This window comes from Streptomyces sp. NBC_01224 (genome assembly GCF_036002945.1).
Taxonomy (GTDB): domain Bacteria; phylum Actinomycetota; class Actinomycetes; order Streptomycetales; family Streptomycetaceae; genus Streptomyces.
The window spans coordinates 3048994-3163318 of record NZ_CP108529.1 but is presented as its reverse complement, the minus strand read 5'-3'; the positions used below and the strand labels follow the sequence as shown (position 1 = coordinate 3163318).

Here is a 114325-nt window from a genome sequence, read left to right as displayed (position 1 = left end):
CTACAACGTGCGCGGCACCCAGACCGTGCTGACGGCCGCCGCGGCCGTCGGGGTCCACCGGGTCGTGCTGTGCACCTCGGCGATGGTCTACGGGGCGCTGCCCGACAACGACATCCCTCTCGCCGAGGACGCCGAACTGCGTGCCACGGCGGAGGCCACCGGCGTCGGCGACCTCCTGGAGATCGAACGGCTCGGGCGGCGCGCACCCCGTGCCCACCCCGGCCTCAATGTCACCGTGGTCCGCCCCACCGTCCTGGTCGGCGGTACGGACACCGCCCTGACCCGCTACTTCGAGTCGCCGCGCCTCCTGGTCGTCGCCGGATCACGCCCCACCTGGCAGTTCTGCCACGTCGACGACCTGGTCACGGCCCTGGAGTACGCCGCGCTGGAGAAGATCGACGGCGAGTTCGCGGTCGGCTGCGACGGCTGGCTCGAACAGGAGGAGGTCGAGGAGCTCAGCGGCGTCCGCCGGATGGAACTGCCCTCCGCCGTGGCACTCGGCGCCGCCGCCCGGCTGCACCGGATCGGCCTCACCCCGTCCCCGGCGGGCGATCTGGCGTACACGATGCACCCCTGGGTGGTCAGCGTGAGCCGGCTGCACGACGTGGGCTGGCGCCCGAGCTGGACCAACGAGGAGGTGCTCGCCGCGCTCCTCGAAGAGGTCGAGGGCCGGCACACCGTCGCCGGACGCCGACTCGGCCGCAAGGACGCCACCGCGGCAGGTGCCGCCGGTGCGACCGTGGCGCTGCTCGGCACCGCCGCCCTGGTCCGCCGCGCCCGCAAGGCCCGCCGCCGGATCTAGGCGGCTGCGGTCCGTCCGTAGAAGGCTCCAAGGTCAGAGGCGGTCCTCCGGTGGAAGACGCTATTCCACGATGTCGGCGCGGTACGGCACCATGGGCCCCATGGCTTCCACCCACGACCACCCCGGCGAGCAGGCGGCAAGCGACCCCATCCGGCTGCTGGCGATTCGCGACACGCCGTTGTCGGTCGACGAGATCTTCCGGGCGGTCGGGGACGACGCCGCGGGCGGCACGGCGCTCTTCGTCGGTACGGTGCGCAACCACGACGGCGGTCAGGACGTCGGTGCACTCGGGTACTCCTGCCACCCCTCGGCTCAGGACGAATTGCGCCGGGTGGCCGAGAAGGTCGTCGCGGAATTCCCGGTCCGGGCGCTGGCCGCCGTCCATCGGGTGGGCGACCTCCGAGTGGGCGACCTCGCTGTAGTCGTCGCCGTCTCCTGCCCCCACCGCGCCGAGGCGTTCGAGGCGTGCCGCAAGTTGATCGACGACCTCAAGCACGAGGTTCCGATCTGGAAGCACCAGCGCTTTTCGGACGGCACCGAGGAGTGGGTGGGCGCCTGCTGAGCGCAAGCCGATCGGGTGGTCGGCCGCCCCGATTTGCGTAACCGCACCCCTGCCGTGAGCGTTGGTCCTGCAGATGGTTAATCTGCTGATCGGTCAGTTGCGGTCGCTCATGGGGTAGGGAGGTCGTAATGGCAGCACTCGCTTGGTTGCTGATTCCGCTTTTCGCTGCACTCGGTGCTGCGATATGGGGAAGCTGGGCCACCCGTAATCGCACGGCCGGTGATGTCTCAGAACTCGCCGGGTACGCCCGGTTCCGTGAGGCGATGGAGAAATCGCACTCCGGTTCCGATGTTGTCTGATCCTCCATTCCTCCGTCGAACGTACGCAGTCGCCAATCCGCACAGCGGTGCCGGCTGCCGACGCCCTCCGGTACGGTGCCACGCCGGGCTCCACGCCCCGTCCGGACCGGCCCCGACGGTGCACTGACAGACCCTTCCCGTACTGTCGTTCCATGCCACGCCGCACCGCGACGATGCTCGCCTCCACGCTGATCCTCATCGCGCTGCTCTGCGCAGGCGTGCTGATTCCCGTGCCGTATTCGGAGATGTCTCCGGGCCCGACCGTGAACACCCTCGGCAAGGTCGAAGGCGAACCGGTCCTGCAGATTTCCGGACACAAGACGTACCCGACGTCCGGCAACCTCAACATGACGACGGTCAGGGTCACCGGCGCCGACTACAACATGAACCTCGTCGAGGCCGTCTACGGCTGGCTGGCCCACGACAGCGTGGTCGTTCCGCACGACACGCTCTACCCCGACGGCAAGACCGAGCAGCAGTCGACGCAGGAGAACGCCGAGGAGTTCAGCCAGTCCCAGGAGAGCGCCAAGGTCGCCGCACTGACCGAGCTGGGCATCCCGGTGTCGTCGCGCGTCGTGGTCTCCACGGTCATCAAGGGCAGCCCCGCCCAGGGCAAGCTGCACGCCGGCGATGTGATCAAGCAGGTCGACGGCAGTGCGGTGAAGCAGCCCGAGGACGTCGCGAAGCTCGTCACCCGCCACAAGCCCGGCGAGGACGTCACGTTCACGGTCATCCCGGCGAAGACGGCGCAGGCGGCCGAGAAAGCAGGCAAGGAGCCCGAGGGCAGCCGGAAGATCGTCATCACCACCGCGAAGGCTCCCAAGGAGAACCGTGCGATCGTCGGCATCCAGGCCGGGACGGACCACACGTTCCCGTTCCGGATCGACATCAAGCTCGCCGATGTCGGCGGCCCGAGCGCAGGTCTGATGTTCTCCCTGGGCATCGTCGACAAGCTCACGCCCGGGCAGCTGACCGGCGGCAAGTTCATCGCGGGTACCGGCACGATCGACGACAAGGGCAAGGTCGGCCCGATCGGTGGCATCAACATGAAGCTGGTCGGCGCGCGCGACGCCGGCGCCCGGTACTTCCTGACGCCGAACGACAACTGCAAGGCCGCAGCCTCAGACACCCCGAGCGGACTCACGCTGGTGAAGGTGAAGACGATCGACGACGCGAAGAAGTCGCTGGAGAAGATCCGGGCGGGGGACACGGCCGACCTGCCGAGCTGCTCGGCAGGCTGACCGTGTCCGCTCGGCGGGGACGCGGCGGGGTCAGGCCTCGAAGGTCGCTGCCAGGGCGTCGGCCAGCCCGGGCACCAGTCCGGCGCCGGTCCGCACCTCGCTCGGGGAGTCCTTCTCGCGGAGCCGTACGGCCGACTCGCGCGTACCGTCCCGAAGGACGGCCACCGTCATCCGCACCTCCTGGCGCTCCGGGTGCTTGGCGACCCACTTGGTCAGCTGGGCATCGCTGAGCCCCTCCGGCACGGAGGCCTCGGCGGACGGCGGCAGCATCAGCCGCTCCACCGTCATCGCGCATCCGATCACCGCGTCGGGCCAGGCGATCGTGGCGAGGAACTCGTCCAGGGCGGTGCCCGGCGGAAGCTCCTCCTGCTCGATGGGGGTGAGTGAGGCGGTCGGGGAATCGGAGCTGTCGAGACCGAGCTGGGCGGCGAGGCCCGGCTCCTGGGTCCGCAGCCGGGCGGTGTCGACGAGAGCGAACAGCCGGGCCGGCTGGTCCCAGCCGAGGCCGGAGATGTACTCGTCGATCTCGAGCACGGCGACGGTGAGGGGGCTCGCGGCCATCGGAGGGCCTGAGGGGGAAACGTTGGGCATGGCCAACATCCTGCCTCCTTCCGCCCCGGAAACGGGAACTAGGTAAAGCCTCAGTAAGTTGCATAGGTGGGCTCTACGATCGCTGGGCCCGCTTCACACGACCCGCGAACTTCGAGGTGCGCACGTTGGCTTTCCAGATGCCGGACCGCGGCGGAGGCCCGACCGGGCCACGGATCAGAGTCGGCCGCCCGTCCCGGCGCGCCCGTACCCTGCTCATGACACTGGGCGTCCTGGCGGTTCTCGCCATGGCGTTCGTCATGTTCGCCGGGTTCTGGACGGACTGGCTCTGGTACCGGTCGGTCGCGTATTCGTCCGTCTTCACCACCACCCTGTGGACCAAGATCGGGCTGTTCCTCGTCTTCGGACTGCTGATGGCGATCGCCGTCGGCCTGAACATCTGGCTCGCGCACCGGCTCCGGCCGCCGCTGAGCGCGATGTCGCTGGAGCAGCAGAGCCTGGACCGCTACCGGATGAGCCTCGCCCCGTACAAGAAGTGGGTGCTGCTCGCGATCACCGCGCTCGTCGGACTGATCGCCGGAGCATCCGCCTCCGGTCAGTGGCGCACCTGGCTGATGTATGTGAACGGCGTGGCGTTCAACCAGAAGGACCCCCAGTTCCATCTGGATGTGTCCTTCTACGCCTTCGACCTGCCCTGGTACCGCTTCCTGCTGGGCTTCGGCTTCGCGGCCACGGTGCTCTCGCTGATCGCCGCCGCGCTGACCCACTATCTGTACGGCGGCCTCCGCATCACCAGCCCCGGCGCGCGGGCGACCGGCGCGGCCACCGGCCATCTGTCGGTGCTGCTCGGTGTCTTCGTCTCGCTGAAGGCCGTGGCGTACTGGCTCGACCGGTACGGCCTGGCCGTGAAGTCCAGCGACTTCAAGGCGACGGACAACTGGACGGGCCTGCGGTACGTCGACGCCAACGCCTACCTTCCGGCGAAAACCATCCTGTTCTGCATCGCCGCGATCTGCGCCGTGCTTTTCTTCGCCACGCTCTGGCGCCGCACCTGGCAGCTCCCGATGATCGGCTTCGGTCTGATGGTGCTCTCTGCGATCCTGATCGGCGGGCTGTACCCGGCGATCGTGCAGAAGTTCCAGGTCCAGCCGAACGAGCAGGCCAAGGAAGCGCCGTTCATCCGGAAGAACATCGAAGCGACGCGTGACGCGTACGACATCGACAACGCTCAGGTCAACGACTACTCGGGCAAGAGCACGACGAACGACGACGCCAAGCTGCGCGCCGGCGCGGACGATGCCGCCAGTTACCGGGTGATGGACCCCAACGTCGTCTCCCCGGCCTTCCAGCAGCTCCAGCAGAAGAGGAACTACTACCAGTTCCCCAAGACGTTGGACGTGGACCGCTACAAGGACGCCGCCGGCAAGGACCAGGACACGGTCATCGGTCTGCGTGAGCTCAACCTCGACGGCATCCCCAAGCGCAACTGGATCAACGACCACTTCACCTACACCCACGGCTACGGCGCCATCGCGGCCCGGGGCACGACGACCGGCAAGAACCCGAAGGGTTCCCCGGACTTCACCGAGTCCGGTCTGCCGACCACGGGTGAGCTCGGCAAGTACGAGCAGCAGATCTACTACGGCGAGAAGACCGAGCAGTACTCCATCGTCGGCGGGCCCCAGAAGGAGCTCGACTACGAGGAGGACGGCGAGAAGACCACCAGCTACCAGGGCAACAGCGGGGTCAGTCTCTCCAACGCCTTCAACCGCGCCGCGTACGCCGTGGCGTTCAGTGAGCCGCAGATCCTCTACTCGGGGGCCATCGGCGAGGGCTCGCGGATTCTCTACAACCGCACGCCCAAGGAGCGCGTCGAGGCGGTCGCCCCGTGGCTGACCATCGACGGCGACGCCTACCCGGCCGTGGTGAACGGCCGCATCCAGTGGGTCGTCGACGCGTACACCACCACCAACGGGTACCCGTACGCCTCGCGTACGACGCTCGGTGACACCACGGCCGACTCGCTGACCACCAACCAGCGTGCGGTCGTCGCCCAGCAGAACCAGGTCAACTACATCCGCAACTCGGTGAAGGCCACCGTCGACGCGTACGACGGCAAGGTCAAGCTCTACGAGTGGGACACCGAGGACCCGGTCCTCAAGACCTGGCGCAAGGCATTCCCGGGGACTGTGGAGCCGCGGTCCGACATCCCCAAGGACCTGATGGACCACCTGCGCTACCCGCAGGACCTGTTCAAGGTGCAGCGCGAGCTGCTCACCCGCTACCACGTCACCAACCCCGCCCAGTTCTACAGCGGCAGTGACGCCTGGCAGGTTCCGGACGATCCGACCAACAAGGAGTCCGGTGCCGTCCCGCCGTACTACCTGAGCATAAAGATGCCGGACCAGACGGCCCAGAAGTTCTCGCTGACGACGACGTTCACCCCGAAGGGACGACCCGACCTCGGGGCGTTCATGGCGGTGGACGCGGATGCGGCCAGCAAGGACTACGGCACGATAAGGCTGTTGAGAGTCACCACCACGGTGAAGGGCCCCGGTCAGGTACAGAGTGAGCTCAACGGTAACGACGATGTCGCCGAGTTCGTGAGAAACCTCAAGGGAACCGACTCCGACATCGAGTACGGCAACCTGCTGACTGTGCCGCTCGAAGGAGGCTTCCTCTACATCGAGCCGGTGTATACGCGCGGTGGCACGCAGAACTATCCGCTGCTGCGCAAGGTCGCCGCCTCCTACGGGTCGAAGACCGTCTTCGAGAACAGCCTCGGGGAGGCGCTCAACGCGGTCTTCGGGGTGACGGGCTCCGGCACCACCGAGCCGCCTGCGGAGACCACCCGGCCACCCGGCACCACGCAGCCACCGGCCACCGGTGACGCGGCGCTGAAGAAGGCGATCGCGGATGCGCAGAAGGCCTACGCGGAAGGCGAGGCAGCCCTGAAGAAGCAGGACTGGAGCGCCTACGGCAAGGCCCAGGCGGATCTGCAGGACGCGTTGCAGCGTGCGGCGGCCGCCCAGCCCAAGTCGGGCAGTGCCAATAATGCGGGCAATTCGGATAGTGCGGATAAAGCGTCCGATGCCGGCAGTGGTGGCTGAGCAACTCGGTAAAGGCTCACCCCCGCGTCGTGGTACTGTTTGAACACAACGACGCGGGGTGGAGCAGCTCGGTAGCTCGCTGGGCTCATAACCCAGAGGTCGCAGGTTCAAATCCTGTCCCCGCTACTGATGGACGAAGGCCCGGATCCTTTCGAGGATCCGGGCCTTCGTCGTGCCACGGCGACTTTCTTGTGCGATGGGTGTGAAGTGCGGTTCGCGGGGCACGAGTTGAGCCCGGACGTGTTTGACTTATCTCTCTGTGGGCATGTCGACAAAACGCTGAAGTGACCTCACTGGCCGCGATATACCAGGTGTACGCGGGTTGTAGGTGGTGCGACGATGGTATTTATGGGGGACAGGGCAACTCTGTTGGAGACAGGGCGGTTTGTGCAGCGTCGCGTTCATCGGTCGGATAGCGTGATGAATGCGGCTTTTGGTGTTGCTGCCGCGGAGAACAGCGAGACCACTGAAGCCACTGAAACCACTGAGATCATCGGGACGACCGAGACCGCCGAGACTGTGGGGTGTGCCGCGACCGTCGAGAGTGCAGAGAGCACGGGGAGCACCGGGGTCGCCGGGAGCGCCGGGAGCGCCGGGGCCATTGAGGCTGCAGAGAATCCCGGGACCCCGGAGAGCCCCGAGACCCGGGAGAGCCCGGAGAGCGCCGAGAGTGAGGCGCGTCACCGTCGCGCCGCCGATGCCGGGGACACCACGTCGATGAGCGTCCTCGGCGCCCTGCTGCTGCGCCGCGGCGATCTGGACGCTGCCGAGCCGTACCTGCGTGCGGCCACCGCCGACGGCGACCGGGCCGCGGCCAACAACCTGGGCGTCCTTCTCCATCAGCGCGGATACACCGACGACGCGGCCGGCTGGTGGCGTATCGCAGCCGTCGCGGGTTCCGCCGCCGCCGCGCATGCCCTCGGTCGCCACTACCGCGAGCGGGGCGACGAGCCCGGCGCCGAGTACTGGCTGCGGCAGTCCGCCGAGCAGGGCCATGCCCTGGGTGCGTACGCCCTCGCCGACCTGCTGGAACACCGCAGTGACGTCGGAGCCGAGCGCTGGCTGCGCGCCGCCGCCGAGCAGGGGCACCGGGAGGCCGCGTACCGCCTCGCGCGCATGCTGGACCGCAACGCCGCCGACGACCCGCACGACGCCTTCGGCCGCCCGGGCCTGGGTCCCGGACCCGGCGCGGGCGCAGCCGGTCGTCCGGGTGCTGCCACCCGTTCCGCGGTGCGCTCGGACGACGGCCCCGTGGCCGGTCCGGCGACCGGGCGCGTGGGCGAGGCCGAGCAGTGGTACCGGCAGGCCGCCGCGCGTGGCCACAGGCGTGCCGCCCTGCACCTCGGCGCCATCCTCGAACAGCGCGGCGAGCCCAAGGAGGCCGGCCGCTGGTACCTCATCTCCGCGAAGGCCGGCGAGGCGCGGGCCGCCTGCGCGCTCGGATTCCTGCTGCGCGACGCGGGCGACGAGGAGAGCGCCGCCGTGTGGTGGCTGCGCGCCGCCCAGGACGGCGACGGGAACGCCGCCAACGCCCTGGGTGCCCTGCACGCCGCCCGTGGCGAGCAGCAGACCGCCGAGCGCTGGTACCGCGCAGCCATGGACGCGGGCGACGTCAACGGGGCCTACAACCTGGGGCTGCTCTGCGCGGCCCAGGACCGTACGCCGCAGGCCGAGCAGTGGTACCGCCGCGCCGCGTACGCGGGCCACCGCGAGGCCGCCAATGCACTGGCCGTACTCCTGCTCCAGGCGGGCGATGCGACCGGTGCCGAGCCCTGGTTCTCCAAGGCGGCCGAGGCGGGCAGCGTCGATGCGGCCTTCAACCTGGGCATCCTGTACGCCGGACGCGACGAGGACCGTACGGCACTGGTCTGGTACGAGCGGGCCGCCGCGGCAGGCCACACCGAGGCCGCACTCCAGGTCGGCATGGCCCTGCTGCACCACGGCGAGGAGCAGGCGGCCGAGCGCCATCTGCGCTGCGCGGCGGGCGGTGGCAGCGCCGAGGCCGCCTTTCGGCTGGCCGGGGTGCTGGACTCGCGGCAGCCGCCGCCCGGACCTCCCGCGCTCGGCGAGCCGATGCCGGAGAAGACCGAGTGCGAGGAGTGGTACGAGCGGGCTGCCGAGCAGGGGCACCGCCGCGCCCAGGTGCGTGTCGGGATGCTCGCGGCGGCCCGTGGCGACGTGGACAGCGCGGCCCGCTGGTACCGCGAGGCCGCCGAGTCGGGCAGCCGCAACGGCGCCTTCAACCTCGGACTGCTGCTGGCCCGCGAGGGCAGCGAGCGCGAGGCCGCGCTGTGGTGGAGCCGTGCCGCGAACGACGGGCACGGTCGCGCGGCCCTGCGCCTCGCCCTGCTGGCCGCCCGCCGCGGGGAGCTCACCGAGGGGCAGCGCTGGTGCGCACGGGCGGTCGAACTGGGCCCGGCGGAGGTCGCCGAGCGGGCTGCCCGGCTGCGCGAGGCGCTGCATCAGGAGTTGACCGCGTAGCGCTGCGCGGCGGCCCCCGCACGGCCCGCAGAAACGGATTTGCGCTGGTCCAGGGCGTCACGTACTGTTGGATTCAACGACGCGGGGTGGAGCAGCTCGGTAGCTCGCTGGGCTCATAACCCAGAGGTCGCAGGTTCAAATCCTGTCCCCGCTACTGAAGGCAGAAGGCCGGATCCTTTAGAGGATCCGGCCTTCTGTGCATACCCCTGCGTGCGAGTCAGAGCTTGTGGCCCACAGCCTCCGAGTACATCGCCCGGTCTACGGCCTTCGTCTCCGGCACCGGGGTGCCCTTCGAGACGCCCGAATCGGCGTATGCCTTCTGCAGCCGGTCCGTCGTGCCCTTCCGTATCTCCCAGTCCATGCGCATCGACGGGGTCGACCGCAACGTGGCCTCGTCGGTCTTCATCAGCTTCGCCAGCTCGGCGACGAAGGCGGGATCGGACTTGTAGTCGCCGGCGAAATAGGTGTTCACCGTCCGGATGTAGGCGCGGAGGAAGGCGACGCCCGCGTCCGGGTCCTTGTTCAGCAGCGTCGGGCCGAAGAGCAGGCCGCCGAGCGGTTCACCGACGGGCTGGCCGCCCAGGAACGCGTACTTCTTGTCGCCGTCCACCTTGCGCCAGATCGGGTCGAGCAGCCAGGCCGAGTCCACACCGCCGTTCTGCAGGGCGGTCAGCACATCCGCGGAACCGAGCTGCTGGAAGCTGATCTTGTCGAGGCCGCCGCCGTGCTTCTTCAGGGAGGTGTCCATCGGGTACGCGATGACCGAGCCCTTTCCGATCATCGTGCCCATCTTCCGGCCTGCCATGTCGACGTGATCGGCGCTCTCGCCGTCCTTGAGACGCACCCACAGGCCGCTCTTGGAGGTGGGATCGGGGGAGAAGTTCCCTGCTACCCACTTGATGTCGAAGCCGGCGTTGATGCCGTTCATCACTGCTGCCTCGGGAGCCGCCCACTGGGCGTCCACATCGCCCTTGGCGAGCAGCGGCAGGGCGTCCGGGGTGGGCAGCACCTTCAGTTCGACGTCCAGCCCCTCTTTCGCGAACTCGCCCTTCGCCACCGCGACCTGGAGCGGGGCTACGTACTCCGCGCTCAGGGTGCCGGTGGCAACGGTGATCTTCCGCTTCTTCGCCACGGGCCGGGCCGCCGGGGTGCCCTTGTCACAGCGGGCCGGTTTCCGATCGGGGGCGAGGTCGGCCGGGTCGGTCCAACTGCCGGCGCCACAGCCCGCGACGGGCTTGACGGTGCGCGGCGCGGTGGCGGCGCTGTCGTCGGCGGAGCCGTTCCCGGCGCAGCCGGCCGCGCCGAGCAGGGATGCCGTGACGAGCACGACGGTGCAGGTGAAGGGGGTATGTGTACGCACAGTGCCTCCGTACGAAGAACATGGGGAGCCGTTCAGGACTGGCTGCGGCCGCGGTCGCGCGGGGCCCATGGTGTGAGCAGCCGCCCGGCGATCCGCACCACTTCGGAGAAGACGACACCGAGGACCGCCACACACACGATGCCGACGAACATCACGTCGTTCTGGAACAGCGCTCGGGAGTCGAAGATCAGATGGCCGAGACCGTCGGCCGCGGCGATCTGTTCGGAGGCGACGATGACGAGCACGGCCACCCCTGCCGCGATCCGTGCGCCGACCAGGACCGCGGGCAGCGACGCGGGCAGCAGCACATGGCGGAACATCTGCCAGGGCGAGGCGCCGAAGACCTGACCGGCATCACGGTGGCCGACCGGGACGGCGAGCACGGCCGCCATGGTGGAGATCCAGACGAAGAAGAAGACGGTCGCGGCGACCAGGGCGATCTGCGGTCCTTCACCGAGGCCGAACATATTGAGGAAGACCGGCAGCAGGGCCAGCTTCGGCACGACGTACAGGGCATCGAGCAACGGCTCCAGCGCCGCCCGTACGAGTGAGAGCGAGCCCATCAGCAGGCCGAGCGCGTATCCCGCGACGGTGCCGATCGCGTAGCCGCCGAGGACCCGCTTGAGCGTGGCCCACACATCCGGCCACAGTTCACCGGCGCCCGCCCGGTCCCAGCCGTCCGCCAGGATGGTGGAGGGGGCGGGGTAGACCCGGTCGTCGATCCACGACTGTGCCGCGGCCAGTTGCCAGAGCAGCACGAGGAGCAGCGGTACGGCGACGGCGAGCGTGAGTTCCAGGACGCGGCGCCTGCGGTGGGTGCGTACCGGATGCAGCTCCTGCGGGCCCGGCCTGCGGATCAGGACGCCGTCGTCGGGCTTCGTGGCGTTCACGGTGGTGGTCATGCCGAGACCGCCTCCCTGCGCACCTCGCCGCGCAGAAGTTCCCACAACTCGCTCTTCAGCGCCGTGAACTCGGGTGCCGACCGGACCCCGCCGGTGCGCGGCCGGCCGAACGGAGGGCGGCGCTCGGCGATGATCCGCCCCGGTCTGGCGGACATCACCAGCACCCTGTCCCCGAGCACGATCGCCTCTTCGAGGCTGTGGGTGATGAAGAGGGTGGTGGTGCGGGTGGTCTGGGTGAGGTCGAGCAACTCGTCCTGGAGGATCGTGCGCAGCTGGGCGTCGAGCGCCGCGAACGGCTCGTCCATCAGCAGCATCTCGGGTTCGACGGCGAGGGCGCGGGCGATCGCGACGCGTTGCCGCATCCCGCCGGAGAGGGCGGCCGGATACGCCCCCGCGAAGTCGGAGAGCCCCATTCGGGCCAGCCAGTCGCGTGCCCTGGCGTCGGCCTCCTTGCGCGGTATGCGCTGGATGTCGAGACCGAACCGGACATTGGCGAGCACGGTCTTCCAGTCGTAGATCCCGTAGTCCTGGAAGATCATCGCCGCCGGACGGGGTGAGGTCGTACGGATGGACAGTTCGCCGGAGCTGGGGCGGAGCAGTCCGGCGGCGATCCTGAGCAGTGTGGACTTGCCGCAGCCGGACGGGCCGACGATGCAGGTGAACTCGCCCGGTGCGATCGAGAGATCGAGCGGGCCGAGGGCGGACAGGACCTTGGCACCGCGCCCGAACGAGCGGGTGAGCGCGTCGGCGCGGAGTTTGGGGCTGGTGGCTGCGGTTGTGGGTGGGGTCGGGTGCGGATCTCCCACGGGTCTCTCCTCGCGCGTATCGAGGTGCGGATCCGCCGCGGGGCGGACGTGATCGCCGCAGACGATATGACTACCCGTCAGATTCGGGAAGGGGGTGCGCGCGTGCTGGGGCGGGGGCGAGCGTCATTCCCTGCGAGTGTTCATGCGGAAGGCCCCGGTGCGCGTGATGCTCGCACCGGGGCCTTCCGCGGCAGGACTCAGGTCGTCGAGGCGCAGTTCGGGCAGATGCCGCGATAGGTCACCTCGACATTGGAGACCGTGAAACCGAACCGCTCGTCGCTCGGCAGGTCCGCCAGCGGATCGCCCGCCGGGTGCACGTCGCGGATGGTGCCGCAGCTCGCGCAGACGAGGTGGTGGTGGGGGCGGTGTGCGTTCGGGTCGTACCGCTTGGCTCGGCGATCCGTGGAGACCTCGATGACCTCGCCGAGCGTCACCATCTCGCCCAGGGTGTTGTAGACGGTGGCGCGGGAGATCTCGGGCAGCTTGGCGACGGCCCGTGCGTGGACCTCGTCAGCCGTCAGGTGCACATGGTCCCCGTCGAGGACCTCGGCCACGACGCGCCGCTGCGCAGTCATGCGCCAGCCGCGTCCGCGAAGTCGTTCCAACAGGTCACTCATGGGAACAAGCCTAACAGTGGGGGGACCGGGTCCCGAACGAGTGTGAATTTGGATGTTCACTTGACTTGGACAATGTCCATTGTAGGATCGGGATCGGCATACGCCAAGGGACAGGCTGTGCAGGACATGACGAATGTGCAGGAACGACGCAGGAGGCGCACGTGACGCAGGGACCGCTCACCACGGAGGCCGGCGCGCCGGTCGCCGACAACCAGAACAGTCAGACCGCAGGCGTCGGCGGTCCGGTCCTGGTGCAGGACCAGTCGCTGCTGGAGAAGCTCGCGCACTTCAACCGTGAGCGCATTCCGGAGCGCATCGTGCACGCCCGCGGCGCCGGTGCGTACGGCACCTTCACGCTGACCCGCGACGTCTCGCAGTGGACGCGTGCGAAGTTCCTCTCCGAGGTCGGCAAGCAGACCGAGACGTTCCTGCGCTTCTCCACCGTCGCGGGCAACCTCGGCTCCGCCGACGCGGTGCGCGACCCCCGTGGTTTCGCGCTGAAGTTCTACACCGAAGAGGGCAACTACGACCTCGTCGGCAACAACACCCCGGTGTTCTTCATCAAGGACGCCATCAAGTTCCCGGACTTCATCCACACCCAGAAGCGCGACCCGTACACCGGCTCGCAGGAGGCGGACAACGTCTGGGACTTCTGGGGGCTGTCGCCCGAGTCCACCCACCAGGTGACCTGGCTCTTCGGTGACCGCGGCATCCCGGCCACGCTGCGTCACATGAACGGGTACGGCTCGCACACGTACCAGTGGAACAACGAGGCCGGTGAGGTCTTCTGGGTCAAGTACCACTTCAAGACCGACCAGGGCATCAAGAACCTCACCCAGGCCGAGGCCAACAAGCTCGCCGGCGAGGACCCGGACAGCCACCAGCGCGATCTGCGCGAGGCGATCGAGCGCGGCGACTTCCCGTCCTGGACGGTGCAGGTCCAGATCATGCCCGCGTCCGAGGCGGCCACGTACCGCTTCAACCCGTTCGACCTCACCAAGGTGTGGCCGCACGAGGACTACCCGCCGATCGAGATCGGCAAGCTGGAGCTCAATCGCAACCCGGAGAACATCTTCGCGGAGACCGAACAGTCGATCTTCAGCCCCGCCCACTTCGTGCCGGGCATCGGTCCGTCCCCCGACAAGATGCTCCAGGGCCGTCTCTTCGCGTACGGCGACGCCCACCGCTACCGCGTCGGCATCAACGCCGACCACCTGCCGGTGAACCGCCCGCACGCCACCGAGGCGCGCACCAACAGCCGTGACGGCTACCTGTACGACGGCCGCCACAAGGGCGCGAAGAACTACGAGCCGAACAGCTTCGGTGGCCCGGTCCAGACGGACCGGCCCCTGTGGGAGCCCACCTCGGTCACGGGCGAGATCGGCACGCACGAGGCCCCGAGCCATGCCGAGGACAACGACTTCGTGCAGGCCGGAAACCTCTACCGGCTCTTCTCCGAGGACGAGAAGGCCCGGCTGATCGACAACCTCGCCGGGTTCATCGCCAAGGTGTCGCGCGATGACATCGCCGAGCGCGCGATCAACAACTTCCGCCAGGCGGACGGCGACTTCGGCAAGCGTCTGGAGGCCGCGGTCCAGGCCCTGCGCGGCTGATAAGGACGCCTGTCGTCGACGGTGGGCCGGTTCCCTCTTCGGAGGGGGCCGGCCCACCGGTCGTCATGGGGGCTCAGCCGACGAGTTCCGCGTGGTGGCGGCGCCTGGTGGGCGCCCAGCAACGCAGGATGTCGCGGACCGAGACGATGCCGACGGGCCCGTGGCCGTCCAGCACGATCAGATGGCGGAAACCGCCGTGCGTCATGGCCTCCGCGGCCTCTTCCAGGGTCCAGGTGGGCGCGGCGAAGACCACATCGGTGGTGGTGTGGGTGGCGGCGGTTTCGACGTCGGGGTTCTGGCCGGAGCCGATCGCGTTGAGGATGTCGCGCTCGGTGAGAATGCCGAGCCCGCTGGTGTCCCGGTCGAGGACGACTGCGGCTCCGATGCGGCGGACCGACATCAGCCGGGCGGCCTGGCGGAGCGTATGGGTCGGTCCGATGGTGAGGACCAGCGTACTCATGGCGTCACGGACGAGCATGAAGAGAGCCACCTCCTTCGTGAAGCGACTGCGTGAGCCGGTTCACAAGTTCACAAGCGGGGGGACTCTCAGAGTTGCACCGATGCGTGACCGGAACAAGGGGGGACGAGATCATCCGAGGGGCGCGCGGTGGTGCGCGACGCCCCTCGGGGGCGTGATCCGGATCAGTAGCGCTGGTTCAGATAGCCCAGGAGTTCGTGGTGGAGCAGTCCGTTCGAGGCCGCCGCGTTGCCGCCGCCGGGGCCGGACACTCCGTCCAGGCTGGTGAACTTCCCGCCGGCCTCCTGGACGATGATCGCGTTGGCGGCCATGTCCCAGAGCGAGAGCTCCGGCTCCGCGCAGATGTCGACCGATCCCTCGGCGACCATCATGTACGGCCAGAAATCCCCGTACCCGCGAGTGCGCCAGCAGGCCCTGGTCAGATCCATGAACCCGTCGAGCCGGCCCTGCTCCTCCCAGCCGCTCAGCGACGCGTACGCGAACGAGGCGTCCGCGATCCGCTCCACCTTCGACACATGCAGCCGGGTCGCGGACGTCAGACTGCGGCCGGAGAACGCCCCCGCACCCTTCGCCGCCCACCAGCGTCGGTTCAGCGCGGGGGCCGATACCACGCCGACCACCGGCTGGAACCCGTTCTCACCGGCCTCCATCAGGGAGATCAGCGTCGCCCAGACCGGCACGCCGCGTACATAGTTCTTGGTGCCGTCGATCGGGTCGACGACCCAGCGCCGCGGGCCGGTGCCCTCGATTCCGTACTCCTCGCCCAGAATCGCATCGCGCGGGCGCGCCCGATGGAGGTGGCCGCGGATCAGTTCCTCGGCGGCCTTGTCGGCCTCGCTCACCGGCGTCATGTCCGGCTTGGTCTCGACCTTGAGATCCAGAGCCTTGAACCGGTCCATCGTCGCCGCGTCGGCGGCGTCCGCCAGCACATGGGCGAGGCGCAGATCATCGTGGTAATCGGGCATGTCGTCACAGTATCGACCGCAGGTGAACAGAGCTACAGGACCCCGCGGCCGCTCGAAACCATTGACAGTCCCCGCAAGCGCGTCAACTCTGGGACGCACAGCCCTTGGCGCGGGAGGCGATGATGCCCACAGCGCGAGACGCATTGCTGGACGCCGCCCTCTCGGCATTGGCCGGCCTGCCCTGGTCGGCGGTGCGCATGGTCGATGTCGCGTCCGCCGCCGGAGTCTCCCGGCAGACCCTCTACAACGAGTTCGGCAGCAAGGACGGCCTGGCCCGCGCCCTGGTCCGGAGCGCCGCCGACGGCTATCTGGCCGGAGTCGACCGGGCGCTGGGATCAGCAGGCGGTACGGGGGACAGGCTGGCGGCCACCGCTGCCTGGACCGTCCGCGCCGTTCAAGCGAATGCCCTGGTCAGAGGGTTGCTCACGGGCTGCTGGGGTGAGCGATTACCCCGTCCCGTACACCCTGCGGCGCCGACCGCATCGCTCGTGCCCGCGCAGCGGCGTGCCGACGCCGGGACGCCGACGCCCGCCGAGTTGCTCGGCCAGGTCGGAGCGCGAGCGGTGGCTGCCCTCGACGAGGGACGGCCACCGCACGACCCGGAGGTACTGGCCGCTACCTGCGAGATCGCACTGAGGCTCGCACTGAGTTACGCGCTGGTGCCGGCTCCCCCGGGGACGGAGGGGGAGCCGACGCCGCTGGTGCGAGAGGTGGTGGAGTGGCGACCGACCGGGTGAGCGCCGGGTGCGCGAGGCGGAGCAGGCGGGCCGGGAGCCGTCGGGCCCTACGGTCAGTGGGACGAGCCCGAGAGCTGCAGTCCGATCACTCCGACGATCACCAGCGAGATCGAGACCAGCTTGAGGGTGGAGACCACGTCGTCGAGGAAGACCATGCCGTAGATCGCGGTGCCCGCCGCGCCGATGCCCGTCCATACGGCGTAGGCGGGCCCCACGTCGAGTTTCTTCAGCGACAGCGTCAGCAGACCGAAGCTGCCGAGGGCGAAGACGCAGAACGCGACGGTCGGCCAGAGCCGGGTGAAACCGTGCGAGAGTTTCAGACAGACAGCGAAACCGGTCTCCAGAAGTCCTGCGACCACGACCAGCAGCCACGCCATCGTCAGTGCCCTCCCACTCGGTGACCCCCTTGCCTCGCTGGGCGTGATTATGCACTTACCTGCGGCAGCGGATCGCAAACGTGCCGGGGTCAGTCGCCTTCGCGTCGCTCCCGGGTGGACATCAGCCGCCGCAGCGATTCCAGCCGCGCCGGATCTGCGTGGCCGTCCGCCACCCAGGCATCCAGCGCGCATTCCGGTTGATCGCTGTCGTGGGTGCAGCCGCGCGGGCAGTCCTCGGTGCCGGGCTCCAGGTCGGGGAACGCGTGGATCACCCGGGACGGGTCGATGTGGTTGAGCCCGAAGGAGCGCACACCCGGGGTGTCGATCACCCAGCCGCGGTAGTCGGGCAGGGGGAGCGCCAGCGCCGATGTGGTGGTGTGCCGGCCGCGGCCGGTGACCGCGTTGACGACCCCGGTGGTACGCCGCCGGTCCTTCGGTACGAGTGCGTTGACCAGCGTCGTCTTCCCGACACCGGAGTGCCCGACGAACGCGGTGACCCGGTCGTGCAGCTGCTCGCGGACCCGCTCCGCCGCGTCGCCGTTCTCCAGTTCCTCGCGGCTGGTGACGATGAACGGGACGCCCAGCGGGGTGTACGCCTCCAGCAGCTTGTCCGGGGAGGCCAGATCGGACTTGGTCAGCACCAGGAGCGGGGAGAGCCCGCCGTCGTACGCGGCGACCAGACAGCGGTCGATCATCCGCGGGCGCGGTTCCGGATCGGCCAGTGCGGTGACGATCGCCAGCTGGTCGGCGTTGGCGACGACCACCCGCTCGTACGGATCGTCGTCGTCCGCGGTCCGGCGCAGCACCGAGCGGCGCTCACCGATGCGGACGATGCGGGCGAGGGTGTCCTTGTCGCCGGACAGATCGCCGACGATGGAGACGGTGTCACCCACCACAGCGGCCTTCCGTCCCAGCTCACGGGCCTTCATCGCCATGACCGTACGGCCGTCGACGAGACAGGTGAGGCGGCCGCGGTCGACGGTGAGGACCATGCCCTCCTCGGCGTCCTCGTGCTTCGGACGGGTATGAGTGCGAGGCCGGTTGCCCTTCGGGTTGGGGCGGAACCGGATGTCGTCCTCGTCGGGGTTCTTGCCGTAGCGGCGCATGTCTCAGGCCCCGAGCATTCCGGTCCACATCTGCGGGAAGTCCGGCAGGGTCTTGGCGGTTGTCGCCACGTTCTCGATCTCCACTCCGGGGACGGCAAGGCCGATGATCGACCCCGCGGTTGCCATCCGGTGGTCGTCGTACGTATGGAAGGTACCGCCGTGCAGCGGCCGGGGCCGGATGTGGAGCCCGTCGGCGGTCTCGGTGACGTCGCCGCCGAGCTCGTTGATCTCCTTGGTGAGCGCGGCCAGCCGGTCCGTCTCGTGCAGCCGCAGATGAGCGACACCGCTCAGGGTGGACGGGCCGTCGGCGAGGGCCGCGACCGCCGCGATGCCCGGGGTCAGCTCGCCGACCTCGCCGAGGTCGACGTCGATGCCGTGGATACGGCCCGAACCGGTGAAGGTGAGGCCGCGCTCGGTCAGCTCGCAGCTGCCGCCCATCGCGGTGAAGATCTCCCGCAGGGCGTCACCGGGCTGGGTGGTGCGCTCGGGCCAGTCGGGGATGGTGACCCGGCCGCCGGTGACCAGTGCGGCGGCGAGGAACGGCTGGGCGTTGGAGAGGTCGGGTTCGACGGTCAGATCGCGGCCGAGCAGGGCGGAGGGCGAGACCCGCCAGACGTTCGGCTCGCCGCCCGTCTCCGGCTCGTCGACCTGGGCGCCGACGGCCCGCAGCATGTCGACGGTCATCCGGATGTGCGGCATGGAGGGGAGTCTCGCGCCGGTGTGGCGCACCTCCACCCCTTGGTTGTAGCGCGGCGCCGACAGCAGCAGCGCCGAGACGAACTGGGAGGACGAGGAGGCGTCGATCGACACCGGTCCGCCATCCAGCGCACCGCCGCCGTGCACGGTCAGCGGCAGCGAGCCGCGCCCGTCGTCGTCGATCCGGGCGCCCAGTACCCGCAGCGCGTCGATCACGCCGTTGAGCGGGCGTTCGTACGAACGGGGGTCGCCGTCGAAGCGGATCGGGCCGTCGGCGAGGGCCGCGACCGGCGGCAGGAAGCGCATGACCGTCCCGGCATTGCCGACATCGATCGTGGTGGGTCCGTGCAGCCCGGCCGGGATGACCCGCCAGGCCTCGCCGGAGCCGTCCGGGCCGACGCCTTCCTCGATGCCGACGCCCATCGCGCGCAGCGCCTCGGCCATCAGCAGGGTGTCGCGGGAGCGCAGCGGGCGGCGCAGCCAGCCGGGCTCGGCGGCGAGAGCGGAGAGGACGAGGGCGCGATTGGTGACCGACTTCGATCCGGGCACGGTGACGGTCGCGTCGACGGCGCCGCTCGCTCGGGGGGCGGGCCAGAGGGCGGGGTGCACGGCACTTTCGGTCATGGACCTCACTTTAGTGGCTCACCGCGAACCCGAATCTCGATCAAATAAGACGAAACCGGTACGTAACGCAAGCATGGTAAGTGTCGCCGGGTGCCACCGGCCCTCACATGCCGAGCAGCCAGCGCCCGCCACCGATCAGTGAGCAGAGCGACACCGCGTGGAAGAGGAACAGCCAGAGCGCGGCCGGCACGTCCGTCAGCCGCGACAGCTGGTCCGCGTCCGAGTCCGGCGCACCGCCGTGCCGGCGCTTCGACTGGAGCTCGAAGGCCGGGCGTACGCCGCCGAGCAGCAGGAACCAGACCACGGTGTATGCGAACAGCGACTGCACGGCGGGCGAGGCGAGCCAGGACACCAGCAGGAAGGCCGATCCGGTGAAGATCACCGTCAGTGCCCCGTACACATTGCGGATCATCACCAGCATCACGGCGAGCAGTGCGGTGGCCACCCACAGCAACAGCGTGATCCTGCCGTCGACCAGCAGCCACGCCCCGCCCAGGCCCAGCAGCGGCGGGGCGGTGTAGCCCGCAGCCGCGGTCAGGATCATCCCGATGCCGGTCGGCTTGCCGCGGCTGACCGTCAGCCCGCTGGTGTCCGAGTGCAGCCGGATGCCGGACAGCTGTCGTCCGGTGAGCAGTGCGATCAGCCCGTGCCCGCCCTCGTGCGCGATGGTGATCGCGTTGCGGCTCAGCCGCCATATCAGGTTCGGTACGACGGCTATCAGTGCGAGCGTTCCGGTCACTACCACCAGCCACTGCTCGGGCGCGGGCTGGGTGCCGAAGACGCGGTCCCACAGATTGCCCAGATCGGTGCTGTCCATGGCGTGGGCGGCTCCTTGCGGTATCGGCGTCTTGTCGTCGTGACGGTCGTGGCAGTCTGGCACTTATGTGCGGACGGTATGCAGCGAGTCGGCGGCCCGAGGATCTGACCGGACTCTTCCAGGTCGAGAAGTGGGAACCGGCGGAGACCTTGGCGCCCGATTGGAACGTGGCGCCGACCAAGGAGGTCTACGCCGTACTGGAACGTCCTGTGAAAGACGCAGATGATCAGCGTCCGGTTCGCCAGCTGCGCGCTCTGAAATGGGGGCTCGTACCGTCGTGGGCGAAGTCCCCCGAGGGCGCAGCACGCATGATCAACGCCCGTGCGGAGACCGTCCACGAGAAGCCGTCCTTCCGCCGCCCCTTCGTCTCCCGGCGCTGCATCCTGCCCGCCGACGGCTACTACGAGTGGGTCACCGGTACGGATGAGCGGCAGCTGGAGGAGAAGGGGAAGAAGAAGCGGCCGCGCAAGCAGCCCTACTTCGTGACACCCGCCGACGGATCGGTCTTCGCGATGGCCGGACTGTACGAGTTCTGGCGCGACCGGACACTGCCGGACGATCATCCGATGGCCTGGTGGGTGACCTGCTCGGTGATCACGACCGAGGCGGAGACCACCCCGCTCGCCGTCGCCCCCGCAAAGGGCCCGGCCGCACTCGCCGACATCCACCCCCGGATGCCGCTGATGCTGACCCCGGACCGGTGGGACGCCTGGCTCGACCCGTCGCGCACCGACATCGAGGAGCTGAAGGGGCTGCTCACACCGCCACCGGGCGGGCTGATGCGGGCCTATCCGGTGGCCACAGCCGTCAGCAACGTCCGCAACAACGGTCCCGAGCTGTTGGAGGAGCTGACCGCGCCGGAAGCGAGCACGCTCTTCTGAGCCTCTTCCGACCGGGCAGGATGGGGTGCGTGAGTACTGCAGAGACAGGCCGCAGGGCCGAGACGGTCGACACGGAAGCCGGGCCGGCCAGGATCACCTGGCTGCCCGCCGAGAACGCGAAGAACGCCCGCCTGGTGCTCGCGGTCGGCCATGGTGCGGGTGGCGGCATCGAGACCCGCGACCTGCGCGCCCTGGCCGCCGTGCTGCCCGCCCACGGGGTGACCGTCGCCCTGGTGGAGCAGCCGTGGCGGGTCGCCGGTAAGAAACTCGCGCCCGCGCCGAAGACCCTGGACACCGGATGGCGGGGCCTGTGGCCCGCGCTCACCGCCGCGGGACTGCCCGTCGTCGCGGGAGGGCGCAGCGCCGGGGCGCGGGTGGCCTGCCGTACGGCGGCGGAGCTCGGTGCCCACGCCGTCCTCGCGCTCAGCTTTCCGCTGCATCCGCCGGGGAAGCCGGAGAAGTCCCGCAAGGACGAGCTCCTCGGATGCGGAGTACCCACGCTCGTCGTGCAGGGCGGCCATGACCCGTTCGGGCGGCCCGCCGAATTCCCTCCGGGGGAGTACGAGATCACCGAGGTGCCGTACGGCGACCACGGGTTCGCCGTACCGAAGAAGTCCGGCCTGACCGAGGATCAGGCGATGGAGGTCCTCACCGCCGCCGTGACCGCGTGGCTGTCCACCCTCGTCTGACGTACGCCCCCTGCGGGTGGAGCCGGTCACACCCACGGCGGCAGCCCGGACACACCCCGGGAATGTTGAGCGAGGGGCCACTGTTGTGGGTGACATCGGTACATCAACGTCGTATGTGGAGAGGGAGTCCGTCGCATGGGTTCGACCATCTGCCCACGCCGCTCGAACGCCGCTGACCTGGAGTGGACGGTCCTGCATGCGACCAAGACCACTCCCGAGCGGGCACTGAGCGGATCGGATCGACAGCCCGTCTCGAAGGAAGGTCGACTATTCTCCGATTCGAGCGGGTCCGGTTTCGGCTCCGCCACAGCGTTGGAGGAGGTGGGTCCGGTCACTGGGACCGACACAGGGACCGACGACGGCCGCGCACAGGAGACGACTGCCGAGCGCAACGCGCGCTTCGAGCGGGACGCTCTCGGTTTCCTCGACCAGATGTACTCGGCCGCGCTGCGCATGACGCGCAACCCCGCAGACGCCGAGGACCTGGTCCAGGAGACGTATGCCAAGGCGTACGGATCCTTCCACCAGTTCCGTGAGGGCACCAACCTCAAGGCGTGGATGTACCGCATCCTCACCAATACGTTCATCAACTCGTACCGCAAGAAGCAGCGCGAACCTCAGCGCAGCGCCGCCGAGGAGATCGAGGACTGGCAGCTGGCGCGCGCCGAGTCGCACATGTCGACCGGTCTGCGCTCCGCGGAGTCGCAGGCCCTCGACCACCTGCCCGACTCGGATGTGAAGTCCGCTCTGCAGGCGATCCCCGAAGAGTTCCGCATCGCCGTGTATCTCGCAGATGTAGAGGGCTTTGCCTACAAGGAGATCGCGGACATCATGGGGACTCCCATCGGTACGGTGATGTCCCGACTGCACCGGGGCCGCCGCCAACTGCGCGGCATGCTGGAGGACTACGCCCGTGAGCGCGGGCTCGTCCCGGCCGGTGCCGGAGAGTCGGACGATCGGAAAGGCTCGGGCTCATGAGCTGCGGAGAGCCGCACGAGACGGACTGCTCAGAGGTCCTCGATCATCTCTACGAGTTTCTCGACCACGAGATGCCCGACAGCGACTGCTCCAAGTTCGAGGTGCACTTCGAGGAGTGCTCCCCGTGCCTGGAGAAGTACGGCCTGGAACAGGCCGTGAAGAAGCTGGTGAAGCGCTGCTGCGGCCAGGACGACGTGCCGACCGATCTGCGTTCCAAGGTGATGGGCCGGATCGACCTGATCCGCTCGGGGCAGGCGGTGCCCGAGCAGGACGTGACGGCGTCGGAGACCGGTCAGCCGACCGTCGCCAAGGAGTGACGACCGGCGGCCGTCGCTCGTAGCCGCGCCCCCGTAACGCCCGCGTCCCGCGCACATCACCCGAATGTGCTAATCGGGCTCATCGACGCTCGACGGCACACACAACTCGCTAGCCTGGCGCCTTCATTGACCATGTTGGGGGGCGGGCGGGGCGGGTGGGAGCCACACGCGGGGCGGCGCGCGCGTACATTCCGACGGCCGCGGTCGGCGCCCTGTTATGTGTGCTCCCCGCGCTGGGAACGGGCGCCGGGACCCCGTGGGCCACTGTCGGACTGCTCACCGGGCTCTATCTGGTCTGTGAACTCCCCGGGCGCTGCCCCTTCTTCGGCAGCTCCGTGCCGATCGGCGCCGGATCGTTCTTTCCGCTGCTGCTCGCCGCCGCCTTTCTGCTGCCGCCGGCCGCGGCCGCCCTGGTCGCGATCCCCGGATCACTCGTCGGCCGGGTGGAGGCCCCGCCCGCGACCGCACGGCGTGTCTGGCGGACCGCGCAGCTCGCCGTCACCGTCTGGGCGGCCTCGTCCGTACACGGTCTGCTCGGCGGCACCGCCACGCTCGGCGGCACCGGCACCGGCACCGGCCCCGACCGGCTCCCCGACCTCCCGTACGCCCTGCTGCCCGCCTGCGCCGCCGCCCTGGCCTTCAGCCTCGTCCTGACCGCTCTGGACGGTTCCATCCTGGTCGCGGCCGAACGGCTGCCCGTCCGGCGTGCCTGGAGCGGACTGCTGTCCCGCTCGCTGGGACCGCATCTGGTGCACGGCCTCGCAGGGCTGATGATGGCCGTCCTGTGGCGCGGGCCGTACGGGCCGCTGTCCGCGCTCATCGTCCTGCTGCCGATGTACATCTCCTGCTGGGTCTTCGCCCAGTACCACCGCGAGCACGCCGCCCACCGCGCCACCATCAGGGCACTGGTACAGGCAGTCGACATCAAGGACACGTACACCCGCGGTCACAGCGAACGGGTCGGGCAGGCCTCCGTCCTCATCGCCCGCGAACTGGGCATGGACCAGGGCCGGCTGGAGCTCCTCCGGTTCGCCGGCATCCTGCACGACGTGGGCAAACTCGGCGTCCCCACCCGGGTGCTCCGCAAGGACGGACCGCTCACCCCTCAGGAGCGGCGGGTCATCGAACTGCATCCGGAGTACGGGCACGAGATCGTCCGCGGCATCGGCTTCCTCGGCGAGGCGCGGGCCGCGATCCTGCACCACCACGAACGGCTCGACGGCAGCGGCTACCCGTACGGGCTCAGCGGGCGGGAGATCCCCGAGTTCGCACGGGTCGTCGCGGTGGCGGACGCCTTCGACGCGATGACGTCGACCCGGTCGTACCGGCGGGGGAGGCCGGTGCCCGCGGCGCTGGAAGAGCTGAAGCGGTGTGCGGGTACGCAGTTCGATCCGCAGATGGTGCGGGCGTTGGTGCGGGCGGTGGACCGGCACGGGTGGTCGGCGGCGACAGTGGTGGTGACGGCGGACGAGGCGTTCTGGCGGCCGCGGAGGGAGGGGGCGGCGGGCGGGGGTGCCGAAGCCGTCCGGGGGCTGGTTCGTCCTCAACCGCCGGACGGCCCCGGCACCCCCGGTCTGCAGCCGTCCGCGGACCGTCGCCGATGACCCGGGTCGGGTCGCAGTTGCCCCCCGTCGTCCTCGCCGTCCGCGGCGCAGCTGCGATGCTCGCCGTCGCCGGGCTGGGCCACACCCTCTGGGACGGTGTCCACGAACCCGGACACGCCCTCGCCTTCGGGGTGCTCATCACCGTCGGTGAACTGGCCCGCTGGGGCGCGCTGCCCGGCGAGCGCGAGCCCGCGCCGCTCGGAGCCGCCGGCGCACTCGCGTACGCCCTCCTCGGCCGCAGCGGCGGCGCACCCACCACCCACGGCCTCCTCCAGGTGGTAGCCGTACTCGTCGCGGCACAGCTCGTCGCCTGTGTGCCCCATGTGGCACGCGGCAGCGGACCCGCGCCCGACCGGGTGGCCCGCCGCATCCTGACCGTCGCCTTCGCCGCCGTGTGCTTCCAGCCGCTGTACAACTCCGGCCGCACCGCGGACTGGTTCGGCGAAGGCCCGTACTACGTGCTCTTCATGCTCCTGCTCCTCGTTCTGACCGCCCTGTGCGATGCCGTGCTCGCCGCCCTGCTGCTGCGCTCGCACACCGTCCCCCATGGCTTCAAAAGCATGGGAGGTACCCCCCTGCCGTACGGGCCGCTGCTCCGCGACGAGCTGCGCGCCCTGATCGGCATCGGGTCGGCGGTCTGCGCGACCGGGGTCGTGATGGCCCTCGGGGTCGCCGTCGCCGGGCTGTGGGCGCTGCCCGTCCTGTGCGTACCGCTGCTGCTGACCCAGGTCTCGTTCCGACGGTTCGTCGCCGTGCGCACCACCTACCGGCAGATGATCACCTCGCTCGCCCGGTCCACCGAGATCGCCGGATACACCCCGCACGGGCATGCCCGCAGGGTCGCGGTGCTCTGCACGGCCGTCGGACGTGAGCTGGGGCTCTCCGGGAGCGAGCTGACCGTGCTGGAGTACGCGGCCCTGATGCACGACATCGGCCAGCTCTCCCTCGTCGACCCGGTCCCGGACGGGGCGACGGCCACCCTGCCCGCCGCCGAGCAACGACGCATCGCGCTGCTCGGAGGGGCCGTCGTCCGGCAGACCGGGGTGGACACCGAGGTTGCCGTCGTGGTGGAACGGCAGGCCGACCCCTTTCGCGAGCAGCCGTTGTCCGCCAGGATCGTCAGGGCCGTGAACGCATACGACGACCTCTCCGGGGAAAGTCTCATCGGGCCGCTGGGTGCGCTGGAACAACTCAGGCTCGGTACCGGTCGCGACTATCAGCCCGAGGTCGTGGAATCCCTGGCCAGGGTCCTGGCCAGGGGCGGTCTGACCCCCGTCCTGCCTGGGTAACCCATGGGTAATGAGCGGGCGTCCGGCCCGGCATGGTTGGATGCGAAGAAGAGCGGAAAACGAGGGTGTCCAGTCGGGACAGGCGGGAATCGTGAGGATCTTCGGGAAGGTACGGCATCGGCCCTCCGCCTCTTGGCGGCAGGCCACGGACCGCGCGTTCACGCTGATCGGCGACGGCCGGTACGAGGACGCGGGGGCGCTGCTGACACGTGCGGCGGACCTGGAACCCTGGCTCTCCGAGTCGTGGTTCAATCTGGCGCTGCTGCACAAATTCCGGCATGACTGGGAACAGGCGAGAGCCGCCGGCCTGAGGGCCGTCGCGCTGCTCGACAAGGAATCCGGTGCTCCCGACTGGTGGAACGTCGGGATCGCCGCCACCGCACTGCAGGACTGGCCGCTGGCGCGCCGGGCCTGGCAGGCGTACGGCCTCAAGGTGCCGGGCGCGGGCCAGTACACCTCGGCGGCCAACAGCGAGCCGGTCGGCATGGAGCTGGGCAGCGCGGCGGTACGGCTGTCGCCGGAGGGCGAGGCCGAGGTCGTCTGGGGCCGCAGGCTCGATCCGGCCCGGATGGAAGTGCTCTCCATCCCGCTGCCGTCGTCCGGCCGACGCTGGGGCGAGGTCGTCCTGCACGACGGCGTGCCGCACGGAGAGCGGGTCACCGCGGCCGGCCCCTCGTACCCGGTCTTCGACGAGATCGAGCTGTGGGCGCCGTCCCCCGTACCCACCTGGGTCGTGCTGCTCGAAGCGGCCACCGAGGCGGACCGGGACGCCCTGGAACAGCTGGCGTCCGACGCCGGGTTCGCCGCCGAGGACTGGTCGTCCTCCGTGCGGCTGCTCTGCCGGGCCTGCTCGGAGAGCCGGATGGAGAGCGACGAGGGCGACGGCGAGCACCTGGACCCGCACGACCACAGCGAGCCGGGGCATCCGGGCCCGCTGGGGCACCGCACCGCCGGTGAGCTGTGGGTGCCCGAGCGCGAGTGCGGGATAGCGGCACCGGCCGGGCTGGTGCGCGGACTGCTGGACGGCTGGGTGGCGGACAGCCCGGACAGCCGTGAGTGGCGGGATCTCGAAGAAGTCTGCTGATCGGTGCCCGTAGGCTGTACGGGCACCGATCGCGGTGCTCGGGTGCCCGGGACCCGGTCCATCGGACGTCCGGGTTTCAGGTTTTGAGGAAGGCGTACGGCGGACATGGCGCAGCAGGAGACGGACGAGCAGATCAGCGTCGACGACGAAGGTTTCGTCGTGGACACCGAGGACTGTGAGGCGCGCGAGGCGGCACATCGTGAGCGCGGCACCTCCCGTCCGATCACGGTCGTGGGCAACCCGGTGCTGCACAAGGAGTGCAAGGACGTCACCGAGTTCGACGACGAGCTGGGCCGGCTGATCGACGACATGTTCGCGAGCCAGCGGACGGCGGAGGGCGTGGGCCTTGCCGCCAACCAGATCGGCGTCGACCTGAAGGTCTTCGTCTACGACTGCCCGGACGACGACGGTGTGCGGCACGTGGGCGCCGTCTGCAACCCGGTGCTGGAGGAGCTGGCGCCCGAGGACCGGGTCCTGGACGACTCCAACGAGGGCTGCCTCTCCGTCCCGACGGCGTACGCCTCGCTGGCCCGCCCGGACTACGCGGTGGTCCGCGGGCAGGACGCCAAGGGCAACCCGGTCAAGATCCGCGGCAACGGCTACTTCGCCCGCTGCCTCCAGCACGAGACGGACCACCTGTACGGATACCTGTACATCGACCGGCTCTCGAAGCGGGACCGCAAGGACGCGCTGCGACAGATGGCGGAGAACACACCGCGCTACGAGACCGTGCCGAACGACTGAGCACCCGGTTGTCACCGGTCGGGCCCGGTCTCCCTTGCGAGGGCGGCCGGGCCCGCTGCCTCCGCCCCACGGCGGATCGTCAACTGTCTCTCTTCCATGCGTAGTTGACGCGCGTCGACTCGTCCGACAAGCTCTCTCACCACATCTCCGTCGTGGTAGGGAGCCCCCATGCTCAGACGTACCGCACGACTCCTACTGGGTCTTGTCATGACCATGGCTTTCGCCTTGGGCGGGGCCGTGGTGACCGCCGGCACCGCACAGGCCGACGGCTGCTACACCTGGACCCGCACACTGTCCCCCGGCGCCACCGGCAATGACGTCGTCCAGCTCCAGATACGGGTGGCCGGCTACCCCGGCTACAACTCCGTGCTCGCCGTCGACGGCTCCTACGGACCGGCCACCACCGCCGCCGTCAAGCGCTTCCAGGCCGCCTACGGCCTCGCCGCCGACGGCATCGCGGGCGCGGCCACCCAGGCCAAGATCTATGAGCTCCAGGACAACGACTGCACCCCGATCCACTTCACGTACGCCGAGCACAACCAGTGCAATACGACCTGGGCGGGTGGTGCCGTCGCGGCGGGCACGGCGAAGGCCAATGCCCTGAGCACCATGTGGAAGCTGGAAGCGCTGCGGCACGCGCTCGGTGACCAGTCGATCCGGATCACCAGCGGCTTCCGCTCCACCTCCTGCAACAGTGCGGTCGGCGGCGCGTCCAACAGCCGTCATCTGTACGGGGATGCGGCCGATCTCGGCGCCGGACCGCACACGCTGTGCACCCTCGCAAAGGAGGCCCGCAACCACGGCTTCAACGGGATCCTCGGCCCGGGCTACCCGGACCACGGCGACCACGTCCACGTCAACCAGGGCCCCAGCCACTTCTGGTCGGCGCCGAACTGCGGCATCTGACCTCGCGCGGATCAGGCCACTTCGGTCATGGTGCCCGGACCGCGGAAGGTGCGACGGTACGCGTTCGGCGTGGTGCCCAACGATCGTACGAACTGATGGCGCAGCGCGGCGGCAGTTCCGAAGCCGGTGCGACCGGCGATCGTGTCCACCGTTTCATCGGATGTCTCCAGTAGATGCTGTGCCAGCAGCACCCGCTGGCGGAGCAGCCAGCGGTACGGAGTGGTGCCCGTCTCCTGCTGGAAGCGACGGGCGAAGGTGCGTGGCGACATGTGCGCCTGTACGGCGAGCTGTTCGACGGTCATCTCCTGATCGAGGTGGCGCTCCATCCAGACCAGCGTCTCGCCGACCGTGTCGCACCGGGTGCGGGGCAGCGGCCGCTTGATGTACTGCGCCTGCCCGCCGTCCCGGTGCGGCGGTACCACCATGCGGCGGGCGATCGCGTTGGCGACATCGGGGCCGTACGCCTGCCGGACCAGATGCAGGCAGGCGTCGATCCCGGCCGCCGTGCCCGCCGATGTGATGACCGGGCCCTCGTCCACGTACAGCACATCGGGTTCGACGACGGCCCGCGGGAAGCGGCGGGCGAGCTCCGAGGCGTGGCGCCAGTGGGTGGTGCAGCGGCGCCCGTCCAGCAGTCCGGCCGCGCCGAGCACATACGCGCCGGAGCAGACGCTCAGCACGCGTGCGCCCCGGTCGACCGCCCGGCGCAGGGCGTCGAGGATCTCTTCGGCGTAGTCCCGCTCGATGAAGTGGCTTCCGGCCGGCACGGCGATGAGGTCGGCCTCGTCCAGACGGTCGAGGCCGTACGGCGTACTGATGGTGAACCCGGCATGGGTCTGCAGCACCGGGCCCTCGGCGGAGACCACGGCGAAATCGTGGACCGGCAGGCCCTCGTCGCTGCGGTCGAGGCCGAAGACCTCGCACAGCACGCCGAGCTCGAAGGGGTGGACCTCGTCGAGCAGCAGGGCGGCGACATTGTTCAGCATGAAGCCAGTGTGGCAGTAATTCGATGGTCTATGACAGTCCTGCCACTGCCGGAATCCGTCCGCGCGGACGAGAGTAGAGCCATGAACGCATTCCTGAACGTCCTGGGCATAACAGCACTTATCGCTCTCGTCCTGCTGACCACCCTCGCCGGGCTCGCCCGGGAGCGCCGCATAGACCGCCAGTTGCGGGAAGCGGAACGGGCGCGGAGGGAGGCGCCCCCGGAAACGGCGGACGCCGCGCAGCCGGTGACGGCTGCGCGGCGCCCCTGCCTCAGAAGCTGGGCCAGGATCTAGAAGTCGTCGTCGAAGGCGACCGAGCCCTCCACCGCCACCTGGTAGGCGGACGGCCGACGCTCGAAGAAGTTCGTCAGCTCCTGCACGCCCTGCAGCTCCATGAACGAGAACGGGTTCTCGGAGCCGTAGACCGCCGGGAAGCCCAGCCGGGTGAGCCGCTGGTCGGCCACGCACTCCAGGTACTGGCGCATGGACTCGGTGTTCATGCCCGGCAGCCCGTCGCCGCACAGGTCCCGGCCGAACTGCAGCTCCGCGTCGACAGCCTCCTTCAGCATGTCGGTGACCTGCTGCTGGAGCTCGTCGTCGAAGAGGTCCGGCTCCTCCTTGCGAACGGTGTCCACGACCTCGAACGCGAAGTTCATGTGCATCGTCTCGTCACGGAACACCCAGTTGGTGCCCGTGGCGAGCCCGTGCAGCAGACCCCGCGAGCGGAACCAGTAGACGTACGCGAACGCGCCGTAGAAGAACAGCCCCTCGATGCACGCCGCGAAGCAGATCAGGTTCAGCAGGAAGCGACGCCGGTCGGCCTTCGTCTCAAGACGCTCGATCTTCTCGACCGAATCCATCCACTTGAAGCAGAACTGCGCCTTCTCACGGATCGACGGAATCTCCTCGACTGCGTCGAAAGCCGCCGCACGGTCGTCCGGGTCGGGCAGATAGGTGTCGAGCAGCGTCAGATAGAACTGGACGTGCACGGCCTCCTCGAAGAGCTGCCGCGACAGATACAGCCGCGCCTCGGGGGAGTTGATGTGCTTGTACAGCGTCAGCACGAGGTTGTTGGAGACGATCGAGTCGCCCGTCGCGAAGAACGCGACGAGCCGGCCGATCATGTGCTGCTCGCCGGGGGAGAGCTTGGCGAGGTCGGCGACGTCGGAGTGGAGGTCGACCTCCTCCACCGTCCAGGTGTTCTTGATCGCGTCGCGGTAGCGCTCGTAGAAGTCCGGGTAGCGCATGGGCCGCAGCGTCAGTTCGAAGCCGGGGTCGAGCAGATTCTTGTCGGTGGAGCTCATTACTGGCACGCCTCGCAGGACTCGGGGTTTTCGAGGGAGCAGGCGATCGCGTCCGCGTCGGGAGCAGAGGTCTGCTGTACGGGAATGGGGGCGGCGGCCGAGGCCTGGCCGGAGGCCGCACGGGCGATCCGGGTCGCCGGGCGCGAGCGCAGGTAGTACGTCGTCTTCAGCCCCTGCTTCCAGGCGTACGCGTACATCGAGGAGAGCTTGCCGATCGTCGGCGTCTCCATGAACAGGTTCAGCGACTGGCTCTGGTCGAGGAACGGCGTACGGGCCGCTGCCATGTCGATCAGACCGCGCTGCGGGATCTCCCACGCCGTGCGGTACAGCGCCCGCACATCCTCCGGGATCCAGGCGAAGCCCTGCACGGAGCCGCTCGCCTCGCGCAGTGCCTCACGGGTCCGCGCATCCCACACGCCGAGCTGCTTCAGTTCATCCACCAGATATGCGTTGACCTGGAGGAACTCACCGCTGAGCGTCTCGCGCTTGAAGAGGTTGGAGACCTGCGGCTCGATGCACTCATACACACCTGCGATCGAGGCGATCGTCGCCGTCGGCGCGATGGCGAGCAGCAGCGAGTTGCGCATCCCGGTCTTCGCGACCCGGGCGCGCAGCGCGTCCCAGCGCTCCGGCCAGTTCAGCTCGGTGTCGTAGTGGTCGGGGTGCAGCACACCGCGCGCGGCACGCGTCTCGGACCACGCGGGCAGCGGGCCGGAGCGCTCGGCGAGCTCGCAGGACGCCTCGTACGCCGCGAGCATGATCCGCTCGGAGATCTTCGTGGAGAGCGCGCGGGCCTCGGGGGAGTCGAACGGCAGCCGCAGCTGGAAGAAGACGTCCTGCAGACCCATCGCACCCAGGCCGACGGGGCGCCACTTCGCATTGGACCGGCCGGCCTGCTCGGTCGGGTAGAAGTTGATGTCGACGACCCGGTCGAGGAAGGTCACGGCGGTGCGGACGGTCGCGTCCAGCCGCTCCCAGTCGATGCCACCGTCGGCGACGAACGCACCGAGGTTGACCGAACCCAGGTTGCAGACGGCCGTCTCGCCGTCATCGGTGACTTCGAGGATCTCGGTGCACAGATTCGACGAGTGGACGACGCGGCCCGGCTCGGCGGTCTGGTTCGCGGTCCGGTTGGAGGCGTCCTTGAACGTCATCCAGCCCTGGCCGGTCTGCGCGAGAGTACGCATCATCCGGCCGTACAGCTCACGGGCCGGCATCGACTTGCGGGCCAGCCCCTTGGCCTCGGCTGCCCGGTACGCGGCGTCGAACTCGTCGCCCCACAGGTCGACCAGCTCGGGCACATCGGCGGGCGAGAACAGCGACCAGTCGCCGTCCGCGTCGACCCGGCGCATGAACTCGTCCGGGATCCAGTGCGCCAGGTTGAGGTTGTGCGTACGCCGCTGGTCCTCACCCGTGTTGTCGCGCAGCTCAAGGAACTCCTCGATGTCCGCGTGCCAGGTCTCCAGGTAGACGGCGGCGGCGCCCTTGCGGCGGCCACCCTGGTTGACCGCGGCGACGGAGGCGTCGAGCGTCTTCAGAAACGGCACGATGCCGTTGGAGTGCCCGTTGGTGCCGCGGATCAGTGAACCGCGGGCGCGGATGCGGGAGTACGAGAGGCCGATTCCGCCCGCGTGCTTGGAGAGCCGCGCCACCTGGTGGTAGCGGTCGTAGATCGAGTCGAGCTCGTCGAGCGGGGAGTCCAGCAGATAGCAGGAGGACATCTGCGGATGGCGGGTGCCGGAGTTGAACAGGGTCGGCGAGGACGGCAGGTAGTCGAGCCGGCTCATCAGCCCGTACAGTGCCGCGACTTCGTCCAGGGCGCGCTTCGAGTCGTCCTCGGCGAGCCCGGCCGCGACGCGCAGCATGAAGTGCTGCGGCGTCTCGATGACCTGGCGGGTGTGCGGGTGACGCAGCAGATAGCGGCTGTGCAGGGTCCGCAGCCCGAAGTAGCCGAAGCGGTCGTCGGCGCCGTCGGCCAGCGAACGCTCCACCAGCGCGTCGAGTGCGGCCGCGTGCAGCGCGACGAACTCGGCGGTACGGTCCGCGATCAGGCCCTCGCGGTGCCCGACGGCGACCGAGGCGGAGAAGGAGACCGCGCCCTGGCCCGCCGCCTCGTCCGCGACGGTGCGGGTCAGTAGCCTGGCCGCGAGCCGGGAGTAGGCGGGGTCCTCGGAGATCAGCCCCGCGGCGGCCTCCGTTGCCAGCGAACGCAACTCCGCCTCGTCCGACCGGGCGCTACGGCCGCGCAGCGCGGCGGCGGCGACGCGACCGGGGTCGGTGTCGGGCAGATCGACGGTGAGGTCGGTCAGGGTACGCAGCAGTGCGGTCCCCGGTCCGTCGTGTGCGGTTCCCTCGGACTCGGCCGCTTCGGACACAGCGACTGAAGCCGGATCGGCTGGCGCGATGGTCACGTGGTGCTCTCCCTCGCTCGGCTCGGGGCCGGCGGGGAGCGGGGCAGCCGGGCAGAGGCGGGCCCGCGTCGGGGCAGCACTCATTACGGCGTCCACCGGCCCATCCGCGAGGCCCGGACGTCTGGCATCCGGTTCGGTCGAGCCGGATGCGCTGTCGGCAGGTCCTCGGACTTACTTGAGGGTGCGCAAAAGCGCACCGAATACACCGTTGCGGGACAGTTCCGGATTCGCACCGGATTTCCCTGCGGCGACAGCGAGCACGAGCATACATGTGGGGGCCGTCCGATGAGACAGCCCCCACATGTTGTGTCGCGCAACAGAATTCGGGAGGCGCGCAGGGCCGCCGCTGAGCGCACGGACGGCCCGCCGCGCCCTGCTGGAGGGGCCTCGACGGGCCGTCGTACGGCCGTGGGAGCGGCCGTCAGTGGCCGCCGCCCGGCGCCCCTGCCGTGGCCGGCGGGAGCTCCACCTGGACGCCCTTGTCGCCCGCGTCGGCCGTGTAGTCGGCCGGGGAGGTCTCGTCGATCCCGGCGGGTGCCTTCACGGCGTTCAGGACGAAGGTGAGCACCACCGTCACCACCACGTTCAGCACGAACGCGGTCAAGCCGATGTAGCCGATCTCGCCGATGCCCGGGATCTCCTTGGACGACCCGCCGAAGTGAGCCTGGGTCGGGCTCGCGACCCCGTACGCGGCCACCGTCCCGTACACCATGCCGACCGCCCAGCCCGCGAGCAGTGCCCAGCGGTGGAACCAGCGGGTGAACAGGCCGCCGACCAGGGCCGGCATCGTCTGGAGGATCCAGATCCCGCCGAGCAGCTGGAAGTTGATCGCGACCGTCTTGTCCATGGTGAGGACGAAGGCGAGCGCGCCGACCTTCACCAGCAGCGACACCAGCTTGGAGACCTTGGTCTCCTGCTCCGGGGTCGCGTCCGGCTTCAGGAAGTCCTTGTAGATGTTGCGGGTGAAGAGGTTCGCCGCGGCGATCGACATGATCGCGGCGGGCACCAGCGCGCCGATGCCGATGGCGGCGAACGCGACGCCCGCGAACCAGTCCGGGAACATGTTCTCGAACAGCTGCGGGATGGCCAACTGGCCGTTGTCGACCTTGATCCCGGCGGCGATCGCCATGAAGCCGAGCAGCGCCAGCAGGCCCAGCATCAGCGAGTACAGCGGCAGGATCGTGGTGTTGCGCCGGATCACATTGCGGCTGCGGCTGGAGAGCGTCGCCGTGATCGAGTGCGGATACATGAACAGCGCCAGCGCCGAGCCCAACGCCAGTGTGGCGTAACCCCATTGGCCGGCTTCGCCCGGCGCGAGCGCGCCGCGCGGCTTGCCGGTTGCCGGGTTGGTCTGGGAGAACGCATCGCCCGCCTTGGCGAAGATGTCGTCGAAGCCGCCGAGCTTGATCGGGATGTAGATGATCGCCACCACGATGACCAGGTAGATCAGTCCGTCCTTGACGAACGCGATCAGCGCCGGTGCCCGCAGACCGGACGAGTAGGTGTACGCGGCGAGCACCGCGAACGCGATCAGCAGCGGCAGGTCCTTGACGAACCAGTGGGTGTTCTCTCCGCCGCCCACGCCCATCACGTCCAGCACCGCCTGGATGCCGACGAGTTGGAGCGCGATGTACGGCATCGTGGCGAGGATGCCCGTGACGGCGACCGCCAGCGAGAGCCCCTTCGAGCCGAAGCGCCCGCGGACGAAGTCCGAGGTGGTCACGTACCCGTGCTTGTGCGAGACCGACCACAGCCGCGGCAGGAAGGTGAAGATCAGCGGGTACACGAGGATCGTGTACGGCACGGCGAAGAAACCGGCCGCGCCCGCCGCGTAGATCGCCGCGGGTACGGCGACGAAGGTGTACGCGGTGTACAGGTCGCCGCCGAGCAGGAACCAGGTGACCCAGGTGCCGAACGAACGTCCGCCCAGGCCCCATTCGTCGAGGCTGGCGTCGTTCTCGGCCTTCCGCCAGCGCGCGGCCAGGAAGCCCATGACCGTGACCGCCAGGAAAAAGAAGATGAAGACGCCGAGCGCGACGCCGTTCACGCCGTCCTTCATGCCGACGCACCCCCCCTGCGGGCGCGCTGGTCACGCTGCCACAGCTTGTACGCGATCATCGTGAGCGCGGTGGAGATCAGCACCCAGAGCATCTGGTACCAGTAGAAGAACGGAATGCCGATGAAGGTGGGGTCCACCTTCGCGTACGAACTCACCCAGAGCATCGCCACGAACGGCGCGATGAGACAGAGGGCGATGACCACCCGTACCGGTGTGACGGTCGGTGGTTTTCCTTCTGGGCCTGCTGACATGCGGCGACTCCGTCCCCTCGCTGATCACCTGGTGCAATGCGCAGGAAATCTAGGGGAGGCTTCCGGTCACCGTCACCCCCTGTCCGCATTGCGGTCCGGCAACGGTGATCCATCGGTAAGTATCACGGGGGCGGGCCCATCTTGGTTCACCCCGGCGGGCAGATTCTGCCGAGCAAGCGTGCGAACCCCGAACGATGATGTGGCGCGGGTCGCTTCGCTCGCGAAAAGAGGCTTCCGGGGTGATCGTCGTGGGTGCGGCGCCGGCGTTTGCGATGTCCTCGCCGGCCCTGGCCGCACCGACCAGCCTTGCGGGGGAGGGCCGTGCGTACTCCTGCTACAACACGGCTCTGCGGGGGTCCGGTGGCAGCAGTTCCTGCGGAAGGAGTTCATTGCTGCCAACGGTCTCCAGTACGGCCAGTACAAGGTCTGCAAGATTGTTTCTGACCGTCAGGCCTACGTGGACACCACGGCGTACTGCTGCGCCTGAGGGTGGGTGCGAGGCACCGACCGGCCCCTGCTCCGCAGACCGAGGTCCGCGGAGCGGGGCCCTTGCGTGATCAATATGTCTAGTCCGTGGGTCGCTTGAGTCGCGCCACGAACTTGTACCGGTCGCCGCGGTACACCGAGCGCACCCATTCCACCGGCTCGCCCCGCCCGTCGAGCGAGTGCCGGGACAGCATCAGCATCGGCAGGCCCACGTCCGTACCGAGCAGTCCGGCTTCGCGTGGGGTGGCGAGCGAGGTCTCGATGGTCTCCTCGGCCTCGGCCAGCCGTACGTCGTACACCTCCGCCAGTGCCGTGTAGAGAGAGGTGTACTTCACCAGTGAACGGCGCAGCGCGGGAAAGCGTTTGGCCGAAAGGTGGGTGGTCTCGATCGCCATCGGCTCCCCGCTGGCGAGCCGCAGCCGCTCGATCCGCAGCACTCGGCCGCCGGTGGTGATGTCGAGCAGACCGGCGAGCGTGTCATCGGCCGTGACGTAGCCGATGTCCAGCAACTGGGATGTCGGTTCCAGGCCCTGGGCGCGCATGTCCTCGGTGTAGGAAGTGAGTTGCAGGGCCTGTGAGACCTTCGGCTTGGCGACAAAGGTGCCCTTGCCCTGGATACGCTCCAACCGGCCCTCGACGACCAGCTCCTGGAGCGCCTGGCGCACGGTCGTGCGCGAGGTGTCGAACTCGGCGGCCAGGGTCCGCTCCGGGGGCACGGGAGTGCCCGGCGGCATGGTGTCCGTCATCTCCAGGAGATGTCGCTTCAGCCGGTAGTACTTCGGGACGCGCGCCGTCCGCGTGGTCGCGCCCGTCTCGTTCTCCGTACTGCCCCCGTCGGCACCCATGGCCCGCCTTCCCGACTGCTGCGTTGCTGCCGTCACCGGCTCCTCCGTCTGTCGCGGCTCACATGGTGGCACGGTCCGGTCACGGCTCGTCGCCCTCCCTCAGGTGTCGGTCCTATAACGGACGCGAGTGCACTTCTTATACACCCTTGACACCCCAAAAGGTCTAGGCCAAGCTCCCGGTACTGGTCTAAACCATTAAAGACCAGGTCCCAGCCCCAGCAGTACTCGTCGACGGTCTTCGCGGTGGGGAGGGGTTGCAGCATCCCTGAGGAGGGTGGCGTGAAGCGCAAGCTCATCGCGGCGATCGGCGTCGCGGGCATGTTGGTTTCGATCGCAGCGTGTGGTTCGAACGACGACAAGACTTCGTCCAAGGATCCGAAGGACCGTAAGGAGACGCTCACCGTCTGGTTGATGTCGGACGCGCAGAGCACCTGGCCCGAACTGGTCAAGGATGTCAACAGCCAGTTCAAGGCGAAGTACCCCAACGTCAAGGTCAATGTCCAGTACCAGACGTGGGCGGACAAGGCCAAGAAGCTCGACGCCGCTCTGGCCGGTGACAAGTTCCCGGACGTCGTCGAGCTCGGTAACACCGAGACCATGACGTACATCCTCAACGGGGCTCTCGGCGAGATCGATCCGAAGAAGTACGAGAACTCGGACACCTGGATCAAGGGCCTGAAGGACACTTGTGCCTTCGAGGGCAAGCAGTACTGCGTGCCCTACTACGCGGGCGCCCGCGTAGCGATCTACAACAAGGACATGTTCAAGGCCGGCACCGGCAAGGACACCCTCCCCGCCACGCAGGACGAGCTGACCGCCGCGCTCGACAAGATCGGCACGAAGTACGGCAAGGACAAGGCGTTCTCGCCGCTGTACCTGCCGGGTCGGTACTGGTACGCCGCGATGTCCTACGTCGCAGCCGAGGGCGGCCAGATAGCCAAGTACGACGAGGGCAAGAAGGAGTGGAAGTCCACCCTCTCCACCCCCGAGGCCCAGAAGGGCATCACGGACTTCGTCGAGCTGGTCAAGAAGTACAACCACGGAGACAAGACCAAGGACGAGGCGGACCACGCCAACGTCATGGCCAACGAGAAGACCGCGCTTCTCTACGGCAACGGCTGGGAAGCCGGCAGCGTCATCGACTCCAAGGCGAACGGCAACCCGAAGCTGGAAGGCAAGATCGCCACGGCGGGTATGCCCGGCCCGAACGGCAAGGCCCTCCCGTCCTTCATCGGCGGCTCCGACCTGGCCACCATCTCCAAGTCCAAGATCCAGGATCTCGGCGAGGAGTGGATCTCGATGTTCACCAGCGAGAAGTCCGAAGAAGTGCTCGCTTCCAAGAACATCCTTCCGAACAACACCAAGCAGCTTGAGCCGCTGAAGGCCAAGCCGGAGACCGCGGCCATCGCCAACGCCGTGCCGGACGCATGGTTCACGCCGATCGCCCCGGGCTGGACGGCGATCGAGAAGAAGGAAACGCTCGAGATCATGCTGCTCGACATCATCAAGGGCAAGTCGGTCGCGGACGCCACCAAGGCGGCCGACGCGGAGATCGACTCGATGATCAACAAGGAGTCCTGAGCCTCCGGCTCACGGAATCCGAGCCGGTGAGTTTATGAACCATCGACTCAAATGATCATCTGCGGGGGTGGCGGTCCGAAAGGAGCTGCCATCCCCGTCCTCCGGTACCAGGTCCGAACGGAAGGCCAGCACAGTGAGTGCCGCCGATATGAAAGCAGCCGACCCGCCGGTGTCCGTCCCGCGGGCCCCTGAGGGGACGCAACCTCAGTCTGCGAAGAACGTGAACCGTCCACGGCGGAAGGCCGGCGCTCTGCTGCCGTACCTCCTGATAGCCCCGGCGTTCATCGCGATTGCCGCCGTGTTCGTCTGGCCCTTCATCAAGACGGTCATCATGTCCTTCCAGGACGTGGGCCGCCGTGAGCTGTGGTCGGGAGATGCCGCTCCGTGGGTGGGCTTCGACCAGTTCACCAACATCCTCGGAGACGGCGAGTTCTGGAACGTCGTCCTGCGGACCATCGTCTTCATGGTCGTCTGCGTCGTTGCGACCATGGCCGTCGGCCTGGGCCTCTCCATGCTCATGCAGCGGATGTCCACGTGGGTACGGCTCCTGCTGACCGCCGCGCTGGTCGCCGCCTGGTCCATGCCGCTCCTCGTGGCCACCTCCATCTTCCGGTGGTTCGCGGACTCCGACTACGGCGTCCTGAACATGGTGCTGACCAAATACTTCGGGATCGACGTACAGGGACACAACTGGTTCCTGGACCCGAAGCAGGGCTTCGTCATCATCGGTGCGGTAGTGGTCTGGGGCGCTGTTCCCTTCGTCTCCGTGACCCTGTACGCCGCGCTGACCCAGGTCCCCAAAGAGCTCGAAGAAGCCGCCTCACTCGACGGAGCCGGCACCTTCGGCGTCTTCCGCTTCGTCACCTGGCCCGTCATCAAGCCGGTCTTCCAGATGGTCGCCACCCTGTCCGTGCTCTGGGACTTCAACGTCTTCGGCCAGATCTTCCTGATGCGCGGCAACAAGCCGGAACCCGAGTACTCCGTCCTCGGCATCTACTCGTTCGAGAAGGCATTCGAGTCCAACTCGTTCAGCCAGGGCGCCGCCATCTCACTCATCACGGTCCTGCTGCTCTCCGGCGTCGCCGTGTACTACCTGCGCCAGCTGCTCAAGATCGGAGAGGTCGAGTGAGTACCTCCACCCCCCAGGTCCTCCGCCCGGACCGCAAGAAGCACCGCATCGGCTACAACATCGCGGGCCTCGTCGCCTTCGTGCTGATGGCGTTCCCGGTCTACTGGCTGGTCGTCAGCTCCCTGCGGCCCAACGCCGAGATCCGCAGCTACGACCAGACGCTCTGGCCGACGTCGATCACCTTCGACAACTTCTCCCGGGCCATCAAGCAGCCGAACTTCGGCACGGCCATCGAATCCAGCCTCATCGTGTGCGGCGTCGCCGTCCTCGGCGGCATGCTGCTGGCCACGATCGCGGCCTTCGCCATCGGCCGCTTCCGGTTCCGCGGGCGCAAGTTCTTCATGATCGTGCTGCTCGTCGTCCAGCTGCTGCCCCCGACGGCCATGCTGATCCCCATCTACATCCAGCTCAACGACCTCGGTGGGCTCAACGAGTACTGGGGCGTCATCGTCATCTACCTCGTCTCCACCCTGCCGTTCGCGACGTGGATGATCCGCGGCTTCGTGATCAACATTCCGCAGGAACTCGAAGAGTCGGCCATGGTCGACGGCTGCAGCCGGATGGGAGCGTTCTGGCGCGTCACCTTCCCCCTGCTGGCCCCCGGCCTTGCCGCTGCGTCCATCTTCTCGCTGATCACGGCCTGGAACGAATACCTGCTCGCCTACGTCGTGCTGCAGGACAACGACAAATACACGCTCAACGTGTGGCTGATGAACTTCACCACCTCGCGAGGCATCGACTACGGCGCGCTGATGGCGGCTTCGACGCTGATCGCCATTCCGGTCGTGGCCTTCTTCCTGCTGGTCCAGAAGTACATGGCGACCGGCCTCACCTCCGGCGCCGTGAAGGGATAACACCGCTCCATGACCACGCTGATATCCACCACGGACACCGTCACCCGCGACGCTCTCGCCGTCCTGCAGCCCGGATTCACCGGCACCACCGCCCCGGACTGGGTGCTGCGCCGGGTCGACGAAGGCCTCGCCTCCGTCGCCCTGTTCGGCCGCAACATCCAGACGGCCGAGCAGGTTGCCGCGCTCACGGCCCGGCTCAGGGCCGAGCGCGACGACCTGCTCGTCGCGATCGACGAAGAGGGCGGTGACGTCACCCGCCTCGAGGTGCGTACCGGCTCCTCCTTCCCCGGCAACCTCGCACTCGGCCACGTCGACGACGTGGCGCTGACCCGCGCGGTCGCACAGGAGCTGGGCCGCCGGCTCGCCGAGTGCGGCGTCAACCTCAACTGGGCGCCGTCCGCGGACGTCAACTCCAACCCGGGCAACCCGATCATCGGTGTGCGGTCCTTCGGCGCCGACACCGAGCTCGTGGCCCGGCACACCGCCGCGTACATCGAGGGCCTCCAGGCCGCCGGAGTCGCCGCCTGCACCAAGCACTTCCCCGGGCACGGCGACACCGCGATCGACTCGCACCACGCGATGCCGCGTATCGACGTGGACCTGGAGACGCTGTACGCCCGTGAACTGGTGCCCTTCCGGGCGGCCATCGCCGCGGGTTCCAAGTGCGTGATGAGCGCGCACATCCTGCTGCCCGCCCTCGACCCGGACCACCCCGCGACGGTGAGCCCGCGGATCCTCACCGGTCTGCTGCGCGAGGAGCTGGGGTACGACGGCCTGATCGTCACCGACGCCGTGGAGATGCAGGCCATCGCCGGGACGTACGGCATCGAGCGCGGTTCCGTCCTCGCGATCGCCGCGGGGGCCGACGCCCTGTGCGTCGGTGGCGGCCTGGAGGACGACGGCACGGTGCAGCGGCTGCGCGACGCGCTGGTCGCGGCGGTGCGCAGCGGTGAACTCGCCGAGGAGCGGCTCGCGGACGCGGCCGCACGGGTACGTGCCCTCGCGTCCTGGACGCGGGGGGCCGAGCAAGCCGGTTCGGAGTCGGGCACGGCAGTGCAGCGGGGGACCGCGCCCGGCACCGGGATCGGTTCCGACATCGGCCTGGTCGCCGCCCGCCGTGCGGTGAAGGTGACCGGCTCCGCCGAGCCGCTGACCGACCCCGCTTACGTTGCCGCGTTCACCTCCGAGTCGAACATCGCGGTCGGCGACGAGACCCCGTGGGGTGTCGCCGCGGAGCTGGGCCGGCTGCTGCCGGGCACGGAGACCGACACGTACAGCAGCGAGACCGAGGCACCTGTCGCCGCCGTGCTGCGGGCCGCGGGGGAGCGGCGCATCGTCGTGGTCGTCCGCGACGTCCACCGCCATACCTGGATGGCCGAGACCCTCGACGCCCTGGTGGCGGAGCGCCCCGACATGGCCGTGGTCGAAATGGGCGTCCCGCAGGCGGCCCCCAGGGGCGCCCTGCACATCGCCACCCACGGCGCGGCCCGCGTCTGCGGCCTCGCGGCCGCGGAGATCATCGCCAGCGGTACGGACCGCCCCCAGGCCTGACAGCAAGGCGTGATGCAGCACGAGGGGCCGCATCACGCCTGCCCCACCCCCGGCCGGCCCAACGCCCGTTCAGATGGACGGGCGTTGACTGCTGCACGGCCAATCCAAGCCGACCGGGCAATTCAGCCGCTCCGGCAGGTCCAGCCCGCCCGGCGCTTGAGGACACCCCGTTCACGGTGGACGTGCCTTCCCGTGGCGTGGGGGCCAATTCAAGCCGCTCCGGCAAGTCCAGCCGGTCCGGCGCTTGAGGACACCCCGTCCACCCCGACACGCCTCGCCACGGCGAGAGGGTCAAATCAAGCCCGTCCGGCGATTGAGGACAAGTACGTCCGCAGGACGCGTAACGGCATACGAGAGGGCCGGGGCACGCGCCACGCGTGCCCCGGCCCTCTCCCTGCGTCCGGGACGACTAAAGACCCTGCCACAGCGGCTTCGCCGCATACGTGGCGCGGAAGTAGTGCGCCAGCTTCAGCTTCGACGCGGCAGCCTCGTCCACCACCACCGTCGCATGCGGATGCAACTGCAGCGCCGACGCTGGCACGATCGAGGCCACCGGCCCCTCCACCGTCTTCGCCACGGCGTCCGCCTTGCCCTCGCCGGTGGCGAGCAGGATCGGGTGGCGGGACTCCAGGATGGTGCCGATGCCCTGGGTGATCACATGGTGCGGCACCTGCGTGATGTCGTTGTCGAAGAAGCGCGCGTTGTCGACCCGGGTCTGCTCGGTGAGCGTCTTGATCCGGGTACGGGAGGCGAGCGAGGAGCACGGTTCGTTGAAGCCGATGTGCCCGTCGGTGCCGATGCCGAGGAGCTGCAGGTCCACCCCGCCGGCCTCGGCGAGCGCCTTGTCGTACGCCTGGCAGGCGGCCAGGACATCTTCGGCGGAGCCGTCGGGGCCCATGAAGGACGCCTCGGACAGGCCGAGCGGTTCGACGACCTCGCGCAGCACCACGGAGCGGTAGGACTCGGGGTGGCCCGCCGGCAGCCCGACGTACTCGTCGAGCTGGCAGATGCGGGCGCGCGAGGCGTCCACGGCGCCGGAGCGGACCTTGGCCGCCAGCGCCTGGTAGATGGGCAGCGGGGTAGAGCCGGTGGCAACGCCGAGAAGGGCGTCGGGCTTGCGGCTCAGCAGGGCGCCGATGGCCTCCGCGATGAGTTCGCCGCCTGCCTTGGCGTCCGGGACGATGACAACTTCCACGCGGGGCCTGCCGATCTGAAGAGTTGAATCATGTGGTATAGACCAATCAGGGTCCAATCTAGCAGAATCCGGTAACGCGGACACGACGGCTCCACCCTCCGGCACCGATCTGCTGCACGGCCCGCTCGCCATGGTCGACAACATCTCCCCAGTGATCGCCGTCGTCACGGACGGCCGGGGCGGCCAGGCCCTCCAGTCGGCCCTGGACCGGCTGCGCGGCCGTGGCGCGGACCTTTTCGTGGTCGGCCCCGAGGCTCAGGTGGAGGCGGCGTCCGCGGGCTTCGTGCTGCCGACGGCCGGGGTCGCCGAAGAGGTCCAGCCGATCCTGGAGATCCTGCCGCTGCAGGTGCTGGCATACGAGGTGACGATCGCCCGCGGTCGGGACCCGGACGCGCCGCGTGCGCCGGCCAAGGTCACCGAGACCCGCTGATCACGGGGCGGGGCACGGGCGACGCCCGTAGAACACCCGCGGGCCGCGGCGCCGGGGCGGGACCCTCAGCCCGTCCGGCACCGCAGCCCGGAGTTGCTCGGCCGGCGGTGTGCGGTGCCCCCGGCCGGGGAGAGGTGCCTGCGCAGTCAGGGCAGAGAGCGCGGGTACCTCGATCCACTCTCCTGTGCGGGGAGAGCGGAAGCTCTGTCTTGAGCATTGTGGACTAGACCATTCGCCCGTGTCCATCCATCGGACGGCCGCAATTTTCCGGGCCCCCACCCTTACACGTACGGCCGGGTCGTTCGGTTCGGAACCATTGCCCGTCCGCGGGTACGCTCGCACACGTGCCCTCCATGAACGACCTCGTCCGCCAGCACACAGCCCTCAGTGAAACCGACCTGGAGTGGCTGCATCTGCTGGTCTCGGAGTGGCAGCTGCTCTCCGATCTGTCCTTCGCCGACCTCGTGCTGTGGGTTCCCACCCGCGACGGCACCCGCTATGTGTCCGTGGCCCAGATGCGGCCCAACACCGGTCCCACCTCCTACCAGGACGACATGGTCGGCCACTTGGTGCCGCGCGGCCGTCGCCCACTGCTCGACGCGGCGCTGGACGAGGGCCGGATCGTGCGCGAGGGCGACCCGGAGTGGCGCGAGGAGGTGCCGGTACGGGTCGAGTCGATCCCCGTACGCCGTGAGGGCCGGGTCCTCGGAGTCATTGCCCGCAACACCAACCTCCTGACCGTCCGTACACCGTCCCGGCTGGAGCTCACCTACCTCCAGTCGGCCTCCGATCTGGCCCAGATGATCGCCGCCGGGTCCTTCCCGTTCCCCGGCCAGCAGGTCGACATGGACGCATCGCCGCGCGTCGGCGATGGGCTGATCAGGCTCGACGCCGACGGAGTCGTCCAGTACGCCAGCCCCAACGGTCTCTCCGCGTACCACCGCCTCGGCCTCGCCTCCGACCTGGTCGGCCAGCACCTGGGCGGGATCACAGCCGAACTCGCTCCCTCCCGCGGCCCGGTTGACGAGGCCCTGGTCAAACTCGCCAGCGGATACGCGCCCCGTGAGTTCGAGGTCGAGTGCGCGGGCGGGGTGATCCAGCTCCGGGCGATCCCGCTCAAGCCCAAGGGGGTCAGGATCGGTTCCCTGGTCCTTCTCCGGGACGTCACCGAACTGCGCCGACGCGAGCGGGAGTTGATCACCAAGGATGCCACCATCCGGGAGATCCACCACCGGGTGAAGAACAACCTCCAGACCGTCGCTGCCCTGTTGCGGCTCCAGGCCCGCCGGATGGACTCCGCCCAGGGCCGCGAGGCGCTCAACGAGGCGGTAAGGCGTGTCGGTTCGATCGCCATCGTTCATGAGACGCTGTCCCAGAATCTGGACGAGCGGGTGGAGTTCGACGAGATCGCCGACCGGGTCATCGCGATGGTCGCCGAGATCTCCCCGGGCAAGGTCACCTGTCGCCGTACGGGACGCTTCGGCATTCTCGACGCCGAAGTGGCCACACCGCTGGCGATGGTGCTCACCGAGGTTCTGCAGAACGCCCTGGAGCACGCCTTCACCCTCGCCGAGTCCGGCACGGTGGAGGTGTCGGCGGTGAGCGGCGGTTCCTCCGCCGGGACGCGGCTGCTGATCACGATCCAGGACGACGGCTGCGGACTGCCCGAGGGATTCGACCCGCAGCGCGCCGGCAACCTGGGGCTGCAGATCGTGAGGACGCTGGTGGAGGGCGAGTTGAGCGGCACCTTCGGCATGGTCCCCGCCCCGGACCGCGGCACCCGGGTCGTCCTCGACATCCCGGTCCGCGCCGAGAAGTAGCCCGGCTGTCGGCAAGGAATGAACACAGCAGTGAGCCCGGACCGTTGATCACGGTCCGGGCTCACTGTTCATGCATGCGCTTCGGGGGTACTGCGCGCTGCGACTCGGGGGGCGGGGTTGTGCGTACGCTCTGTACGCGCCGCCTGGCTGAGGCTCGTAGCGGTGGCGTCGGATCAGGCGCTGGCGTTACGCGCCCGGTTGCGAGCGGCACGGCGCTTCATTGCGCGGCGCTCGTCCTCGCTGAGGCCACCCCAGACGCCGGAGTCCTGGCCGGACTCGAGCGCCCACTGCAGGCACTGCTCCATGACGGGGCAGCGACGGCAGACGGCCTTGGCTTCCTCGATCTGCAGCAGCGCAGGACCGGTGTTGCCGATGGGGAAGAACAGCTCGGGGTCTTCCTCACGACAAACGGCGTTGTGACGCCAGTCCATGGCTGCTACCTCTCCTTGGTATTACATACTGTTGCTTGTGAATGTGAACGCTTTCACGAATCCCCCCGCAAGTGATGGGCCGACGCCCAGATGAACTGGTTGTGGTCCTGTGAAGTGAGGAGGGGTTCTGGCTCTCAGTGGAGGCCGTTGTTGCGGGCCGTCCCGATCGCCATGTAGAGATTCGCAAACCTCGGCTGCGGATACAACCCCTTCTGGAAACTTTTTTTTGATTCCTCGGTGTCGACTAGGTCACAGCCGTACTTCTATGGGGTGGAGCCCAGCCCAAACGTTCGAGTTAAAGGACTTTGGTCCCTTCCACTCACACAATCACACGCAGTGCACGGCGTACGCCTGTGAACGTCACACTGGTACGCACTCCCAGGTGGTCGCCGTCCATCTGGAAGGGCAGTGGCACCTTTGAATGCAAGGTGAAGTCCGTGAGGTCATGGAGTGAAACGGCGTGCTTGCCGGACGGGCCCTTCTCCGGGCTCGAAGTGAGCAGCTGGGTGCCGTAGCGGGCGACCGCCGGGGCGGAGAGCCGCTTCAGTCCGAGCACGTCCAGGCCGGTGTCGAAGGTGGCCTTCGGGGACGCGTACATGGGGCGATTCCCCAGGTAGGTCCACGGAGCAGTGTTGGAAATTATGGACAGTGCGAGGTCGGTGACCGGTTCCTGTCCGGGCGTCTCCAGTGTCATCACCCCGTGCCGGCGGTGCGGCTCCTCCAGGTATTGCCGGATCACCTGGCGCACATACAGCGCATGTGTCGAGCGCTTGCCGCGTTCGCGTTGCTGTTCGACCCGGCCGACCACGCCCGCGTCGAATCCGAGCCCGGCGCAGAAAGTGAACCAGCGCTCCGGAACCGACTCGTCCTCGGTGCCCGGAGTGCCGGCCGCCAGCCCGAGACCGACCGTGCGTTCGGTGTGGTTGGCGAGTGCGTCCAGGATCGCGCCGGTCGCCTCCACCGCATCGTTGGGCAGGCCCAGGGCACGCGCGAAAACGTTGGTGGAGCCACCGGGAACCACCGCGAGACTCGGCAGGTTGTCCAGGTCGGGGCCGTTGTGGAGCAGACCGTTGACGACCTCGTTGACCGTGCCGTCGCCGCCCAGAGCGACCACGAGGTCGATCTCTCCGGAGTCTGCGGCCTGCCGCCCCAGGTCCCGGGCGTGGCCCCGGTACTCCGTGGTCACGGCCTCCAGCTTCATCTCGCTGGCCAGCGCGTGGATGAGCACATCACGCGTCCGCGCACTGGTGGTGGTAGCAGCTGGATTGACCACAAGGAGTGCGCGCATGACGGCCAGACTACCTACCGCGTGGTATCGCTCTGAAGTCCTGCCCCATGACCTTCACGCTCGGTGACGGTCCGGGTGCTGCGGGGCGGCCGGTCGTCCGTTCCCGTACCGATTCCGACCCCGGCTTCGCTTTCGCGGCGCCGGGATGCCAACCTGCAAGGGTGAGTACTCAGCAGAACACGCCCGCCTCGTCGCCCTCGCCGAGGCTCGAACCGGCAAAGCCGAGCAGGATCACTCTCGTTGCCGGACTCACCGCCCTGGAAGGAGCGGCGCTGGCCATCGGCGGGATCTACATGCTGGTCATGGGTCTGCTCGGACGACCCGAGAGCCCGCAGCAGGCGGAGATGGGCGGTCTGACGCTGATCGCGCTTGCCCTGATCCCGCTGTTCGCCGCCCGTGGACTGCTGCGGCGGCGCAGCTGGAGCCGCGGCCCCGCGCTCATCACGCAGATCATCGCGCTTCCGGTGGCCTGGACGCTGCTGAGGTCGCACGGCGTACTGATCCCGGCCGGGATCGTCCTCGCCGCGGTGACCCTGACGGCGCTCTACCAGCTGGTCAGGCCGACGACCGTCGAGGCACTCGGCATTCGCCGGCCGGGCACCGCGCCGGACGCCTGAGCCGGATGCCCGGTGTCCGGGCGAGGCGGCCTCCGGGTGCCGACGACTCCACGGGCGCAGGTGCTGCACGCACGAGCCGACCGCCGGGCGCCGCTGCGCCGCGCGGGCACGGCGGTTTCCGCCGCCCTCCCGCGCCCGAACGGGCCCTTCGCGCTACTCCTCGACGAGCAGCCGCTCGCGCAGCTGCGCCAGTGTGCGGGCCAGCAGTCGCGAGACGTGCATCTGCGAGATGCCGACCTCCTGCGCGATCTGCGACTGGGTCATGTTGCCGAAGAAGCGCAGCAGCAGAATCCGCTTCTCGCGCGGCGGCAGGTCCTCCAGCAGCGGCTTGAGCGACTCCCGGTACTCGACACCCTCCAGCGCCTCGTCCTCGGAGCCCAGCGTGTCCGCGACCGCCGGTGACTCGTCGTCCGTGTCCGGCACGTCCAGCGAGAGCGTGCTGTACGCATTGGCCGATTCCAGGCCCTCCAGGACCTCTTCCTCGGAGATGCCCAGCCGCTCCGCCAGCTCGTGCACCGTCGGCGAGCGGCCGTGCTGCTGGGAGAGTTCGGCAGTGGCCGTGGTGAGCGAGAGCCGCAGCTCCTGGAGCCGGCGCGGCACCCGGACCGCCCAGCCCTTGTCACGGAAGTGGCGCTTGATCTCGCCGACGACCGTGGGGGTCGCGTACGTCGAGAACTCGACGCCGCGGTCCGGGTCGAACCGGTCCACCGACTTGATCAGGCCGATCGTGGCGACCTGGGTCAGATCATCCAGCGGCTCGCCGCGATTGCGGAACCGGCGGGCCAGATGCTCCACGAGCGGCAGATGCATCCGCACCAGCTGATTGCGCAGCTCCGCCTTCTCGGCCGACCCGTCGGGAAGCTTGCGCAGTTCGATGAACAGCGCCCGCGCCCCGCTGCGGTCGTGTGGATCGTGGTGCCCGTGCTCGCTCATCTGGCCTGCCTGCTCCGCCTGCGGCTGCTCCACCGCGACCGTACGGCCCGCAGGGCCGTCCGCCCCGTCCACCGGATGGGGCAGGGCCTGCTGTTCCGGGATGCCTGCTGCGCGCACCACCCCTGGTCGGATCGTCTCGTCCCGCACAGGACCGTCCCCGTTCCCGTTGCTCACGCCGGCCCGGGTCCCGCGCCGCGCTGTTTGTAGAGGCTGATGCTGACAGTACGGTCGTCGGCGACCGAGGAGTCGACCTTTCCGGCCAGTGCGGAGAGCACCGTCCATGCGAAGGTGTCCCGCTCCGGCGCCCGGCCGTCCGTCGTCGGGGCCGACACCGTCACTTCGAGAGAATCCTCGATGAGCCGGAAGACGCAGCTGAGGACGGAGCCCGGCACGGCCTGCTGAAGCAGGATCGCGCAGGCCTCGTCGACCGCGATGCGAAGATCCTCGATCTCGTCGAGAGTGAAGTCCAAGCGCGCTGCGAGACCGGCCGTCGCCGTACGCAGCACCGACAGGTAGGCACCCGCAGCGGGCAGCCGGACCTCTACGAAGTCCTGATTCCCGGGCTCGCCTGCGATCTGGGACACCCTCACCTCCAAGGTGGCACAAACTCTTTCGAGGATCCGGGAAGGGTGCCCCGGAGCCATGCGGTACGTCTTCGGTTCTGGTCCGGCGACGCTATCGCGATCCATGATGCCGTGTCGCCGGACCCCCAGCCCATGGCTGTCACTCATGGTAAGCCCATGAGTACACACAGTGGGTAGAGGTCTGCGACGGTCAATTACGAACAACCGGCGCCGGTTTGACGTACCCAGGCGTCAGACGATCGAACCGTCCTCGAAGCACCAGCGCCAGCTTTCGCCCGCCTCGAAGCTCCGCATCACAGGATGACCGGTCTCCTTGAAGTGCGCGGTGGCGTGCTGCAGCGGCGACGAATCGCAGCAGCCGACATGACCGCAGAGCAGACAGAGCCGTAGCTGCACCGGGTGGGTGCCCGCCTCGAGGCACCCGAGGCAGGTCTCGCTGAGCGGGGCCGGCTCGGGGCGCGGCAGTTCGGACACGTGCGCGCAGTCACTCATGATTGTCAGGTTACGACGGATGCGAGGACCGTGAAATGGATGCATTGCCGCTGGTGGCATTGGTCGCGGCCAGTGCGGCCGTGGCGGGGGCCGCCCGCCGTACCCCTGTGCCGGCCCCCCTGTTGCTGGTCACGGTGGGGCTGATCGCCTCGTATCTGCCCGGGGTGCCGACGTACACCCTGGACGCGCACATCGTGCTGCCGTTGCTGCTGCCGCCGTTGCTCTATACGGCGGCCGTCGACAGCTCGTACCTCGATCTGCGGGCCAATCTCCGGCCGGTCGCGCTGCTCTCCGTGGGTTACGTCCTGTTCGCGACCGTCGCGGTCGGCTGGCTGGCGTACCGCCTCGTGCCGGACCTGCCACTCACCGCCGCGCTGGTGCTCGGCGCGGTCGTCGCCCCGCCGGACGCCGTCACGGCCGCCGCGATCGCCCGCCGGGTCGGGCTGCCCGGCCGGGTCACGACGATCCTGCAGGGCGAGTCCCTGGTGAACGATGCCACCGCGATCACCGCCTACAAGGTGGCCCTCGCCGCCGCCGTCGGCGAGGGCATGAGCTGGGGTGCCGGGATCGGCGAATTCCTCCTCGCCGCGGTCGGCGGCGTCGTGGTCGGCCTGGCGCTGATGGTGCCGCTGCACTGGCTCCGTACGCACCTCAAGGAAGCCCTGCTGCAGAACACGCTGTCGCTGCTGATCCCCTTCGTGGCGTACGCGGCGGCCGAACGCGTACACGCCTCCGGAGTGCTCGCCGTGGTCGTCGTCGCGCTCTATCTGGGCCACCGCTCCTGGCAGGTCGACTTCGCGACCCGGCTTCAGGAAGCGGCCGTCTGGAAGATGGTCGCGTTCATCCTGGAGTCCGCGGTCTTCGCGCTGATCGGGCTCCAGCTGCCCTTCGTGCTGAAGGGGCTCGGCACATACGCCGTGGCAGACGCCCTCTGGTACGCGGTGGCCGTGTTCCTCGCCGTCGTCGTGGTCCGCTTCATCTGGGTCTACCCGGCGACGTATCTGCCCAGGTGGCTGTCGAAACGGATCAGGGAGCGCGAGACCGAGACCGACTGGACGGCGCCGCTGATCGTCGGCTGGGCCGGGATGCGCGGGGTCGTCTCGCTCGCCATCGCCTTCTCCATCCCCATGCTCACGACCGGCGGGCAGGCCTTCCCGGCCCGCAATCTGGTGTTGTTCCTGACCTTCACCACCGTCATCGGCACCCTCGTCGTCCAGGGGCTCAGCCTGCCGCTGCTGGTGCGCGTCCTGAAGCTTCCGGGGCGCGATGTGACCGCGGAGACGCTGGCCGAGGCGCAGGCGCAGAGCGAGGCGTCCACGGCCGCCGAGGCGCGTCTGGAGGAGCTGCTCACCGACCGGCGTAACTGGCTGCCGGGACCGCTCACCGACCGGCTGCGCACCGTCCTGGAGCGCCGCCGCAACGCGGTGTGGGAGCGGCTGGGCGCGGCCAATCCGGTGACCGGGGAGTCGGCGGACGACACGTACCGGCGCCTGGCCGGGGAAATGATCGAAGCCGAGCGCGAGGTCTTCGTACGGCTGCGGGACGAGCGCCAGATCGACGACGAGATGCTCCGCACGCTGCTCAGACGACTCGACCTGGAGGAGGCGGCGGCCTACCGGGAGGAGTCGGAAGCGCCCTGAGCGGCGGGATGCGCCTACGGCCGGCCCGTGACGACGGCCGCGACCGTGGTTCCCGGGGGGAACGCGCCCTCCTCGGCCAGCGCGGTGAGTGCGTAGAGCAGCTTGGCGACATAGAGGCGCTCGACGGGCAGCCCGTGCCGCTGCTCGAAGTCGTCCGCGAAGGCGTGCAGCTGCGGGGTCGTACGGGCGTAGCCGCCGAAGTGGAAGCGCTCGTCCAGGGACCACGACCCGGCGGGCCCGCCGAACGCCTCCTGCTGCAGTTCCCGCACCGCGTCACCGAGGAAACCGCCGCGCAGCACCGGGATGCCGAGGGCGCGCTGCCCCGGTGCGAGGCCGGCGGCCAGTCCGGCGAGGGTGCCGCCGGTGCCGCAGGCGACCGCGACCACATCGGCTGGGCCGCGCAGCTCGCGGCCCAGCTCCGTACAGCCCTGTGCGGCCAGGGCGTTGCTGCCGCCCTCCGGGATGACGCAGCATTCACCGAAGGCGCTCAGCAGTCCCGCCAGGACCTCTGGATCGGCCTTCGCACGGTATGTCGTACGGTCCACGAAATGCAGGGTCATCCCGTCGGCGGCGCAGCGGGCGAGCGAGGGGTTGAGGGGGCGGCCGGCCAGTTCGTCACCGCGTACGACCCCGATGGTGGGGAAGCCGAGCAGCCGTCCGGCGGCGGCGGTGGCGCGCAGATGGTTGGAGTACGCGCCGCCGAAGGTCAGCACGGTGCGCCCGGCGGCGGCCCGCAGGTTGGGGGAGAGTTTGCGCCATTTGTTGCCCGGAGGGTACAGCTCCACTGGTCCAAGTGCGGCCGTATCCCAGTCCAGCGTGGTGTGAATGAGATCGTCCCGCTTGAGCAGCAGCCGAACGCCCTGGCGGGCGAATCGGTCGTCGTGGACTTCTTCCAGGGGGGAGGGCGGCCGGGGCTGGAGTGCAAGGGCGAGATTTGGGGGCTGGCTCACCCTGTCATTGTCGCTCTGACCGTTGGCCGCGCGTTCACGGCGTCCGGGGTACGCCCCGGTTCCACAGTTCCTCGGCGTGCTCGGCGAACCTGTCGAACATCCCGCTGTCGCCCTGGCGGCGCAGATGCAGGAGAGGCGAGTCGTGGCCGACGAGCCGGGCCAGGTGGGGTGTCACGAGTGCGTCGTGGTCGAACCTGAACACGGACAGGGACACGTGGTTCACGGCATCCTCGGCGCTGCTGAATCGCGTTTCCAGGCCCTCCAGCGGACCAAGCCGTCCCAGGTGCTCCAGGCTGATCCGGATGCGCGTTGCGACGCTCAGGGCGACGTCCTCGATGGCCTCACGCTGGCGGGTCACTTCCCCGTCGGGATCACCGAGCAGGAAGCGCACCCGGCATCCCTCTGAGATCTTCCTGCGCAGTGTGTCGACGAATGCGGGTTGCTCCAGCCACACGAAGTAGTTCGTGTATCCGGCCAGGAAGATGTCCGTCGTGGCACCTTCGATCAGTTCGCCCCACACCGTCGACGGGCAGGCCGATCGGTACGGGTATGCGTGTACCAACTCGCGGTCGTGACCGGTCTTCACGCGTTCCTGTACGGCCTTCGGCCAGATCATCTCTTCGTCCACCTTCAGCGCCCGGCACGCGTCGACACGGTTCCTTGCATGAGGTACCAACTCGGCATCGGCCAGCCACCGTTCCACGGTCTTGGGTGCCACGCCGATGCGGGCGGCGAGTTTCCGTGGCGAGAGCTTGGCGTCTGCCATAGCCGATCGTAGAGCGACGTTCAAGACTTCCCCCAGCGACGTTCGGGCCTTTTTGAACCGTAGCGCTCAACGGTCCAACCGTCCGTGGTTCGTCGCGAGATACGTCCGCAAGGGGCGAGCAGCATCGCAGCCATGACGGCACACAGGACGACGATGGACAAGCCCGTGCACCTTCAGCTCCCTCCGGAACCTCCCCGAGCGGCGGAGGGGTGCGATGTGTGCGCGGCCCTGGTCGAGCAGAGGCAGGAGGCCAGGGAGCGAGGCGACTACTCGGCCGAGACGGACGCGAACGTGGAGATCCGTAACCACCCTCACAGGAGGAGGGGACGCCGACGATGACACAGGGTGCGAGGAGGATGCAGATGCGGCAGTGGCGCGAGGGCCGCAAGGTGGCCGAGGACGCCACGGAGGCGCTGAAGGCAGCTTTCGCGGCATGCGGCCTCCGTGCCGACCGGATCGGCCACCTGCGGCCCGTGGTGACTCACTCGGGGCGGCCCCACGTCCATCTGGGGACGCTCCCCGCCGACATGGTGGAGTGCCTGGCAGAGGCTCTCAGGCGCTGTCAGCCGCCGACGCCGTAGCGGTCTTCTGGCAGAACCGAGCGCCCATCGGTAGCCAGCGGCTGATGATGAACGCAGGCCCGAGGCTGATCGGCTTAACTTCTCTCTGCTTATTCAAGGGCGCGCCTTCGGCGCGCCGGGCGGCCAAGTCGCCTCGGCCGGGCATGCGGCCTGGCGGCCGGTCCCGACCGAACGACAGCCGCATCGCTGCCCGAGCCGCAGGGAAAGTAGCCGCCGATCGCATCGTGCGCCCCTCCTCCGCTGCTTCGGCGGGGCGCCGACCTTCCAGAGGCCGTGCGGCTGGGGCGGGCGGCGCCGTGAGGCTCTACTGATCGTTTCAGAATCATGTTCAGAGCTGAGGACCGCGGCGGGGCTGTGACTGGAGTGGTATTGCAGGTGCCGTCAGATGCCTTCGGTTTCTTCCTGGGGAGTGACGAGACAGAAGGGGTGGCCGACGGGGTCGGCGTACACCCGGTACCCGATTGGCTTGTCTGACCCGTCAAGCAGTGTGGCGCCCAGTGCAAGTACCTGTGGCTCAGCTACGTCGAGATCCGTGACCATGACGTCAATGTGCATCTGTTGGGGGTGTTCAGGGTCGGACCATTGCGGCCGCCGGTAGTCGTCGACCTTTTGAAACGCCACGACTTCCGTACCTGACGTGCTACCGAGCACGACGAACTCAGGAGTGTCCTCCAGTCGTGAGAGCGACAGCAGTTTCTCGTAGAAGGCGGCGAGCGCGGACGGGTCGGGGCAGTCGATGACGGTGGTCCACAGATGTCCGATCATCTCGCCGAGTATGCCGCGTGATGCTGACGCCCGCTCCGACGCGCACCGGCTCACCGTCCGGCCCCATCAGCGGCTCATCCCAGATCAGCCCGACTAACACCAGTCGGCTTGTATCTGGGGAGATCGGGGTGGATCGGATCGCCTCGTTGTCGGACGTGAGGCGCTTCTCGGCGACGACGGCGCGCAGTACGTCGTCGTCGCCGAGTCCGGCGTGGTTGGCGCGGCCGTAGCCGACCAGGTGGATCCGGCCGTCCTTGGCGATCACGCCGTGGCACAGCGGGCCGGGCAGCTCCGGACAGCCGTCGCGGCAGATGCGGACGGTGGAGGCGGTGCCGCCGGTGGCCGTGTGGTGGATCATCACGCCGCTGACCGGGCCTCAGGGTCTCCGGCCCATCCCCGGACCGGTTGTTCGGGCCGTGTGCGAGCCGATCCGGTCAATTCCGCGAGCAGTGGGCCGGGTTCAGCCCTGGGCGAGCCACAGGTCGGGGCCGAACACCTCGTAGTGGATGTCCGCCGCCGGGACGCCCTTGGCCAGCAACTGGGTACGTACGGCGCGCATGAAGGGCAGTGGTCCGCAGAGGTAGGCGTGGGTGCCGGGGGCGATCGCGAGGCCGCTCAGGTCGACCCGGCCGGTGCGGTCGGCGGGGTGGCCGGGCTCCGGGGTCTCGTACCAGAAGTGGGCGATGGCGTCGGGGAGTTTGCCGGTGAGCAGGGCGTGGTCGGTGCGCATCGCGTGGTCGGCGGGGGAGCGGTCGCCGTGCACGACGGTGACCGGGGCGCGGTGTCCGGTCGCCGCGAGGTGTTCCAGCATCGACAGCATCGGGGTGCAGCCGATGCCCGCGGAGGCGAGCAGGAGCGGGGCGTCGGCGGAGTCGAGTACGAGATCGCCGTACGGGGCGGAGACGCGCAGCCGGTCGCCCGCTCCGACCTCGGCGTGCAGATGACGGGAGACCTCGCCGTCGGGCGAGCCGCCGCCGTGCACCCGCTTGACGGTGATCGAGCGGAGCGGGGAGCCGGGGGCGCTGGAGAGGCTGTACTGGCGGATCTGGCGGGCCCCGTCGGGGAGTTCCACCTGTACGGAGACGTACTGGCCGGGGCGGAAGGCGGGGGCGGGTGCGCCGTCTGCCGGGCGGAGCTGGAAGGTGGCGACATCCGCCGTCTCCTCGATCCGGGTGGTCACCTCCCACTCGCGCCACACGTCACCGGCGACGACGCCCTGCTGTGCGTACAGCCGCTCCTCGATCGAGATCAGGGCGCCCGCCATCAGCCAGTAGACCTCGTCCCAGGCGGCGGCGACCTGCGGGGTGACCGCGTCGCCGAGCACCTCGGCGATGGCGGCGAACAGATGGGCGTGCACGATGTCGTACTGCGCGGCGGTGACGCCGAGCGAGGCGTGCTTGTGCGCGATCCGGCTGAGCATCACGTCGGGGCGGGTGTCCGGGTGCTCGACCAGCTGGGTCGCGAAGGCGGCGATGGAGCCTGCGAGAGCCTGGCGCTGGGCGCCGGACGCCTGGTTGCCGCGGTTGAAGAGGTCACGCAGCAGCTCGGGGTGGGCGTCGAAGAGCTTGCGGTAGAAGAGATCGGCGATGTCTCCGATGGCCGCTCCCACGGCGGGGAGGGTGGCACGGACGGTGGCGGTCGACGTCGCGGAGAGCATCGGTGACTCCTGGGTTCTTGAATTGGTATCTGAGATTCGTATTTTTGGGCAGTGTGAAACCGGGCGATGGCGCCCGTGGTGCGGTGTGCGGTGGCTCAGTCGGCGGCCGGGCGGCCGCTGCTGATGCCGATGAGCAGCGGTCCGGTGGGGGAGGCGACGAGTTCGGTGACGGTGATCGGATCGAGCGAGGCGTAGAAGGCCTCCTCCGCCCGGTGCAGGGCGCCGCGCAGCCGGCAGGCCGACCGCAGGGGGCAGGGGGTGGCGCCCTCGCACTCGACGACGTCGCCGGGTCCCTCCAGCTTCCGGACGAGTCCGCCGATCGAGGCGGTCCGGCCCGCTCCGGTGAGGCTGAGTCCGCCGCCGCGGCCCCGGCGCGCCTCGATGAGGCCGAGGTGCTGGAGCTTGGCGACGACCTTCGCGGTGTGGGTGTACGGCACCTGCATGGTCGCCGCCACCTCCCGGGTGGTCGGCGGGTCCTCGTTCTCCACGACGGCGAGGCGCATCAGTACGCGCAGCGCCACGTCGGTGAATCTCGTCAGCCGCATGATGGACACGGTAGATAAGTTGCATCAGGGATGCAAATTAATGGGACCCGTGGACATCGCTGAGCGTTGTGCCCAGCCCAAAGCCCGAATAGTCACACTCTTTTGTGTAATGGCGTGGAGACTCTCCGTGCTGAAAGGCTTCTTCACGCAGGTCAGCCGATGATCGAGAGGACGTCAGATGTCCGTTGGTGAAGAGGTTCAGAACGCCCCGGTGCCGCCGCAGCAGAGCCTGGGCACGGCAGCGGCGCGGAACCTCGCGACGACCACCAAGTCCGCTCCGCAGATGCAGGAGATCACCTCACGGTGGCTGCTGAAGATGCTGCCATGGGTGCAGGTACAGGGTGGCACCTACCGGGTGAACCGCAGGCTGAGCTACTCGGTCGGGGACGGCCGGGTGACCTTCGTGCAGACCGGTGACCGGGTCGCGGTCATCCCCGCCGAGCTGGGAGAGCTACCCGCCCTGCGGGAGTTCGGCGACGAGGAGGTGCTCGGCGAGCTGGCCCGGCGGTGCGAGCAGCGTGAAATCGCCGCAGGCCAGGTATTGGCCGGCGCCGGGGACGCGGCGGACCGTGTCTTCCTGCTGGCGCACGGCAAGGTCGAGAAGGTCGGCACCGGCCCGTACGGGGACGAGACGGTGCTCGGGGTCCATGCCGACGGAGCCTACTTCGGCGACCACGCCCTGATCGACGGCGACGCCGTCTGGGAGTACACGGCCCGTGCCGTCACCGCCTGCACGGTGCTGACGCTGAGGCGGGCCGACGTGCTGAATCTCGCCGAGCGCGCGGATTCACTCCGCACCCATCTCGCCGGACTGCTCAGCATTCCGCAGCAGCGCACCAACAAGTACGGCGAGGCGGAGATCGATCTCTCCGCCGGCCATGTCGGCGAAGCCGTGGTCCCGCACACGTACGTGGACTATGAATCGGCGCCGCGTGAGTACGAACTGAGCGTCGCCCAGACCGTGCTGAAGGTCCACAGCCGGGTCGCCGACCTCTACAACCAGCCGATGAACCAGACCGAGCAGCAGTTGCGGCTCACGGTCGAGGCGCTGCGCGAGCGCCAGGAGCACGAGCTGATCAACAACCGCGAGTTCGGACTGCTCAACAACTGCGACTACGGGCAGCGCCTCCAGCCGCACGACGGGGCGCCCAGCCCCGACGACATGGACGAACTGCTCTCGCGCCGCCGCGGCTCGAAGCTCTTCCTCGCGCATCCGCGGGCCATCGCCGCATTCGGCCGTGAATGCAACAAGCGCGGTCTGGTCCCGGAGAGCGTGGAGGTCGGCGGCCACCATGTGCCGGCCTGGCGAGGCGTACCGATCTTCCCGTCCAACAAGATCCCGGTCACCGACGCCCGGACCACGTCGATCATCTGCATGAGGACGGGTGAGGCCGAGCAGGGCGTCATCGGACTCCAGCAGACCGGCATCCCCGACGAGATCGAGCCCAGCCTGTCGGTCCGGTTCATGGGCATCGACGAGCAGGCGATCATCTCCTACCTGGTGACGGCCTACTACTCCGCAGCCATCCTCGTACCGGACGCCCTCGGCGTACTGGAAAACGTCGAGGTCAGCCGCTGGCGGTAGCCCATCGGGGGCCCGGACGGCGATGTCCGGGCCCCCGTCAACCTCCGCCACCGGGCAGCCGTGCCCGGGGCGGCCTCGGGAGGACGCCCAGTGAAGACCCACCATGCACCCCAACCACCCACACCCCGGGCCCCGGGTGACAACGACCCGGCCGCCCTCGCAACGCAGGGCCATGAGGCCACAGCCCTCCTGGAGCAGACCCGCACCCTCGTCGATCCCCAACTGCACGCCGCCGTCGACTCCTTGCCCGGATCGATCCGCCGCGTGGCGATGTACCACTTCGGCTGGCAGCAGGCCGACGGCACCCCGTCATCGGGACGGGCGGGCAAGGCGATCAGGCCCGCGCTCGTCCTCGCCGCCGCCCGGGCGCTGGGCGGCGACCCGCAACGGGCGGTACGGGCAGCCGTCGCCGTGGAGCTGGCCCACAACTTCACCCTGCTGCACGACGACGTCATCGACGAGGACCGGACCCGTCGGCACCGGCCCACGGCCTGGGCGGTCTTCGGCATTCCGGACGCGGTCATCGCCGGTGACGCCATGCTCGCCCTCGCCCAGCGGCTGCTCGCCGAGGACACCGGCCCGGCCTCGGTCCGTGCCTCGGCGAGGCTCTCGACCTGTGTCATCGAGCTGTGCGCAGGCCAGCAGGCCGACTGCGCCTTCGAGGACCGCGGTCCGGACGAAGTCTCGCTGGACGAGTGCCTGGCCATGGCCACCGCCAAGACGGGCGCCCTGCTCGGCTGCGCCTGCGCACTCGGTGCGCTGTACGCCGGCGCGGGGGAGCGGGCGGTCGGCGCGATGGACGGATTCGGCCGGGAGGCGGGCCTCGCCTTCCAGCTCATCGACGATCTGATCGGCATCTGGGGGGATCCGGCACAGACCGGAAAGCCGGTCGGGGCGGATCTCGTCGCCCACAAGAAGTCCCTGCCTGTGGTCGCCGCGCTGACCTCCGGCACGCCCGCAGCGGCCGAACTGGCCGCGCTGTACCGGGGACCGATGAATACACCCGGTGAGGTGAGCCGTGCCGCCGATGCCGTCGACCGGGCCGGCGGCCGGGACTGGGCGCAGATCTGCGCGGCCGACCGGATGGCACGCGCGGTCCACCACCTGTCCCGGGCGGTCCCCGACCTGGCCCCGGCGGGCGATCTCCTGACCCTGGCGGAGTTCGTCACCCGTCGGACGCACTGAGCACGGAAAGGAGAGAGCGGTACGCGGGGCGGGATCGGAGGGGGCATGGAGAAAGGAGCGGAGAGCCGGGACCGGTGAAGGGGGCGGAGGAAGGAGAACGGAGCAAGGTGCCGAGGTCACAAGGCCCGTGAGACGAAAAGGAGGGCGACCGGGCGACTGTCATGGGCACGGGCTACAGTCCGTGCCCATGACAGATGAGTCATGGGCAGGGTGGTACCGGGACCGACAGGGTTCCGACGCCGTCATCCTCACCACCGACGGACAGCAACTCCGCCTCCGGACCAGGGGCATCGACTTCGAGGGCGAAAGCTTCGACGACCTCACCCCGGTGGCCGGCACACCACCGGCCGACGACCTGTTCGCCCTGGTGGACGGTGCGTTGGGCGACTGTGTCCTGGAGTGGGACCTGCCGCTCCCGGTCCTCTGGGACGGAGCCGTCCATCAGGCCACGCTCAGCTGCCTGTTGTCGCTGCGCCGCCCCGATCCGTATCTCTACCTGGAGCTGCAGTTCGGCGGGGCGGCCTACCGGTCCCATCGCGCAGAGAGCGACTTCGCGTCCGCCCTCGCCACGATCCAGCGCGCCCTGCCGCCCGGCGTGCGCCTGCAGACCTGCATCGCCTGCGCCTTCTCGGACTACTTCCCGACCCCCGGCCGCGGCCTTTCCGGCGGCCTCGCATGCTTCCGGGGCGCCAAGGACGCCTACCGCGGGGCGGCCGGTGAGGGCGATGTCATGGATCTGTGGGACCGGCGGACCGGATTCGTCCAGGAGGTCTGGAGCTGCCGCGAGTACGAGCCCCGCCCGGACCGGGGTGCCGGCACCGGGCACCGGGGCGCGTTCCCGCTGGAGCGGGCTTGATCTTCCCTGCCTGACCGGTTGTTGCCGCCCTCCGGTTGCTCGTCGGACTGTTCCTGACCACGACGAGGGCGGCCCGTACCTGATCCCACCATCCCGACGGCATGCCCTCAAAGCTTTGTCATAGCCCCATTGTTCTACTAACATGCAAACAATGGAGGTTTTCATGAAGCGTAAGAATCTGGGCCGCGCGACTCTCGTCGCCCTGCCGTTCCTGCTCGCGCTCGTCGCCGATCTGGTGCTGCTCGCCGTCTTCCGGGACCGGCTTCCCGGGCAACTGGCCAGTCACTTCCGGGCCGATGGCCGGGCGGACGGCTATGCGGGGCAGGTGTGGCACGCCGTGGCCAACGTTCTGCTGTTCGCCGTGATCGGTGCTCTGTGGGCCCTCACGGTGGTGCGGGGGAAGTTCTATGGGTGGGCCTACCGCTGGCTGGTCGCCGGTGGATATGCCTTCGCCGGATTCCTCGGCTGGGTGATGACAGCCGTGCTGCTCGCCAACGTGGATGCCGGTGAGAATGCGCAGGGGGAGGCGCAAGGTGTGTCGTTCCCGATGTGGCAGCTCGCCGTCGCCCTGGGGGTCGCCGCGCTCGCCGGAGGGCTCGGAATGGTGCTGGCCGCGCTCGGTCCCGTACCGAAGCAGCCGACCGCGACCGGGCAGGCCGGGGACGGTGCGCGGATCGCACTCGCCGACGGGGAGGTCGCCGGATGGGCGCGCAGCGCCGGGAGCTGGTGGCTGCCGCTGATCTCGCTCGCGCTCGTGGCCGGCGGGGTGGTGCTGCTGTTCGTCTCGGGCTGGGCGGCCGCGATTCCGCTGCTGCTCCTCGGTGTGCTGCTGGCCGCCTTCGCCCGGCCGTACGTGGTGGTGGACCGGCGCGGCATCACCATCTCGGGAATGCTGCCCTGGCCGCGCCTCAGAGTGCCGCTCGACCGGATCGAGGCCGCGAACAGCAGGGAAATCAACCCCCTTGCGGAGTACGGGGGCTGGGGCTACCGCATCCGTCCGGGACGGAGTGGTGTCATGATCCGCTCCGGTGAGGGAATTGTGGCGACACTGGCCGGCGGCCGGGACTTCGCGGTGACCGTCGACGACTCGGCGACCGGCGCCGCGCTCCTCAACACCCTCATCGACGAGCGCCGAGCGGAGCACTGACCATGCTCTTCCGGGTCGATCCCACCTCCACCGTGCCGCTCGGTGATCAGATCGCGGCGTCCGTGCGCCGCGCCGTCACCGAGGGGGCGGTGGTGCCGGGCGAGCGTCTGCCCGCCGCCCGGGTGCTCGCCGATTCCCTGGGGGTCAATGTCCATACGGTGCTGCGGGGTTATCAGCAGCTCCGCGAGGAGGGGCTGATCGAACTGCGCCGGGGGCGCGGTGCGGTCGTCACCGGCGGCGCGTCCCCGCACCGGGCCCGGCTGCTGGAGCGCGTACGCGAAGTGGTCGCGGACGCGCGTGAGCTGGGGATGACGGAGGACGAGCTGCTGACCCTGGTCCGTACCGCACTCAACAACCCGTAGGCCGGCGCAGGCCGTCCCAGCCCCAGCGCGGCGTCGGGCCGGGATCGCCGAGGTCCTCGCCGACCGGGGACGCCGACACGTCGCGGGCGACGCCCGTGCCCCAGTCGAAGTAATCCAGGACCCGGCGGCGCAGCAGCGCGTCGTCCGGGAGCTCCTTCTCGACGGCGTCCGTCATCAGCTCCATCCAGCGCAGCCGCTGCGGCTCGGTGATGGACAGCCCGAGGTGGGCGCGCAACAGGGCCTGGTGGCCGCCGTGTTGCCCGGTGAAGCCGGCCGGACCGTCGAAGATCTCGGCCAGCCAGACGGCGACATGCTCGATATGGGTCGGGGTGAAATCCGCGAAGACGGGTGCGAGCAGCGGATCCGCCAGCACGTTGTCGTAGAAGGTGTTGCTCAGCCGGCGCAGTGCGTCCATGCCGCCGACGGCTTCGTACAGGGATTCGGGACGCTCGCTCACGCTCGTACCTCCATGGGGGACGGCCCGCCTGCGGTGGCCGTTTCCAGCATCCCCCGGAACGAGTGGCACGCCCGGCCCGTTCGCTGCGGGCGGATCAAGCGGGGGCGAGCATTCACCCGTCCGTCAGAGGCTCAAGGGGCCACCCCGTCCTACGAGGTGGCCCCCGGTGCCGCTGAGCTGCCGGGCAGCGGTCAGGAGCCGCTGCGGGCGAGTGCGGCCGCGAAGCCGTTCTGCCACAGGTAGTTCACCCGGCTGCGCTCGTTCGTGTTGGGGTAGGGATTCGTGCAGGACGTGCCGGGGCCGCCGCCCGACATCAGCTCGCTGCACGGACCGGAGTAGTGATCCGGCAGGCCGAGCACATGACCGGTCTCGTGCGCGGTGACGCGGGTCGAGTTGTACTGCTGGTTCTGCGCGTAGTCGAGGAAGATGTAGCCGTTGCCGTGCCCGTCGGTGCTGGCGTACGAGCCGCTCGGGTCGTTGCCCTCGTAGTAGGCGAAGTCGGCGTTCGAGCCTTCCTGGAGCCGGACGTTGGAGACCGAGCTGTTCCAGATCTGCGCGCTGTTGGCTATCTGGGTGCGGAAGCTCGGCGCGTTGGCGGTGCTGTAGACGATGGTGACCGCCTGGGCGCCGGGGTTCGCCGCCCGCTTCTTGGCGACGGACTTGGCGACCGCCTCGAAGAACGCCTTGTTCGCGGCGGCGCTCTCGTGCGACCCGGAGTCGGAGGTGTAGCCCGCGTGGGCCTGTGAGGTGGCGGCGGGGGGTGCGGCGGGGCCGGGAGAGGAGGCGATGGCGGGTGCCGTGCCCAGCGCGGCCGCGAGGCCGAAGCCGAGGCCGACCACGGCCGACATGACGGTCCTGGGGTGTCTCATGGGGGGTCTCCTACCGATTACCTGTCCGATGAACCCGTCCGGTCATCGGACGCGGACGGGGTGCGGTACGGAGAGAGTGTCGGGGAGCGGAAGCCGCGGCGGATGATGTCAACCGGCGATAGCACCGGCCTATCGCCACCCCCGGTGCCGTTGTCGACGCCTTCGCCAACTCCAGGTGAATTAAAGAACTTTGATGGGATTGGGGCGTCTGGTGCGACAGTGGCCCGCCGTCCTACGCTCGACCGTATGGAGCTTGAGGTGAGACACCTCAGGGCGCTGTGCGCCATCGCCGACACGGGCAGCCTGCACCGAGCGGCCCGCAGGCTGGGCGTGAGCCAGCCCTCCCTGACCACCCAGCTGCGGCGGATCGAGAACACTCTGGGCGCCGAGCTGTTCAGCCGCGAACGGACCGGTTGCCGGCCGACGTTGCTCGGCCGCGCCGTCCTCAGCCGGGCTCGCCCTCTGGTCGACGGAATGACCGCCCTGGTCAGCGAGGCGAAGGCGGAGGCCGACGCGGTCCGCGCCTCGGGCCCGCGGCTGCGCATCGGCTGCACCGCGAGCCGGGTCATCGGCGGCTGGCTGCGCAGGCTGCGGCTCCGGCTGCCCGGCACGGACATCTCGCTGCGGGTCGACGTATCGGCCAGTGCCCTGCTGCATACGGTCGATGCGGGCGGGCTCGATGTCGTCTTCGTGCACGAGGTCGAGGGCTGTCCGCTGGCCATCCCGGAGGGCCTGGAGCAACGCGTACTCCTGGACCGCGAGCCGCAGTTCATCTCCATGGCCCGGGACCATCCGGCCGCCGCCCGGCCCGTGGTCGACCTCGGGGACCTGGCCGCCGACCGGTGGATGGTCGACCCCACGGTGGACGGCGAATGGGACGGGCTGCGCAGGGTGTTCGACGAGGCGGGCCTCGCGCCGACCGTCCTGCACGGCGACTACCTCACCGCCGCGTCCCTCGTCGTGCTCGGCGAGGCGGTCGCACCCTGCCAGCCCACCTCCGGGCCGCGCGACGACATGGCGATCCGTCCGCTGCGCGACGACCCCCTGGCCGTACGGCTGCTGCTGGTGTCCCGGCCGGGTGCCGACATGGCGACGGTGTACGGGGAGCTGGAGGCGGCCTACCGGGAGGCGGCACAGCGGGCGGCCGGGTACCACCAGTGGCTGCTGCGCAACCGCAGCCCGCTCGCCCGCACACAGTGAGGGACCGCTGTCCGATTCCGCTGAGAGCGAGGACCTGTTCCGGTCCGGCCGTCCGGCGGGCAGAGTCGGTCCCATGAGGCTTCTGATGCTGGGCGGTACGGAATTCGTCGGCCGCGCCGTCACCGAGGCGGCGCTCGCGCGCGGCTGGGAGGTCACGGTGTTCCACCGCGGCCGTCACGCACCCCCGCAGGGCGTGACGGAACTCCTCGGTGACCGCACCACCGGCGACGGCCTCGCCGCGCTGGCCGCAGGCGCCGGTCGCCACGGGGGTGGGCCCGAGTGGGACCTGGTCGTCGACACCTGGAGCGGCGCCCCCTCGGCCGTGCGGGACGCGGCCGGTCTGTTGGTCGACCGAGCCGCCCGGTACGCGTACGTTTCCAGCCGCTCCGTGTACGACTACCCGGCCCCGGCCGGTCTGCCCGAGGACGGCCCGCTGGTGGCCGGTGCCTCACCCGACGCCGGTGGGGACGTCTCGTACCCCCTCGCCAAACGCGGCGGTGAACTGGCCGCACTCGACGCCTTCGGGGACCGGGCCCTGCTGGCCCGTGCGGGACTGATCCTGGGCCCCTGGGAGAACGTGGGCAGACTGCCCTGGTGGCTGCTGCGGATCGCCCGAGGCGGGCCCGTACTGGCCCCGGGGACACCGGACCTGATGCTCCAGTACATCGACGCCCGCCACCTCGCCGATTGGCTCCTGGACGCGGGTCGCGGTGGTCTGCACGGGCCGTACAACCTGGTCAGCCGCCCCGGCCACGCCACCATGGGGCAGCTGCTGGACGCCTGTGTACGCGCCACCGGCTCGGACGCGGAGCTCCGCTGGACACCCGCTCGGACCATCCTCGCGGCAGGTGTGGAGCCCTGGAGCGACCTGCCCGTCTGGCTGCCGCCGGGCGAGCCGCACGACTCCATGCACCGGGGCGACGTCAGCAAGGCGTACGCGGCCGGTCTGCGCTGCCGGCCGGTCGACGAGACGGTCGCCGATACCTGGAAGTGGCTGGTCGAACTGGACGGCGAGGCACCGCAACGGCCGGACCGGCCCGCGGTCGGTCTGGATCCGCGGGTGGAGGCCGAGCTGCTGGCGGATACGGCCTGACGCGCGCTCGCGACATGCCCTGATGCGGCCCTGCGTATCGGGGGCATCCGGGTGCATCGGAAACGGACCGCCCCCCGACACTCGGAGACGGAATCACCCACCCCGACCCCTACGGGACGACACCCGCACCGAAGCCCACCCCCCCACCCACTCCCGGCCGCAGAAGTCCGACCACGACCGGCCGGACGACGCCGGCCACGGGGGCTCGCTCCCGAACACGGGTTCCCACGGTGGTGAATGGATTCTCGGTGGCATCGCGGCAGTTCTGCTCGCTGCCGGATCGGCGGCCACGCTGATGGCCCGCAGGGCGCGTCGACGCAGCTAGCTTTGGCCCATGGCCGAACTGCTGCTGCACCTCACCGAAGGCCCCTTGTGGGAGGCGGCCCGCGGGATCGGGACGTACGAGATGTCCACCCGCGGCCGCACCCTGCACGAAGAGGGCTTCATCCACTGCTCGCTGCCGCACCAGCTCGCAGGCGTGGCCGAGATGCTGTACGGCGCCGGGAGCCGGGCCGGGACCGGTGACCAGGATCTGGTGGTCCTCGTCATCGATCCCGCCCGTCTCCCGGCACCCGTACGGTACGAGTCCGTCGCGCCCGGCGGCGAGGAGTTCCCGCACATCTACGGACCCGTCCCGGTGGACGCGGTCGTGGAGGTGCGCCCCTGGCTGCGAAAGGAAGGCGACCCCGCATGAATCCCCCACCCCCCACGGACCCAGGCGCCCCCATCGTCGCCGTCACCGGCGCGAGCGGTGCGGTCGGCGGGCGTGTCGCACAGCGCCTGGTGCGCGCCGGTGTGCCCGTGCGGCTCCTCGGCCGCGACCCGTCCCGGCTGCCGGAGCTGCCAGGCGCCGTCGCCGCGCCGCCCGCCCCCTACGGTGACGGGGAGGCCATGCGCCGCGCCCTCGCCGGGGCGCACACACTGTTCCTCGTCTCGGCGCACGAGAGCCCTGACCGGGTGCGTCAGCACACGACGGCCGTGGACGCGGCGGTCGCCGTGGGCGTCGAACGCATCGTGTACATCTCCTTCCTCGGCGCGGCGCCGGACGCCACGTTCACCTTCGCCCGGGACCACTGGCACACCGAGGCACACCTCCGGGCCGCCGATGTCCGCTACACCTTCCTGCGCGACAGCCTCTACCTCGCCGGGCTCCCGGCGATGACCGGCGCCGACGGGGTGCTGCGCGGTCCGGGCGGCGACGGCCGGGTGTCGGCGGTGGCGCACGAGGACATCGCGGACGCCGCGACCGCCGTGCTGCTGGCCGACACCGAGAGCGACGACACCCGCCACGACGGGCTCACGTACGACCTCACGGGGCCCGAGGCGTTCACCCTCGCCGAAGCTGCCGAGGAAATGGGCCGGGTCACCGGCCGGACCATCACCTATGTACCGGAGACCCGCGAGGAGGCCTATGCCTCACGGGCGCAGTACGGTGCCGAGGACTGGGAGGTGGCCGGCTGGGTGACGTCGTACGAGGCCATCGCCACCGGTGAGATGTCCACGGTCTCGGACGCCGTACCGAACCTCACCGGGCATCCGGCGATGAGCCTGGCCACCTATCTGAGGGAGCATCCGGACAGCTATCGGCATCTGCTGAAAACGGACTGACACTACGGCAGGCGACATCGGAAGAAGAGAGGGGCCGGCAGCCCATGCGTACCGAAACTCCCTGGGGTCCATGGGATCCGGTTTCGCTCGAAGAGGCTGCCCGCCTCTTCGCCCCGTTGCGCGCCCCCTGGTGGATCGCGGGCGGATACGCGGTCGAACTCGCCGTGGGCCACACCTTCCGGGTCCACGGCGACATCGATGTACTCCTGCTCCGCCGTGACCAGCTCACCGCCCAGCAGATCCTGGCGGGCTGGGAGTGGTGGGCCGCCGATCCTCCTGGCACCCTGCGCCCCTGGCTTCCCGGCGAGGTGCTGCCGCGTCACGTCCACGACATCTGGTGTCGCCCCGGGCCCGCCGAGCCCTGGCGCATCCAGCTCATGCTCGACGACGCGGAGGGCACCGACTGGCTGTTCCGACGCGATCCCCGCATCCGGCTCCCGCTCGACCGGCTCGGCCGGGTCTCGAAGGACGGCGTCCCATACCTCTCCCCTGAGGTGCAGCTTCTGTACAAGGCCAAGTCCCCGCGGCCCAAGGACGAACAGGACTTCACGACGGCGCTGCCGACCCTCACCGCGGACCAGCGCGCCTGGCTGGCCGAGACGATCACATTGGCCCAGGGCGCCGGCCACCCGTGGTCGGCACGTCTGCGCGCCCACCCGGTTGGCTGACGCGGCGAAGAGCGCGGGACGAGGACGGCTGACCACCCCTCACCTCACGTACGCGCCCGCCCGCGCCGCCGCGGCCGCGGCCTCGGCGGCGCGGTCCGCCGCCGCCTCGTCGAGCGGGTCGCCGCTGGCCAGCAGCCGATAGTAGAGGGGGGCCGATACGGCGCGGATCACCTCGTCCGCGTCCGTGCCCGCGGGCAGCTCCCCGCGTTCGACGGCCGCGGCGACGCAGCCGGACCACTCCTTGATGCGGATCGCGTAGAAGCGGTGCAGTGCCTCGGCCGTGCGCGGGTCGCAGGTCGCCGCGGCGATCACGGACTTGAAGAGGGCGCCCTGCCGTGGATCGGTGAGGGTGGTGACCACCAGCCGCGCATTGGCCCGGAGGTCCTCGGTCAGGGAACCCGTGTCCGTACGGGGTGAGGACTGCTCGGCCATGTCGTCGAGCAGGTCGGCGATCAGGCCGGTGGGGGTGGACCAGCGTCGGTAGACGGTCGTCTTGCCGACTTCCGCGCGGCGCGCGACATCGGCGAGGTCCAGGCGGTCGAAGCCGTGCTCGGCCAGGGCGTCGCCCGCGGCCCGCAGGACCGATTCACGGACCCGGGCGGTACGGCCACCGGGCCGGACGGTGCCGGGCTCCACACCCTCAGAAGTCATAACGGGTCTCCAGTTCCATTAGTAAAGCTTCCTCTGCTACGGTGACTCTCACATTAACGGAACTATAGTCCCATTAGTACCTCTCCCTGAGGAAGGGCAGCCATGTCCGCACCCAGCCGGGCCCAGTCTCCCGACACCACCGACGCCGCTCCCGCCGTGCCGTCCTCGAAAATCCGCATGACCGGACGGCAGAAGCTGATCCTCGCTCTCCTCCTCGGCGCCCAGTTCATGATCGCCGTGGACTTCTCGATCCTGAACGTCGCACTGCCGGTCGTCGGCGAGGGCCTCGGCTTCTCCCTCTCCCACCTGCAGTGGATCGCCACCGCGTTCGCGCTCGCTGCCGCCGGCTTCACGCTGCTGTTCGGCCGCGTAGCCGATCTCGTGGGCCGCAAACGGCTGTTCCTTGGCGGGATGGTCGTCCTCGGCCTCTCCTCCGCCCTGGGCGGTCTCGCCACCTCGCCCGAAGTTCTGCTCACCGCACGGGTGTTGCAGGGTCTCGCCACGGCGGCGGTCACCCCGGCCGGACTCGCGCTGCTGACCACGGCCTTCAAGGAAGGTCCGCTGCGGGAACGCGCGCTGGGCCTCAATGGCGCGCTGATGTCCGCCGGATTCACCGCCGGTGCCATCCTCGGGGGCCTGCTCACCGATCTGCTTTCCTGGCGCTGGGCCTTCTTCATCAACGTGCCCGTGGCCGCCCTGGTGGTCTCCCTCGCCCCGGCCGTCATCACCGACTCGCGCCCCGCACGACGCCCACGGCTCGATGTCCCCGGGGCCGTGACCGTCACCGGCGGACTGCTTCTGCTCGTCTACGGACTGACCCGGGCCGGTGAGTCCGGCTGGACCACGCCCACCACCCTGGCCGCACTCCTCGCAGGTCTCGCGCTCCTCCTCGGCTTCTGGTCCGTCGAGAAGAGGGCCACCTCGCCCCTGGTCCCCGTACGCATCCTGAAGCGGCGCAGCGTCATCTGGGGCAATACCGCCGGCCTGATCGCCTTCGTCACCGAGACCTCGCTGGTCTTCCTGCTCACCCTCTATCTGCAGGAGGTCCTCGGCTACTCACCGCTCGCCACCGGTCTTGCCTTCGGCGTCCTGGGTATCGGCACCGTGACCGGCGGCGCATTCGGCGGCCGTGCGGTCGGCCGGTACGGCAGCCGTACGACCATCGTCACCGGCGGCGTCATCCAGGCCGTCGCCACGCTCTCCCTGGTGGCGCTCGGGACATCGGGGGCCTGGATCTGGCTTCTGCTGGTGGCCACCTTCATCGGCGGCATCGGCAACATGCTGATGATCGTCGGCTTCATGGTCACCGCTACCTCCGGTCTTCCCGACGAGGAACAGGGCCTGGCCACCGGCCTCGCCACCATGACCCAGCAGGTCGGGATCACCATGGGCATCCCGGTGATGAGCGCTGTCGCCACCGCCCGGATGTCCGCCCTCGGTGACACCGGACCCGAGGGTGTCCTGTCGGGAGTCTCGGTCGCGATCCTGGTCGACTCGGCACTGGTCCTGGCCGGCGCCCTGCTCGCCGGCGCCTTCCTCGGTCCGCGTCGAGCAGGCAGTGGCGCGCGTCGGTGAGCAATGGCTCGCCCGCCGATGACGCGGAGATACCGGACGGATCGACCCCCGTCCGGTATCTCCGCCCTGTCAGCCCCCGGCGTGCGCTTTCCGCAGCGCGGCGATGTCCAGCTTCTTCATGGTCATCATCGCCGCGGTGGTCCGCGCGGCCTTCTCGGCGTCCTGGTCACCGATCAGATCGATGAGCGCCTCGGGGACGACCTGCCAGGAGACGCCGTATCTGTCCTTCAGCCAGCCGCAGGGCCCCTCTTCACCCCCGTCGGTGAGACTGCTCCAGTAGTAGTCGACCTCGTCCTGGTCCGAGCAGTGGATCTGGAACGAGATGGACTCGTTGAAGGTGAACTGCGGCCCGCCGTTCAGGCCTACGAACTTCTGGCCATTGATCTCGAACTCGACCGCCATCGCCGATCCGGCGGGCCCGGGCCCTGCTTCGGTGTAGCGGCCGATCCTGCCGAGGCGGGAGTTCTTGAAGACCGAGAGGTAGTACTCCGCCGCCTCCTCGGCCTGCCCGTCGAACCACAGACATGTGGTGAAGCCCTCGGTGGTCATCGCTGTCTCCTGTCGTGTGCGCATGTCCGTCGTGTGCGCATGTCCACCCATACCGACTGATCCCGTACCGGAAACTCATCGATCGCATATGGGGGCATCGGTGACGCCCCGGCCCACGGCGGACAGCCGCGGAGCGGCGGGGCGTCCGGCCCGGTCCGGGGCCATTTCTTTCCGCCGCACACCAAGAGGGGGATCAGCGCCGTCCGGCTCCACCTGGTTCCCGCGGGTGCGGCGAGAGTGATCGGAACCATTGTCCCGAAGGCCGGGACGGTCGTGTCCAGGTCCATGATGATCTTCCGGCCGTCGCAGCCGGAGGCGGGGTGGCCCGTATGTCCACCGCGCCGTCATCGCGCAGCGCGGTCAGGAGGCCGGCGTCGGTCACTGGGACGACGAGCACCCGATGGTGGTTCGATCGGCACGCCGGGAGAAGGGAAATCCGCCGCCTGCCCGGCATACGCCCACGGGAACCGGCATACCTCTGACCGGTTTCCGGCAGCGAACACATCCGCCCGACGGCAGAAACCCGGCACGGAATCAAGGAAGGGGGCCCGTCTCCTGACGGAGACGGGCCCCCTTGTTCTGCATGTTGGCCCCGTCAGCGACGGGACGCGGCCGACCGGCTGCTCGGTGCCGTCAATTGAACACCTTCACACATAGTTTGAGGTCCTTGCCGAAGGAATCCGAAATGCTCTTTTCGTATGCCGTCGCGGTCACGTCGACATGCAGGCAGACCTCCTTGTGACCCGGGTAGGGCTTGGCGTCGAGGCCTTTCGGCTTGAACGTCGCGGGCCTGCCCGTGTTGAACTGGTAGTACGTCGAGGAGCGCGCGTTGTAACTACTGCTCCGCTTGGCCGTCTTGATGCGTCCGCACTTGCGGGTGGGCGTCACGCCGACCGCCCACGGGACGCTGACCGTCACGGCCGTGGAGGTTTTGCAGCCCTGGTCATAGAGCAACTGGGAGAGCTTTGCGCCGGTCAGTTTCCGGGACACTCCCTGACGGTTGCACTTGGAGCGGACAATCATTTCCATCTGAGGGTTCTTCACGCGGACCCGGTCGATCCACATGTCCTTGCGGCCCGACATCTTGCGCCACCAACGGTATTCAAGGGTGCCGCTGACATTGACCGTGACGCACTTGTCGAGTGGCTGGGAGAACGTGGAGAACCCGTTCCCGTACGGCCCGCTCGACCAGTGCAACGTCACCGCCTGCGCCTGGGTGGTCAGCCCCGAGGCAACCGTCATCGCCAGCGTCATGGGCAGCACCGCCAGCGCGAGAGTGCGCTTCATGGAAATCCCTTTCCCCGTTCCACCGGAATTCCCGTTCGGAAATCCGTGAAGCTCAGGATGCAGTCGGCCTGATGGAACGTCATTAGCATTGCGTGCACTGTTCCTTGGCATTGTGTCCACTCCGGTCCCCGTCCACCTCGGTCCGAGCGATCAGCGCACGGTGGCGGTACTCCCTGGGAGGGAGGCCATAGACGGTGCGGAAGGCGCGGCTGAAGTCGGCGGCGCGGGGGAACCCCCAGCGGGCGGCTACGGCGTGGATGGGGGTGGAACGCAGTGCCGGGTCGGCCAGGTCGCGGCGGACCCGCTCCAGACGCTGGCGGCGGATCCAGGTGGCCACCGTGTCGTCCTCCTCCTCGAAGAGGCGGTGCAGATAGCTGGTGGAGATGTGGTGTGCGGCCGCAATGCCGGGCGGCGTCAACTGCGGATCGTGCAGATGCTCCTGGATGTAGGTCCGGATGCGCAGGGCGAGGACCGGCCGACGGCCTTCCGGCGGCCGGGACTCGTCCGCGGCGAGGGCATGGGCGAAGAGCGCGGACAGCAGGTCGACCGCGACCGTCCCGAGCCGCGGACCGTCGCAGGGCTCGTAGGAGTGCGCGTCTGCCGCAAGCCGGGTGAGGAACTGGGCCAGCAGGGCACCGATTCCCGTCCGGCTGGACATCGGACGGTCTATCAGCCTGTCCACGCCGCATTTCGGCAGCGGCAGCAGTTCCCGGGGAACGAGCAGCCCGGTACTCAGGACGGTGCCCGTGCGGCCTTCGGCCGCCGCACGCATCAGGTAGGGGTGCGAGGTGTCCTGAAGCACCAGATCGCACGGGTGGTACTCGGCCTCGCGGCCGGGCCGGGTCATCCTCATCCTGCCGCAGAGGGGGAGGGAGAGGTGGTACAGCCCCGGGTCCGCCTGTCGGATCAGCTCCGGCGTCCGGTGCACGGTCATCGGCGGGTGCTCCATCGTCCACACGCGCATTGCGCCGAGGCTCAGGATGCGCTGCGAAGCAGGGAAGTCGGTCACGTCGGCGCTGTGGATCTCCGCCGGCCCATGGGTCCGGGACAGATGTTCCCTCCAGCGGTCGAAACGCTCCTTGGGTGGTACGTCTTCCGTCCGCAGCACCGTCTCGACCAGCATGCCCCAGTCGCCCCCTCGCGATCCCGACCTGCGTGCCAGCCCCCCTGGCACGGGCATGCTACAGCGAACGTTCGCAATTGGAACGGCGGTTTTTCTGTGCGGTCCTGGACGAAAGCCCTGAGGAGAGGCGTGACCGACTCGCCGTCCTGCCGTGCCTCCAGGTCGTCTCCGACCGGGGCGACCGCTTCCACTGCAAGAACCTGCTGGCCAGAGCCCGTTTCGGTAGTGTGTCAGCGTGCTGGACGTCTTCTTCGTGGCTTCGTGTGGTCCTCGGCGGTCGGCTGCACCGCGGTGAGTCCTTCGGTGGCCGCATTTGCGGGCGCGTTGAGCGAACTTCTCTGCTCGGTACGTGAGTCTGTTCAAGAACCTGTCGGAGCAGCTCGGCCCCGGCGGTGTGCGCAACGTCTACGACGTCCTCGTACGCCTCATGGCCGCGGCCGTCGAGGACAAGATCATCGCCTCCAGCCCGTGCCGCCGGATCACCCTTCCGCCCATGCCGGAAGAGGAGGTCACGCCGCCCACGGTTGCGCAGGTCGAGGCGATGGCCCGTGTTGATGCCGCCGTACATTCGGGCGGCGATCGTCACCCTCGCCGGATCAGGCTTGCGAATAGGCGAGTTGCTCGGCCTCAGGGTGTCGGACGTCGACTTCGGGGCCGGCGCCATTCGCGTCGGGCGTCAGCGTCTCCGGTCCGGAAAGATCGGCCCGGCGAAGACCACCAAGTCCCGGGGTACCGTCCCGGTTGGCGAGGTCGTCACCGACGCGCTCCTCACGCACCTCGCCACGAGGCCCCTCCAAGGAGTGGCTGTTCACGATGGAGGAGGGCGAGCCCCTCAACTACCGTCGCTGGAAGACTGAATGGAACTGCGCTCGCCGCGCACTCCAGGCAGCAGAAAACGAGGCGGCCGAGCGCGAGGTCGTAAGCCCGTCGAGCTGCCACACATGGTGACCCACGACCCGCGCCACTCCTTCGCCTCCGCCTTCATCGCCGGCGGCGCGAGCATCAAGCAGGTCCAGCTCGTCCTCGGCCACGCTTCCGCGGTCATCACGCTGCGGATCTACGCGCACCTGTGGCCGGGCGAAGAAGACCGCACCCGGGCCGTCATGGACGCCGTGCTCGGCGGACTGCGGACCGGGTGCGGTCAAGGCAGGCGACCTCGACCCGCGAAACCGCAGGTCAGATGGCCTGGCCAGAGATCAGGCCTTCTTGGTCTCCCAGAAGATCTTGTCGATCTGGGCGATGTAGTCCAGCGCCTTCTGGCCCGTCGCCGGGTCCGTGGAGGCCTTCGCGGCCGACAGCGCCTTCAGGGCGTCGTTGACCAGCTGGTGCAGCTCCGGGTACTTCTCGAAGTGCGGGGGCTTGAAGTAGTCGCTCCACAGCACCGAGACGTGGTGCTTCGCGAGCTCGGCGCGCTGCTCCTTGATGACCACCGCGCGGGCCCGGAAGTGCGGGTCCTCGTTGGCCTGGTACTTCTCCTGGACGGCCTTGACGGACTCCGCCTCGATGCGGGCCTGGGCCGGGTCGTACACGCCGCAGGGCAGGTCGCAGTGGGCGCTGACCTTCACCTTGGGGGCAAACAGGCGGGAAAGCATTGAGCTGTCCTTCCTCGTGATCGTCTTCTCAGGTGGGACATTACTCCGTGAGAGACGGGATTCAGTGGGTGCCCCCATGGGCTTAGGCCAAAAGTCCAGGGTGAGGATGGGCCCAGTGGCCGAATGTACGGAACGCTGTACGGGACGGTGTACTGGACGGACCGGGGAGGTGCCGGAGAGATGCGGGAGGTGCCGGAGTTGCCTGAGCTGACGCAGGAGCAGCCAGGGCGAGGGCTGGCTGCGCGCGTGCCGTTCCAGGTGGTGGAGGTGACGGGGCCGTCGATGGTGCCCACGCTCCATCACGGGGACTGGCTGCTCGTGCAGTACGGGGCGACGGTGCGCCCCGGGGACGTGGTGATCCTGCGCCATCCGTTCCAGCAGGATCTGCTGATCGTCAAGCGGGCCGCCGAGCGCCGCCGGGGCGGCTGGTGGGTGCTGGCCGACAACACCTTCGCGGGCGGTGACAGCACGGATTACGGGACGGTGCCCGAGGAGCTCGTGCTGGCCAGGGTCCGGGCGCGCTACCGGCCACTGAAGAAGGATCAGCGGTCGCTGTGGGGTGTGGTGACCTGGGCGGTCTCCGCGCTGCGGCCGGTGTCGGCGGCCCGTTCCGTCTCCAGGCGCTTGCGGGCCCGGTAGGCGGCGACGTTGGCGCGGGTCGCGCAGCGGTCCGAGCAGTAGCGGCGGGAGCGGTTGGTCGAGGTGTCGAGGTAGGCGTTGCGGCACGGCGCCGCCTCGCACAGGCCGAGCCGGTCCGCACCGTACGAGGTGAGATGGAAGGCGAGGCCCATCGCCGCGATGGCGGCGTACCCGGCCGTCGCGTTCGACGGGTGGTCGGCCAGGTGCATGTGCCAGTCCGGCTTGCCGTCCTCGTCGCGGAGATCGTGTCCGGAGATCTGCGGGCTGACCGGGAACTCCAGCAGCAGTGAGTTGAGCAGGTCGACGGCGAGTGTCTCGTCACCGCCGTCGGCCGCTTCGAAGACCGCGCGCAGCCGTGCCCGTACGGACCGGAAGCGGGTCACATCCGCATCGGTCGCCCGCCGGGCCGCCTGTCCGTTGGCGCCGAACAGCTCGCGGACCGCCTCGACGGAGGTGAGGGAGTCCTTGTTGCGGGCCGGCTCCTCGGTGTTGACCAGACGCACGGCATAGTCCGAGTAATAGGCCAGTTCCACTTGTAGTCCTTACGGCGTCGGTCTAAAGTCGGTGCAGCGAACGATGTAATGGGCTTTTGCTGTTCCAGGGTATTACATGGGAGGTTCCTCGTGGCGGAGACAACGACAGGTACTGACTGGGCGGCCTGGCAGGCGAGCTGGGACCGGCAGCAGGAGTGGTACATGCCCGACCGCGAGGAACGGTTCCGGGTGATGCTGGACATGGTCGAGGCCATTGTGGGGCCCCGGCCGAGAGTGCTCGACCTCGCATGCGGTACGGGAAGTATTACGGACCGGCTGCTCAAGCGGTTCCCCGAGGCCACCAGCACGGGCGTCGACCTCGACCCGGCGCTCCTCGCCATCGCCCGCGGCCACTTCGACGGCGACGAGCGCGTCAGCTTCGTCACCGCCGACCTCAAGGACCCGGACTGGGCAGGGGAGTTGCCGTACGACTCGTACGACGCCGTCCTCACCGCCACCGCCCTGCACTGGCTGCACACCGAACCGCTCACCGCGCTCTACCGGCGGATCGGCGGGCTCGTCAGGGACGGCGGGGTGTTCATGAACGCCGACCACATGATCGACACCGGGACCCCCCGTATCAACGCGGCCGAACGCGCCCATCGCCACGCGACCATGGACCGTGCCAAGGCCGAGGGTGCTCTGGACTGGGCGGACTGGTGGGACCTCGCCGCCAAGGACCCGGTCCTTGCCGGGCCGACCGCGGAGCGGTACGAGATCTACGGCGAGCACGCGGACGGCGACATGCCGTCCGTGCGGTGGCACTCCGACACCCTGCGCGAGGCGGGGTTCGGTGAGGCGCGGGCCGTCTGGGCATCCCCGTCGGACAGTCTGGTGCTGGCCGTGAAGTAGCGGCAGCATGCGCAGGAAGGGGCGGTACGGGCAGCGGCCCGTACCGCCTCTTTTATTTTCCTGTCCTCTGCTGCAACCCGCTGTGCGTCCCGCCGCACTGGAAGGGTGAGACGGTCCGCACCCGCGGGCCCGGAGAGGGGCGCTGACGATGCGGATCGATGACGATGCCGCGCTGCACGCCTTCGTCGAGGGCAGACGTACCGCGCTGTTCCGCAGCGCGTACCTGCTGTGCGGCGACCGGCACGAGGCCGAGGACCTGGTCCAGGCGACGCTGGTCAAAGTGGTGCTCGGCGGACGGAGGCACGGGCGGCTCGACAACATCGAGGCGTACGCACGCAAGACCCTGGTCAACACCTACATCGCGGCCCGCCGCCGGTTCTGGCGGCGCGAACAGTCGTACGGCGAACTGCCCGACCGTGAGGGCCATGCGCCCGACACGGACACCGGCCTCGCGGTGCGGGCGGCCCTCGCCCGGCTCACGGCCAAGCAGCGAGCCGTACTGGTGCTGCGCTACTGGGAGGACCTGAGCGTCGAGGCCACGGCCGAACTGCTCGGGATGCGGGAGAACACGGTCAAGAGCCACGCGGCTCGGGGGTTGGCGGCGCTGCGCGCCGAGATGGCAGAGGAATTCGTATGAACGACGTGCATGAGCTGTTGGGGCGGGTTGCCGCGGACGCGGGACAGCCGGTCATCTCCACCCAGGCGGTGTACGCCGGAGCCGCCCGGGTGCGACTGCGGCGCCGGGTCACCGTATCGGCGGCCGCACTCGCCGTGGTTGCCGCCGGAGTGGTCGCGGTACCGGGTCTCGCCTCGGGGACGAAACCGAAGGAGTCGTCGGTCGCCGCCCCGGCCGGGCTCGCGGAAAACACCGACAGGGCCAAGCAGTTGGTCAATCTGCTGCCCAAGGACGTGGGGAGCGTCGAACAGGTCTCGCTGGCGGTCATCATCAAGAACGCCACCCCCGAGCAGGCCAAGGAAAACCCGGTGGGGCCGCTGGATGGGCAGTACGCCGTCCGCAGGGACGGCGGCGTCGGCTATCTCACCGTCAGCATGATGGCCGCGGAGTCCGTCGCGAAGAAGTTCGGCGGACTCGACCCGGCCGCGGATCTGTGCAAGCCGAACCGTGGGGAGCATCGTCCGGCGGACTGCGTACGCGAGGAGCTCCCGGACGGGCGGGTGCTGACCACCTGGAGCGACCCGATGAAGTACGGGGGCACACCCCTGTGGGGGCCCGAGCTCGTCGGCCGGCTCACCCTGAAGGACGGCGGACTGCTGGCCGTCCGCAGCAGCACCGGTCTCAAGAGCGCGCAGGCGCAGGGCCCGCTCCTCAAGACCCCGCCGCTCACCCGCGTCCAGATGCGGACCCTGATGCTCAGCCCGGAACTGATGCCGAAGAAGTAGAGAACAGAAAGCAGAGGGCAGGGGCAGGGGCACGGAGAAGAGGGCGGTGCGGACCCGGATCGGTCCGTACCGCCCTCCTTCTGCGTTGTTAGAGCACCTTCGACAGGAACGACTTCGTCCGGTCGTGCTGCGGGTTGGTCAGTACGTCGCGCGGGTGGCCCGACTCGACCACCACGCCGTCGTCCATGAAGACCAGCGCATCGCCGACCTCACGGGCGAAGCCCATCTCATGGGTCACGACGATCATCGTCATGCCGTCCTCCGCGAGATCGCGCATGACGTCCAGGACATCGCCCACCAGCTCCGGGTCGAGCGCCGACGTCGGCTCGTCGAAGAGCATCAGCTTCGGCTCCATGGCCAGGGCGCGGGCGATGGCCACCCGCTGCTGCTGGCCGCCGGAGAGCTGGGAGGGGTAGTTCTTGGCCTTGTCGGCCAGGCCCACCCGGTCCAGCAGCCGCTCCGCCCGGGCCCTGGCCACTGCTTTCGCCTCGCCCTTGACCTGGACCGGGGCCTCCATGACGTTCTCGATCGCCGTCATATGAGGGAAGAGGTTGAAGCGCTGGAAGACCATGCCGATGTCCCGGCGCTTCAGAGCGACTTCGCTGTCCTTGAGTTCGTAGAGCTTGTCGCCCTTCTGGCGGTAGCCCACCAGCTCGCCGTCGACGTACAGTCGGCCGGCGTTGATCTGTTCCAGGTGGTTGATGCACCGCAGGAAGGTCGACTTGCCGGAACCGGACGGGCCGATCAGACAGAAGACCTCGCGCGGGGCGACCTCCAGGTCGATGCCCTTGAGGATGTGCGCGGCACCGAAGGACTTGTGGACGTCCTGGGCCTTCACCATCGGGTGCGTGGTCATCGGGCCACCTCCGAACGACGGAACAGGTTCAGGTTGGCTCGCAGGCGCTGCAGCGGAGTGGGCGGCAGGGCTCGCAGCGACCCTCGGGCGTAGCGGCGCTCCAGGTAGTACTGGCCGACGCTGAACACACTCGTCAGGGCCAGGTACCAGATCGAGGCGACGAACAGCATCTCCATCACCGCGAACGAGGTGGCCGCGATGTCCTGGGCGCTGCGCAGCAGATCCTGGTACTGGACGGCGACGACCAGCGACGACGTCTTGAGCATGTTGATGAACTCGTTGCCCGTCGGCGGGATGATCACCCGCATCGACTGCGGCAGCACCACACGCCGCATGGTCTTCGCCTGGGTCATGCCCAGCGCGTGGGATGCCTCGGTCTGGCCCTCGTCCACCGACTGGATGCCGGCCCGGACGATCTCCGCCATGTACGCGCCCTCATTGAGGCCGAGGCCCAGCAGGGCGGCCAGGAACGGAGTCATGACATCGGTCATCTCGTCCCGGTAGAACCCGATGTCGAGGATCGGGAAGATCAGGGCGAGGTTGAACCATATGAGCAGCTGCACATAGACCGGAGTGCCCCGGAAGAACCAGATGTACAGCCAGGCGATCGCGCTGGTCACCGGGTTCTTGGACAAGCGCATCACGGCGAACAGCACGCCGAGCACCAGGCCCAGGGCCATGGAGGCCACGCTGATGTAGACCGTGTTCCGGAGGCCGGTCAAAATGCTGGCGTCGAAGAGCTTGTCCGGCACGGTCGCCCAGCGCACGTCGCCCTGCGAGAAGGCGTACGCAAGCCCGACGAGCAACGCGAGCACGACTACGGCGCTGACCCAGCGCCCGTAGTGGCGTACCGGGATGGCCTTGATGGCCTGGGGCGGGACCCTGTCCGGCGCGGGTATCACCCCGGACGGAATCTTCTTGATCTTGTTGTTCACAACGACTGCCCTTCAGCGGTGCGCGGGTCAGGAGCCGCCGTTGACGACTGCTTTGGTGACCGCACCGTCACCGGCGCCCCACTTGTCGAGAGCGGCCTTGTAGGTGCCGTCGGTAATGATCGCGTCCACGGCGGCCCGGAGCGCGTCACGCAGCTGCGTGTTCTTCTTGTCGACCGCGATACCGAACGGGCCGGCGTCCCCCTTGTTGGCGATGGCCTCGAAGTCGTTGCCGCCGCCCGCCGACTTGGCGATGTACGCGGCGACCGGGGAGTCGTTCAGGTCGGCGACGGCGCCGCCCGACTTGACCCGGGTCTGGGCCTCGGCGTCGGTCGAGAACGCCTCGATGGAGATCTTCGCCCTGCCGTCCGTCGCGCACTTGGCCGACAGGTTCTTGGCGGCGGTCTCGTACGTCGTACCGCGCTGGACGGCGAGCTTCTTGCCGCACAGGTCGTCGACGGACTTGATGCCTTCCGGGTTGCCCTTCTTCACCAGGATGCCGGTGCTGGCGGTGAAGTAGTCGACGAAGTCGACACCCGTACCGGTCTTCTTGCCCTTGCTGTCCAGACCTTCCTGGCGGGCCTTGGTGTCGCTCATGGAGGACATGACCATGTCGTAGCGGCCGGTGGGCAGTGCACCGAGCAGGGTGTCGAAGGTGCCGGAGGTGAACTCGAACCTCACACCGAGCTGCTTGCCCAGGGCCGCGGCGATGTCGGGGTCGACACCGACGATCTTCTCGCCCTGCTTGATCTCCATCGGGGCGTATGTGGCGTCAGTGCCGACCTTGATGACGCCGGCCTTCTGGATGTCCGCCGGCAGCTTGGCGAAGAGCGGTGCGCTGTTCTCGCTGCCGCCCTCCTTCTTCGGGGTGTCCGAGTTCGTCTGGTCGCCGCAGGCGGTCAGCAGCATGGTGCCGGCGACCGCGATGGCGCCGACGGCTGCAATCCGGGACTTCGCGGCCGTACGACGTGTGGTGCTTGCGGTCATGATCGGGTTCCTCCGGCAGATGAGGGTGGTGCAGGCGGTATGACACGCGATGTCGGATGTCGCCGCCCTGTGCGATTACGGCATCTTGCCATTCGGATTTGCCCAAACAGGGGGCCAGTCATGTCAAAATCGGGTAACGGGCGATCCCCGAACCTCAAGGGGCCGGTACATCAAGGCCGGACCATCTATGGGGTTTTCTTCTCCATGCCGGAGGATTTTCGGTGCGTCTCGACTGGTGAGCGTCATTTCGCCAATTGGCTGACTTGTCCAGATATTCGACTATGAGTCACATCACCGCGTCGGTATGGACTCGTCCGTGACGTGGTCCGTCCGGTAAGAAAGACCTTTACACCCCTCATCCGGGGCTCAGGGCGCGTGTGCGGCGCGCCCGCGCGTATGTATCTCCCCCTGCCGGGGCGGGCCAACCGCCGGGCGCAGGGAACGTACGCGGTGCCCGCCCACCCCTCCTCAATCAGGAGTGGCCACCCTCAAACGTTGAAGACTTAAGGGGTCAACACCATGGCAGCGGAGATCGTCAATCCTCGCAGCGACAGCACCACCGACAGTGCCACCGAAGAGCCGTTCGATCCGGCCTTCGCGCTCCACCGCGGCGGCAAGATGGCCGTGCAGGCCACCGTTCCCGTCCGTGACAAGGACGACCTGTCCCTCGCGTACACGCCCGGCGTCGCCAAAGTGTGCAGCGCCATCGCCGAGAATCCCGAGCTGGTCCACGACTACACCTGGAAATCGCAGGTCGTCGCCGTCGTGACGGACGGCACCGCGGTGCTCGGCCTCGGCGACATCGGCCCCGAGGCGTCCCTCCCCGTGATGGAGGGCAAGGCGATCCTGTTCAAGCAGTTCGGCGGCGTCGACGCGGTCCCGATCGCGCTCGCGACCACCGACGCGGACGAGATCGTCGAGACGGTCGTCCGGCTCGCGCCGTCCTTCGGCGGCGTGAACCTGGAGGACATCTCGGCGCCGCGCTGCTTCGAGATCGAGCGCAAGCTGCAGGAGCGGCTCGACATCCCGGTCTTCCATGACGACCAGCACGGCACCGCCGTCGTGACGCTCGCGGCCCTGCGCAACGCCGCGAAGCTGTCCGGCCGGAGCCTCGGCGAGCTGCGCGGTGTCATCTCCGGCGCCGGTGCGGCCGGGGTTGCCATCGCCAAGTTCCTGCTGGAGGCGGGGCTCGGCGATGTCGCCGTGGCCGACCGCAAGGGCATTGTCAGCCGGGACCGCGAGGACCTGACGGACGTCAAGCGCGAGCTGGCCGAGCTCACGAACCGGGCCGGGATCTCCGGCCCGCTGGAGAGCGCGCTGGCCGGCGCGGACGTCTTCATCGGGGTTTCCGGCGGTACGGTGCCCGAGGCGGCCGTCGCCTCGATGGCACCGGGTGCGTTCGTCTTCGCCATGGCGAATCCGAACCCCGAGGTCCACCCCGACATCGCGCACAAGTACGCGGCCGTCGTGGCGACCGGGCGTTCCGACTACCCGAACCAGATCAACAACGTGCTGGCCTTCCCCGGCATCTTCGCTGGTGCCCTTCAGGTCCGGGCCTCCCGGATCACCGAGGGCATGAAGATCGCCGCGGCGAATGCGCTGGCTGATGTCGTGGGCGACGAGCTCGCGGCGGACTACGTGATTCCGTCGCCGTTCGACGAGCGGGTGGCTCCGGCGGTCACGGCCGCTGTGGCCGCGGCGGCGCGGGCGGAGGGCGTGGCTCGGCGCTGAGGTTTGGGGCGGGGCGGGGTACGGGTTCCCGGGTGCGGGGTGCGCCTGCGGCGGGCTTGTCCCCACCCCGCCTCTTCCTGTAACCGGGGGCTCCGCCCCCGGACCCCCGCCCCCTCACACCTGGGCGGGGCTGATTCTGCCCCGCCCCCTGCGCGGTGCGCGTCACACCCGTGGCTGGTTACGTCGGCCCGCGCCCCGGCCTATCGTCAAGGCCATGTTCGCCGCCTACGCATCCCGCATCGACCGCGACCACCCCCTCAACGGCCTTGAGCTGGGCGAACGCCCCGCCCCTGAGGCGCGTCCGGGCTGGACGACCGTCAGCGTCCGGGCCGCTTCCCTCAACCATCACGATCTCTGGTCCCTGCGCGGCGTCGGTCTCGCCGAGGACAAGCTGCCGATGATTCTCGGCTGCGACGCCGCAGGGATCGACGAGGACGGCAACGAGGTCGTCCTGCACTCCGTCATCGGGCAGACCGGGCACGGCGTCGGCCCGAAGGAACCCCGTTCCATCCTCACCGAGCGCTATCAGGGCACCTTCGCGGAGCAGGTCACCGTCCCCAGCTGGAATGTGCTGCCCAAGCCGAAGGAGCTCACCTTCGAGCAGGCCGCCTGTCTGCCGACCGCCTGGCTCACCGCGTACCGGATGCTCTTCACCAACGCCGGGGTACGCCCCGGCGATTCGGTCCTCGTCCAGGGCGCGGGGGGCGGCGTCGCCACCGCCGCGATCGTGCTCGGCCGGGCGGCCGGGCTGCGGATCTACGCCACCAGTCGCGACGAGGCCAAGCGCAAGCGCGCCGTCGAACTCGGTGCGATCGAGGCGTACGAACCGGGCGCGCGGCTGCCGCAGCGCGTCGACGCGGTCATCGAAACGGTCGGCGCCGCCACCTGGTCCCACTCGGTGAAGTCGCTGCGCCCCGGCGGCACGCTCGTCATCTCCGGCGCGACCAGCGGCGACCGGCCCTCGCACGCCGAGCTGACCCGGATCTTCTTCCTGGAGCTGAAGGTCGTCGGCTCGACCATGGGTTCCAAGGACGAGCTGGAGGATCTGCTGGCGTTCTGCGCGACGACCGGCGTGCGGCCCGTCATCGACGAGGTGCTGCCGCTGGACCGGGCCCGCGAGGGATTCGAACGGCTGGCCGCGGGCGACCAGTTCGGCAAGATTGTGCTCACCTGCTCTTGAGGTGTTCGGGGTGAGCTGTTCTCAGCTGCGCCATGCGAATGCGGACGCCGAGGGGTCTCCGCAACACCCATGTCAACCACGGTTGACATGGGTGTTGCGTCAACGTAAGTTGACGTCATGACCGAAGCAACGGATCTCGCCGCGCGCGCCGGTGACCACGACCCCCGGGTGGGGCTGCGGGCGGTCGCCGCACTGCGACGGCTGCTGGAGCAACTCGAAGCCGTGCAAGTCAGAAGCGCCCGCGTGAAGGGCTGGTCGTGGCAGGAGATCGCGGCCGAGCTGGGTGTCAGCCGACAGGCCGTGCACAAGAAGTACGGGAGGCATTGATGTTCGAACGATTCACCAAGAGCGCCCGGGCGACCGTGACCGGCGCCGTGACCCACGCCGAACGGACCGACGCCGAAGCGGTCACCGAGGAACATCTGCTGCTCGCCCTGCTGGACGGGCGGAGCGGCCGGGCCTCCTTCGCCATCACCTCGCTGGGCCTCGCCGACCGTCGCCCGGCGGTCGAGGCCGATCTGGTCACCGCGCGCCGCCGTGGCGGGCTGACCCGGGCCGATACGGACGCACTCGCCGGAATCGGCATCGACGTCGCCGAGATCGTCGCCCGTGTCGAGGAGGCCCACGGGGAGGGCGCGCTGGACAGGGCCCGGCGGCGCGGGGCGGGGCGTCGCCCGTTCACCCGCGGGTCGAAGGACGTCCTGACGAGGACGCTGCGGATCGCGGTGGGACGCGGAGACCGTTTCATCGGCGACGAGCACCTCCTTCTGGCGCTCACCGCCCGCCCCGGCGTGGTCGCCGATGTGCTAGCCGCACATGGCGCGACGTACGAGGCGGTGAACCGAGCGTTGTACGGGGACGGAGGCAGGGGCGGTCTCGGCCCGTCCGGGGTGTGAGGACCGGGACTCCGCCCCCGGCCCGCGTCAGCTCCCCGCGTCGTCCTTCCGCAGCAGCGCCCCGATGTGGGCCGCCGCCGTCGACAGGTGGCGGCGGGCCTCCGTCAGTTGCTCCTCCGTGACGCCCCGGTCCCGGGCCGCGTCGCGGATGTCGTCGCGGAAGCGGTCGAGCAGGCGGTCCAGATCGCGGACCGGGTCGCCGGTCCCTGCGGCGTCCTTGCCCCACTCGGGGTCGGCGTCGGCGGGCTCCGGCTTGATGTACGGGGGCCAGCTGCCCGTCCTCGCGAAGCTGCCCAGCTGACCGGTGATCTCGGCCAGTCCCTCCCGTACGCCCGAGGGCCAGTCGCCCCGCGTGAAGTGCTCCTGGACCTGGCGGGCGGCGTTCTGCATCTGCTCGCGCGCCCTGTCCTGGGCCTCCTTGGCCTGGCGGCGGGCCTGCTGGGCGTCCTCACGGGCGCGGCGGGACTCGTCCTTCGCCCGGCGGGCCTGCTCCTTCCACTCCTGCTTGGCCTTGCGCAGCTCCTCTTTCGCGGCGCGCCATGTCTCCTTGTCGCCGAAGTCGCCGAGGTCGCCGAAGGCGGACTCCCAGTCGCCCTTGCGGCCGGTGGGGCCGGTGGAGGTGTGCCTGGTCTCGTGCGCCGCAGCCCGCATCTCGCTGCGCAGCTTGCCGGCGGCGCCGCGTACATCGTCCCGGATCTCGGCGGCGAGTTCGGAGACGGATTCCCTGATCTCCAGTTCCAGATCGGCGAGTTCGCCCGTGCGGCCGGCCAGTTCGGCGCGGCCCGCTTCGGTGATCGAGTAGACCTTGCGGCCGCCCTCGGTGGCATGGGTGACGAGACCCTCGGCCTCCAGCTTGGCGAGGCGCGGATAGACCGTGCCCGCCGAGGGCGCGTACAACCCCTGGAAGCGCTCTTCCAGGAGTCGGATCACCTCGTAGCCATGGCGAGGGGCCTCGTCGAGCAGCTTCAGCAGATAGAGGCGGAGGCGGCCGTGGGCGAATACGGGAGGCATGTCAGAGCACCTTTCCGGTCGGCTCGGCATCGTAGGGATCGTCGGCGGCCGGTGGGCGGCGCAGCAGGGCGATCGATCCCGAGACGGTCGTCGCCCTCAGCTTCCCGGTCCCGGCTCCGAGCGTGCCGGTGATCTTCTTCGCCCCCCACTGGCCGCTGACCCGCAGATCCTCGAAGCCGTTGGAGACGGCGCCGCTCGCGGTGTTCGCCTCGACCGTCGCGTCCGCCGGGTGCGGCAGCCGGATGGCGACCTCGCCGGAGACCGTGGCCAGCTGGATGTCCGTGGGCTTCCCGGTCGGGTCCAGGTCCAGCACCATGTTGCCGCTGACCGACTCCGCCCGGACCGAGGCCCCGGCACCCTCGACGACCGTCAGATCGCCCGAGACCGTCTGGAAGCGCAGATCGCCGGTGACCGACTGGGCCTCCACGCTTCCGGAGACCGTCTCGGCCCGGACCGGACCTGCGAGCCCGACGAGCGTGGTGTCGCCGCTGACGCCCCGTACGTCCGTGCGCCCACGGATTCCTGATACGACGGCTCCGGCGCCGACCACGCCCACCTTCACCGCCGACCCGGCCGGCACGGCGAGCGAGACGACCGCGCTGCGGTGCCAGCCCTTGCGGTCGAACCACTTGAGGAAGTCGTTCCACGGCAGGCCCTCGTACGCGACCGTGAGGGCGCCGTCCTCCTGGGTCACGATCAGCGGCGGGCCCTCGATCGCGGAGATCTCCAGCCGGGCGGTCGGCTCCTCGGTGCCGACGACATTGACCGTGCCCCCGACGATGCGCACATTGAGCGACGTCACGGGGTCGTCGAAGGTCAGCTTCTGGGGCTCGGCGATGGCCCATGTCGACACAGGCATGGATCTGACCTCCCGGGGAGCGTGGAATGACGCAACATATCGCGTCTCTTGCAGAACACGATATATCGCGGATCGGGGAAGTCAAGGGGTCGGCTACCGGGCTTATACGCAGTGCGTCGGGCTTCGGCCCGGTGGTGCGAATCGGACGTGCTCCGCGTGTGGAGCCCAGCGTGACCGGGACCACAATGCGGGCCGGAACATCGGATCCGAGGGGCGGCGCATCCGCGCCGCCCGCCAGGCGGTACCACCCACCCCCGAGGCGGGGGCCTCGCGCCGGTAACGGTGTGAGTACACGCCGGCGGAGCACACGTAAGACCGCGGACCGTCCCGGCACAGTGCGCAAGGCCCACCCGCGGGTGGGAAGGAACCAGGAATCCGACCCAAGGCGATCCGCTCGCAGGGACGCCAGGGAGAGAATCCCCCGCACTCACGAGGGGGAGAAGGTCGAGTCCGGCTCGCGGACGGCACACCGGTCGGTGAGGACGAGGCCATGCGTACGTTCGCCGAGCGGCTGGGCCTGGACCCCGTACTGGATGTCCAGGCGCTCGAAGGGCTGACCCGCCCGGACCCGGACGCCGATGCCCGCATCCGGCTGCGCGGGCTGCTCGCCGTCCTCAGCCGCATCGGCCTGGCCCTCCCGTCCGGTCCGGACCCGGACACGCCCGGTGACCGCCTGTAGGCGGCGGCCGACCACCGGCCCGAAGCGGAACCGATCGCCTGGACCGGCCGGCGCGAGGCGGTGAAGGTCGAACTCGACGCGGTCGGGAGCAGCCGCCTCGGCTCCGGGGCCGCGCGGCCGCGGAGCCCGCGTACTGGGCGGCGCCCAGGTGGCGGCCGTGCTGCCGATCACCCTCTGGGGGATGAGCCGCCGCAGTGGCGGCTGGGTCTTGGCGGGGGCGCTGCTGATGACGCACGGAGCGCTCGGACTCGCCTACGACCGGTTCAGGGCCGACAGGGCCGATGGCGTCGGGCCGGCCTGACTACTCGTCCTCGTCCTCGTCGTCGAGACGGGCCAGCCAGGTGGCGAGGCGCTCGACCGGCACCTCGAAATCGGGATTGAGATCGACGAACGTACGCAGCTGCTCGGCGAGCCACTCGAAAGTGATCTCTTCCTCGCCTCGCCGCTTCTCCAGTTCCTCGATACCGCGGTCGGTGAAGTACATGCGGCAAGCCTAATGCCTGGTGACAGCCCCGCGAAGGCCGGGATCACGTCCTCGGGCGCGGTCCGCGGCAGCCGTGCGAGCCCGTCGAGAACCGGCCCGTCGCGCCCCGGCGTCATGGCCCATGTCTCTCGCATCGGCGGCGTACTGCCGTTAACCTGCGGGTAGTTGGGGGAACGGGGGGTTTCATGGGTGACGGCGGGGCTCGTATCACGCGTATCGAGATGCCGGACGGCACACCGGTCTGGGCGCGGATCTCCGGGGCGGAGGAGCTGACGAAGCCCGCCCGGGGGCCGGCGTTCACGGACATCGGCTACGGGGACTTCGCCGAGCAGGTGCAGGCCCGGGTCGAGAGCCTTCAGGCCGTCGTGACCAGCGTTGCGCGTTCGCTCGCCGAGCCGTTGCGGGCGGTGCGGCCCGACGAGGTCAGCGTCGAATTCGGCATCGAGCTCACCGCGAAGGCGGGCAAGGTCGTCGGCCTGCTCGCGGACGGCGAGGCCAAGGGCGGCATCAAAGTCACGCTGACGTGGAGCGGTGGCGGTCCGCCCGCCGATCCGACTCTCCCGGCGCAGACGGGGGCGCGTGGGGCGGGGCAGACCGCGCCGACGGCGGCTGGGCATTCCGCGGCGCCTGCGGCGGGGCAGACGCCGCCGCAGGCAGCCGCGCCCCCGGCCACGCAGGCCACCCCGCCCATGCCGCCCCCGCCCTCCTCGCCGCCCGGGCATCCGCCCGCGCCCACGGCACCACCGGCGGCGGTCCCCGGCGCATCCGCGGGGAATCCGGACGCCGGGGCATCCACCGGCGCACCGGCGCATCCGGACGGGCCCGGGCCGGACGCCGGAAGCCGGTCATGACCCAGCCGCCGGGCAGGGGCGCAGGGGGCGGCTCGGAGAGTACGTACCGTGCGCTGGCGGGCCTCGTGATGGCGGCGACCGTACGCATCCATCGCCCGGAGCCCGGGTATGCCCCTGACGGATCCGACAGAGGCTTCCTTGGGAGCGGCTTCTTCATCGCCCCGAGCTGGGTCCTCACGTGCGCGCACGTGGCGATGGAGGGGGAGGGGCGTCACGTGAACGTGGTCTTCAAGCCGGACCCGGGCAGCGCCGAGACCGCGGTCCAGGGCACCGTGGTCGCCGCCCTGCCCGAGGGCCGTCACGCCACGGCCGGGCCCGGCGGCGCACGGGTTCCGGCGCCGTCGGGCGGCTGGCCCGCCCCCGACCTCGCGCTCATCCGGCTCCTGCGGCCCGTCGAGCACCCCTGTGTGTACGTCACCGAGCGTCCGGCGGGCATGTTCGGCGGCGGCTCGGTCCTCTACACGGGCTGGACCGACGGCGGATCGGGGCAGCTGACCCGGTTCAGCGGGCGGTGCCAGGTGATGGGCACCTTCGGTGACTGGGCCGAGGACGACGAACAGATGCGGCTCGACGGCGACCGGATGTACCCGGGCCTGTCCGGCGGACCCGTGGTGGACCTGGCCCGCGGCGAGGTCGTCGGCGTACTCAAGTCACGCTCCGACGGCACGACCGGCGGGACCTCGATCGGCGTCGAGCGGCTGCGCACACTGCCCGTGCCCCCCGGGGCGGTCGCCGCCGAGTCCGACGACCCCTACCAGGCGGTGTTCCACGCCCACGACCGCTACCACGCCGACCGGCACACCAGCCCGGTCGGCACCGATCGGACCTGGGCCGATCTCCAGCGCGAACTGGGTGCCGGAGCAGGGCTCGCCCTCAGCCCCCAGCAACGCGTCGACCTGCTCGGCCGGCTCGCCGAACTCCCGCCCCCGCTCAGCACCCGCAGCCTCCTCGACCTCCTGGACCGGCTGCCGGACACCCACCCGGCCGAGCACCACGCGGCCCCGCGCGGCTGGCGCGACGGACTGGGGACGCTGTACGACGCTCCTGGCGGCGACGGCGCACTGGAACTGATCCTGCGCTACTGCATGAGCGCCATCTCCGCCGAACGCCCTTACGTCCTGCCGTCCACCCAGCTCGCCGAGGCATCCCTGTGGGAATGGGTGAAGCGGATGGCCGAGGACCGGCTCTCCCGCAAGTTCCGTCATGAGCTTGCCGGGCTCCGGCACAACGGCCGGCACGCCCCGGGCCTCGAACACCTGCGAACCCCGGCGCCGACGCTCGAAGCCGCCAGGACGCGCAGCGCCCCGTTCGTCCTGCTGGCGCTGGAGCCGCGCGGCTGGGAACGAGACCGCTACGACTGGCGGATCGGCGTCGCCCAGCACGGCGGGGACGTCCTGCCCGTCGCCGAGGACAGCCGGGGCACCGCATCAAAGGCCCTCCCGGCCCGGCTCGCGGGCCCGCTGGCGGAGGCGTTCCGACGGTGCGACGAACCCGACGACCCCGCCGTGCTCCAGGTCGCGGTGGACCAGGCCCTCATGGACCTGGAGGTCGACGGATGGCGGGTGCCGCCCGACGGGCGGCCGCTCGGAGTGCTGCGCCCCGTGGTCATCCGGCGCCTGGACCACCGCCCGCTTCCGGCCGATGACGGGATCGACGAGCGCGAGGCGCGCTGGAACCGGATCATGACCGCCGCGATGCGGGCCGCCGTCGTCGACTGCGAGGACGGAATGCGGGTACCCGTGCCCGTGGTGGAGGAGCTGCGCCAACTGGCGTACGAGACCGTCCCGGTGCTCTGCCGCTACGGTGAACGGGCCCACCCGGAGACCGCGGCCGGTCTCGGACGGGTGATCGACGGGGGTTTCGGGGTGGCCCTGTGGCGGCGCCGGGCGGCCGAGCAGGCCGCGGTCTGCACGGAATTCCACCGGCGCGCCGCCGATACGGTCGCCGAGGCCCGCGCCGCCGTTCAACTCCCGAAAAAAGTCCATGAGCTGAGGCAGGGGGTGTATGCGGGCCGTGCGGAGACGTACTGGTCGGACGGTGTCGCCCTGTTCTACGAAGATCCACACCATCCACTGCCCGGCTCCGGGCAGTTCCTTGAGGCGCCGTGAACGGCCGGGCCCTTACGGCGTGTACGCCGGATCGCTACCGTGATGCACGTTCGACTGCTGCCCCTGGCGGACGAGTGACGACGAGGAACGCGTTATGAGTGAACCCAGCGAGTGGCTCATCTACCGAGGGGCCGGCGAACCGCACGAGGGCATCGAGCAGCTGCCGCCCCCGCCGCCCTGGCGGGACTTCGCGGGCCGCGGCGCCCCGGACCCCGACGAGCCGGACGGGGACGGATCCGCCGACCGCCGCCTCGGCGGCTACCGGCACATCGCCGAACTCCACCGGCCGGGTGCCGAAGAGCTCGAAATGATCAACGCCGCGCTCTATCTGCGGCGTCCGCTGCTGGTCACCGGCAGCCCCGGCGCCGGAAAGAGCACGCTGGCCCACTCCGTCGCCCATGAGCTCGGGCTCGGCCGGGTCCTGCGCTGGCCCATCGTCAGCCGCTCGACGCTCCAGGACGGCCTCTACCACTACGACGCGATCGCCCGGCTCCAGGATGTACAGATCGCCGCGCACAGTGCGGCGGCCGGGGCGCCCGGCGCCGAATCGGCACAGAGCGTCGGCAGCTACATCCGGCTCGGGCCGCTCGGCACCGCGCTGCTGCCCTCGGACCGGCCGCGCGTACTGCTCATCGACGAGCTCGACAAGAGCGACATCGATCTGCCGAACGACCTGCTCAATGTGCTGGAGGAGGGCGAGTTCGCCATCCCCGAGCTGGAGCGGATCGCCGACCGGCTGCCCGACGGCGAGGCGGAGGTCCTCGACGACGACGGCAACAAGGTGAAGGTGAGGGGCGGCAGGGTGCAATGCCGGTCCTTCCCGTTCGTGGTGCTCACCAGCAACGGCGAGCGGGATTTCCCCGCGCCCCTGATGCGCCGCTGCATCCACCTGGAGCTCGGACGCCCCGACCACCAGCGGCTCGCGACCTTCGTACGCGCCCACCTGGGCGACGAGGCGGCGCGGTCCGGGGACGATCTCATCGCCCACTTCCTGGAGCGCTCCCGCAGTGAACTCCTCGCCACCGACCAGCTGTTGAACGCGATCTATCTCACCGATGCCGCCGCCCCGGCCGGCCGGGACCGCCTCGCCGACCTGCTCATTCAGCGACTCGACCGGCCGAGGTGATGCGCTGATGGCCGACGGCGAGGCGCGGCACGGACCGGATGAGGGACGCGGCCCCGGCGGCGGGCGGGATGACATCGTGGAGCCTTACGACGCTCACGTCCCGGGTGAGGCAATGGACACCGAGCCCGAAGCTCCGGAAGCTGTCGGGCCGGTGCCGGAGCCCGGTCGCGCGCCGCAGCAACAGCCGCAGCCGGACTCCGAGCCGTACGGCGGAGGCCTGCTGCCCGCATTCGTCGCCCGGTTACGCGAAGCCGGGCTCGACCCCGACGCCGAGCAGCTCTGCGACGCCCTCTGGCTGGCCCGCTGGACCCGCCACCCCGACGCGCCGGACGACGAGGACGACGCGGCCGCGCCGCTGCTGTCCGCTGCCCCCGCCCAGGCGGGCCGCCCGGACGGGCGGCCGTCCCCGCAGGTGACCGGACGGGACGAAGCCCCGGACCTCGCCCCGGACGACGACGAGCCCGCGGAACAGCGGGGCCTCGGCGACACCGACCGGCGGATCGCCCTCTATCCCGTACCCCGCACCGCGCCACCCGGCGGCCCCCGCCCGGACGGCCCGGCCGGGCGCGGACGGAGCGCCGCCCGGAACGGCCGGGCGAGAGCGCTCACCGTCGGCGTACCCGCCGCCCCCGCCCTCCCGGCGCCGCTCGAACTCCAGCGAGCCCTGCGCCCGTTGCAGCGCTACCGCCCGGCCGCGCCCCCGCTGCGCCGCACGCTCGACGAGACGGCGACCGCGGAGCTCAGCGCCCGCGCCGGTGGGATGATCATGCCGGTGTTCCGCGGTGCTTCCCGGGGCGAGGCGCTGCTGCAGTGCGTTATGGACGCCTCGTCCTCGATGCTGGTGTGGGACCGGATGTTCGGCGAACTGCAGGATATATTCGGGCAGTTGGGTGCCTTCCGGGATGTCCAGGTGCGCTATCTGCATCAGGGGCCCGACGGTGCGGCCGCAGTGAGCCGCAGCCCCGATCCGGCCGCCGCACCGCTGAACTCCGCGGACCGGCTGAGCGATCCGACCGGCCGTCGTGTCACCGTCCTCGTCAGCGACTGCGCCGGTCCGCTCTGGCACAGCGGCCGGGCTCACCGGCTGCTGCACCAGCTGGCCGGACAGGCCCCGGCCGCCGTGCTCCAGCCCCTGCCGCAGCGGATGTGGAACCGCACCAGGCTGCCGGTCACCTACGGTTCGCTGTCCCGGGGTGACGGGCCCGGCGGCGCCGCCGTGCTGAAGGTCACGGAGCACGCCGGAACGGGGCCCGCCGTGCACCCGGGCGCCCTCGCGATTCCCGTACTCCCGCCGGTGGAAGGCGCGTTGGCGGCCTGGGCGAGGCTGCTCTCCGGCACCGGTGCGGGGCGGATCTCCGGAGCCGTCGGCTGGGTGCGGGCCGATCAGCCCGCGGCGGCCGCGCAGCGCCCCGGCGACGGGCTGTCCTCACTCCAACTGGTCAGCCGCTTCCGCTCCGCGGCCTCTCCGGTCGCCGGACAGCTGGCCGTCTATCTCGCGGCGGCCCCGCTGTATCTGCCCGTGATGCAGCTGGTGCAGCGCACGATGCTGCCCCACTCCGGGCCCTCCGAACTCGCCGAGGTGCTGCTGAGCGGACTGCTGACGCGGAGCAAGGCCGAGGACGGCGGTGACGACGGCGGCCAGTGGTACGAGTTCGCGCCCGGAGTCCGGGAAGCGCTGCTCGGTCCGCTGGGCCGGGACGAGGCGCTGCTCGTACTCAAGCACTGCTCGCAGTACATCGAGCAGCGATTCGGGAAGGGCGGGCCGAACTTCCCTGCCCTCGCCTTCGCCCAGCTCGGAGAGGGCAGGGACGGACCGTCGCGGTCCACCCGGACCACGGACACCAGGGAGAACAGCGCGCCCGACGGGGAGATCGAGGAGGGTGACGAGAACGGGGAGAGCGGCGCAAGCGGCGGGTCGCGCGTCCCCCATCCCTTCGCCGAGGTCGCGGTCCGCGTACTGGAGCGTTTCATGCCCCTGCCCGAGCAGTTCGTCATCCAGACCGACCGGGACGGCTACCGGAGCCCCGGCCAGATGCCGAACGCGGCGGTGGAGAGCGCCCGCGTCCTCGTGCGGCACTTCGAATCGGACAGCATGGTGCAGTACCTGATCGATGCCGTGCAGCTGCTGCGGGGGGCCACGGAGCGCGAGGAGCAGCCGGGCGCCGACCCCGAACTGTGGGCGGAGTACTCGCGCTGCGTCCTGCGGCTGTGGGAGGTGCAGGGCGACGCCGAGCTGCTCCGCGAGGCCGAGTACGCCGCCGAACGGGCCGCCGCGCACCCCGGGGCGGCACGCGAACGGGCCGTACTGGCGAAGGTATTGCATGCCGCGGCCGACGACCGGCGGCGGCGCGGCGACCGGCGCGGCGCACTGGAGCTGCTGCGGCGCGCCGACCGCGAGTACACGGCCGCCTGCTCGGCCCCCGGCCTGGATCCCGCCGAGGCCCTCCGGCTCACGCTGGAGCGGGTCCGGGCCCTGGAGGCGCAGTGGCGGCTCGACGGCGACACCGCCCTGCTGCAGGCCGCGTACGGCATGCTGGAGGCGTTCGCCGACGTCTGGCCCGACCAGGAGAACCGGCCCCCCGCCCTGCCGCTGGCGCACGGTCGGACCCTGCTGAGACTGGCAGGGGCCACCGTCGACACCGAACAGTCCCGGGTGTACGCCGGTCAGGCGGCGCGCTCCTTGCGCACGGCGTTCGAGCAGGGCGGCGGCCGGCACACCATGGGCACCGAGGTGCGCATCCTGCTGGATCTGGTGGACGCCCTGCTCGCCTCCGGCGAGGAGCCGGACGAGGCGGCGACCCTGATCGAGCAGGCCCTGGCGACCGTACGGGAACAGCGGCTGCGCGCCCTGCTCCATACCCGGGCAGGCCGAGTCCGTGTCGCCCGTTACGAACACACCGGGAACCCGGATGAACTCGTCGACGCGGCCGACTGGTTCGCCCGCGCCGCGCGCGGCGTCCCGCGCGACTCGCAGGCTCACGCCGATCTGCTCGCCGAATGGGGCGCCACCCTGCTGCGCCGCGCCCAACTGCCCGACGGCCGCGCACACATCGGCGCCGCGGTGCGGGTGCTGCGCGACTGCCGTACGGAGACGGCGGCGGGCAGCGCGCGTCAGGCCGAGCGGCTGCTGATGCTGGGGCGGGCGCTGATGCTGCGGCACCGGGCCACCGAGGACCGGGTCGATCTGCGGGAGGCCGAGCATCTCTTCGGGCTCGCGACCCAGGAGGCGACCGACCCGCTGACCGCGGCGCGCTGCTGGCTGGAACTGGGCCTGTCCCACCTCGACGCCTCCCAGGTGCTGCACCGTCCGGCCCGGCTCGACGAGGCGGCCGAGGCGTTCCGGGGCGCGGCCGACGCGGCCGGCACGGCGGAAGCGGAGCTGGAGAGTTCACAACAGGTCCGGCAGGCGGTCGAGTTGGGTGGTACGGCCAACCACTGGCGGGGTATGACATACGAGAGGGCGGGACGTCCCCGGGCCGCACGCGAGGCATACCGGGCGGCCCGCCGGGAATGGCGCAAACTGCCGGACGGCGGCGGCGCGGCGGGCGAAGCGACCGCCGAGCGGCTGGCCGAGCTGGAGCGCTGAGTGCCGGGCGGGAGCGATTGGGCGGCGCGGCCCCGGTGTGATGCGCCGTGGGCGGCGCGCGCTGTGCACGACCGGCGCACGACCGACGCCGGTCGATGGCATGCTCAAGAAGGCGTATGGCGGATTGTGCGGGGCATCGGTACAGATGTGACCGGTGCGACTCATACCGGAGCCGGCAGTACGTGCGCCATCGCAACGCGAGCAGATGTACGTGTGTCAGGGACGCGGGCTCAACGGGATGCGCTCAACGGCGAGCGAGTCACCACAGGCCCGATGCGGCAGTACGCAGTAGGGGGAGGCGTGATGAGCGAGTCGATACGCAACGGCGGACCGGTCGGTGGGCCGTCCGGCGGGCCGGATGCGCTGCCGGATCTGCTGGAACTCGATCTGGAGGCGCTGCGGACGCTGGACCACCCGGTGCTCAGCGAGGTGGTCGCGGATCTGTGCGGCCGGGCCGAGCAGCCGCGGGAGATGCTGTGGGGATTCAACAACGCCTTCTGAGGCGGGGTGCCTCGCAGCTCCGCGAGACGGGGCCGGAGCCGCAGGGTTTCGGTCCGGGACCCGGTTGAACAGGACATCGAGGCCCGGGACGGGTTTGCCCGCACGGCAGGCCTGGGATAATCGCCTCGGGCCGGCAACGGGGGCCGTCCCGGCAGACATGCAGCACGGGGGTGCCGGAGTGTCTCGACAGGCGACGCCGCGCACACCCCGGCGCGTGGACACCGGTACCGCGGGCCGACTCCCGGTCCCCTTCGGGCAGTTCATCGTCAAGGTGCACGGCCGGTGCAATCTGGCCTGCCGCTACTGCTACCTCTACGCGGGCCCCGACCGCACCTGGCGCGCCCGCCCGGCCGCCGCCGCGCCCGCCGTCCTGGAGCGCACCGCGGACCGGATCGCCGAACACGCCGCGGCCCACGGACTGCGCAACGTCGCCCTCGTCCTGCACGGTGGCGAACCTCTCCTCGCGGGCGTCGACCGGCTGGCCGCCCTCGCCGACCGGGTACGGGACGTGGTGCCCGCGGACTGCACCGTCCACACCACCGTGCAGACCAACGCCACCCTGCTGACCGACGCCCGCATCGCCGCCCTCGCCCGGCACGGCATACGCATAGGCATCAGCCTCGACGGCGGTCTGGCCGCACACAACACCCGGCGCACCGACCACGCGGGACGACCCTCCTGGCCCGCCGCCTCGCGCGGCGCCCGGATCCTCGCCGACCGCCACCCCGACGCGTACGCGGGCATCCTCACCGTCGTCGACCCGCAGACCGACCCGGTCGAGATGTACGAGTCGCTGCTCACCCTGCGCCCACCGGCCCTGGACCTGCTGCTGCCGCACGGCAACTGGACGAACCCCCCGCCGGGCCTGCCCGATTCGGGGGCGGCCCCCACGGGGCCCGGACCAGGCCGCCCGACCCCGTACGGCGACTGGCTCACCACCGTCTTCGACCGCTGGTGGCCGACCGGGCACAGGGAGACCCGAGTGCGGCTCTTCGAGGAGTGCATCGCCCTGCTGTTGGGCCTGCCCGCCGCAACCGAATCCCTCGGTCTCGACCCCGTCAACGCGATCGTGGTCGAGACCGACGGGACGATCGAGCAGGTGGACTCCCTCAAGTCCGCCTACGACACGGCCGCCGCCACCGGGCTCGACATCTTCCGCCACACCTTCGACGATGCCCTGCGCCACCCCGGCGTCGCTGCCCGCCAGGCAGGCGCCGACGCGCTCGCCCCCGCCTGCCGCGCCTGCCCGCTGCTGAACGTCTGCGGCGGCGGCCACTACGCACACCGCTACCGCGCAGACAACGGCTTCACCAACCCGTCCGTCTACTGCGCCGATCTCGAACGGCTGGTGCGCCACATCGCGGGCCGGCTGCACGACGCAACCGCAGGAGCACACCGATGAGCCCCCCACTCCCGAACCACATGCTGCGCCAACTCGGCCGCACCGAGGGCGACGCCGAAACCCTCCGCTTTCTCGTTCGCGACCAGGACACCCGCCGGCTCCTCCTTCTGCGCGCTCTGCTCGACGCAGCCGAGGCCGCCCCCGCGACCATCTGTCCGCCCCGGGCGCTCGACCGGCTGCGCCAGGACTGGGCGCTGCTGGAGAAGGCCGAACGCGCGGACCGAGCCGCCGTGCGCACCGTCCTGTTCCACCCTCTTGCCGGGCCCTGGGCGCAGCGCTGCCTGCGCGGCCTCACCGGAGCCACCTCCGGCACCGGACTCCCGGCAGACCTCGACCACTTGAGCGCACTCTCCGCCGCGGCGGCGATCCGCGGCCGGGTCGCGTTCAGCGCCCGGCTCACCGCTCGCGACGGGCTGTTGTCCCTGCCCACCCTGGGGGCCCTGCGCACGCCCCCCGGACCGGTGTTCATCGACTTCTCCGACGGCGAGGCGACGCTATGCCCGCCGACCGGCGAGCCGTCTCTCACCGTGCACGCGCATCGGGACGGGACGACCGGCTCGCCCGACCCCCGCTGGCTGCCCGTCCACGCCCTGCCCGCCGTGCTGCCCGGTATCGGACCCGTACCCCTGGACGACGTCGACCCGTACCGCATCGAGGGTGGCGGACTCCAGCACCACGGACTCAGCGCCGCCACCCATATCGACGACCACGAACGCAAGGCCTGGACCGAGTCCTGGTCCGGAGTGGAGCCCCTGCTCCGCATCGGCGGCGAGCACCGCCTGACCGAAACGGCCGTGCTGTTGCGCTGCCTGATACCGCTCGGCCCCCCACCCGGCTCCGGGCCCACGGGCGAGGGCGCGGCGCACTGCAGCGGCACCAGGCGCGAGGCGTTCGGCGCCGTCCTCAGCAGCAGGCCGGCCACCCCCGCCTACTTCGCCTCCACGCTCGTCCACGAACTCCAGCACACCAAACTGGCCGCGCTCGGAGCCCTCGTGCCGCTGCACCACGAGGACGCGACACCACGCCACTTCGCCCCCTGGCGCTCCGACCCACGGCCCTTCGACGGCCTCCTCCAGGGCGCCTACTCGCACATCGCACTCGCCGACTACTGGCAGCGGTTCGCGCTCGGCGCGCAACGCGTCACCCACCGCGACCTGGCCTGGGCCGAGCACGCCCGCTGCCGCGAACAGGTCGGGGCCGTACTGCCCGTGCTGGCCGGATCGGCGGCGCTGACCAGCGAAGGCCGGGTGGTGGTCAACGAGATGATCACGCTCTACCACCGTCTGGACGATTGTCCGCCTCCCACGGGTCATCTCGCGCGCGCGGAGGCGTACGTGGCCACCGCGAAGGTGATATGGCAGCAGAGGAACGGCTCGCGAAGGCAGTGAGCGGCCCCGTGACACCGGCCGGAGCGACCATGCTCCGGTGTATGTTGAAAAGGCTCGCATCGAGGCAGGGAGACGGTTGAATGCCCGGAACGCGTAAGCAAGTTGGAACAACCGGGGCGCAGACCGTCACCATCAGTTTCGCCGGTTTCAACCGCGCCTGGGCGGCATGGATCGGAGACCGTCTGGAGCGCCGTGGAGTGACGGTCGTCCACCAGCGCTGGGACCCCCCGGTGGAGGTTCCGCTGGAGGAGTCGCTGCGGGATCTGACGCTGTCGCGCGGCCGCGTCCTGGTGATCCTCAGCGACTGGTACTTCCAGCTCGGCCCCCGCACCCACGACGAGTGGAACAGGGCCCTGCGGGAGGTCGTCGCCTCCGACCCCGACCGCTTCGCGGCCGTCAGCGTCACCACCTCCGCGCTGCCCGGCGCCACCTCGGTCTTCGGCGCGGCCGACCTGACCAACGTCGGCGCCGACGAGGCCGAGCGGCGGCTGCTGGTCCGTCTGGGCCTGCCCACCGACCCGCTGCCCGAGCCCGTCGAGGCCAGGCAGGGACCCCGGTTTCCGGCCGATACCCCCGAGGTGTGGGGCGGGGTGCCGAGGCGCAACACCCGGTTCACCGGCCGGGAGGAGCTGCTCAGCAAGGCGTACCAGGCCCTCCAGGACGCCGGACCCGGCGCCGGGGTCGTGACGCTGCACGGCATGTCCGGCGTCGGGAAGACCCAGTTGGCAGCCGAGTACGTCTACCGTTTCGGTTCCGAGTACGACGTGGTGTGGTGGGTGCCCGCCGACCGCCGCGCCCTCTACCGTCAGAAGCTCGCCGAACTCGCCCCCGAACTGGGTCTGTCCACCGGCGCCGAGTACGGCGAACGGCTGCGCGCGGTACGTGACGCGCTGCGCCGCGGCGAGCCCCACTCCCACTGGCTCCTGGTCCTCGACGGCGCCGACGAACCCGAACACATCTGGGACCTGGTGCCGACCGGCCCCGGACATGTCCTGATCACCTCCCGCAACCCTGAGTGGAGCGAGCACAACAGCAACCTCGTCGAGGTCCCGGTCTACGACCGCGAGGAGTCGGTCGCCTTCATCCGCCGCCGGGCCCCGCGCCTGACCCCGGCCGAGGCCGACCAGCTCGCCGACGCACTCGAAGACCTCCCGCTGCTCCTCGACCAGACCGCCGGCTGGCTCAACGACTCCGACATGTCGGTCGGGGAGTACATCGAGCTCCTCGAAGGCGGCATCGACCAGGACGTCGTCAAGGTCTCCGCGGACTTCCCGCTCGCCTTCCAGACCGCCTGGTCGATACTGCTGAACAAGCTCAAGGACACCGTCCCCGAGTCCGTCGACCTGCTGCGCCTGTGCAGCTTCTTCGCACCCGGCTCCATCCCCGTACGGCTGCTGAAGGAGATGCCCCCCGGCGAGCTGCCGGAACAGCTCTCCGGCCTGATGAACGACCCGCTGCTGTGGAACAGGGCGATCGGCCAGCTCCGCCAGTACTCCGTGGTCCGTCTGGAGTCCCACGAATCGGTCGTCGACGAGGCGTCGTCCGGCGAATCGCTCTACATGCACCGCATGGTCCACCAGATCATCGGCAAGGACATGCCGGAACGGGACCGCCGGGAGTTCATCCACGTGGTCCGCCGGGCCCTCGCGGCCGCGGACCCCGGCCGGCCCACCGACACCCGTCTGTGGCCCGCCTACGCCGAGATCACCCCGCACCTGAAATGGGCCGACGTGCTGCGGAGCACCGACCCGGCGGTCCAGAGCCTGGTGCTCAACTGCCTGCGCTACATGTACCTCTCGGGGGAGTACCGGGCCGGCATCAAGCTGGGTGAACGCGCCATGAAGGCATGGCGGGAACTCCTCGGCGAGGACCACCCCAGGGTCTGGGACCTCAGCTACAACTACGCCAACGTGCTGCGGGCCGTGGGCGACTACGCCGGTACGGAAGCCATCGAACGGGCCGCTGTCGACCATCTGCGCGACGAACGCGGCGCACAGGACCTGGAACACCTGCGGGCCGCCGGTGGCCTCGCTGCCGACCTGCGTGGCCTCGGCCGCTACGACGAGGCGCTGGAGATGTCGACCTGGATCCTCGGCGCCTACCGCGAACTGCTGGGCGACCAGGACTCGCGCACGCTCAACGCGCAGAACAACCTGGCCATTTCGCTGCGGTTGCTCGGCCGCTACGAGGAATCCCTGGAGCTCAACCGGCGGACCCTGGAGGCCCGGCGGCAACTGCTGCGTCCGCGCCACAGCTGGACGCTCTACTCCGAGATCAACTACGCCACCGACCTGCGCCTGCTCGGCCGCTACGGCGAGGCCGAATCGCTCCAGAGCCAGAGCGCCCGCGTCCACCGGCTCGTGATGGGGCACGACAATCCGCAGACCCTGCGGGCCGAACACAACCTCGCCCTCTGCCAGTACCGCTTGGGGGAGCGCGCCAGGGCCGCGACGCTGTTCACCCGCGTCCTGGAGCGAAGCGAACGTGTGCTCGGCGAGGACGATCCCCTGACGATGATGTTCGCGGCCAGCCAGAGCTGCTTCGCCCGTGAGCACGCGGACATCGACCAGGCCAGGGACATAAGCGAGAAGGTCGTCCGGGGCTATGTGGACATGCTCGGCGAAGGGCACCCGTACGTGGCGGGCAGCCGCGCCAACCATGCTCTGATCCTCCGCAACGTGGGGGAGCGGGATCATGCGTACACCCTCCTGGAAGAGGCGCTCGCCGACATGACCCGGGCCGTGGGTGAGAACCACCCCTGGACCCTCGGCTGCGCGATCAACGCCTCGGCGCTGCGCAACCTGGTGGGCGATCCGGAATCGGCCGCCGCGCTGACGGACTCGATCATCACCAGGGCCATCGAGGCCCTCGGCCGGACCCATCCGCTGACTCTTTCCGCCCGGATCGCCCACGCCGCGGACCTCCGGGGTGTCCGGGACCGGCGGCGGGCCGAGAAGGTCGAGAACGAGGCGCTGGACGACCTGGTGGCCACACTTGGCGCCCAGCACGTCCATACGGTCTCGGCGCGTTCCCGTAACCGTCCGTTCTGGGACTTCGAGCCCCCGTTCATCTGACCTGGTTCACGGAAAGCCCCGAGATAATTGAGTGAGCGTCAGTATCCTTGAGAGATAAGCCAGTTGCTGTGGTCAGGGGGGTACGGGATGGCGGTCATCGTAGGTTCCACGGCGCCGGGGGAGGACGGCCCGATCCCGGTCGTCGTGGACGCCCAGACGTTCGCACCGACCGGGGAGCCGGCCGGTGGCTTCTACAACAGTGACGAGACCAGGGGCGGCGGCGCCGACACCGCCCGGCGCGTGCTGAACAGCGCCGGTGATCTGTACGGCGATGGCCTGGATCTGGCACGACGCTGCGCCTCTCAGGCGATGCGCAGGCTCGGTGAGCTGGGGGAGGGGATGCGGCCCGACGAGATCGAGCTCCAGGTCGGCATCACCTTCGAAGCCGGAATGGCGGCTGTGGTGAAGGCCGGTGCGCAGGCGCAGATCCAGGTCACCTTCCGCTGGCAGCCGGGCAATGAGGGACAGGTCACCACCGCGGTGACGTCCTCATGAGCGGGACGCCGCCACCGGCTGTCCCGGCGGCGCCCGTCCCGATTCTCCCGTACAGCCGCATTGTCGGGCAGGGCGATCTCAAGCTGGCCCTGGAGCTCAATTTCATCTCCCCGAGAATCGGCGGCGTGCTGATCACCGGGCAGCGTGGCACCGCCAAATCCACTGTCGTCCGTGCCTTCGCGCTGATGTCCGGCGGCGAGCTGCCCGTCACGCTTCCGATCAACGCGACCGACGACCGGGTCGTCGGCGGCTGGGAGCTGGACTCGCTGATGCAGGGCGTGGCGAAGCCACAGCCCGGTCTGCTCGAAGAGGCGGACAGAAAAGGGATGTTGTACATCGACGAGGTCAACCTGCTGGACGACCATCTCGTCAACATCATCCTGGACGTCGTCTCCACCGGTGTGCTGTCCATCCAGCGCGAGGGCATCGACACCGCCAAGCACCTGTCCTTCGGACTTGTCGGCACCATGAACCCCGAAGAGGGCAGCCTGCGCGCCCAACTCCTGGACCGTTTCGGACTTATGGTGACGACGTCCGAGCTGGACCTCGACGACCGCCATCGGATGATCACGACCGTGCTCACCTTCGAGGAGGAGCTGGCGGCCGAGGACTCCGCATGGCTGCGCGCCGCGCAGGACGAGAACGACGCACTGCGGTCCGCGCTGCTCGCCGCCAGACAGCGGCTGGGGGAGGTCCGGCTGGACGAGAGCGTGAGCAGGCTCTGTGCCGAGGCGGCCGAGCGGATGGGCGCCGTCGGGCAGCGCGGCGACCTCTTGGTGGCGAAGACCGCCCGTGCGCTGGCCGCACGGGACGGGGCCCAGCAGGTCGACCCGGCACACGTCCGCCGGATTCTGCCTCTCGCACTGCGCCACCGCAGGCCGGAGTCCGCCCACGGTGCCGCCTTCGCCTGGGGTCCGGACGAGGACGACCACGTCAGCGCACTCTTCGACTGAGCCGCCGATGCCCGCCTCTCCGCCACGGGCCGTGCCCGCCGCAGATGCCGACGATCTGTCCCGGCGGCTGCTCACCGCACTGGTCTGCGCCGCCGTCGAACCGAAGCTGTCCGGAGTGCTTCTGTTCGACCTCCCGGACGCGCACCTCTCCACCGTCGCAGAAGTGCTCGAGGGGCTGCTCGCCGGACCGGCCGGACCCCACGTCGCGGCCGTCCCCCGCACCACGCTCACCGCGGCCACCATGGACGAGGACCTGTGGTTACGGCCCCGAATGAGCCGAGGGCCGCTCGGGATCGACTTCGCCCTGGCCCCCGGGCCGCTTACCGAGCCCGTCGGCCCCTCCACGGTCGTCGTCCCGGATCTGGCCCGGCTCAGCGTGCCCGGTAAGCGGGCCGCCGTGCAGCTGCTCGGCGCCGATGTCGCCACCGTCGAACACGCCGGGCTGCAACGCCGTTGGCGGCCGGCCGCCCGCTGGCTGGCCGTCTGCCGCACGGAAGACACCGAACGGATCTCCCCACACCTCCTGGACCGCTTCCCGATCCGCCTCACTGTCCAGGGCCTGCGCCCCCGGCCGGGCGACGCCCCCCTCGGCCCTCTCCCGGACACCTGGGCCACTGCACTGGACCGGGCGCGGTCCACCACCCGGCCGCCCCTCCACCTCGATGAAGGCTTCGCCCCCCGCGTACTGGAGCTCCTCGACGACCAGGATGGCGCCGGTCAGCGCAGGCCCCTCGCCCTGGCCCGGATCGCCCGTGCCCTGGCCCGGCTGGACGGCGCCGGACGGATCACCGCCGACCACGTCGACGCGGCCGCCCGCCTGATCGGCCTGCGCAGCGCGCGGCGCCCGCCCGCTCCGCCCGCCACCGGCCCCGCCGAAACCACCTGGGGCGCCCCGCGCATCCTCCCGCCCCCCGAGCCCCGGCCCGATGCCGAGCGGCGTCCCTCGCCCGGCACACCGGTCCTGGAACCCGGGCCCGCCGAACACATCGGATCAGGACCCGCGGCCGGTCCCTGGCCGACCGCCGGTACCCCGTACCCGGAGGACACCGCGGGGCCGCCACTCGAGGGCACTTCCCTGCGCACCCCGGCCCGGCACACCGCCGGATCCCGCGCCGCGCGCGGACCCGTCGTCGGCGTACGCCCCGCCCAGGACCTGTGGGACCTCGCCCTCGTACGCACGGCGATGGAGGCCGCCAAGTACCGGGCAATACGGGAACGGCGCGACCGGCTGGTCATCCTGCCACGCGATCTGCGCGGCTACGTCCGGGCGCCTGAGCCCGTCCGGATGCTCACTCTCGTTCTGGATCACACCTGTCGCGAGGACTGGGACTGGCACGAGGCGCTCGACCCGTTCCTGCAATGGGCCTATGTCACCCGTGCCTCCGTGCATGTGGTCGAGGTGGGGGGCCGCGGGGCGCCGAACGAGGTGCGGGCCGAAGCCTTCGCCGCCCTGTCCACCCGCTCCCCGCGGATTGCCGCGGCCCTGGACCGCCCGGCCGGCCGGGCCACTCCCCTCGCCCATGGGCTGAACCTGGCCGAACAGACCCTGCGCCGCGCTTTCCAGCACCACCGCGCCGGCCTGGTGGAGGCGCTGCTGGTCCTGGTCACCGACGGCCGGGGCAACGTGCCGCTGGCCGTCAGCCACCGCGGCCGGGCAGACCGTGGGGCCGTGGGGCGGACCGGAATCGAGGACGCGCTGGCCGCAGCCGTCCGGATCAGCGGCATGGACCGGACCCGGCTGCACAGCGTCGTTGTCGACCCGGGACGGCAGCCGTACGCGGAACTGCCGCAGATGCTGGCCGAGGCGCTCGACGGCAGAGTGGTCGAGGGCCGGCCCGTACGCGAGGCGGCGGCCCGTGGGCAGTGATTCCGCACGGCTCCGCCGACTGCTGGACAATTCCGTGGCGACGGGCCGACGACTGGCCAGAACCCCCGCACCGGCCGGGGTGCGCACGGGACTGCGCGAGCGGCTCGGGCTCGCTGAGGCCCACGCCGACAGCCGGCCTCCGCCGCACACAGCCCGGATCACGGTCGTGCCGCACCACGACCGCCACGGAGGCCCCCAGGCGTTCGGCGTGAGTGCCTGGTGCGAGGGAGTGCCCCGGCTCCCGTACACCATCGGGCCGACCCAGCTGCGTCCCACCGACATCGGTCTCGGCAACGCGCTGGGCGACGGCCCCGCTCCCTCCCAACTGCTCCGGGACATCCGGCACTGGTCCCGCAACCAGCGTCGGCTCGGCGCCTGGATCAACCGGGCCCGCGCGGTGCACGGCGACGCGCTCCAGATCACCGTTCACGACGACACCGGCTACGAGATTCCCTGGGAGGCGTTCTGGCTGCCCGCCGACCCCGACAACGGCCTGGGCGAAGGACTGCTCGGGGCACTGGTCGCCGTCACCCGCTGGCTCACCATACGCAGCGCCGACATGGTGCTGCCCGAGTCGTCCGTCTCCGCCGCGGGCGATGTGCTCGGCTACTACTTCCATGATGTGAACGTCACTCATGGATGGCACGGCGGGGCCCGCCGCATCCATGACATGCGGGACGACATGGCCGTCTTCCACGGCTACGCGCACCGCCCGCATGTGACGATCGACGGATTCCTCGACGAACTCGACGCCCGCCCGTCGGATCCCGTCGGACTCGTCTACATGGCCGCCCACGGCACCTATGACGAACGGGTCAACGCGCTCACCCTCGCCGAGGTCAGCTGGGCCGAGTACGACGACCGCCCGATGACGGTGCTCGACAAGGACCACTCGATGGTCTGCCTCAACGCCTGCCATTCGGCAAGGTTCGTCCGCAACACCGGAGTCGGTGAGACGGATCTGCGCGGATTCACCGAACTTTTCCTCCGCAAGGGGGCCGGAGGCTGTGTCGTCGCGGCGGGGCAGGTCGGCGACAGCGAGGCCCGCGAACTCATCGGCCAGTTGGTCGGCATCGTGGCGGAAGAGCCATGGCGTCCGGTCGCCGACTCGCTGCGTCTCTTCCGAGCCCGGGCACTTCACGAATTCGGGCCGCTGGCGCAACTGCCGCGGGCCCTGCACGAAGGGCGGCCGAACGTGGACGGGCAGCGGACGGTGCTGCGTCTGCTGTACAGCCTCATGTTCCAGTACTACGGGCACCCGCTCAGCACACTCAGCCTCAGCGGGCCGCGCGGGCACCGGGCGAGAGACCGGGAAGGGGCGCACGGTGAACGGTGAGGAACAGACCCTTCTGGTCGAGCCCGTCGTCAGCCGCCCCCACGAGGCCGAGGCGGGTTGCGCCTATCTCGTCACCGTCGACCTGCGCGGTCCGCTCGGGCCGCAGGGCGAGGACGACTGCGAGGCATGGCCCTACCAGGACGAGGAGTTGACCTTCACCGTCGCGCTGGACGGCGGTCCGCACTTCGTCTGCGAGGTGCTCGACGACCCCGCGCTCGTACTGCACCGCTACGGCGGTACGTACGGCCCGGCGCGGTTCGTCGTCACGGCGGGCCGGGTGACCGGGCCCGCCGGACTGTGGCTCACCATCACCAACCAGTGGGGGATGCCGGTCCGCAAGGCCGCGCTGCCCTGCCGGATCAGGGAACCGGCAGTGGACGGGTCCGCGCAGTCCCCGTCGGTCGTCGGATACGTCCCCGACCGGTCGCCCGCACCCGAGGAGTACTGGCCGGCCACCGTGGACGCGGCGCCGCCCGCGCGACCGGAGACCTCGGCGACCACCGAGCCCTCCGGGACACCTCCGGCCACGCGACCGGCGTCCGGTCCTGCGGACCATGTCACCATCAGTTTCGCCGGTTTCAACCGCGCCTGGGCGGCATGGATCGGAGACCGTCTGGAGCGCCGTGGAGTGACGGTCGTCCGCCAGCGCTGGGACCCCCCGTCGGAGCTCCCACTGGAGGAGATGTTGCGGGACCTGTTGCTCGCCCGGGGCCAGGTACTGCTGATCCTCAGCGACTGGTACTTCCAGCTCGGTCCGCGCAGCCGCGACGAGTGGGACAGCGCGTTGCGGGAGGTCGTCGCCTCCGACCCCGACCGCTTCGCGGCCGTCAGTGTCACCACCTCCGCGCTGCCCGGCGCCACCTCGCTCCTCGAAGCCGCAGACCTGACCGCCGTCGGCGCCGACGAGGCCGAGCGGCGGCTGCTGGTCCGTCTGGGTCTGTCCACCGACCCGCTGCCCGAGTCCGTCGAGGCCAGGCAGGGGCCCCGGTTTCCGGCCGAGATCCCCGAGGTGTGGGGCGGGGTGCCGAGGCGCAGCACCCGGTTCACCGGCCGGGAGGAGCTGCTCAACCGGACGTACGAGGTCTTCCAGGACGCCGGACCCGGTGCCGGGGTGGTGACGCTGCACGGCATGTCCGGCGTCGGGAAGACCCAGTTGGCAGCCGAGTACGTCTACCGTTTCGGTTCCGAGTACGACGTGGTGTGGTGGGTGCCCGCCGATCGCCGGACTCTCTACCGTCAGAAGCTCGCCGAACTCGCCCCCGAACTGGGTCTGTCCACCGGCGCCGAGTACGGCGAACGGCTGCGCGCGGTACGTGACGCGCTGCGCCGCGGCGAGCCCCACTCCCACTGGCTCCTGGTCCTCGACGGCGCCGACGAACCCGAACAGATCTGGGACCTGGTGCCGACCGGCCCCGGACATGTCCTGATCACCTCCCGCAACCCGGAGTGGAGCCAGCACAACAGCAACCTCGTCGAGGTCCCGGTCTACGACCGCGAGGAGTCGGTCGCCTTCATCCGCCGCCGGGCCCCGCGCCTGACCCCGGCCGAGGCCGACCAGTTCGCCGACGCACTCGAAGACCTCCCGCTGCTCCTCGACCAGACCGCGGGCTGGCTCAACGACTCCGACATGTCGGTGGAGGAGTACATCGAGCTCCTCGAAGGCGGCATCGACCAGGACGTCGTCAAGGTCTCCGCGGACTTCCCGCTCGCCTTCCGGACCGCCTGGTCGATACTGCTGAACAGGATCACGGAACTGGCCCCCGAGGCGGTCGAACTCCTCAGGATCTGCACCTGTTTCGCGCCCGACGCCCTCCCCCTCCACCTGCTGCGGAGGATCGCCTGGCACACCGTCACCGGCCTGGAAATCTTCGTGGACCCCGGCGCGCTCGACCGCGCCATCCAGCAGCTGCTGCGCTACTCCATCACCCGGCTGGAGACCACCGGCACCCCCACGACCGGGGCGACGGAGCTGGACGGGGCCCTCCACATACACCGCATGATCCACCGGATGGTGCGGAGCGACATGCCGGACGCCAAGCGCGAGGAGTACCGCAGGGCGGCCCGGACCGCGCTGGCCGCCATCAACAGCGGGCAGCCCTCCGACGTGCGGATGTGGCCGCAATACGCCGCGATCACCCCGCATCTGAAGTGGGCGGAGGTGCTGGAGAGCACCGAATTCCCGGTGCAGACACTTGTTCTGGACTGTCTGCGCTACATGTACCTCTCCGGGGAGTACGGCAGCGGCATCCGGCTCGCCGAACCGGCCATGAACTCCTGGCGGACACTGCTCGGCGGGACACACCCACGGATCTGGGACCTCGGCCACCACTACGCCAATCTGCTGCGTGCCCTCGGCAACTACCGGACGAGCGAAGGCGTCGAGCGCGCGGCGGCCGACCATCTGCGGGCCGAACGCGGCGAACTGGATCCGGAGCATCTGCGGGCGGCGGGCGGCCTCGCCGCCGATCTGCGGGGTCTCGGGCGCTACCCGGAGGCGCTGGAACTCTCCGCCTCGATCCGCGACCGCTACTTCACCGTTCTGGGCCAGGAGGACTACCGCACGCTGAACGCGGACAACAACCTCGCCGTGTCGCTGCGGCTCCTGGGGCGGTACGGCGAGGCGCTGGAGCAGGACCGGCACACCCTGGCCCGGCGACGCTCCGTGCTGGGCGCAAGCGCTCCGGCCACCCTGTACTCCGAGATCAACTGCGCCATCGACCTGCGGCTGCTCGGACACCACCGTGAGGCCGGGGAGACTCTGCGGCACACGGTCGGCGGACATCTGCAGTCGATGGGGGCCAACAATCCGCAGACCCTGCGCGCCCAGCACAACCTCGCGCTGTGCCAGTACTTCGCGGACGGTCCGGCCGCCGCCCTGCCCCTCCTCACTGATGTGCGGGAGCGCTGTCTGCGGCTCCTCGGCGGGCACGACCCGCTCACTTTGCTGATCACGGCGAGCGGAGCCTGGGCGGAGCGGCGGTCGGGCGAGTTTGGGCGAGCCTTGCGGCTGCACGAGGAGGTGGTGGTGGGATACCGGTGGATGCTGGGCGAGGAGCACCCGTACACCATCGGGGTCGAGGGCAACCTCGGGCTGATGCGCTGGACACTGGGTGAGCGGGACACCGCGAGCTACGAGATCGAAAGGGCCCGCACCCTGATGGCCGAGGCGGTCGGGGACGAACACCCATGGGCGATCGGGTGCGCACTGAACGCGACGATCGTCCGGATGAGGAACGGGTGGGCCGACGAGGCACACGAACTGGGCCGGGTGAACCGCACACGGGCCGCCGCATCGCTGGGACCGGAGCACCCGCTCGCCACCGCCTGCCGGCATGCGGGTGACTGGGTACGCGTCGAGTCCCTGGCCTTCTGGGACTTCGAACCCCTGATCATCTGAACCGTACGCATGCCGAAGGGCCCGGCCTCGCGATCAACTCGCGGGACCGGGCCCCTCGGCGTTCATACAGCGACCGGTCAGGCCTCGAAGACCTCGGCGACCAGCTGTGCCTGCTCGGCCTGGTGGCGCTTGGCCGAGCCGACCGCCGGGGACGAGCCGTGCGGTCGCGAGATGCGGCGCAGGCGCTCACCGTGCGGGACGTCGGCGCCGACGGCCAGGTCCAGGTGGTCGATCAGGTTCAGGGCGATGAACGGCCAGGCACCCTGGTTGGCCGGCTCCTCCTGGGCCCACAGGTACTTCGCGGCGTTCGGGTACTTGGCGATCTCGGCCTGGAGCTCGGCACCGGGCAGCGGGTACAGGCGCTCCAGACGGATGATCGCGGTGTCCGTGACGCCGCGCTTCTCGCGCTCGGCCTCCAGGTCGTAGTAGACCTTGCCGGCGCAGAAGACGACCTTGCGCACCGCGTTCGGGTCGACCGAGTCGTCGCCGATCACCGGGCGGAAGCCGCCGGTGGTGAACTCCTCCGCCTTCGACGCCGCCGCCTTGAGGCGGAGCATCGACTTCGGGGTGAAGACGACCAGCGGCTTGTGGTGCGGGTTGTGCACCTGCCACCGCAGGAGGTGGAAGTAGTTCGACGGGAGCGTCGGCATGGCGACCGTCATGTTGTTCTGCGCGCACAGCTGCAGGAAGCGCTCCGGGCGGGCGGACGAGTGGTCCGGGCCCTGGCCCTCGTAGCCGTGCGGCAGCAGCAGCGTGACGCCGGAGGTCTGGCCCCACTTCTGCTCGGCCGAGGAGATGAACTCGTCGACGACGGTCTGCGCGCCGTTGACGAAGTCACCGAACTGGGCCTCCCAGATGACCAGCGACTCCGGACGGGCCAGCGAGTAGCCGTACTCGAAGCCCATCGCCGCGTACTCGCTGAGCAGCGAGTCGTAGACGTTGTAGCGCGCCTGGTCGTCGGAGAGGTAGAGCAGCGGGGTGTAGTCCTCGCCGGTCACCTGGTCGACGAGGACCGCGTGACGCTGGCCGAAGGTGCCGCGGCGGGTGTCCTGGCCGGCGAGCCGGACCGGGGTGCCCTCCATCAGCAGCGAACCGATGGCCAGGGTCTCGCCCATGCCCCAGTCGATCGTGCCGTTCTCCACAGAGGAGGCACGGCGCTGCATCTGCGGCATCAGACGGGGGTGGACGGTGATCCGGTCGGGGATGTTGACCTGGGACTCCGCGATGACCTTCACGACCTCCTGGGAGACCGCGGTGGTCACGGCGACCGGGAACTCGGGCTGGACCTCGGGGATGTGTGCCGGAGCCGGCAGCGAGGTGGCCTCGCGGACCTCCGCGAAGACCTTCTCCAGCTGACCCTGGAAGTCCTGCAGCGCTTGCTCGGCCTCTTCCAGCGTGATGTCGCCGCGACCGATGAGGGACTCGGTGTAGAGCTTGCGCACCGAGCGCTTCTTGTCGATCAGGGTGTACATCTGCGGGTTGGTGAACTCCGGGTTGTCGCCCTCGTTGTGACCGCGGCGGCGGTAGCAGATGAGGTCGATCACGACGTCCTTGTTGAACGCCTGCCGGAACTCGAAGGCCAGGCGTGCGACACGGACGACGGCCTCGGGGTCGTCACCGTTGACGTGGATGATCGGCGCCTCGATCATCCGCGCCACATCCGTGGCGTACATCGAGGAGCGCGAGGACTCCGGGGCGGCGGTGAAGCCGACCTGGTTGTTGATCACCACGTGCACGGTGCCGCCGGTGCGGTAGCCGCGCAGCTGCGACATGTTGAGCGTCTCGGCGACGACGCCCTGACCCGCGAAGGCCGCGTCGCCGTGGAGCGCGACGGGCAGGACCGTGAAGTCCGTGCCGCCCTTGTTGATGATGTCCTGCTTGGCGCGGGCGATGCCCTCCAGGACCGGGTCGACCGCCTCCAGGTGCGAGGGGTTGGCGGCCAGCGAGACCTTGATCTGCTCGCCGTCCAGACCGGTGAAGGTGCCCTCGGCGCCCAGGTGGTACTTCACGTCGCCGGAGCCGTGCATCGACCGGGGGTCGAGGTTGCCCTCGAACTCGCGGAAGATCTGCGCGTACGACTTGCCGACGATGTTCGCCAGCACGTTCAGCCGGCCGCGGTGGGCCATACCGATGACGACCTCGTCGAGGCGGGCCTCGGCGGCGGAGTCGATGACCGCGTCGAGCAGCGGGATGACGGACTCGCCGCCCTCCAGCGAGAACCGCTTCTGGCCGACGTACTTGGTCTGCAGGAACGTCTCGAACGCCTCGGCGGCGTTCAGCCGGCGCAGGATGCGCAGCTGCTCCTCGCGCTCGGGCTGCTGGGTGCGCGTGCGCTCCACCCGGTCCTGGATCCACTTGCGCTGCTTCGGGTCCTGGATGTGCATGAACTCGATGCCGGTGGTGCGGCAGTACGACTCTCGCAGCACACCGAGGATGTCGCGGAGCTTCATCATCGACTTGCCGGCGAAACCGCCGACCGCGAAGTCCCGCTCCAGGTCCCACAGGGTGAGGCCGTGCTCGGTGATGTCCAGGTCGGGGTGCTTGCGCTGGCGGTACTCCAGCGGGTCGGTGTCGGCCATGACATGGCCGCGGACCCGGTAGGAGTGGATCAGCTCGAAGACCCGCGCGGCCTTGGTGACGTCGTTGTCGTGCGAGGCGTCGATGTCCGTGAGCCAGCGGACCGGCTCGTACGGGATGCGCAGCGCCTTGAAGATCTCGTCGTAGAACTCGTTCTCGCCGAGGAGGAGCTGGGCGACGATCCGCAGGAACTCGCCGGAGGCGGCGCCCTGGATGACCCGGTGGTCGTACGTCGAGGTCAGCGTCATGACCTTGGAGATGCCCAGCTTGTTCAGGGTGTCCTGCGAGGTGCCCTGGAACTCTGCCGGGTAGTCCATCGCGCCGACGCCCATGATGAGGCCCTGTCCGGGCATCAGACGGGGCACCGAGTGCACGGTGCCGATGCCGCCGGGGTTGGTCAGCGAGGCGGTGACTCCGGTGAAGTCGTCCATGCCGAGCTTGCCGTTGCGGGCGCGGCGGACGATGTCCTCGTAGGCCTGCCAGAACTCGAAGAAGTTGAGCGTCTCGGCCTTCTTGATGGCCGCGACGACCAGCTGGCGGTCGCCGTTCGGCTTCACCAGGTCGATGGCCAGACCGAGGTTGACATGGTCCGGCTTGACCAGGGTCGGCTTGCCGTCCTTCAGCGCGAAGGAGTGGTTCATCGCCGGCATGGCCTTGAGGGCCTGCACCATCGCGTACCCGATGAGGTGCGTGAAGGAGATCTTCCCGCCCCGGGCGCGCTTGAGGTGGTTGTTGATGACGATGCGGTTGTCGAAGAGCAGCTTCACCGGAACGGCGCGGACGGACGTGGCCGTCGGCAGCTCCAGCGAGGCGTTCATGTTCTTCGCGACGGCGGCCGACGGACCGCGCAGCGTCACGTACTCGGGGCCGGCCGGGGCCTCGGTGGCCTCAGCCGCGGCGGGCTTGGCCGGCGCAGGAGCGGCGGCCTTCGCGGCCGGAGCCGGCGCGGCCTTCGCCGGGGCTGCCGGAGCAGCGGCGGCGGGAGCGGCCTGTACGGGCGCCGGGGCCGCGGGCGCCTTCACGGCCGGAGCCGGGGCCTGCGCCGGAGTGGCCTGGGGTGTGATGGCCGGTGCGGTGGCGGCCGGGGCCGGGGTCACCGCAGCCCCCGCGGCTGCGGCGCCGGGAACGGGCTTGTCCGCCGTGCCGGACGTACCCGGCTTGTAGTCGGCGAAGAAGTCCCACCAGGCGCGATCGACCGAACTGGGATCCTGGAGGTACTGCTGGTAGATCTCGTCGACGAGCCACTCATTGGGTCCGAAAGCTGCAGCCGGGTTCGTACCCGGGCTGGCTTGGTCGGTCGAGATGCTCGAGTTACTGGGGGACTGAGACGACACGGCGGCAACCGCCCTCTTCCGCTTCACAAGGTGATGGACAGCGGAAATCAAGGCTACGCCTCCCCAGCCGTTCCACGCAGGCCGGGCCGGTCTTCGTCGTGCAAGTCACATCGGAAGACTGGTTTCGGCGCAGGAAATGGCGGGAAACAAGCATGGTTCCGCTTCACTTCGGGTACGCGGGACCGCGGCTACGGCCCCCTGGACCGTACCCCTTGAACAGAACACGTAGAACGTGCCCTTCCGGTTCGAACCCTATGTCAACCTCGCGGTTGCCGAATCCCCGGAAGAGTGACCTGGATGCGGCAACCGCGAGCGGATTCGGCCACGCCGATTCGTCCGCCGTGCAGATCCACCGCCCAGCGGGCGATCGCCAGGCCCAGGCCCGTACCGCCGTCGCTGCCCGGACCGTGCGGGGACGGCACCTCGCCGCGGTTGAAACGCTCGAAGACGCGGTGCCTCTCGGACTCCGGAATGCCCGGGCCCTCGTCCAGGACCTCCAGTGCCAGGGATTCCGGTCCGGCCCCGCGCCGGGCCAGCACAGTGACCCGGCCGTGCGGCGGGCTGTGCTTGACAGCGTTGTCGATCAGATTGGCCACGACCTGGTGCAGGCGTTCCGCATCCGCGTGCGCGGTCAGCTCGGGCGGCGACACATCCAGATGCAGATGTACGTCCTTGCGGGTGTGATTCCCGGAGCCGGA

The 114325-nt window shown here is 69.8% G+C and carries 101 protein-coding genes, 2 tRNA genes, 4 pseudogenes and 1 riboswitch (2 of these 108 running past the window's edge); of the genes and pseudogenes, 62 read left to right on the top strand and 45 right to left on the bottom strand.

What is annotated here, in order from left to right; all coding sequences use genetic code 11:
* From OG609_RS13555 to OG609_RS13545, 3 genes are all read left to right on the top strand, one after another.
* Positions 1-802, top strand: partial view of an SDR family oxidoreductase gene (locus OG609_RS13555; protein WP_327273037.1) — the 3' portion only. Its footprint begins 341 nt before the window's first position; only the last 802 of its 1143 coding nucleotides appear in the window; its start codon lies beyond the left edge, outside the window; its stop codon occupies positions 800-802.
* Positions 803-902: 100 nt separating this feature from the next.
* The gene (locus OG609_RS13550) at positions 903-1364 is read left to right on the top strand and encodes a molybdenum cofactor biosynthesis protein MoaE (RefSeq protein WP_266358117.1); all 462 of its coding nucleotides are present in this window, start codon (positions 903-905) and stop codon (positions 1362-1364) included.
* A gap of 451 nt (positions 1365-1815) precedes the next feature.
* Positions 1816-2904 carry a YlbL family protein gene (locus OG609_RS13545; protein WP_327273036.1) on the top strand — a complete coding sequence of 363 codons (1089 nt, stop codon included), beginning with the start codon at positions 1816-1818 and terminating at the stop codon, positions 2902-2904.
* Between the two features lie 30 nt (positions 2905-2934).
* Here the strand turns inward: OG609_RS13545 and OG609_RS13540 are convergent, their stop codons facing one another.
* A complete protein-coding gene (locus OG609_RS13540; RefSeq protein WP_266358114.1) occupies positions 2935-3504 on the bottom strand; it encodes a PPA1309 family protein in 570 nt (189 codons plus the stop codon).
* 128 nt (positions 3505-3632) lie between these two features.
* On the opposite strand from OG609_RS13540, the gene OG609_RS13535 reads away from it, so the two are divergent.
* The 4 genes from OG609_RS13535 (at position 3633) to OG609_RS13520 (ending at position 9198) form a co-directional block, all read left to right on the top strand.
* Positions 3633-6563 (top strand): UPF0182 family membrane protein, encoded by a 2931-nt coding sequence (locus tag OG609_RS13535; RefSeq protein ID WP_327278038.1) that lies wholly within the window; start codon positions 3633-3635, stop codon positions 6561-6563.
* Positions 6564-6615: 52 nt separating this feature from the next.
* Positions 6616-6689 (top strand) — tRNA-Met (locus tag OG609_RS13530).
* 213 nt (positions 6690-6902) lie between these two features.
* Positions 6903-9044 carry a tetratricopeptide repeat protein gene (locus OG609_RS13525; protein WP_442817963.1) on the top strand — a complete coding sequence of 714 codons (2142 nt, stop codon included), beginning with the start codon at positions 6903-6905 and terminating at the stop codon, positions 9042-9044.
* An 80-nt stretch (positions 9045-9124) separates the two neighbouring features.
* Positions 9125-9198 (top strand) — tRNA-Met (locus OG609_RS13520).
* 63 nt (positions 9199-9261) lie between these two features.
* On the opposite strand, the gene OG609_RS13515 is transcribed toward OG609_RS13520, so the two are convergent.
* From OG609_RS13515 to OG609_RS13500, 4 genes are all read right to left on the bottom strand, one after another.
* Entirely contained in the window at positions 9262-10404 is a 1143-nt protein-coding gene (locus OG609_RS13515) for an ABC transporter substrate-binding protein (protein ID WP_327273034.1), read from the bottom strand.
* A gap of 32 nt (positions 10405-10436) precedes the next feature.
* Positions 10437-11306 carry an ABC transporter permease gene (locus OG609_RS13510; protein WP_327273033.1) on the bottom strand — a complete coding sequence of 290 codons (870 nt, stop codon included), beginning with the start codon at positions 11304-11306 and terminating at the stop codon, positions 10437-10439.
* Complete coding sequence (locus OG609_RS13505) at positions 11303-12112, bottom strand: ABC transporter ATP-binding protein (RefSeq protein ID WP_327273032.1); 810 nt, start codon at positions 12110-12112, stop codon at positions 11303-11305. The genes OG609_RS13510 and OG609_RS13505 overlap by 4 nt, the downstream gene beginning before the upstream one ends.
* Before the next feature lie 197 nt (positions 12113-12309).
* The gene (locus OG609_RS13500; protein WP_327273031.1) at positions 12310-12729 is read right to left on the bottom strand and encodes a Fur family transcriptional regulator; all 420 of its coding nucleotides are present in this window, start codon (positions 12727-12729) and stop codon (positions 12310-12312) included.
* Positions 12730-12890: 161 nt separating this feature from the next.
* Between OG609_RS13500 and OG609_RS13495 the strand changes: the two genes are divergently transcribed.
* The gene (locus OG609_RS13495; protein ID WP_327273030.1) at positions 12891-14342 is read left to right on the top strand and encodes a catalase; all 1452 of its coding nucleotides are present in this window, start codon (positions 12891-12893) and stop codon (positions 14340-14342) included.
* Positions 14343-14415: 73 nt separating this feature from the next.
* Here the strand turns inward: OG609_RS13495 and OG609_RS13490 are convergent, their stop codons facing one another.
* Entirely contained in the window at positions 14416-14820 is a 405-nt protein-coding gene (locus OG609_RS13490; RefSeq protein WP_327273029.1) for a CBS domain-containing protein, read from the bottom strand.
* A gap of 164 nt (positions 14821-14984) precedes the next feature.
* A complete protein-coding gene (gene hisN, locus OG609_RS13485) occupies positions 14985-15785 on the bottom strand; it encodes a histidinol-phosphatase (RefSeq protein ID WP_327273028.1) in 801 nt (266 codons plus the stop codon).
* 119 nt (positions 15786-15904) lie between these two features.
* Here hisN and OG609_RS13480 point away from each other — a divergent pair, with 119 nt between their 5' ends.
* The gene (locus OG609_RS13480) at positions 15905-16522 is read left to right on the top strand and encodes a TetR/AcrR family transcriptional regulator (RefSeq protein WP_327273027.1); all 618 of its coding nucleotides are present in this window, start codon (positions 15905-15907) and stop codon (positions 16520-16522) included.
* Between the two features lie 53 nt (positions 16523-16575).
* Here OG609_RS13480 and OG609_RS13475 read toward each other — a convergent pair whose 3' ends face one another.
* The 4 genes from OG609_RS13475 to OG609_RS13460 all read right to left on the bottom strand — a co-directional run bounded on the left by OG609_RS13475 (position 16576) and on the right by OG609_RS13460 (position 20142).
* Positions 16576-16899, bottom strand: a complete 324-nt coding sequence (locus tag OG609_RS13475) for a DMT family transporter (RefSeq protein WP_114246542.1) — start codon at positions 16897-16899, stop codon at positions 16576-16578.
* Positions 16900-16988: 89 nt separating this feature from the next.
* Positions 16989-18005 (bottom strand): ribosome small subunit-dependent GTPase A, encoded by a 1017-nt coding sequence (gene rsgA / locus OG609_RS13470; RefSeq protein ID WP_327273026.1) that lies wholly within the window; start codon positions 18003-18005, stop codon positions 16989-16991.
* 3 nt (positions 18006-18008) lie between these two features.
* The gene (aroA, locus tag OG609_RS13465; RefSeq protein WP_327273025.1) at positions 18009-19325 is read right to left on the bottom strand and encodes a 3-phosphoshikimate 1-carboxyvinyltransferase; all 1317 of its coding nucleotides are present in this window, start codon (positions 19323-19325) and stop codon (positions 18009-18011) included.
* A 103-nt stretch (positions 19326-19428) separates the two neighbouring features.
* Positions 19429-20142 (bottom strand): M50 family metallopeptidase, encoded by a 714-nt coding sequence (locus OG609_RS13460; RefSeq protein WP_327273024.1) that lies wholly within the window; start codon positions 20140-20142, stop codon positions 19429-19431.
* Between the two features lie 65 nt (positions 20143-20207).
* Here OG609_RS13460 and OG609_RS13455 point away from each other — a divergent pair, with 65 nt between their 5' ends.
* From OG609_RS13455 to OG609_RS13415, 9 genes are all read left to right on the top strand, one after another.
* The gene (locus tag OG609_RS13455) at positions 20208-21023 is read left to right on the top strand and encodes an SOS response-associated peptidase (protein ID WP_327273023.1); all 816 of its coding nucleotides are present in this window, start codon (positions 20208-20210) and stop codon (positions 21021-21023) included.
* A gap of 29 nt (positions 21024-21052) precedes the next feature.
* Positions 21053-21712, top strand: a complete 660-nt coding sequence (locus OG609_RS13450; protein WP_385651041.1) for an alpha/beta hydrolase family protein — start codon at positions 21053-21055, stop codon at positions 21710-21712.
* Positions 21713-22033: 321 nt separating this feature from the next.
* Positions 22034-22690, top strand: coding sequence for a sigma-70 family RNA polymerase sigma factor (locus tag OG609_RS13445; protein ID WP_189273941.1), 657 nt, complete (start codon positions 22034-22036; stop codon positions 22688-22690).
* Positions 22687-23007 (top strand): mycothiol system anti-sigma-R factor, encoded by a 321-nt coding sequence (rsrA, locus tag OG609_RS13440; protein WP_114246548.1) that lies wholly within the window; start codon positions 22687-22689, stop codon positions 23005-23007. Before OG609_RS13445 ends, rsrA begins: the two co-directional genes overlap by 4 nt.
* A gap of 155 nt (positions 23008-23162) precedes the next feature.
* A complete protein-coding gene (locus tag OG609_RS13435; RefSeq protein ID WP_327273021.1) occupies positions 23163-24611 on the top strand; it encodes an HD-GYP domain-containing protein in 1449 nt (482 codons plus the stop codon).
* Positions 24608-25900, top strand: a complete 1293-nt coding sequence (locus OG609_RS13430) for an HD-GYP domain-containing protein (protein WP_327273020.1) — start codon at positions 24608-24610, stop codon at positions 25898-25900. The genes OG609_RS13435 and OG609_RS13430 overlap by 4 nt, the downstream gene beginning before the upstream one ends.
* Positions 25901-25991: 91 nt before the next feature.
* Complete coding sequence (locus OG609_RS13425) at positions 25992-26984, top strand: tetratricopeptide repeat protein (RefSeq protein ID WP_327273019.1); 993 nt, start codon at positions 25992-25994, stop codon at positions 26982-26984.
* Positions 26985-27089: 105 nt separating this feature from the next.
* Positions 27090-27728, top strand: a complete 639-nt coding sequence (def, locus tag OG609_RS13420) for a peptide deformylase (RefSeq protein WP_114246551.1) — start codon at positions 27090-27092, stop codon at positions 27726-27728.
* Positions 27729-27896: 168 nt separating this feature from the next.
* Positions 27897-28634, top strand: a complete 738-nt coding sequence (locus OG609_RS13415; RefSeq protein WP_327273018.1) for a D-Ala-D-Ala carboxypeptidase family metallohydrolase — start codon at positions 27897-27899, stop codon at positions 28632-28634.
* 11 nt (positions 28635-28645) lie between these two features.
* On the opposite strand, the gene OG609_RS13410 is transcribed toward OG609_RS13415, so the two are convergent.
* Positions 28646-29620 carry a GlxA family transcriptional regulator gene (locus tag OG609_RS13410; protein WP_327273017.1) on the bottom strand — a complete coding sequence of 325 codons (975 nt, stop codon included), beginning with the start codon at positions 29618-29620 and terminating at the stop codon, positions 28646-28648.
* A gap of 81 nt (positions 29621-29701) precedes the next feature.
* On the opposite strand from OG609_RS13410, the gene OG609_RS13405 reads away from it, so the two are divergent.
* Positions 29702-29914 (top strand): hypothetical protein, encoded by a 213-nt coding sequence (locus tag OG609_RS13405; protein WP_327273016.1) that lies wholly within the window; start codon positions 29702-29704, stop codon positions 29912-29914.
* On the opposite strand, the gene OG609_RS13400 is transcribed toward OG609_RS13405, so the two are convergent.
* From OG609_RS13400 to OG609_RS13380, 5 genes are all read right to left on the bottom strand, one after another.
* Positions 29911-30924 carry a ribonucleotide-diphosphate reductase subunit beta gene (locus tag OG609_RS13400; protein ID WP_327273015.1) on the bottom strand — a complete coding sequence of 338 codons (1014 nt, stop codon included), beginning with the start codon at positions 30922-30924 and terminating at the stop codon, positions 29911-29913. The genes OG609_RS13405 and OG609_RS13400 overlap by 4 nt on opposite strands.
* Positions 30924-33335 carry a ribonucleoside-diphosphate reductase subunit alpha gene (locus OG609_RS13395; protein WP_327273014.1) on the bottom strand — a complete coding sequence of 804 codons (2412 nt, stop codon included), beginning with the start codon at positions 33333-33335 and terminating at the stop codon, positions 30924-30926. Before OG609_RS13395 ends, OG609_RS13400 begins: the two co-directional genes overlap by 1 nt.
* A gap of 139 nt (positions 33336-33474) precedes the next feature.
* A riboswitch (cobalamin riboswitch) is annotated at positions 33475-33602 on the bottom strand.
* A gap of 154 nt (positions 33603-33756) precedes the next feature.
* Positions 33757-35394 (bottom strand): monocarboxylate uptake permease MctP, encoded by a 1638-nt coding sequence (mctP, locus tag OG609_RS13390; protein ID WP_327273013.1) that lies wholly within the window; start codon positions 35392-35394, stop codon positions 33757-33759.
* Positions 35391-35645, bottom strand: coding sequence for a DUF3311 domain-containing protein (locus OG609_RS13385; protein WP_327273012.1), 255 nt, complete (start codon positions 35643-35645; stop codon positions 35391-35393). Before OG609_RS13385 ends, mctP begins: the two co-directional genes overlap by 4 nt.
* 566 nt (positions 35646-36211) lie before the next feature.
* Entirely contained in the window at positions 36212-36976 is a 765-nt protein-coding gene (locus OG609_RS13380) for a GntR family transcriptional regulator (protein ID WP_327278037.1), read from the bottom strand.
* A 279-nt stretch (positions 36977-37255) separates the two neighbouring features.
* Between OG609_RS13380 and OG609_RS13375 the strand changes: the two genes are divergently transcribed.
* From OG609_RS13375 to OG609_RS13360, 4 genes are all read left to right on the top strand, one after another.
* Positions 37256-38557, top strand: a complete 1302-nt coding sequence (locus OG609_RS13375; protein WP_327273011.1) for a sugar ABC transporter substrate-binding protein — start codon at positions 37256-37258, stop codon at positions 38555-38557.
* A gap of 133 nt (positions 38558-38690) precedes the next feature.
* Positions 38691-39686: a carbohydrate ABC transporter permease gene (locus OG609_RS13370; protein ID WP_327273010.1), complete on the top strand. Its 996-nt coding sequence runs from the start codon at positions 38691-38693 to the stop codon at positions 39684-39686.
* Complete coding sequence (locus OG609_RS13365; RefSeq protein ID WP_327273009.1) at positions 39683-40540, top strand: carbohydrate ABC transporter permease; 858 nt, start codon at positions 39683-39685, stop codon at positions 40538-40540. Before OG609_RS13370 ends, OG609_RS13365 begins: the two co-directional genes overlap by 4 nt.
* A gap of 9 nt (positions 40541-40549) precedes the next feature.
* Positions 40550-42091: a glycoside hydrolase family 3 protein gene (locus tag OG609_RS13360; protein ID WP_327273008.1), complete on the top strand. Its 1542-nt coding sequence runs from the start codon at positions 40550-40552 to the stop codon at positions 42089-42091.
* Positions 42092-42500: 409 nt separating this feature from the next.
* On the opposite strand, the gene nagB is transcribed toward OG609_RS13360, so the two are convergent.
* The gene (gene nagB / locus OG609_RS13355; RefSeq protein ID WP_327273007.1) at positions 42501-43286 is read right to left on the bottom strand and encodes a glucosamine-6-phosphate deaminase; all 786 of its coding nucleotides are present in this window, start codon (positions 43284-43286) and stop codon (positions 42501-42503) included.
* Between the two features lie 97 nt (positions 43287-43383).
* Here nagB and OG609_RS13350 point away from each other — a divergent pair.
* Positions 43384-43716 (top strand): annotated as a pseudogene (locus OG609_RS13350) (SIS domain-containing protein); the annotation flags it as partial.
* 353 nt (positions 43717-44069) lie between these two features.
* On the top strand, positions 44070-45536 hold the full coding sequence (locus OG609_RS13345; RefSeq protein ID WP_327278036.1) for a histidine kinase N-terminal domain-containing protein: 1467 nt from the start codon (positions 44070-44072) through the stop codon (positions 45534-45536).
* A 173-nt stretch (positions 45537-45709) separates the two neighbouring features.
* Here the strand turns inward: OG609_RS13345 and OG609_RS13340 are convergent, their stop codons facing one another.
* Together OG609_RS13340 and OG609_RS13335 are read right to left on the bottom strand one after the other, a co-directional pair.
* Positions 45710-45967, bottom strand: a complete 258-nt coding sequence (locus tag OG609_RS13340; RefSeq protein WP_003953983.1) for a WhiB family transcriptional regulator — start codon at positions 45965-45967, stop codon at positions 45710-45712.
* Between the two features lie 319 nt (positions 45968-46286).
* On the bottom strand, positions 46287-47255 hold the full coding sequence (locus OG609_RS13335; protein ID WP_327273006.1) for a diacylglycerol/lipid kinase family protein: 969 nt from the start codon (positions 47253-47255) through the stop codon (positions 46287-46289).
* A 161-nt stretch (positions 47256-47416) separates the two neighbouring features.
* Here OG609_RS13335 and OG609_RS13330 point away from each other — a divergent pair, with 161 nt between their 5' ends.
* Positions 47417-47872, top strand: coding sequence for a hypothetical protein (locus OG609_RS13330; protein ID WP_327273005.1), 456 nt, complete (start codon positions 47417-47419; stop codon positions 47870-47872).
* 153 nt (positions 47873-48025) lie between these two features.
* On the opposite strand, the gene OG609_RS13325 is transcribed toward OG609_RS13330, so the two are convergent.
* From OG609_RS13325 to OG609_RS13315, 3 genes are all read right to left on the bottom strand, one after another.
* Complete coding sequence (locus OG609_RS13325; RefSeq protein WP_382896911.1) at positions 48026-48979, bottom strand: RNA polymerase sigma factor SigF; 954 nt, start codon at positions 48977-48979, stop codon at positions 48026-48028.
* Complete coding sequence (locus tag OG609_RS13320) at positions 48976-49389, bottom strand: anti-sigma regulatory factor (protein WP_073781878.1); 414 nt, start codon at positions 49387-49389, stop codon at positions 48976-48978. Before OG609_RS13320 ends, OG609_RS13325 begins: the two co-directional genes overlap by 4 nt.
* A gap of 231 nt (positions 49390-49620) precedes the next feature.
* Complete coding sequence (locus tag OG609_RS13315) at positions 49621-49881, bottom strand: UBP-type zinc finger domain-containing protein (protein WP_327273003.1); 261 nt, start codon at positions 49879-49881, stop codon at positions 49621-49623.
* A 35-nt stretch (positions 49882-49916) separates the two neighbouring features.
* Between OG609_RS13315 and OG609_RS13310 the strand changes: the two genes are divergently transcribed.
* Positions 49917-51521, top strand: coding sequence for a Na+/H+ antiporter (locus tag OG609_RS13310; protein WP_327273002.1), 1605 nt, complete (start codon positions 49917-49919; stop codon positions 51519-51521).
* 14 nt (positions 51522-51535) lie between these two features.
* Here the strand turns inward: OG609_RS13310 and OG609_RS13305 are convergent, their stop codons facing one another.
* The gene (locus OG609_RS13305; RefSeq protein WP_327273001.1) at positions 51536-52471 is read right to left on the bottom strand and encodes a 1-aminocyclopropane-1-carboxylate deaminase/D-cysteine desulfhydrase; all 936 of its coding nucleotides are present in this window, start codon (positions 52469-52471) and stop codon (positions 51536-51538) included.
* Positions 52472-52505: 34 nt separating this feature from the next.
* Entirely contained in the window at positions 52506-53237 is a 732-nt protein-coding gene (locus OG609_RS13300) for an XRE family transcriptional regulator (protein ID WP_327273000.1), read from the bottom strand.
* 362 nt (positions 53238-53599) lie between these two features.
* Here OG609_RS13300 and OG609_RS13295 point away from each other — a divergent pair, with 362 nt between their 5' ends.
* Positions 53600-53818 carry a hypothetical protein gene (locus tag OG609_RS13295; RefSeq protein ID WP_327272999.1) on the top strand — a complete coding sequence of 73 codons (219 nt, stop codon included), beginning with the start codon at positions 53600-53602 and terminating at the stop codon, positions 53816-53818.
* Positions 53819-54199: 381 nt separating this feature from the next.
* Here the strand turns inward: OG609_RS13295 and OG609_RS13290 are convergent, their stop codons facing one another.
* The 4 genes and pseudogenes from OG609_RS13290 to OG609_RS13275 form a co-directional block, all read right to left on the bottom strand.
* Entirely contained in the window at positions 54200-54583 is a 384-nt protein-coding gene (locus tag OG609_RS13290; RefSeq protein WP_327272998.1) for a VOC family protein, read from the bottom strand.
* Positions 54584-54722: 139 nt separating this feature from the next.
* Positions 54723-54959: pseudogene (locus tag OG609_RS13285) on the bottom strand (peptidoglycan recognition protein family protein); the annotation flags it as partial.
* 84 nt (positions 54960-55043) lie between these two features.
* Complete coding sequence (locus tag OG609_RS13280; protein ID WP_327272997.1) at positions 55044-56240, bottom strand: globin domain-containing protein; 1197 nt, start codon at positions 56238-56240, stop codon at positions 55044-55046.
* 95 nt (positions 56241-56335) lie between these two features.
* Positions 56336-56785 (bottom strand): RrF2 family transcriptional regulator, encoded by a 450-nt coding sequence (locus tag OG609_RS13275; RefSeq protein ID WP_327272996.1) that lies wholly within the window; start codon positions 56783-56785, stop codon positions 56336-56338.
* Positions 56786-56963: 178 nt separating this feature from the next.
* Between OG609_RS13275 and OG609_RS13270 the strand changes: the two genes are divergently transcribed.
* The 5 genes from OG609_RS13270 (at position 56964) to OG609_RS13250 (ending at position 61920) form a co-directional block, all read left to right on the top strand.
* Positions 56964-58370, top strand: a complete 1407-nt coding sequence (locus OG609_RS13270; protein ID WP_327272995.1) for a family 2B encapsulin nanocompartment shell protein — start codon at positions 56964-56966, stop codon at positions 58368-58370.
* 189 nt (positions 58371-58559) lie between these two features.
* A complete protein-coding gene (locus OG609_RS13265) occupies positions 58560-59555 on the top strand; it encodes a family 2 encapsulin nanocompartment cargo protein polyprenyl transferase (protein ID WP_327278035.1) in 996 nt (331 codons plus the stop codon).
* A gap of 187 nt (positions 59556-59742) precedes the next feature.
* Positions 59743-60411, top strand: a complete 669-nt coding sequence (locus OG609_RS13260; RefSeq protein WP_327272994.1) for a DUF6304 family protein — start codon at positions 59743-59745, stop codon at positions 60409-60411.
* A 163-nt stretch (positions 60412-60574) separates the two neighbouring features.
* Positions 60575-61558 carry a DUF1648 domain-containing protein gene (locus tag OG609_RS13255; protein ID WP_327272993.1) on the top strand — a complete coding sequence of 328 codons (984 nt, stop codon included), beginning with the start codon at positions 60575-60577 and terminating at the stop codon, positions 61556-61558.
* A gap of 2 nt (positions 61559-61560) precedes the next feature.
* The gene (locus OG609_RS13250) at positions 61561-61920 is read left to right on the top strand and encodes a GntR family transcriptional regulator (protein WP_327272992.1); all 360 of its coding nucleotides are present in this window, start codon (positions 61561-61563) and stop codon (positions 61918-61920) included.
* On the opposite strand, the gene OG609_RS13245 is transcribed toward OG609_RS13250, so the two are convergent.
* Together OG609_RS13245 and snpA are read right to left on the bottom strand one after the other, a co-directional pair.
* Positions 61907-62377: a group II truncated hemoglobin gene (locus OG609_RS13245; RefSeq protein WP_327272991.1), complete on the bottom strand. Its 471-nt coding sequence runs from the start codon at positions 62375-62377 to the stop codon at positions 61907-61909. The two genes, OG609_RS13250 and OG609_RS13245, sit on opposite strands and share 14 nt — an antisense overlap.
* A gap of 191 nt (positions 62378-62568) precedes the next feature.
* Positions 62569-63246 carry a snapalysin gene (gene snpA, locus OG609_RS13240; protein WP_327272990.1) on the bottom strand — a complete coding sequence of 226 codons (678 nt, stop codon included), beginning with the start codon at positions 63244-63246 and terminating at the stop codon, positions 62569-62571.
* A 246-nt stretch (positions 63247-63492) separates the two neighbouring features.
* Here snpA and OG609_RS13235 point away from each other — a divergent pair, with 246 nt between their 5' ends.
* From OG609_RS13235 to OG609_RS13215, 5 genes are all read left to right on the top strand, one after another.
* Complete coding sequence (locus OG609_RS13235) at positions 63493-64446, top strand: LysR family transcriptional regulator (protein ID WP_327272989.1); 954 nt, start codon at positions 63493-63495, stop codon at positions 64444-64446.
* A gap of 85 nt (positions 64447-64531) precedes the next feature.
* Positions 64532-65539 (top strand): reductase, encoded by a 1008-nt coding sequence (locus OG609_RS13230; protein WP_327278034.1) that lies wholly within the window; start codon positions 64532-64534, stop codon positions 65537-65539.
* A 334-nt stretch (positions 65540-65873) separates the two neighbouring features.
* A complete protein-coding gene (locus OG609_RS13225) occupies positions 65874-66233 on the top strand; it encodes a DUF952 domain-containing protein (RefSeq protein WP_327272988.1) in 360 nt (119 codons plus the stop codon).
* Positions 66230-67147: an NAD(P)H-binding protein gene (locus OG609_RS13220; RefSeq protein ID WP_327272987.1), complete on the top strand. Its 918-nt coding sequence runs from the start codon at positions 66230-66232 to the stop codon at positions 67145-67147. The genes OG609_RS13225 and OG609_RS13220 overlap by 4 nt, the downstream gene beginning before the upstream one ends.
* 44 nt (positions 67148-67191) lie before the next feature.
* Positions 67192-67815 (top strand): nucleotidyltransferase domain-containing protein, encoded by a 624-nt coding sequence (locus tag OG609_RS13215; protein ID WP_327272986.1) that lies wholly within the window; start codon positions 67192-67194, stop codon positions 67813-67815.
* Between the two features lie 39 nt (positions 67816-67854).
* Here OG609_RS13215 and OG609_RS13210 read toward each other — a convergent pair whose 3' ends face one another.
* Positions 67855-68466 (bottom strand): TetR/AcrR family transcriptional regulator, encoded by a 612-nt coding sequence (locus tag OG609_RS13210; RefSeq protein WP_327272985.1) that lies wholly within the window; start codon positions 68464-68466, stop codon positions 67855-67857.
* Positions 68467-68568: 102 nt separating this feature from the next.
* Here OG609_RS13210 and OG609_RS13205 point away from each other — a divergent pair, with 102 nt between their 5' ends.
* A complete protein-coding gene (locus OG609_RS13205; protein ID WP_327272984.1) occupies positions 68569-70041 on the top strand; it encodes an MFS transporter in 1473 nt (490 codons plus the stop codon).
* A gap of 69 nt (positions 70042-70110) precedes the next feature.
* Here the strand turns inward: OG609_RS13205 and OG609_RS13200 are convergent, their stop codons facing one another.
* From OG609_RS13200 to OG609_RS13190, 3 genes are all read right to left on the bottom strand, one after another.
* Complete coding sequence (locus tag OG609_RS13200; RefSeq protein ID WP_327272983.1) at positions 70111-70590, bottom strand: VOC family protein; 480 nt, start codon at positions 70588-70590, stop codon at positions 70111-70113.
* A gap of 633 nt (positions 70591-71223) precedes the next feature.
* Positions 71224-71877 (bottom strand): hypothetical protein, encoded by a 654-nt coding sequence (locus OG609_RS13195; protein WP_327272982.1) that lies wholly within the window; start codon positions 71875-71877, stop codon positions 71224-71226.
* Positions 71878-71959: 82 nt separating this feature from the next.
* On the bottom strand, positions 71960-73000 hold the full coding sequence (locus tag OG609_RS13190; protein ID WP_327272981.1) for a helix-turn-helix domain-containing protein: 1041 nt from the start codon (positions 72998-73000) through the stop codon (positions 71960-71962).
* A gap of 355 nt (positions 73001-73355) precedes the next feature.
* Between OG609_RS13190 and OG609_RS13185 the strand changes: the two are divergent.
* Positions 73356-74186 (top strand): annotated as a pseudogene (locus OG609_RS13185) (tyrosine-type recombinase/integrase); the annotation flags it as partial.
* A gap of 10 nt (positions 74187-74196) precedes the next feature.
* Here OG609_RS13185 and sodN read toward each other — a convergent pair.
* Positions 74197-74592 (bottom strand): superoxide dismutase, Ni, encoded by a 396-nt coding sequence (gene sodN, locus OG609_RS13180; protein ID WP_093899557.1) that lies wholly within the window; start codon positions 74590-74592, stop codon positions 74197-74199.
* 180 nt (positions 74593-74772) lie between these two features.
* Between sodN and sodX the strand changes: the two genes are divergently transcribed.
* The gene (gene sodX, locus OG609_RS13175) at positions 74773-75231 is read left to right on the top strand and encodes a nickel-type superoxide dismutase maturation protease (protein WP_327278033.1); all 459 of its coding nucleotides are present in this window, start codon (positions 74773-74775) and stop codon (positions 75229-75231) included.
* Here sodX and OG609_RS13170 read toward each other — a convergent pair.
* A complete protein-coding gene (locus tag OG609_RS13170; protein WP_327272980.1) occupies positions 75135-75764 on the bottom strand; it encodes a CGNR zinc finger domain-containing protein in 630 nt (209 codons plus the stop codon). The two genes, sodX and OG609_RS13170, sit on opposite strands and share 97 nt — an antisense overlap.
* Before the next feature lie 90 nt (positions 75765-75854).
* Here OG609_RS13170 and OG609_RS13165 point away from each other — a divergent pair, with 90 nt between their 5' ends.
* From OG609_RS13165 to OG609_RS13155, 3 genes are all read left to right on the top strand, one after another.
* The gene (locus tag OG609_RS13165; protein WP_327272979.1) at positions 75855-76616 is read left to right on the top strand and encodes a class I SAM-dependent methyltransferase; all 762 of its coding nucleotides are present in this window, start codon (positions 75855-75857) and stop codon (positions 76614-76616) included.
* Between the two features lie 148 nt (positions 76617-76764).
* Entirely contained in the window at positions 76765-77253 is a 489-nt protein-coding gene (locus OG609_RS13160; protein WP_327272978.1) for a SigE family RNA polymerase sigma factor, read from the top strand.
* Entirely contained in the window at positions 77250-78017 is a 768-nt protein-coding gene (locus tag OG609_RS13155; protein WP_327272977.1) for a hypothetical protein, read from the top strand. Before OG609_RS13160 ends, OG609_RS13155 begins: the two co-directional genes overlap by 4 nt.
* Before the next feature lie 88 nt (positions 78018-78105).
* Here the strand turns inward: OG609_RS13155 and OG609_RS13150 are convergent, their stop codons facing one another.
* From OG609_RS13150 to OG609_RS13140, 3 genes are read right to left on the bottom strand one after another with little or no spacing between them, the layout of a single operon-like run.
* Positions 78106-78873, bottom strand: a complete 768-nt coding sequence (locus tag OG609_RS13150; protein WP_327272976.1) for an amino acid ABC transporter ATP-binding protein — start codon at positions 78871-78873, stop codon at positions 78106-78108.
* Complete coding sequence (locus OG609_RS13145) at positions 78870-79808, bottom strand: amino acid ABC transporter permease (RefSeq protein ID WP_327272975.1); 939 nt, start codon at positions 79806-79808, stop codon at positions 78870-78872. Before OG609_RS13145 ends, OG609_RS13150 begins: the two co-directional genes overlap by 4 nt.
* 27 nt (positions 79809-79835) lie before the next feature.
* On the bottom strand, positions 79836-80792 hold the full coding sequence (locus tag OG609_RS13140; RefSeq protein ID WP_327272974.1) for an ABC transporter substrate-binding protein: 957 nt from the start codon (positions 80790-80792) through the stop codon (positions 79836-79838).
* Between the two features lie 519 nt (positions 80793-81311).
* Between OG609_RS13140 and OG609_RS13135 the strand changes: the two genes are divergently transcribed.
* From OG609_RS13135 to OG609_RS13120, 4 genes are all read left to right on the top strand, one after another.
* Positions 81312-82523, top strand: coding sequence for an NAD(P)-dependent malic enzyme (locus tag OG609_RS13135; protein WP_327272973.1), 1212 nt, complete (start codon positions 81312-81314; stop codon positions 82521-82523).
* 214 nt (positions 82524-82737) lie between these two features.
* A complete protein-coding gene (locus tag OG609_RS13130; RefSeq protein ID WP_189273450.1) occupies positions 82738-83703 on the top strand; it encodes a zinc-binding dehydrogenase in 966 nt (321 codons plus the stop codon).
* A gap of 117 nt (positions 83704-83820) precedes the next feature.
* Entirely contained in the window at positions 83821-84030 is a 210-nt protein-coding gene (locus OG609_RS13125) for a sigma factor-like helix-turn-helix DNA-binding protein (RefSeq protein WP_093899545.1), read from the top strand.
* Entirely contained in the window at positions 84030-84599 is a 570-nt protein-coding gene (locus tag OG609_RS13120; protein ID WP_327272972.1) for a Clp protease N-terminal domain-containing protein, read from the top strand. Before OG609_RS13125 ends, OG609_RS13120 begins: the two co-directional genes overlap by 1 nt.
* A gap of 27 nt (positions 84600-84626) precedes the next feature.
* Here the strand turns inward: OG609_RS13120 and OG609_RS13115 are convergent, their stop codons facing one another.
* Together OG609_RS13115 and OG609_RS13110 are read right to left on the bottom strand one after the other, a co-directional pair.
* Positions 84627-85610, bottom strand: a complete 984-nt coding sequence (locus OG609_RS13115; RefSeq protein ID WP_327272971.1) for a PadR family transcriptional regulator — start codon at positions 85608-85610, stop codon at positions 84627-84629.
* Between the two features lies 1 nt (position 85611).
* Positions 85612-86469 carry a DUF4097 family beta strand repeat-containing protein gene (locus OG609_RS13110; RefSeq protein WP_327272970.1) on the bottom strand — a complete coding sequence of 286 codons (858 nt, stop codon included), beginning with the start codon at positions 86467-86469 and terminating at the stop codon, positions 85612-85614.
* 442 nt (positions 86470-86911) lie between these two features.
* Between OG609_RS13110 and OG609_RS13105 the strand changes: the two are divergent.
* A pseudogene (locus tag OG609_RS13105) lies at positions 86912-87449 on the top strand (hypothetical protein); the annotation flags it as partial.
* Here the strand turns inward: OG609_RS13105 and OG609_RS13100 are convergent.
* Positions 87450-87632, bottom strand: a complete 183-nt coding sequence (locus OG609_RS13100) for a DUF6104 family protein (RefSeq protein ID WP_014176503.1) — start codon at positions 87630-87632, stop codon at positions 87450-87452. It lies immediately after the preceding pseudogene.
* 185 nt (positions 87633-87817) lie between these two features.
* On the opposite strand from OG609_RS13100, the gene OG609_RS13095 reads away from it, so the two are divergent.
* From OG609_RS13095 to fxsT (OG609_RS13035), 13 genes are all read left to right on the top strand, one after another.
* A complete protein-coding gene (locus OG609_RS13095) occupies positions 87818-88483 on the top strand; it encodes a CU044_2847 family protein (protein ID WP_327272969.1) in 666 nt (221 codons plus the stop codon).
* The gene (locus tag OG609_RS13090) at positions 88480-90591 is read left to right on the top strand and encodes a VMAP-C domain-containing protein (protein WP_327272968.1); all 2112 of its coding nucleotides are present in this window, start codon (positions 88480-88482) and stop codon (positions 90589-90591) included. Before OG609_RS13095 ends, OG609_RS13090 begins: the two co-directional genes overlap by 4 nt.
* 94 nt (positions 90592-90685) lie before the next feature.
* Positions 90686-91717, top strand: coding sequence for an AAA family ATPase (locus tag OG609_RS13085; RefSeq protein ID WP_327272967.1), 1032 nt, complete (start codon positions 90686-90688; stop codon positions 91715-91717).
* Positions 91718-91724: 7 nt separating this feature from the next.
* Positions 91725-95303, top strand: a complete 3579-nt coding sequence (locus OG609_RS13080) for an SAV_2336 N-terminal domain-related protein (RefSeq protein ID WP_327272966.1) — start codon at positions 91725-91727, stop codon at positions 95301-95303.
* A gap of 303 nt (positions 95304-95606) precedes the next feature.
* A complete protein-coding gene (gene fxsA, locus OG609_RS13075; RefSeq protein ID WP_327272965.1) occupies positions 95607-95804 on the top strand; it encodes an FxSxx-COOH cyclophane-containing RiPP peptide in 198 nt (65 codons plus the stop codon).
* Positions 95805-95961: 157 nt separating this feature from the next.
* On the top strand, positions 95962-97206 hold the full coding sequence (locus tag OG609_RS13070) for an FxsB family cyclophane-forming radical SAM/SPASM peptide maturase (protein WP_385656132.1): 1245 nt from the start codon (positions 95962-95964) through the stop codon (positions 97204-97206).
* Positions 97203-98594 carry an aKG-HExxH-type peptide beta-hydroxylase gene (locus tag OG609_RS13065; protein WP_327272963.1) on the top strand — a complete coding sequence of 464 codons (1392 nt, stop codon included), beginning with the start codon at positions 97203-97205 and terminating at the stop codon, positions 98592-98594. The genes OG609_RS13070 and OG609_RS13065 overlap by 4 nt, the downstream gene beginning before the upstream one ends.
* A gap of 80 nt (positions 98595-98674) precedes the next feature.
* Positions 98675-101668 (top strand): FxSxx-COOH system tetratricopeptide repeat protein, encoded by a 2994-nt coding sequence (gene fxsT, locus OG609_RS13060; RefSeq protein ID WP_327272962.1) that lies wholly within the window; start codon positions 98675-98677, stop codon positions 101666-101668.
* A gap of 87 nt (positions 101669-101755) precedes the next feature.
* Positions 101756-102163, top strand: a complete 408-nt coding sequence (locus tag OG609_RS13055) for a CU044_2847 family protein (protein ID WP_327272961.1) — start codon at positions 101756-101758, stop codon at positions 102161-102163.
* Positions 102160-103116 (top strand): ATP-binding protein, encoded by a 957-nt coding sequence (locus tag OG609_RS13050; RefSeq protein WP_327272960.1) that lies wholly within the window; start codon positions 102160-102162, stop codon positions 103114-103116. Before OG609_RS13055 ends, OG609_RS13050 begins: the two co-directional genes overlap by 4 nt.
* Positions 103117-103123: 7 nt before the next feature.
* A complete protein-coding gene (locus OG609_RS13045; RefSeq protein ID WP_327272959.1) occupies positions 103124-104983 on the top strand; it encodes a hypothetical protein in 1860 nt (619 codons plus the stop codon).
* Positions 104973-106319, top strand: coding sequence for a CHAT domain-containing protein (locus OG609_RS13040; protein ID WP_327272958.1), 1347 nt, complete (start codon positions 104973-104975; stop codon positions 106317-106319). The genes OG609_RS13045 and OG609_RS13040 overlap by 11 nt, the downstream gene beginning before the upstream one ends.
* Positions 106309-109716: an FxSxx-COOH system tetratricopeptide repeat protein gene (gene fxsT / locus OG609_RS13035; protein ID WP_327272957.1), complete on the top strand. Its 3408-nt coding sequence runs from the start codon at positions 106309-106311 to the stop codon at positions 109714-109716. The genes OG609_RS13040 and fxsT (OG609_RS13035) overlap by 11 nt, the downstream gene beginning before the upstream one ends.
* 77 nt (positions 109717-109793) lie before the next feature.
* Here fxsT (OG609_RS13035) and OG609_RS13030 read toward each other — a convergent pair whose 3' ends face one another.
* Both OG609_RS13030 and OG609_RS13025 read right to left on the bottom strand, forming a co-directional pair.
* A complete protein-coding gene (locus OG609_RS13030; protein WP_327272956.1) occupies positions 109794-113627 on the bottom strand; it encodes a multifunctional oxoglutarate decarboxylase/oxoglutarate dehydrogenase thiamine pyrophosphate-binding subunit/dihydrolipoyllysine-residue succinyltransferase subunit in 3834 nt (1277 codons plus the stop codon).
* A 257-nt stretch (positions 113628-113884) separates the two neighbouring features.
* Positions 113885-114325 carry the 3' portion of a HAMP domain-containing sensor histidine kinase gene (locus tag OG609_RS13025; protein WP_327272955.1) on the bottom strand. 636 nt of this gene lie beyond the right edge of the window, so the window shows 441 of its 1077 coding nt (coding positions 637-1077); the start codon falls outside the window, past its right edge; it ends in the stop codon at positions 113885-113887.

Bases quoted from the DNA above. Each gene is read 5' to 3' on its own strand.
- OG609_RS13550 (WP_266358117.1), top strand. From the start codon at position 903: ATGGCTTCCACCCACGACCACCCCGGCGAGCAGGCGGCAAGCGACCCC.
- OG609_RS13545 (WP_327273036.1), top strand. From the start codon at position 1,816: ATGCCACGCCGCACCGCGACGATGCTCGCCTCCACGCTGATCCTCATC.
- OG609_RS13540 (WP_266358114.1), bottom strand. From the start codon at position 3,504: ATGTTGGCCATGCCCAACGTTTCCCCCTCAGGCCCTCCGATGGCCGCG.
- OG609_RS13535 (WP_327278038.1), top strand. From the start codon at position 3,633: ATGCCGGACCGCGGCGGAGGCCCGACCGGGCCACGGATCAGAGTCGGC.
- OG609_RS13525 (WP_442817963.1), top strand. From the start codon at position 6,903: ATGGTATTTATGGGGGACAGGGCAACTCTGTTGGAGACAGGGCGGTTT.
- OG609_RS13510 (WP_327273033.1), bottom strand. From the start codon at position 11,306: ATGACCACCACCGTGAACGCCACGAAGCCCGACGACGGCGTCCTGATC.
- OG609_RS13500 (WP_327273031.1), bottom strand. From the start codon at position 12,729: ATGAGTGACCTGTTGGAACGACTTCGCGGACGCGGCTGGCGCATGACT.
- OG609_RS13490 (WP_327273029.1), bottom strand. From the start codon at position 14,820: ATGCTCGTCCGTGACGCCATGAGTACGCTGGTCCTCACCATCGGACCG.
- hisN (WP_327273028.1), bottom strand. From the start codon at position 15,785: ATGCCCGATTACCACGATGATCTGCGCCTCGCCCATGTGCTGGCGGAC.
- OG609_RS13480 (WP_327273027.1), top strand. From the start codon at position 15,905: ATGATGCCCACAGCGCGAGACGCATTGCTGGACGCCGCCCTCTCGGCA.
- OG609_RS13475 (WP_114246542.1), bottom strand. From the start codon at position 16,899: ATGGCGTGGCTGCTGGTCGTGGTCGCAGGACTTCTGGAGACCGGTTTC.
- rsgA (WP_327273026.1), bottom strand. From the start codon at position 18,005: ATGCGCCGCTACGGCAAGAACCCCGACGAGGACGACATCCGGTTCCGC.
- aroA (WP_327273025.1), bottom strand. From the start codon at position 19,325: ATGACCGAAAGTGCCGTGCACCCCGCCCTCTGGCCCGCCCCCCGAGCG.
- OG609_RS13460 (WP_327273024.1), bottom strand. From the start codon at position 20,142: ATGGACAGCACCGATCTGGGCAATCTGTGGGACCGCGTCTTCGGCACC.
- OG609_RS13455 (WP_327273023.1), top strand. From the start codon at position 20,208: ATGTGCGGACGGTATGCAGCGAGTCGGCGGCCCGAGGATCTGACCGGA.
- rsrA (WP_114246548.1), top strand. From the start codon at position 22,687: ATGAGCTGCGGAGAGCCGCACGAGACGGACTGCTCAGAGGTCCTCGAT.
- OG609_RS13430 (WP_327273020.1), top strand. From the start codon at position 24,608: ATGACCCGGGTCGGGTCGCAGTTGCCCCCCGTCGTCCTCGCCGTCCGC.
- def (WP_114246551.1), top strand. From the start codon at position 27,090: ATGGCGCAGCAGGAGACGGACGAGCAGATCAGCGTCGACGACGAAGGT.
- OG609_RS13415 (WP_327273018.1), top strand. From the start codon at position 27,897: ATGCTCAGACGTACCGCACGACTCCTACTGGGTCTTGTCATGACCATG.
- OG609_RS13410 (WP_327273017.1), bottom strand. From the start codon at position 29,620: ATGCTGAACAATGTCGCCGCCCTGCTGCTCGACGAGGTCCACCCCTTC.
- OG609_RS13405 (WP_327273016.1), top strand. From the start codon at position 29,702: ATGAACGCATTCCTGAACGTCCTGGGCATAACAGCACTTATCGCTCTC.
- OG609_RS13400 (WP_327273015.1), bottom strand. From the start codon at position 30,924: ATGAGCTCCACCGACAAGAATCTGCTCGACCCCGGCTTCGAACTGACG.
- mctP (WP_327273013.1), bottom strand. From the start codon at position 35,394: ATGAAGGACGGCGTGAACGGCGTCGCGCTCGGCGTCTTCATCTTCTTT.
- OG609_RS13385 (WP_327273012.1), bottom strand. From the start codon at position 35,645: ATGTCAGCAGGCCCAGAAGGAAAACCACCGACCGTCACACCGGTACGG.
- OG609_RS13380 (WP_327278037.1), bottom strand. From the start codon at position 36,976: ATGGGTGCCGACGGGGGCAGTACGGAGAACGAGACGGGCGCGACCACG.
- OG609_RS13360 (WP_327273008.1), top strand. From the start codon at position 40,550: ATGACCACGCTGATATCCACCACGGACACCGTCACCCGCGACGCTCTC.
- OG609_RS13345 (WP_327278036.1), top strand. From the start codon at position 44,070: ATGAACGACCTCGTCCGCCAGCACACAGCCCTCAGTGAAACCGACCTG.
- OG609_RS13340 (WP_003953983.1), bottom strand. From the start codon at position 45,967: ATGGACTGGCGTCACAACGCCGTTTGTCGTGAGGAAGACCCCGAGCTG.
- OG609_RS13335 (WP_327273006.1), bottom strand. From the start codon at position 47,255: ATGCGCGCACTCCTTGTGGTCAATCCAGCTGCTACCACCACCAGTGCG.
- OG609_RS13315 (WP_327273003.1), bottom strand. From the start codon at position 49,881: ATGAGTGACTGCGCGCACGTGTCCGAACTGCCGCGCCCCGAGCCGGCC.
- OG609_RS13310 (WP_327273002.1), top strand. From the start codon at position 49,917: ATGGATGCATTGCCGCTGGTGGCATTGGTCGCGGCCAGTGCGGCCGTG.
- OG609_RS13300 (WP_327273000.1), bottom strand. From the start codon at position 53,237: ATGGCAGACGCCAAGCTCTCGCCACGGAAACTCGCCGCCCGCATCGGC.
- OG609_RS13295 (WP_327272999.1), top strand. From the start codon at position 53,600: ATGCGGCAGTGGCGCGAGGGCCGCAAGGTGGCCGAGGACGCCACGGAG.
- OG609_RS13290 (WP_327272998.1), bottom strand. From the start codon at position 54,583: ATGATCGGACATCTGTGGACCACCGTCATCGACTGCCCCGACCCGTCC.
- OG609_RS13280 (WP_327272997.1), bottom strand. From the start codon at position 56,240: ATGCTCTCCGCGACGTCGACCGCCACCGTCCGTGCCACCCTCCCCGCC.
- OG609_RS13275 (WP_327272996.1), bottom strand. From the start codon at position 56,785: ATGCGGCTGACGAGATTCACCGACGTGGCGCTGCGCGTACTGATGCGC.
- OG609_RS13270 (WP_327272995.1), top strand. From the start codon at position 56,964: ATGTCCGTTGGTGAAGAGGTTCAGAACGCCCCGGTGCCGCCGCAGCAG.
- OG609_RS13260 (WP_327272994.1), top strand. From the start codon at position 59,743: ATGACAGATGAGTCATGGGCAGGGTGGTACCGGGACCGACAGGGTTCC.
- OG609_RS13255 (WP_327272993.1), top strand. From the start codon at position 60,575: ATGAAGCGTAAGAATCTGGGCCGCGCGACTCTCGTCGCCCTGCCGTTC.
- OG609_RS13250 (WP_327272992.1), top strand. From the start codon at position 61,561: ATGCTCTTCCGGGTCGATCCCACCTCCACCGTGCCGCTCGGTGATCAG.
- snpA (WP_327272990.1), bottom strand. From the start codon at position 63,246: ATGAGACACCCCAGGACCGTCATGTCGGCCGTGGTCGGCCTCGGCTTC.
- OG609_RS13235 (WP_327272989.1), top strand. From the start codon at position 63,493: ATGGAGCTTGAGGTGAGACACCTCAGGGCGCTGTGCGCCATCGCCGAC.
- OG609_RS13230 (WP_327278034.1), top strand. From the start codon at position 64,532: ATGCTGGGCGGTACGGAATTCGTCGGCCGCGCCGTCACCGAGGCGGCG.
- OG609_RS13225 (WP_327272988.1), top strand. From the start codon at position 65,874: ATGGCCGAACTGCTGCTGCACCTCACCGAAGGCCCCTTGTGGGAGGCG.
- OG609_RS13220 (WP_327272987.1), top strand. From the start codon at position 66,230: ATGAATCCCCCACCCCCCACGGACCCAGGCGCCCCCATCGTCGCCGTC.
- OG609_RS13215 (WP_327272986.1), top strand. From the start codon at position 67,192: ATGCGTACCGAAACTCCCTGGGGTCCATGGGATCCGGTTTCGCTCGAA.
- OG609_RS13210 (WP_327272985.1), bottom strand. From the start codon at position 68,466: ATGACTTCTGAGGGTGTGGAGCCCGGCACCGTCCGGCCCGGTGGCCGT.
- OG609_RS13205 (WP_327272984.1), top strand. From the start codon at position 68,569: ATGTCCGCACCCAGCCGGGCCCAGTCTCCCGACACCACCGACGCCGCT.
- OG609_RS13200 (WP_327272983.1), bottom strand. From the start codon at position 70,590: ATGACCACCGAGGGCTTCACCACATGTCTGTGGTTCGACGGGCAGGCC.
- OG609_RS13195 (WP_327272982.1), bottom strand. From the start codon at position 71,877: ATGAAGCGCACTCTCGCGCTGGCGGTGCTGCCCATGACGCTGGCGATG.
- OG609_RS13190 (WP_327272981.1), bottom strand. From the start codon at position 73,000: ATGCTGGTCGAGACGGTGCTGCGGACGGAAGACGTACCACCCAAGGAG.
- sodN (WP_093899557.1), bottom strand. From the start codon at position 74,592: ATGCTTTCCCGCCTGTTTGCCCCCAAGGTGAAGGTCAGCGCCCACTGC.
- sodX (WP_327278033.1), top strand. From the start codon at position 74,773: ATGCGGGAGGTGCCGGAGTTGCCTGAGCTGACGCAGGAGCAGCCAGGG.
- OG609_RS13160 (WP_327272978.1), top strand. From the start codon at position 76,765: ATGCGGATCGATGACGATGCCGCGCTGCACGCCTTCGTCGAGGGCAGA.
- OG609_RS13155 (WP_327272977.1), top strand. From the start codon at position 77,250: ATGAACGACGTGCATGAGCTGTTGGGGCGGGTTGCCGCGGACGCGGGA.
- OG609_RS13150 (WP_327272976.1), bottom strand. From the start codon at position 78,873: ATGACCACGCACCCGATGGTGAAGGCCCAGGACGTCCACAAGTCCTTC.
- OG609_RS13140 (WP_327272974.1), bottom strand. From the start codon at position 80,792: ATGACCGCAAGCACCACACGTCGTACGGCCGCGAAGTCCCGGATTGCA.
- OG609_RS13135 (WP_327272973.1), top strand. From the start codon at position 81,312: ATGGCAGCGGAGATCGTCAATCCTCGCAGCGACAGCACCACCGACAGT.
- OG609_RS13130 (WP_189273450.1), top strand. From the start codon at position 82,738: ATGTTCGCCGCCTACGCATCCCGCATCGACCGCGACCACCCCCTCAAC.
- OG609_RS13125 (WP_093899545.1), top strand. From the start codon at position 83,821: ATGACCGAAGCAACGGATCTCGCCGCGCGCGCCGGTGACCACGACCCC.
- OG609_RS13120 (WP_327272972.1), top strand. From the start codon at position 84,030: ATGTTCGAACGATTCACCAAGAGCGCCCGGGCGACCGTGACCGGCGCC.
- OG609_RS13115 (WP_327272971.1), bottom strand. From the start codon at position 85,610: ATGCCTCCCGTATTCGCCCACGGCCGCCTCCGCCTCTATCTGCTGAAG.
- OG609_RS13110 (WP_327272970.1), bottom strand. From the start codon at position 86,469: ATGCCTGTGTCGACATGGGCCATCGCCGAGCCCCAGAAGCTGACCTTC.
- OG609_RS13100 (WP_014176503.1), bottom strand. From the start codon at position 87,632: ATGTACTTCACCGACCGCGGTATCGAGGAACTGGAGAAGCGGCGAGGC.
- OG609_RS13095 (WP_327272969.1), top strand. From the start codon at position 87,818: ATGGGTGACGGCGGGGCTCGTATCACGCGTATCGAGATGCCGGACGGC.
- OG609_RS13090 (WP_327272968.1), top strand. From the start codon at position 88,480: ATGACCCAGCCGCCGGGCAGGGGCGCAGGGGGCGGCTCGGAGAGTACG.
- OG609_RS13085 (WP_327272967.1), top strand. From the start codon at position 90,686: ATGAGTGAACCCAGCGAGTGGCTCATCTACCGAGGGGCCGGCGAACCG.
- OG609_RS13080 (WP_327272966.1), top strand. From the start codon at position 91,725: ATGGCCGACGGCGAGGCGCGGCACGGACCGGATGAGGGACGCGGCCCC.
- fxsA (WP_327272965.1), top strand. From the start codon at position 95,607: ATGAGCGAGTCGATACGCAACGGCGGACCGGTCGGTGGGCCGTCCGGC.
- OG609_RS13070 (WP_385656132.1), top strand. From the start codon at position 95,962: ATGCAGCACGGGGGTGCCGGAGTGTCTCGACAGGCGACGCCGCGCACA.
- OG609_RS13065 (WP_327272963.1), top strand. From the start codon at position 97,203: ATGAGCCCCCCACTCCCGAACCACATGCTGCGCCAACTCGGCCGCACC.
- fxsT (WP_327272962.1), top strand. From the start codon at position 98,675: ATGCCCGGAACGCGTAAGCAAGTTGGAACAACCGGGGCGCAGACCGTC.
- OG609_RS13055 (WP_327272961.1), top strand. From the start codon at position 101,756: ATGGCGGTCATCGTAGGTTCCACGGCGCCGGGGGAGGACGGCCCGATC.
- OG609_RS13050 (WP_327272960.1), top strand. From the start codon at position 102,160: ATGAGCGGGACGCCGCCACCGGCTGTCCCGGCGGCGCCCGTCCCGATT.
- OG609_RS13045 (WP_327272959.1), top strand. From the start codon at position 103,124: ATGCCCGCCTCTCCGCCACGGGCCGTGCCCGCCGCAGATGCCGACGAT.